This is a genomic window from Nocardia anaemiae NBRC 100462, from assembly GCF_001612725.1.
Taxonomy (GTDB): domain Bacteria; phylum Actinomycetota; class Actinomycetes; order Mycobacteriales; family Mycobacteriaceae; genus Nocardia; species Nocardia anaemiae.
Window position 1 is genome coordinate 230,686 of record NZ_BDAZ01000001.1, and the last position, 115,343, is coordinate 346,028.

Consider the following 115,343-nt stretch of genomic DNA (forward strand, 5'->3'; position numbering starts at 1 on the left):
CACCCGGCCAATCCGGTTCCGGAAGGAAATGTTCCACAAATTGCTCGGCACGGAATTCACACCGAACCCATGTCGGATAGTCCAGATCTGCGGGCAGCGCGCGCAGCCGGACCGATAGATCGGCAATGTCGGCACTGCGGCGCGCGACGAACTCGCGCAATCGCGCACCGGAATGCCCGGAATCGTCGAAGCAATACAGCATGAAGAGGTCATTTCGGGTACGGCCGGACAGCCAGTACATCGTCGCGTCCTGGGCGGCCACCGTAGTCACGACTCGACGATATGACACCGGTAACCGGAGATAGTGCGCAGCACCGGAAAACTGAATGATCTTGTTCCACATTGCGGTTCCGGAAAACCTATCGATTCCCCGTCGATCCCCTGCTACCGTCTGTAGTAGAACACGTACCACCACTCACCCAGAGCGGGGTGTCGGCCATGGCTATAGACGTAGGTCGTAAGGCAAGGGAACAAGCCAACTCCTTCGATGAGCGATATAAGGCCGCGGCGTTCATGAAGCGGTCGATCAACAAGGTCTTTCCGACCCACTGGTCGTTCTTACTCGGCGAGATCGCGCTCTACAGCTTCATCATCCTGGTGCTGTCCGGTACCTATCTGACGCTGTACTTCGACCCATCGATGGCCGAAGTCACCTACAACGGCGCCTACCAGCCGCTGCGCGGGGTGTCCATGACCCGCGCCTACGAGACGGCACTGAACATCTCCTTCGAGGTCCGCGGCGGTCTATTCGTGCGCCAGGTCCACCATTGGGCCGCACTACTTTTCGCGGCCTCGATCATCGTGCACCTGTTCCGGATCTTCTTCACCGGCGCGTTCCGCAAGCCGCGCGAGGCGAACTGGGTGCTGGGCTCGCTGCTGCTGATCCTGGCCATGTTCGAGGGATACTTCGGCTACTCGCTGCCCGACGATCTACTCTCCGGCACCGGCCTGCGGGCGGCGTTCTCGTCCATCACGCTCGGCATTCCGCTGATCGGCACCTGGATGCACTGGTTGATGTTCGGCGGCGACTATCCGGGCGAGATCATCCTGCCGCGCCTGTTCATCGCGCATGTGCTGCTGTTCCCTGGCATCATGCTCGCGCTGATCGCCGCGCATATCGCGCTGGTCTGGTACCAGAAGCACACCCAGTTCCCAGGACCCGGTCGCACCGAGAACAACGTGATCGGTGCGCGCATCGTGCCGGTCTTCGCGGCGGACCAGGGCGCGTTCTTCGCCTTCACCCTCGGTGTCGTCGCACTTATGGGCGGTCTGCTGCAGATCAACCCGATCTGGGCCTTCGGCCCCTATAGCCCGGCCAAGGTATCGGCGGGCACCCAGCCGGACTTCTACATGATGTGGACCGACGGCATGATGCGCCTGATCCCGCCCTGGGAGCTGTATCCGGGCCGCTATACCGTGCCCGCACCGTTCTGGGGTGCGGTGATCATGGGCCTGGTCTTCACCGTGCTGATCGCCTATCCGTGGATCGAACGGCGACTGACCAAGGACACCGCGTACCACAATCTGCTGCAGCGCCCGCGTGACGTACCGGTCCGCACCGCGATCGGCGCGATGGCGATCACCTTCTACGTGGTACTGACGCTGTCCTGCGTGAACGACATCATCGCCTACAAATTCGACGTCTCGCTGAACGCGACCACCTGGGTCGGCCGGATCGGCATTCTCACCCTGCCCGCGGTGGCCTACTTCGCCGCCTACCGCATCTGCCTCGGCCTGCAGCGCAGCGACCGCACGGTGCTCGAACACGGCATAGAAACGGGCATTGTCCGGCGGTTGCCGCACGGTGAGTACATCGAGATCCATCAGCCACTCGGTCCGGTCGACGCGCACGGTCACCCGATTCCGCTGACCTACCAGGGCGCGACGGTGCCGAAGAAGATGAACAAGCTGGGTTCGGCGGGCAAGCCGGGCACCGGCGGATTCTTCCGCCCCGATCCATGGCAGGAGTCCCGCGCCAATCGGGCGGCCGAGCACGAGGAAGAGCGCAAGCAGCTGGCCGTACTACGCGCGGCTCAGGAGCAGACCGACGGCCAGCACCACTGAGAAAGTACTGCTGAGCACTGCGAAGGCCCCGAGTCCGTGCCGACCCGGGGCCCGTGCTGTTTGGTTCGAACGTACCTGTTTTTCAGGCGCGTCCGAACTCCCCCTTCGACATTCCGTTTAGGAATGCATCCCACTCGCCTGGCGCGAACGCCAACAACGGACCATAGCCGTTGTCTTTGGTGTCGCGGACCGCCACGTTGCCGTCGACGAGAAATGCGACTTCCACGCAGTTCCCATCGGGGCCACTGTATGTGCTCTTACGCCACACAGCGCCCGTCAAGTCAACTTCCACGGCACTAGCTCCTTTGCTGCGTCGAGAACGAGATTTTCTTCTGACATCGTTCTAACTAGCACCGGCATCCGGCGCGGAACGCCGAATCCCGCGGTGCGCCTTGCCAAAGCGCGCGATTTTCACGGTGCGTCGTGATCGCACTGCACTTCGAGGTGAAATTCACCTCGCGGGGTCGCCCCCGCGCGCTAAACACTAGCAGGTTCATCGAGAATTTGCCGATCTCTTGCCCATTCCATCATCGCATCTGCCAATCTTGCGAAGATTGGAAGTTGCGGAATCATTGCCGGAAGATGACATTCATTTCTATGTTTGCTGGGCAGCAAACTTTTTGGCGATGTGATTGCTCCGTGATCCGTCAATTAATCGTGATCGACCGAACTCGGGTGGACGCCCGCGACGCCCGCCATGGATGATGGGCAGCATGGTCGAACGCCCGCGCGACGAGGCAGGTCGCGCACGTAATCCCCGCCCACGCGACCGGTTCGGGCGGCCACTGCCGGTCGGCAGCGTCGGTGTGCCGCGAATTCCGGACGACCTGAATCTGCCACCCCAGCAAACTCTCTCCTACGCCCAGCAACTGCTGGATGACGGCCTGGCATTCAACGCGCACGAGGTATTGGAGGCCGCGTGGAAGAACGGGCCGTTCGCCGAAAGGATGCTGTGGCAGGGTCTGGCGCAATATGCGGTGGGTCTGACCCACATCCAACGCGCGAATCCGAAGGGCGCGCGCACCCTGCTCACCCGCGCGGTGGGCCGGTTGCGCGCCTATGAGGCCGACTCGCCGTACGGCATCGACCGCGCGGGCCTGATCGCGCACGCCGAGGCACTGCTGGCCGCACTCGACAGCGGAACCGCGATTCCCGAAGACCGGCTCAAGCCGCGGCTGCTGCTCCGGTGACCCCTAGCATGGCGAATGTGCCGGTACCCAGAACTCCAGCGGGCAGATACGCCCCGAGCCCGTCCGGCGATCTGCACATCGGAAATCTGCGCACCGCGGTGCTGGCTTGGTTGTTCGCGCGCTCGACCGGCCGCCGCTTCGTGTTGCGGATCGACGATCTGGATCGCGTCCGGCCGGGAGCCGAACAGCGCCAACTCGCCGACCTCGCCGCGATCGGCCTGGACTGGGACGGCCCGGTCGTCCGGCAGAGCGACCGGCTGTCGCACTATCAAGCGGCCATAGATCGGCTCACCGCGGCCGGTCTCACCTACGAGTGCTATTGCACCCGAAGGGAAATCCAGCAGGCCGCGACCGCACCGCACGGACCGCTCGGCCACTATCCGGGCACCTGCCGCGATCTGACCGACGCGCAGCGAACCGCGCATCGAGCCGACGGACGCCCGGCCGCACTGCGGTTGCGAGCAGAAGCGCGCGAATTCGAGATCACCGATGAATTGCACGGGAGCTATCGCGGGCCCGTCGACGATGTCGTCCTGCGCCGCGGCGACGGAATTCCGGCGTACAACCTGGCCGTGGTCGTCGACGATGCGGAGCAGGGCATCGATCAGGTGGTCCGCGGCGACGATCTGCTGCCGTCGACACCACGCCAGGCCTTTCTCGCGACACTGCTGGACCTTCCGATTCCGCACTACGCACATGTGCCGCTGGTACTGAATGCCGAGGGAAAGCGCCTCGCCAAACGCGACGGCGCGGTGACACTCGCCGATCAACTCGCCCTCGGCAATACACCAGAGCGGGTCGCGGCCGCGCTGGCCTGTTCCGTTGGCTATCCCCCGGTTTCGCCCGCCGAACTGATCGATCGTTTCGACCCGGCCGATCTGACCGAGGAACCGTGGATACTCGACGAGAATGGGTTGTTGCAACCCGCGCGATGTCCGTAACGTACGCAATCGACCGATCTACTGATCACTGACGAGGACACACATATGACAAGCGGTGGCTACGACCCCAACCAATATCCGCAAGGCGGGCAACAATATCCAGGCGGCCAGCAGTACCCGCAGGGTGGACAGCCCCAGTACGGCCAGCAGCCGCCGCAGTACGGTCAGCAGCCCCAGTACGGCCAGCAGCCGCCGCAGTACGGTCAGCAGCCGCAATACGGTCAGCAGCCGCAGGATCCCTACGGCCAGCAGCAGCCCTACCCCCAGCAGCCCTATGGCGAGCAGCCGGGATACGGATACGGCGGACAGCCCGGTGATATCGGGGCCCGCATCGGCGCCCGCGTCATCGATCACCTGATCGTCGGCATCCCGGTCTACGTCGTCATCCTGCTCATCGTCGGCTCCGGACTCGGCGGGCAGATCGTGCTGGGTCTGGTGAGCGCGATCGCGATGCTCGGCTACTTCGTCGGCATGGAGACCTCGCAGGGCACCACACTCGGCAAGAAGATCGTGGGCCTCAAGGTCGTCGCCCCCGGCGGCGCGGCGAAGATCACTCCGGAGGTCTCGCTGAAGCGCAACCTCTATGTCGCCCTCAGCATCATTCCGTGCATCGGTGGCCTGGCCGAGCTCGGCCTGATCATCTACATGATCATCACCACCTCGCAGGACCCGAACAAGCAGGGTTGGCACGACAAGTTCGCTGGCGGCACCCAGGTCGTCAAGGCCTGATCAGGCCGCGAAACCCCGGGTACAACACAGGGGCGCTCCCGAGAACGGGAGCGCCCCTGATGTTTTCGAAAGCGGCTAACTCGTCGCTGTCAGCGCTACGTCGAGAATGATGTAGGCGATCCAGAGCACGATGGCGCCAGCGCCGATCCAGATTCCGGCCAGCGCCATACCGCGGCCACCCTGGCCACTCTCCTTGATCTGATTCAGTGCGATGACACCGAGGATGATTCCGACGATCGCGCCGATACCGCAACTGCACAGCCCGATTATCGAGGCGATCAGCGAACCGATCGCGAGCCCGTTGTTGCCCTGCGCCTGCTGCGGATAGCCGTACGGCTGATACGCATTCGGATAGGCCGGGGTCTGCGGGTACGGCTGCTGCTGCCCGGCGACCGGCTGCTGCGGGTAGCTCGGATACTGCGGCTGCGAGGGCGGCTGCTGGGGATACTGCGGCGCGGAAGGGTACTGCGGCGTCGAGGGGTACTGCGGTACCGACCCCTGGGAGCCAGCCTCCGGCGACACGCCTTCGCCGCCGTACTGTTTCCACCATTCGTCGGAATCGCCGGGATTCGTCATTGCTACAGCCTATTCCACAACCTGGTTGGATGAAGCGCGTGAGTGAGTCCAAAACAGTCGAAGAACACCCAGAATCTGGGGGCCCCGCGGCGGCCCACGCGGCATTCGCCGTCGCCGCGCGGGGCTACTACACCCCTGTTGTCGCCCTGTTCACCGCGACACTGATCATCTCGAATATCTGCGCAACCAAAGGCGTCCAATTCTTCACCGATCATTCGGTGAAGCTGGGCCCCATCGAGGTCCTGCCGATCTCCACCGACGGTGCGTGGTTCCTGTTCCCCCTGGCCTACATCATCGGCGATGTCCTCAGCGAGGTCTACGGCTTCAAGGCCGCCCGCCGGGCCATCTACTACGGCTTCGCCATCCTGCTGCTCGCGGTCGTCTGCTTCAAGATCGCCATCGAGCTGCCCGCCGCCACCTTCTACGACAATCAGGAAGCCTTCCGGTCCGTCATCGGCACCACGCCGCAGCTGGTCGCCGCGGGTCTGTCCGGCTACTTCGTCGGCGAGATGCTCAACTCGGCGTCGCTGGTGCTGATCAAGGAGAAGACCAAGGAAAAGCACCTGTGGGCGCGGCTGATCGGTTCCACGATCGTCGGCGAATTCGGGGACACGCTGATCTTCTGCTCGATCGCGGCCACCGCCATCGGCATCGATAGCTGGGGACAGTTCGTGAACTACGTGATCGTCGGATTCGTCTGGAAGACGCTCGCCGAGGTCATCGTGCTGCCGATCACCTACCGGGTGATCGCCTTCCTGAAGAAGCACGAGCCGAGCTACGCACCGCGCGAAACTCCCGCGCTCCTGAGCTGAAAGTTGCTATGCCGCAGGCCCGCTCGGGCGTAACCACAACGGAGCGAGTCTTACGAGCGAGGAGTTCGCGGCCCGTCTCGCGTCCGAGTCGTCGAAGCGCATGCGCCGCAGGCGCGAGTCTCGACGGCTCGGACGCGAGGCCCACCCGTCGCCCGACCACCGCCCCTCATCGAATCGCTACGCGATGCTGTCATTCCGGGCCGCGAACACGCCGCGCCGCCAGGCGCGGCAATCAGACAGAGCTACGCCCTTTCCAACGGCCTAGCGTTTCGGCCTTGTACTCATCGAAATAGCCGCCCTCGATGCTCTCGCGAATCCGGTCGACGAGTCGAATCGTGAAGCGCTCGTTGTGAATTGTGCACAGCGTCGAGGCCAGCATCTCCTTGGCCTTGAACAGGTGATGGATATAGGCGCGGGTGTAGTTGGCGCAGGTGTAGCAGTCGCAGGTGTCGTCGATCGGGGTGAAGTCGCGGCGGAAACGGGCGGTATTGATATTGAATCTGCCCTCGGCGACATAGATCGCCGCATTGCGCGCGACCCGGGAGGGGTTCACACAGTCGAAGGTGTCCGCGCCGTTCTCCACCGCGACGAACATGTCCTCGGGTTCACTGATGCCGAGCATATGCCGCGGCTTGTCCTCGGGCAGTTCATCGCAGCACCAGCCGACAATGGTTCCGAGGTTGTGCTTCTCCAGCGCCCCGCCGATGCCGTAGCCGTCGAAACCCGTTCCGGCACTGCCGCGCAGCGATTCCAGTTCCCGACAGGCCTTGCGGCGCAGGTCCTCGTATTGCGCGCCCTGGATCACCGCGAACAGCGCCTGATATGGGCGATGCGTGCGCGCGGCGGTCAGCCGTTCGTGCTCATCGATACAGCGCTGCGCCCATTCGTGCGTGCGCTGCAGCGACTTCTCCTGGTAGGCACGGGTATTCAGCAGGGTGGTCAGCTCGTCGAAGGCGAACATGATGTCCGCGCCGAGCCGATGCTGGATGCCCATCGAAACCTCGGGGGTGAACCGGTGTTTCGAGCCGTCGAGGTGGGAGCGGAAGGTGACGCCGTCATCGTCGACGGTGGCCAGGCGTTCCTTGCCCGCGGCGATCACGTCGTCGCTTCGGACGTCGACGGCCTCCATGGCCAGCACCTTCTTGAAGCCGACGCCCAGCGACATCACCTGGAAGCCGCCGCTGTCGGTGAAGGTCGGGCCGGGCCAGTTCATGAACTCGCTCAGCCCACCCGCCTCGTCGACGATATCGGGCCCGGGCTGCAGGTACAGGTGGTAGGCATTAGCAAGCAGCGCCTGCGCACCGAGTTCCTTCATGGTCTCCGGCAGCACCGCCTTCACCGTCGCCTTGGTGCCGACCGGAATGAATGCGGGCGTCGCGATATCACCGTGCGGTGTGCTGATCACGCCCGTCCGACCGTGTCGCCCAGGAATACGGGTACCGACGGTGAACGAGAAAACTCCAGGATCAACCACGCCGTACATCCTCTCAGGCACGTCACACTGCCCCGCACCAAGTGCTCTCGCACAGCCAACGGGCATCGCGCACAAGCCACACGTTATGCGCGATAGCCACCCGGTATGCGACGAGTATCGGCCCGGTCAGGCTTGGGCGGCGGCCGCGGCGAACTGGGCGTTGTAGAGGCGGTAGTAGGCGCCGCGTTCTTCGAGGAGGCGCTCGTGGTTGCCGTGTTCGACGATGCGGCCCGCCTCCATGACGACGATCAGATCGGCATCGCGGATGGTGGACAGGCGGTGCGCGATGACGAAGCTGGTGCGGTCCCGGCGCAGGGCCGCGGTCGCGTGCTGGACCAGCGCCTCGGTGCGGGTATCGACCGAACTCGTCGCCTCGTCGAGGACCAGGATTGACGGTTTGGCGAGGAAGGCGCGGGCGATGGTGATCAACTGCTTCTCACCGGCGCTGACACCCGAACCCTCCTCATCGATGACCGTGTCGTAACCGTGTGGCAGCGCGTGCACGAAGCGGTCGACGTAGGCGGCGCGGGCGGCCGCGAGAATATCGGCCTCACTCGCATTCGGATTGCCGTAGGCGATGTTCTCCCGAATGGTGCCCTTGAACAGCCAGGTGTCCTGCAACACCATGCCGATCCTGGAGCGCAGGTGATCTTGGGTGATCTCGGTGATGTCGACGCCGTCGATGGTGATGGTGCCCGCATCGAGTTCGTAGAACCGCAGCAGCAGATTCACCAAGGTGGTCTTGCCCGCACCGGTCGGGCCGACGATGGCGACCACATGTCCAGGCTCGGCGACCAGCGACAACCGCTCGATGACCGGCGTCTCCGGTTCGTAGCGGAACGACACCGCCTCGAACTCGACCCGGCCGCGATCGACCGGACGGGTGTTCTCCATGACCGGATCCGGCGACTGCTCCTCGGCATCGAGAATCTCGAAGATCCGCTCGGCCGAGGCGACACCGGATTGCAGCAGGTTGGCCATCGCGCCGATCTGGGTCAGCGGCTGGCTGAACTGGCGGGAGTACTGGATGAAGGCCTGCACCTCACCGAGCGACAGGTTGCCGGTCGCCACCCGCAGGCCGCCGACCAGCGCCACCAGCACGAAGTTCACGTTCCCGAGGAACATGATCGCGGGCATGATCAGCCCGGAGATGAACTGCGCCTTGAAACTCGACTCGTAGAGGTCATTGTTGCGCTTGTCGAATTCCTGACCGACCTCGCGATTGCGGCCGAATGCGGTGACCACCTCGTGCCCGGTGAAGGCCTCCTCGACCTGGGCGTTCACCATGCCCGTGTACTTCCACTGGTTCACGAAGTGCGGTTTGGAGCGCTTGGCGATCTGCGTGGTGACCACGATCGCGGCGGGCACGGTGAGCAGGGCGATCAACGCGAGCAGCGGCGAAATCCAGAACATCATGATCAGGATGCCGATCACCGAGAACAGCGAAAGGATCAGCTGGCTCATGGTCTGCTGCAGGGTCTGCGACACATTGTCGACGTCATTGGTGACGCGGCTGAGCAGGTCACCGCGCGGCGTGGAATCGAAGTAGCGCAACGGAAGTCGATGGATCTTGTCCTCGACATCGCTGCGCAGCCGCTTCACCGTGCGGTTGATGACGATATTGAGCAGGTAGGACTGCAGCCAGCTGAAGACGCCTGCGCCGATGTAGAGCAGCAGCACCAGCATCAGCACCCGGCCGACCGCGCCGAAATCCACACCGACACCCGGAGTGACATCCATCGCGCCGAGCATGTCGGCCAAGGTGTTGTTGCCGGAGGCTCGCAGGCGCTGGATCGCCTCTTCCTTGGTTATGCCACTCGGCAATTGGCGGCCGACCACACCGTCGAAGACCACGTTGGTGGCCTTGCCGAGGATGTAGGGGCCGAGCGTATTCAGCACCACCGAGACGATCGCGAGTGCGAGAATCACGCCGACATACACGCGCTCGGGGGCCAGCCTGCGCAACAGCCGCTGCAGCGACGGACCGAACGATTTCGCCTTCGCATCCGGCGCACCGGGATTCACCGCTCCGGGTCTCATCGGATCTCCTCTCGCCGGATCCGATGCCCGTCGCCGCTCGGATCGGGCGGCGAGCCGTTGCGCTTGCCGAGGACGACGGCCTCGTCGGCGCCGAGCTGCGAGGCGACGATCTCCTGGTATTCCGCGCAATCGCGCATCAACTGCTCATGGGTGCCGATCCCGGCCATGACGCCGTCCTCCAGCACGACGATCTGATCGGCATCGCGAATGGTGGTAACCCGTTGCGCCACAATGATTACCGAGGCATCCCCGGTCTCCGGCCGCAATGCCGCGCGCAGTCGGGCGTCGGTGGCGACATCCAATGCGGAGAACGAATCGTCGAACAGGTAGACCCGCGGCTTCTTCACCAGCGCCCGCGCGATGGCCAACCGCTGACGCTGCCCACCCGAAACGGTGGTGCCACCCTGTGCGACCGGTGTTTCCAAGCCCTGCGGCATATCGCGCACGAAATCGGCGGCCTGGGCGATCTCCAGACAGCGCCACAGTTCCTCGTCGGTGGCGTCCGGATTGCCGTAGCGCAGATTGCTGGCGATGGTGCCGGAGAACAGGTATGCCTTCTGCGGCACCAGCCCGATCTGTTCGCGCAGCACTTCGAGGTCGATATGGCGGACATCGGTACCGCCGACGTAGACCGCGCCATCGGTCACATCGATGAGCCGGGGAATCAGATTGAGCAGTGTCGTCTTGCCCGCACCGGTTGAGCCGACGATCGCCGTGGTCGTCCCCGGCTCGACCTGGAACCGGATCGCCGAGAGCACCGGCTTTTCCGCACCGGGAAAGGCGAATTCGGCGAATTGCAGATCGACCTGTGCCGGATCGCCTTTGAACGGCTGCGGCAGTCGCGGCGGTAGTACCGAGGTCTCGGTCTCGAGCACCTCACCGATCCGATCGGCCGAGACGGCCGCGCGCGGCGCCATCATGGCCAGGAACGAGGCCATCATGACGGCCATCAGGATCTGCATGATGTAGGACAGCATCGCGGTGAGCGAGCCGATCTGCATTTTGTCTTCGTTGATGAGATGTCCGCCGAACCAGATCACGGCGACGGCGGTGACATTGCTGATCAGCATCACCAGCGGGAACATCAGTGCCATGAGCCGCCCGACCCGCAGCGAGGATTCGGTGAGTTCGGTGTTGGCCACCCCGAAGCGCCAGGTCTCCTGCCGTTCGCGCACGAACGCGCGCACCACGCGGATACCGGTGATCTGCTCGCGCAACACCCGGTTGACCTCATCGATCCGGTGCTGCATATCGCGGAAGCCGGGCACCATCTTCGCCACGATGACGCCCATCGAAATGGCAAGTGCGGGCACCGCGATGAGCAGCAGCCAGGACAGTCCGAGATCTTCGCGCAACGCCATGAAGATGCCGCCGATACACATGATCGGCGCCATCACCAGAATGGTCGCCGACATCACGATCAGCAGCTGAACCTGCTGAATATCGTTGGTATTGCGGGTGATAAGCGAGGGTGCGCCGAACAGGCCGACCTCGCGTGCGGAGAAGGTGCCGACCCGGTGCAGCACCGCGCCGCGCAGATCCCGACCCGCACCCATCGCGGCCTGCGCGCCGAGGTAGACCGAGCAGGCCGAAGCGATGATCTGCACACCGGTGACCGCGAGCATCCACAGTCCGGTGGTCCAGATGTAGCCGATATCGCCCTTGGTGACACCGTTATCGATCAGGTCGGCGTTCAAGGTCGGCAGGTACAGCATCGCGATGACCGAGATGAGTTGTAGGCCGACGACGCCCGCCAGTTGGGCCCGATAGGGGGCCAGATGAGTGCGAAGCAGTCTGATCAGCATGATGAAAAGGAGGCTACCGGCAATCCGCGCGGTGCGTCTCGAACATTCCTGACCAGCAGCGATGTTCGCGCTCGAGGCTTTCGGCCCGGATCACTCGATGCGAATCAACGCCGCGCCCATGCACCGGGATCCTCGGTGAGCGTCCCGATGAATCCGGGCAGCCGATCCTGTGCGATGTCATCGATGGAGACATTCTCCAGCACCGCACGAATATTCACCCGCAGCGCGATCCACACCCGCTGCAACGGTTCGGCCGCACCCGGATATCGCACATCCTCCGGACGCTCCCCGCGCACCGAGGCCAGCGGGCCCTCGATCGCGCGGATCACATCGGCGATGGAGATCTGCGCGGCCGGGCGGGCCAGCCAATAGCCGCCGTCCGGGCCGCGCCTACTGGTCACCAGATCAGCTCTGCGCAATTCGGCGAGGACCGTCTCGAGTACCTTGGGCGGGATATGCTGCGCGGTCGAAATCGCCTCTGCCTTCACCACCGGCGCGACCTGCACGGCGACCCGATCCGACGCACGGTGGGTCCGCGGTGCGCGGGCGATCTCCAATAGGGTCCGCACCGCGTAATCGACCCTCGCGGTGATGTGCACGGCGGCTGCTCCCTGGCCTCTTCGGTGTTCGAACGAATCTACGCGGTATGGCAGCCGGTAAGAACACAGGTGGCCGCGTCAAGCAGTGTGCGCTCCACCACGGAATCCTCCACGCCGGGCACGAGTTCGGTGGACAACAGCGCGACCCCGAGCACCTCGAGTGCCGCACTGGCACGCAGCTTGGCGACATCGTCGGCACCGGGTCCGGCGAGCCATTCACGCAGTATCCGAGTCGAATCCAGCATGTCCGGATACCGGTCGGCCATGACATTGATGATCGCGACGGTGTCGCGGACGCACAGCGCACCCGCGTCGCGATGGCGGATCATGCCGCGCAAATAGGCGCGCAATACGGCGCGAATGCCCTCTTCGTCGTGCGGGACCGCATCGATATCCTCGATCACCGAGCGCATGTGATCGATGATCGGATCGACGATCGCCAGTAATAGATCTAACTTCGAGGCGTAGTGATAGTAGAGCGAAGCCTTTGTGATTCCTACCGCATCCGCGACCTCGCGCAGGCTCGTCTGCTCGAATCCCTTGGCCCCGAACAGCTTCACCGCGGCATCGCGAATTGCCATTTTAGTGCCGCCACCTGCGACAACAGCCTCGCCCGCGTCACGAACGGTCATGGGATGATCCTCTCATCACTTATGCGCTGAGCTAACGTTGCCACCAGAATTGAGGTTGTACCTCCGCTTAGCCCCTGGGTAGTCTACCTACCGCACGGTAGGCAGAAAGCGTCAATTGGAGGCGGGGCGGCAGGGCAATCCCCGCGAGTGCTTGTCTACGCGCCACGAATCAGCACGTAACCAGCCATCCGTAGTGACTGCTTGCAGGTCGCTCGAAAAGGTCAGCTAGGAGAACCCTTTCGTGTCCGTTTATCTGTATAGATGGGGGAAGTTCGCTTTCCGCAGGAAATGGATAGTGCTTCCGGTCTGGATTGTCCTGTTCCTACTGCTCGGCGGCCTCGGCGCGCAGCTCAAGGAACCGATGACCAATGACTTCAGCATGCCGGCGCTGCCGTCCGCCCGTGCCAACGACATTCTCGACAAGCACTTTCCCGGCGCCTCCGACGCCTTCAAATTCGACGCCGTCACCGGCACGTATGTCATTGCCGCACCCGATGGGCAGAAGCTGACCGATCCGGCGAACCGGGCGGCGCTGGAGGCCTTCATCGCCAAACTCGGCACGCTCGACATCGTCGACCACAGCAAGCCGGTGATGAATCCGGTCGAGGCCGCCGAGAAGTCGGGCTGCATCACCGATCCGGATCCGTCCAAATGCAGTGGCGCACCGCTGAACGTGCTCAGCAAAACCGACCCCGATTCGGTCGCCTTCTTCAGCGTCCCGTTCACCATCAAGAAGTTCACCGACGTCACCGACGAGCAGCGCGAGGCGGCCTACAACGTCGCCAGCGATGCCCGCAATGCCGGGCTGCAGGTGGAGATGAGCGGCTCGATCGCACAGAAGAACGAGGGCCCCAGCGGTAAGTCCGAGCAGATCGGCATGGGCATCGCGCTGGTCGTCATGATCATCGCCTTCGGCGCCATCGTCGCCGCCTTCGTGCCGATCATCACCGCGATCGTCGGCCTCGGCGCGGCCACCTCGCTGATCTTCCTCGGCACCTCGATCATCGAGGTGCCCAGCTTCACCACCTTCCTCGCGTCCATGATCGGCATCGCGCTGTCGATCGACTACGCGTTGTTCATCGTGTCGCGCTACAAACACGAACTCGCAGTGCAGCATTCGCCGGAGGAGGCGGCTGGTACCGCACTCGGCACCGCGGGTTCGGCAGTGGTGTTCGCCGGTCTGACCGTCATCATCGCGCTCGGCGGACTCAGCATCGTCGGCGTGCAGTTCATGACGTTCATGGGATTGGGTGGCGCGATCGCCGCGGCGTTCGCGGTGCTCACCGCCATCACGCTGATGCCAGCGCTGCTCGGTGCGTTCGGCCGGTTCCTGTTCAAGCCGAAGCTGCCGATCGTGGCCCAGCACGATCCCGAGGACGACAAGTCGGTCACCAATGGCATGCGGGTCGGCCGTTTGATCGGTAAGGCGCCCGCGGTGACGCTGCTGCTCAGCGTTGTCGTGCTCGGCCTGCTCGCCGCACCGGCCGCCGGTCTGAACCTCGGCCTGCCCGGCGATGACAGCCAGCCCAAGACCTCCACCATCCGCAAGGCCTACGAGCTGCGCACCGAGGGCTTCGGTGAGGGCAGCAATGGCGTGCTGAATGTCGCTGTCGACCTCACCAATGTGCCCGCCGACCGGCGCGAGGCCGCGGTGAACGCGCTGCGGTCCAAGCTCGCGTCCTACTCGGGCATGGATTACGTGACCGAGCCCAAGTGGAGTGGTGAGGACAAGGCGGGCGCGCTGCTCGACGGCGTGCCGAAGTCGGGTCCGAACAACCAGGCCACCAAGGATCTGGTCAGCGACGCCCGCGATGCCGAAGCGCAGATGCAGTCCGAGTACGGCATCGAATACGGCATCACCGGCACCACGGCGATCTTCGCCGATGTCGACCACGTGCTGCTGAGCAAGATCGTGCCTTACCTGGCGATCGTGGCCGGTGCCGCATTCCTGCTGCTGATCCTGGTATTCCGCTCGATCCTGGTGCCGCTAACCGCGGCGCTCGGCTTCCTGCTGTCGATGGCGGCCACCTTCGGTGCGACGGTGCTGATCTTCCAGCAGGGCAAGCTCGGGCTGATCGAGGATCCGCATCCGCTGGTCAGCTTCCTGCCGATCATGCTGATCGGTCTGGTGTTCGGCCTGGCCATGGATTACCAGGTGTTCCTGGTGACCCGGATGCGCGAGGAGTTCGTCAACGGAAAATCGCCGAAGGATGCGATGGTCGCCGGTTATCACCATGGTGCTCGAGTCGTTACCTCGGCCGCGGTCATCATGATCTCGGTATTCGGTTCCTTCCTGCTGGAAACCGATGTCACCGCGAAGTCGTTCGGCTTCGCGCTGGCGGCGGGCGTATTGATCGACGCGTTCATTGTCCGGATGATCGTGATCCCGTCGCTGCTGGTGCTGATGGGCAAGTGGTCCTGGTGGATTCCGAAGTGGCTGGATCGGATCCTGCCGGATATCGACGTCGAGGGCGCGAAGCTGCGTGAGCTGCAGCAGCAGTCTGCCGAGACGGTGAAGGTGCCGGTCGGCGTGAGCTGATCGGGACAAGCTGCTCGGCCCCGCACCCCGGATTCGGGTGCGGGGCCGAGTGCGTTTCGGGGGCGTTTTCGCGACAGCCGATCGTGCGTATCCGGCGATCGGGGCCGGTGCCGCATACCTTTTCCTGATTGCTGGATGGAAGCGGCCGAGTTGCACGAATTGCGTGGGCAGCCGGTGCCCGACGTGATGCCGCAGCCGGTGTGGGGCGGCTGAGTACAAATTCGGAACGCTCCCAATGGCTTTCGATAGACCTCTGGCGAATTCCAGTGGGAGCCTGGACATTACTGGCTAGGCTGCGGCAGGTTGCATTCGTCGACCTTCGGGTTCACACCCATGTAGTTGAGCGGACCTGCCAGCGCCGTCACGGCGATGGTGCCGAAACCGGCACAGTTGATCGGGCCGCTTTCGAAGTAGCGGCGCTGACCAGCGGCGAGAATGCCGATGACCAGCCAGAGCAGCAGAAGCAGTCCAAAAATTCGCGCACCGGCGGAAGGCGCTTGTCTGCGGTGGGTCACACGCTCGCGCATCGTCATCGCTTCCTTTCGCACTCGCGTACCACTCGGATACCCGTACACGAGACGATCACTCTTCGTCGTCGATGAGCGCTTGTGCCGATCACCACGTATCGGGCATTGACCGGCGAGATAAGCACCATTTCGAGAAGCCGACGAATCCGTTGCCATTTACTTAGGGCACCTACTTTTCGGGCCGTGCAAGTTCGGCCACGTGCGGCTCACGCGATTCTCGCGCCCACCCTCATCCTCGCCGCTATGGCCAGTATCCAGCCGGGCACTGGCTTGGCCAAGTGTCTATTCGAGATCACCGGACTCGGTGGCCGGTACCCCGATGCATCTCGGCTTCTGTGCCGCCTCGAACGTATACCGCTCGGTTACGCTGACACCCTGGAAGTCCACCGTCGAAAGCCCTGAATCACAGCGGGATCTGGCACCGAGACCAGGTTAAGGGCTCGGCTGTGGGACGTTGCAGTCGGCGATTTTCGGGTTCACGCCCATGTAGTTGAGCGGACCCGCGAGAACGGTCAGGGCGATCGTGCCGAAGCCCGCACAGTTGATCGGACCGCTGTCGAAATAGTGCCGCTGCCCCGCCGCGACAACGCCGATGACCAACCAGATCACGATCAGTACGCTACCAAGTTTCATCTCGCCCATAGCTCTCCCGCGAATCACGCGCACGGGTTGTGGTTCGGGCGAATTATCGCACCGTGGCAGCCGCGGGCGGGCGCGCCCGACCGCACGGCATGTCGCGCCGCCCGGCAGAGCACGCCCTGAGCCGCCGAGGGTGGCCGAACCCTCGGAACTCAGCCCCTCAGGCGTTATTGACTGGGTTGGGGCACATTGCAATCGGCGATCTTCGGATTCACGCCCATGTAGTTGAGCGGACCGGCGATCACCGTCACCGCAATCGTGCCGAACCCGGCGCAATTGACCGGACCACTGTCGAAATAGTGCCGCTGCCCGGCGGCGACGACGCCGATCACCAGCCAGATCAGCACCAGCAGACTGCCGAATCGAAAATAGGGCTCTCTCATCTAACTCTCGCGAATCAATCCCGCGCGGCTCGACCGCGCCACATCGACGCAGCGCACCCTCCCCGCGCTTGCCTAATCGCCGTATACCCGCCCGCCGCCTACTTACCCAGGAACTTCCGCAGCCGGTGGATCGTTGGTGCCACATGGCAAATCTGTTGGGCTGGTCCATCCCTGGCTGGGTGCTACTCCTGATGGCCGTAGCCCTTTACGAAGCCCTGACCCGGAAACGCCGCAAACGCCGCAACCCCGTCTCCAGCACCTTCACCGACGAGTTCACCGCTATGTTCTACGGAACCAAGCGCATGGAACTGGACCACCGGGACTCGGTGTCGATGCTGCGCGACGAACACGCGCAAGGCGCACCGCCTGGCTTCGGCGTCGACCTGGACCGCCACACCGTTGTCCTGCGACGGCAGGATCCGAGCGCATCGTGAATCGACCGAAATCGGTTGCGCGATCAGTGAGCATCTCTCTGTAGCCATACGCATTACCATCGAGGTATGGGTGGTATGAGGATCCACGTTGCCGTCCGACGTCCAGAAGTGGTCACGTTCATCGATTCGCACAGCGACAATCGGACCGTGAGCGTCGTCGAGGCGCTCGAGCGGGTACAACGCCGCCGGTTGGCCGAGGCCGAAGCGATCACCATCGGTGCGCGCCAGGCTTTCCCGGGCGTGGATTAGCGGCAACCGATCCACCGGACCCGGCCGGAAAACGCGCCGAGCCCGCGTGAAAAGCTGTGCGTGTATTGCTGAATCAGTTAGCGGTAGGGGCAATTCCAGGCATGTCTCGTGCCCGGTCCTCAGGGGCGCTTTGTTCGCTGGCCGAGATGCTGCGCGTGTAGTGCGGGGCTGATCCACCGCCAGCCGTGCGGCCCGTGCCGAATTCGCGATAGTTGGCCGTCACCCAGCCCACGCCGCGCCGGTATGCGGTGGCGAGGTTGCGGCGGAACCAGCTTGCGGACCACGTCACGCGTCGAGGGGGGTCCAGGGTCTGATCGACCACGCGCTGCCCAGATCGCTTTCTACCGGGAAGAAAAAGCCCCTCACCTGACAAGGTGAGGGGCTTTGGCGGTGGCGGAGGGATTTGAACCCTCGGAGGGGGGTTACCCCTCACACGCTTTCGAGGCGTGCTCCTTAGGCCGCTCGGACACGCCACCGCCGACAACCATACCGGACGGGGGGCTGATCGCTAAATCGCCTGTAGAGGGCGTGGGAGCGGTGGTTTGGGCGAGTGCGGCGGCTCAACGTTGGGCGCGGAAGAATTCGTCCAGCAGTGCCACGCATTCGGCTTCCAGGATGCCGCCGCGGACCTCTGGGCGATGGTTGAGACGGCGGTCACGGACTACGTCCCAAAGCGAGCCGACTGCACCGGTTTTCGGTTCCCAGGCGCCGAAGACCAGGCGGCCGACCCGGGCGAGTACCAGGGCACCCGCGCACATGGTGCACGGCTCCAGCGTTACCGCGAGCGTGCAGTGTTCCAGACGCCAGCCGTCGCCGACGACCGCGGCGGCACGGCGCAGGGCGAGGATCTCGGCGTGCGCGGTCGGGTCGCCCAGGGCCTCCCTGGCATTGGCGGCGCGGGCGAGTTCGCGCCCGTCGGCATCGAAGACGACAGCGCCGACCGGTACGTCGCGATCGCCCGCATCGGCTGCGGCGGCGATCGCGGCGCGGACCATATCGGTGTCGGCTGCGAGCAGGCCCACGTCAGCGGGGCAGCTTGTCCAGCACGGCCGTGAGTTCGTTGGCGAAGCCGAGCCGCTGGGCGATCATGCCGAGCTGCTCATCCGGATAGAGATCGGTCTCGGCGAGGATCACGCTGAGCACGGGTTCGGGCAGGCCGAGGTCGGCGAGAACGCCGAGGTCACCCTCCTCCCATGGCTCGATATCGTCGAGTTCATCCGGATCGATGTCCGGAATTTCGACATTGAGGGCCTCGAGGACGTCGGCGGCGATGTCGTAATCGATCGCGGCCGTCGCATCCGAGACCAGCATCCGGGTGCCGCTCGGCGCGGGCCGGAGCACGATGAAGAACTCGTCATCGATATCCAGCAACCCGAACACCGCGCCGGAACTGCGCAATGCCTTGAGTTCTGTTTCCGCCGCGGACAAATCGGTGAGCGCCGCCTGACTCAGCGGACTGCACCGCCATTTTCCTTCTTCGCGGACAACCGCCACTGCGAACCCTTCCACGTCGTCGTAATCGTCCGACGCAGCCTTGTTCGTGCCCGAGCGCTGTGCTGCCATGGCCGCAACGGTAGTCGGCTCGAGCCGAAATGTTGAAGTCGTATGCGAATCTGTTCCGATGACTCCTGACCAGAAAGCACCGGTGTGTGTCCTCGGGACAGGCTTGATCGGCGGTTCGCTGCTGCGCGCCGCCGTCGGCGCGGGCTATGACGCGTGGGGTTACAACAGGTCAGAGGCGGGTGCGCAGGCCGCGCGGGCGGACGGATTCGACGTCACCGGGGATCTGCTCGGGGTGCTGACCCGGGCCGCCGACACCGATGCGCTGATCGTGGTCGCGGTGCCCATGCCCGCGGTGGACCACATCCTCGCCGAAGTAGCGACCTTCGCGCCGCGCTGCTCGCTCACCGATGTGGTGAGCGTCAAGGCGCCGGTGGCCGAGGCGGTGCGCAGGCACGGGCTCGCCGCTCGCTATGTCGGCGGGCATCCGATGGCCGGTACCTCCGAATCCGGTTGGGCGGCCACCGATTCCGGCCTGTTCCGTACTGCGGCGTGGGCGGTCGGCGTGGACGAGGGCACCCATCCCGAGCCCTGGCTTCGGGTGGTGCGGCTGGCACTGGCCTGCGGTGCGGTGGTCACGCCGGTGGTCGCGGACGAGCACGACCGGGCGGTGGCCCGGATCTCGCATCTGCCGCATGTCCTGGCCGAGGCGCTGGCGGTGGCCGGTGCGGCGGGCGGCGAGCTGGCGCTCGGACTGGCCGCGGGTTCGTTCCGCGACGGCACCCGAGTCGCCGCCACCGCCCCCGACCTGGTCCGCGCCATCTGCGAACCGAACGCCACCGCCCTGCTGGACGTGCTGGAGGAGACCCTCACCGTGCTCAGCGCCGCCCGCGACGGCCTCCGCGACGAAGCCACCCTGGTCGATCTCGTCGAAGCGGGGCACGACGGCCGGGAGCGCTACGAAACCACGCAGCGCTGGGAGATCACCGATATCCGCCCCGGCGACCACAACTGGCTCGAGGCGTTACGCGAGGCGGGCCAGCGCGGCGGCGTGATCACCAAGCTGGACTGATCGCAGCGCGCGAGGGCGGAACAAACGACGAGACAGGGTCATCGGGGCGTTCACGAGCGTCGCGCTGGGAATCACTGTCCAACCGGACCAGACCAGGCCGACATGGCTCGGCGCTCCCGAAGGTGGAGCGACCAGCGCGTACAACATTGCGCGCCACCCAGTAATTCGCCCGGCGAATATGTGCGCGGCACGTGGAAATATGCGCGGCGGCGCAGCAGCAATTCGCCTGGCGAATCCCCGCGCGGGCCGCGAAGGTGCGCAGGGGCGAGGTCATATGCGTTCGGCGAGACCTGGGTAGTCGAGGAGGAAGCCGTCACCGTCCACGGTGACGGTGGCGCTGGAGACCGGTGACAGCACGCTGATGCCGGTGGCGCCGCTGCTGTAGGTGAGGCTCGCTTCCTGGACCAGGAGGTCGGGCAGGCGGACGTAGACGACCGGGACCTGGATGTTCTCGACGGCGTTCTGCAGACCGAAGCGGCGGATCGGGAGGGTGTTGAAGAACGGGCTGAGCACGACGTCGACATCCAGGGCGCCCGCGAAGGTGGAGCGGACGTGTCCGCCGCCCGCGTCGACAAGCCAGTAGTTCTCTTCGTCCCTGGCGATCGATGCCTGGCGTTCGCCCGCGGCGGTGGTGCTGCGCAGCGATAGCCGCTTGGTGACACCGTTCTCGTCGGTGACCAGGTCATAGGAGGCACTGAACGCGGGATGGTCGGCGCATGCGCCGCCGATCATGCGACCGGCGGCACGGATTCGGTTGCCGTTGAGCGTCACGCGGACGGACTCCATCCGCGACGCGTTGTGCGCGCGCCACGTGAGGATCGCCGGCCACCGCGATGTCGCCGGTTGGCTGTCGGGGCCGAGGTCTGGGTTCGTCACGTATCTACCGTAAGCGACGCACGCGCCCGCATCACACCAGCGACTCACGCCATGCCGCGTGCAGGCTGGCGAACCGGCCGGTGCCCGCGATGAGCTCGCTCGGCGTGCCATCCTCGACGATCCGACCCGATTCCAGTACCAGCACCCGGTCGGCGATGGCGACCGTGGAGAGCCGGTGCGCGATGATCACGGCGGTGCGATCGCGCAGCACCGTCTCCAATGCCCGCTGGATCTGCCGTTCGCTCGGAATGTCCAGGCTCGACGTCGCCTCATCCAGCACGATCACCGCGGGATCCGCGAGGAACACCCTGGCGAACGCGACCAACTGACGCTGCCCCGCCGACAATCGCCCACCGCGTTTGCGCACGTCGGTATCGAAGCCGTCCGGCAGTGCGGTCACGAAGTCGTACAGCCCGACCGCCCGCGCCGCCGCGAACACCTCCGCGTCACTGGCGCCGGGCCGACCGAGCCGAATATTGTCGGCCACCGATCCGGAGAACAGGTATGACTCCTGGGTGACCATCACGACGTTGCGCCGCAGATCCGCATCGGACAACCACCGCAGATCAATGCCGTCCAAGGTCACCCTGCCGCCGGACGGGTCGTAGAACCGCGTCAGCAACTTGGCCAATGTGGACTTGCCCGCGCCCGTCGCGCCGACCAGCGCGATCACCTGCCCGGCCGGAATCTCCAACGAGAACTCGGGCAACACCGGACGTGCTCGCCCACGCTCATCGGCTTGTGGCACAACACCTTCGACCTCGGCCGACGCTGCGTCGCCGGGAGATCCGTAGCCGAACCACACCCGGTCCATCCGCACGGCACCGATCGCCTTCGTCAACGCGACCGGCTCCTCCGGTTCCCGAACCGAGGGCTCCTCCTCGAGCACGCCGGAGATCTTCTCCAGGGCCGCCGCAGCGGACTGGTAGGCGTTGAATACCTGCGCGAGTTCATCGAGTGGGCCGTAGAACTCGTTGAGGTACAACAGGTATGCCGCGAGGACACCCACGGCGAGATTGCCCTCGATCACCTGCCAGGCGCCGACCACGATGACGATCACCGTGGTCAGATTGCCGAGCAGCTTGGTGAGACCGGCGTAGTCGCCCATGCCGCGCATGGCGGCGGTGGTCGCGTGCAGGTATTCGGCGTCCTCGGCGGCCAGTACCGACTCGTTGCGGGCCTCGCGTCGGAAGGCCTGCACCGCGCGCATGCCGCCCATCGACTCGACGAACTGCACCACAACCTTCGCGATGGCGCCGCGGGTGCGCCGGTAGCCCGCGCGCTGCCTGCGCTGCGCCCACCGGGTGACCAGCGCCAATGGCACGAATCCGAGCAGCACGATGGCGGCGAGGGTCTGATTCAGGTAGATCAGCAGCACCGCGATGGTCAGCACGGAAAGGACCGCGCTCAGCGCCTGATTCAGCGCGCTCTCCAGCAGTTGCTGCAGCGTTTCGATATCGCCGGTCAGTCGCGCGACAACCTTGCCGGAGGTGTACTGCTCGTGGAAGGCCACGCTGAGCCGCTGCATATGCGCGAACAGCCGAACGCGCAGATCGAAAAGCACACTCTGACTGAGCCTTCCGGATATCCGCAGGAATACGAAGGTGGTAAAGACACCGACCCCGACCGAACAGAGATAACCGGCGACGGTGCGCGCCAAGGGCGCCCAGTTCCCTGCGACGCCCTCGGCAATACCGGTGTCGAGCCCGTGCGCGACGAACAGCGGCGCCGAAACCATCGCGGCATTGTCGAGCACGATCAGCAGCAGGGCGAACACCGCGAGCTTGCGATACGGCCGGACCAGACTCAGCAGCAAACGCCGAGACCGGCTGGCCAGCACCAGATTTCCGGTCTCGGTGACCGCCTTGTCCTCATTGGCGATGCCGCGCCAGTCGGCGACCTCGTCGCGGTCGGCCGAATCGTCGGTGTGCACCGCAGTTTCGGTTGTGGTCATGATTCACCTCCCATCAGTTCGCGGTAGCGACTGTTGGTTTTGAGTAGTTGATCGTGCGCGCCCTGGGCGACGATTCGGCCGTCGGCGAGCAGGGCCACCCGGTCGGCCAGTGCGGCGGTCGAAGGTCGGTGCGCCACAAGCAATGTGGTGGCACCGGCCAATACGGTGCGCAGCCGTTCCTGTACGCGCTCCTCGGTCTCCACGTCGAGTGCCGACAGCGGATCGTCGAGCACCATGATTCGAGTCCGCTCCCCCGCGCTCGCGCGCGCGAGCACCGCACGGGCCAGCGCCAGCCGCTGGCGCTGACCGCCGGACAGGCTCAGCCCCTGCTCACCGATTCGGGTGTCCAGTCCCCACGGCAGATCGTTCACGAAATCGGTGGCCTGGGCGACATCCAGCGCGCGCCGCACATCGTCGTCGCTGGCCTCCGGATCGCCGAGCGCGACGTTCTCCCGCACACTCGCCGAGAACAACACCGGCTCCTCGAATGCCACCGAGACCAGCGAACGCAGATCGGATACCCGCATCGACGCAATGTCGATGCCGTCGATGGTGATGGCGCCGTCGGTCACGTCGTAGAGCCGCGGAATCAGATTGAGCAGCGCCGTCTTTCCGCTACCGGTCGCACCGACCAGCGCAACCGTCTCACCCGGGCGCACCTTCAGCGAAATATCTTGCAGTACTTCGCTCTTCGCGTCCGGAAAGGCGAAACGCACGCCGTGCATTGCCAGTTCGCCGACGATCCGTTCCGGCAAGGCCACCGGATCCGCGGGATCGGTGATTTCGACCGGGGTGTCGATGATCTCCCAGAACCGGTCCGCCGCGGTGCGCGCATCGTTCCACTCGGCGAGCAGAAATCCGGTCCAGATGATCGGCCACTGCAGGAAGGTCGCCAGTGTGATGCTCGCGACCAGGGTGCCGAGCGTCATCGTGTGGTGTGCGACGGCGTAACCGCCGTAGCCGAGCGCGAAGGCGATGGCCAGCTGCGGCAGACACACCATTGCCGACCAGAGCGTGGCGTCCAACCGCACCTTGAGCAGTTCGGTCTGCTGCAATTCCCGTGCCTGCGCGGTGAACCGCCCGCCGAAGAACGCGCCGCGACCGAATGCCTTCAGCACCCGGATGCCCTGTGCCGACTCCTCGGCCGTGGTGGCCAGATCACCGGCCTGATCCTGGGAGCGCCGCGAGGCAACGCCGTAGCGCCGCTCGAACCGCAGGCAGACATAGGACAGCGGAATCGCGATGGCCGCGAAGGTCAGTCCTATCTGCCAACTCAGCACGAACAGCACCACCAGACCGATCGGGATCACGATGAAGTGGATGATCAGAAACGGCCCCGCGAATGCGACGAACCGCTTCATCGTGCCCATATCGTCGACCGCGCGCGAGAGCAGCTGGCCGGACTCCCAGGCATCGTGACGTCCGATCGAGAGCGTCTGCAGCTTGCGGAAGATCTTGGCGCGCATATCGATCTCGAACTGGGCCGCGGGCTTCGCGATCAGCCACCGCCGACCCCATACGCCGCACGCCTCCAACAGACCGAGCGCCAGCACCAACAGCACCGGAAGCAGCACGCCGCCGAAATCGCGCCGCTGGATCGGGCCGTCGATAATGCGCGCGATGACCAGCGGAAGCATGATCGCCGTCAGGGTGGCGAGCACCGCAAGCGTGGTGGCGCCGAGCAGCGTGAACCGATGCGGGCGCAGATACGGCCAGAACCGGCGAAGCGATTGCAGGCGGCCCGGCACCGCGGCGGCGGGCCGCTCGACTCTGTCGACCTCCGTGTCGGCCGCTGGTGTATCGAGCGTGACGGACAAAGCTCCCCCTCGTGATCGTCTTGGATTGGCTGTGTCGCGAACGGATCCCCGGTGATGTTCGCATCGGGGTCCGACATTTCAGCGTGGCATCAGTCCCGAGATCGGCCAACCGATTTTCTGGCACATCCACAGCCAACAACCTCGAGTAACCTCGAGGTCAATACCCCCGCATCACCGCATACGACATCGGCGCCCGGATTCCCGGGCGCCGATGGCCGTTGCTTCTATTGTACCGTCGAATAACCCGAGCTCAGACGGTCGAATGCGGCTGGTCCAGCGGCGCGTCCGGGAAGTCCTGTTGCTGATAACCGCCGCGCAATGTGCCCTCCAAATACGCGGCGCGGCAGGCCCGCCGGGCGATCTTCCCGCTGGACGTGCGCGGAATCGAACCCGCCGGAACCAGCAGCACATCGCGCACCGTGACGCCGTGGCGCTGCGCTATCGCAGCGCGCACGGCATCGGCGATCGGCTCAGGATCCAGCTTCGCCGCACCGGTGCCGCGCTCGGCCACGATGACCAGCTGCTCGGAGGTGTCCTCGGCATCGAAGGCGAGTCCGGAACGGCTGCCCTGTTCGAATACCAATGCGGGCAATTGATTCGCGGGCACCGAGAATGCCGCGACGAATCCCGGCCGCAGCGCGGTGCTGGCTTCCTGTGCCGAGAATTCCAGGTCCTGCGGATAGTGATTGCGCCCGTCGACGATCACCAGATCCTTCACCCGGCCGGTGATATACAACTCGCCGTCGAGGTAGACGCCGAAATCACCGGTGCGCATCCACTTCGCGTCCGGATCGGTGCCCTGTGCGTGACTGCCCTCCGGGAGGCACTGTGCCAAGACGTTGTGGAAGGTCGCGGCGGTTTCATCCGGCCGACCCCAGTATCCGATGCCCATATTGTCGCCGTGCAGCCAGATTTCGCCGACCTCGCCGTTACCACGTTCGATGCCGGTTTCCGGATCGACGATCACCGCCCACTGCGATAGCGCCACATAACCGCAGGACACCTGCGCGATCGAATTCTGTGTGCCCTTAGGCACTTCCACCATCCGACCCGCATTGAGCTCATTGCGATCGACATAGACGACTTTCGCCTCGTCCTCGGCCTTGGTCGCCGAAACGAACAACGTCGCCTCGGCCATGCCATAGCAGGGCTTCAGCGCGGTCTTGGGCAGACCGTACGGCGCGAAGGTCTCGTTGAATTTCTGCATCGACGATACCGAAACCGGCTCGCTGCCGTTGATCAACCCGATCACATTCGAAAGATCCAGGTCCTCACCGGCTTTCGGCTTACCCCTGGCGGCCGCATGCTCGTATGCGAAATTCGGTGCCGCCGCGAATGTTCCGGCACCGTCGGAGGCCGCGGCCAGTTCCTTGATCCAGCGATACGGCCGCCGCACGAATGCGCTCGGCGACATGATCGTGATGAATCCGCCGCCGATGGTCGGCAGGATCACAGACAGCAGACCCATATCGTGGAACAGCGGCAGCCAGGTGACGCCACGCGAATTCTCCTGCACTCCAATGGCATCAATCATCTGCAGCAAATTGGTGCCGACCGCGCGGTGGGTGATCTCGACACCGGCCGGGGTCCTGGTGGAACCCGAGGTGTACTGCAGATAGGCGACACTGTCGGTATTGATTTCCGGTCGTACCCAGGTCGAGCCGACGCTGTCCGGAATCGCGTCCACCGCAATAATGCGCGGACGCTGTGCCGCCGGGAGGTGCCGGAAAAAGTTCCGCACACCCGCGGCGGACGAACCGACGGTCAGAATCGCCGAGGGTACGCAGTCATCGAGCACGGCGTGCAGGCGATCGGTATGGCCCTGCTCCTCCGGATCGAACAGCGGCACCGCGATATTGCCCGCGTATACCGCCGCGAAGATCGAGACGACATAGTCCAATCCTTGCGGGGCCAGCACCGCCACCCGATCGCCGGGCCGGGTCACCTGCTGCAGCCGGGCCGCGACGGCACGCAGCCGCACGCCGAATTGGTGCCAGGTCAATTCGATGTACTCGCCGTCGCGCTCGCGCGAGTAGTCGATGTAGCGGTAGGCGAGCCCGTCGCCGTTTTCCGCGCTGTGCTTGTCGACGAAGTCGATCAGGGTCTTATCGCCACGGATTTTGATATTGCCCTGATCGTCCAAATAGTCGTCGAAGGTCTCGTCGATCATCGCCTTATCCTTTTGCCAACGCAGGCACTCAGGCCGTGCGATTACACCGAACACAGGTCGATAACGAAGTGTCGGGAAGGCTAGCAGGTGTGCCTTCCCGACTTGCTCAGTACCGCCCGAAGGCGATCGCGACGTTGTGTCCGCCGAAACCGAACGAGTTGTTCACGGCGTAGTCGATCCGTCCGGGTCGGGCCTGGCCCTTGACCACGTCGAGCTCGATTTCCGGATCCTGGTTGTCCAGATTCAGTGTCGGCGGAACGATTCCGTCGCGCACCGAGAGCACCGTCAGCACCGATTCGAGAGCACCGACCGCGCCGATCGAATGGCCGAGTGCGGATTTCGGCGCATAGACCGAAACATGGTCGCCAACGGCCGCATTGATGGCCTGTGCCTCGGCGGTATCGCCGATCGGGGTCGCGGTCGCGTGCGCATTGACGTGGCCGACATCGTTTTTGCTGATCCCGGCCTTCTGGATGGCCCTGGTCATCGCCCGCGCGGCGCCCTTGCCATCGAGATCGGGTGCGACCAAATGGAAGGCGTCGGAAGTGATTCCGGCGCCCATCAGGCGCGCGTGAATCGTCGCGCCGCGGGCCTTGGCGTGCTCCTCGGTTTCGATGATCATCATCGCGCCCGCCTCACCGAAGACGAATCCGTCGCGATCCTTGTCGAACGGTCGCGAGGCGGCCCTCGGGTCCTCGTTGCGGGTGCTCATGGCACGCATCATGGTGAATGCCGCGATCGGCACGGCCTGGATGGAACCCTCGACACCGCCGGTGACCACCATGTCGGCATCGCCCATCACGATCATCTGCCAGGCATTGGCGATCGCCTCCGAACCCGACGAGCAGGCCGAGACCGGCGTCACCACACCCGCTTTCGCGCCGAGTTCCAGGCCGACGCAGGCGGCCGAGCCATTGGGCATGATGCGCTGCACGGTCAGCGGCGATACCTTGCGGTAGCCGCCGTTCTGCAGCCGGTCGCGCGCGGCGGTGATGTATTCGCCGCCGCCGAGTCCGGTGCCGATGGCGACGCCGAGCCGGTTCTTGTCCACCTCCGGACTACCCGCATTGCGCCAGACCTCGCGGGCCAGCACCACGGCCATCTGCTCCACATACGACAGGTGCCTGGTCTCCTGCCTGGTGAGGCAATCCGACGGCTTGACCTTCAGATGTCCGCCGATGCGCACGGGTAGCTCGAACTGCTCGATGAAACTGTCCTCCAGGACATCGATGCCGCTTTCCCCGTTGAGCAGGCCCTTCCAGGTCGAGTCGACGTCACCGGCGATCGAAGTGGTCGCCGCCAGACTGGTCACGACAACGTTGGGATAGCTCCCGTTCTTGGTAGACGGAATCTGCATTTCGCTCACTTTCCTGGCGTCACTCTTTGGGATAAACCGGGAACCGCGCGTGGAAGGTCATCGAACGACCGAGCAAACCGTGATCCGACCGTGAGCATTGTGGGCGGGTCAGGTGCTCGACACACTACCGTGGCCGTCGCTGGTCGTCGCATCTACTGCTCGAGTAACCTGCTGAGCGGATACGCAGCGCTGGTGGTTCCGAGCGATCCGCGAGCAACCGCGAGAAGGGATGACTGTGACGGGCGGGCGGATGGTCGGGCTGTTCGCCGGAATCGGCGGGCTGGAGCTCGGCCTTGGCCACCACGGCTGGCATACCGAGCTGCTGTGCGAGATCGATCCCGGTGCGCAGGCGGTGCTCGCCGCGCGCTTTCCCGGGATTCCGTTGCAGGGGGACATCACTCGGCTACGCGCCCTGCCCGCCGGGACCGAACTGGTCGCCGCCGGATTTCCCTGCCAGGACCTGTCGCAGGCCGGCCGCACCGCGGGTATCACCGGTAATCGCTCCGGTCTGGTGGACGAGGTGTTCCGGCTGGTGCGCCGTCGGCGTGGACCGCGCTGGCTGTTGATCGAGAATGTGCCGTTCATGCTGCAGCTGGGTCGTGGGGCAGCCATGCGGCACATCACCACCGCGCTGGACGAGCTCGGCTACACCTGGGCATACCGGGTGGTCGACGCGCGCGCGTTCGGGCTGCCGCAGCGTCGTCAGCGGGTGCTGATGCTGGCCTCGCGCACCGAGGATCCGCGCCGGGTGCTGTTCGCCGACGATGCCGGACCGCTCGATCTCGGTGACCCGGAACAGGATCCGTGCGGCTTCTACTGGACCGAGGGTGTGCGCGGGCTCGGCTGGGCGGTCAATGCGATCCCGACGCTCAAGGGCGGTTCGGCGCTCGGCATCGCGAGCCCGCCCGCGGTGCGATTGCCATCGGGTGAGATCGTCACGCCGGGCATCATCGACGGCGAACGCCTGCAGGGCTTCGACGCCGACTGGACCGAACCGGCGACCACGGTGCCCGGAATTCGGCACGGGCACCGGTGGAAGCTGATCGGCAATGCGGTGAGTGTGCGAATGGCGTCCTGGGTCGGGGCCAGGCTGGCCGATCCGCTGGACCCGATTCCGGGCGATGAGCCGTTGCCACAGGGGCGGCCGTGGCCGGTCGCCGCGTGGGGTCGCGCGGGCCGCGCCTATCGGGTCCCGGTTTCCACCTGGCCGGTGCATGAGCCGTATGAGGACTTACACCATTTCCTCACCGATTCGCGGCTGCTCTCGGCCCGCGCGACGGCGGGCTTCCTGCGGCGCACCGGAATGGGCAATCTACGGTTCCCGCCCGGATTTCTGGCCGATGTGGAGAGTCATCTTGACCGGATGGGCGGCTGGGCGGCATGAGGTTCGGTACGTCATGAACCCGGCTCGGCGGCCGCGCACCGACGCCGCGACCAGTGCGCGGATGGCCCGCCAGCGGCGGGTCGGGACCCGGCCCGAACTCGCGCTGCGCCGGGAATTGCATCGGCGCGGACTGCGCTATTTCGTCGATCGCGCGCCGTTGCGCGGGCAGCGGCGGCGGGCGGATCTGGTGTTTCCCCGGCTGCGCGTCGCGGTGTATGTGGACGGATGTTTCTGGCATCGGTGCCCACAGCACGCGACCGATCCGAAGAACAACGCCCAATGGTGGGCGGACAAATTGACCGGAAACGTGGCCCGTGACCGGGCCACCGACGCCGCACTGGCGGCCGAGGGCTGGCTGGTGATCCGAGTGTGGGAACACGAGGACGCCATCGCGGCGGCCGACCGGATCCAGACCGTATTGGCCGCCCGTCGCTAGCGCTTTTCCCGCACCCGAACCAGCGAGCGCGGCGCGTGCGCGGCCATGTAGCCCGACACCGCCATTACCGTCAGCACCAGCATTCCGGCGATGGCCGTTGTGATTGTGATCATGGGGACCTCCTTCGATCTACCAACCATCGGGTATGGACCTGACAGAACCCTGTGTTGGAGTTGGTAATGCGGTGTGGGGAACACCAGTCGGTGTGGACACACGCACCTACTGTTGAACACCGGACCAACGAGGAGGCGGAGAATGGTCCAGTGACTGATAGCCGGAGGCTCGCCGAACGACACGTCCGGGTGGCCTGCGGGCTCATCGCGGCCGCGATCGCGATCGCCGGGCTCTGCTATTCGTCGTGGTTGCTGGAGTTCGTGCTGAAGATCGATGTCGATCCGGTCAACTCGTTTCTCAGTGAGCTCGATGCCGAGGGCAAACCGCATCGCGAGTTGTTCGCGACCGCCGACAAGATCGTCGGCGCGTTCCTGATGCCCGCCGCGATCGCCGGGCTGCTGTTGTTTCCGCGCCGCAGATTCACCACCGTCGGCTGGGTCGCGCTGTTCTGCTTCGGCGCCGCGACGATCGGCGATGTGCTGCTTCCGCTGCGCGATTGCAACCCGCAGGACAACGCCCAATGCGGCGGCAGTGGCAGTGAACTGTTCCCGCAACTGCATCAGCCGCACGCGCTGACCAGCACCATCGCGGTCACCGCGATCGCCATCGCGACCTTCGCGTTCAGCGTGGCCGCCTTCCGATATCGGCGCTGGCGGATCCTGCGCGAGGCCGGGGTGGTGGTGCTGGTGATCGGGTCGGCGGCGACCGTGTGGATGCTGGTCGCCGACAACCTGACCGGCGACTACGCGCTTGGGATCGCCCAGCGGATCCAGGTCGGATCGATGTCGCTGTGGCTGATCACCTTGGCGGCCGCGGTGATTCTGGAAGGCCGCGAATGGCTCGAGAGCGATTCGGGTTAGTCGACCTTGATCCGGACCGTGTGGGTGTCGAGTTTCGTGGGCAATTTCGTGGTGTCGACCTCGAGGATTTCGCCGGTGTCCTGCAGCCCGTTCGGCAGTGTCTTGGGTTTCAGGCCGAAGGGCGGCTGGTCGCCCTTACTAGCGGCGAGGCCGAAATCGCTGTCGTTGGCGATGTAGAGGGTTTTGCCGCCATCGAGCGTCGCGACGCCCTCGATCTTGTCGTGACCGAAGAACTTGCCGTCGGCATCGAGGCTGGTGACCAGGGCGGCGAAATCCAGGCTCGCGGTCTTGGCGGCCACGGTGATACCCGCCTTCTTCAGTGCCGCTATTGCGTCATTCGTCGAAACGGGACCGACCAGGGTTTCCAGCGGCTTGCCCTCGACTTGCAGGCCACCGCGCTCCGGATCATATTGTGCGCCTGGGACCTTCGAATCCGGACCGACGTCGGTGGCGCCGGAGATATCGACGGTCCACAGCTTCTTATCGGCCTTCGGGGGCAGTTCGCCGTCGCGTTCGTCGACCAGGAAGGTGGTGGCGCTGAGCGCGGTGATCTCGGAGTCGGCGACCTTGGTGCGCTTGGGATTCTGCAGCGGGAGCACGAATTCCTTGACCGCCTTGGTCTTCAGGTCGACGGTGACGATGCGGGTCATCGGGATGTCCTTGGCCGAACCGTCGAGGCCGGGAGTTTTCAGGCCGCTCTGTACGACGCCGACGAGGGTGCCGCCGTCGGGTGTGCTGGTCAGACCCTCCATGCCCTGATTCGGGGTGCGCAGCGAAAGTTCCCTGGGCAGACCGGATCCTGGTGCCAAGCGCTCCAGCTCCGTCCCCTTGGCGTCGAAATGCACCAGGAATGGGCCGTATTCGTCGGAGATCCAGAAGGTGCCGTCCGGCAGAGCGACCAAGCCCTCGGGATCGAGGCCGTGATCGGTGGGCGGCAGGATATTTCCGGCGAGGTCCTTGATGGTCTCGCCAGTGCTCGCGGCGATGTCGACCTGACCGTTGAACGGGGTGCCGTCGGCGGTGTGCAGTTCGATCGTCGATTGCACGACCGCGCGATTGCCGACCAGCTTGAAGCGAGCGATCTTCGGCACGAAACCCGGTGTCGGGGTGAGCTTCTCGTTCTTGCCGGGACCGTCGACATTGGGGCCGCGATCGGTGAGTCCGTAGAACTCGTCCGGCGCGCCAGGTACCGGCGTCCATGCCGAGCCGTAACCGCTGCCCTGCACGGTGGTGCCGCCGAATTCACCGAGAGGTGGAATGTCGGTGGTGTACAGGCGAACCGCGTCGGTGGTGCTGACCTTCAGCTCATCGGTGCCGGTGAAGCCCGTCTTCGGCTGGTAGACAAGTGCGCCGTCGAGGCGGCGGGTCAGCGTGCCGTGTTCCGGATCGGCGATCGTCACGGCGGCGGTACCACCGGTGGCGGCCAGCAGGTCGTCCGGGGAGATCACCAGCGGCTGGTCCCTGGCCACGGTGAAGTCGGGCTTGGTGTCCGAGGACGAGCAGCCTGCGGCCAGCACGCCCACACAGAGGACGACGGCCGCGGTGATACGAGGGTGCGCTTTCACCATGTCTGCCTACCGCAGTTGCCCGACAAATGCCCTACGTCCAAATGACCAGCGGATGTCATGCTTTCGGGCATGGGTGATCGGATGAATATCGCGTCGGGTTCGGAGTTCGAGGATATCGTCGGCTACTCGCGCGCGGTTCGCGTCGGCAATACCGTCGCCGTCAGCGGCACCACGGCCTCGCTGCCTGGCGGCAATGCGGTCGGCGGTGACGATATCGGTGCGCAGACTCGGGAGGCACTGCGCCGCATCGGCACCGCACTCACCGAGGCGGGTGCCAGCCTCGCCGATGTAGTTCGCACGCGCATCTTCGTCACCGATATCGCCCGCTGGCCCGAGGTCGCCAAGGCGCATGCCGAGGTATTCGGCGATATCCGTCCGGCCGCGTCGATGTACGAGATCAAGGCGCTGATCACGCCCGCGCTGCTGGTGGAGATCGAGGCCGACGCGATTTGCGCGACAGTTCCTGGCTCGGATCGCTAATGTCGATCCGGTGACCAGCGACGCGCCGGAGACCACCGTTCAGCTCGAAACCGTCGCCGCGGCGACGAACCGTCTGCTCGACACCATTCGTGGGCTCGACGATGACATGACCGTGCCATCGTTGCTACCCGGATGGACGCGAGGGCATGTGCTCGCGCACCTCGCTCGCAATGCCGACAGCCTGGTCAATTTGTTGCTCTGGGCACGGACCGGAATCGAAACACCGCAGTACGCGAGCATGTACATCCGGGATGCCGATATCGAGGCCGGTGCGCCGCGGCCACTCGCCGAGCAGTTGGCCGATAACGAGGCGGCGGCCGATCGCTGGCTGGCGCTTGCTCAGAGCACTCCCGAGCAGGCGTGGACGGCGACAGTTCGGACCAGGCAGGGGCGGCCTATTCCGGCTACCGAGGTCATTTGGATGCGGCTGCAAGAGGTGGAGATCCATCATGTGGATCTGGCGGCCGGTTACCAACCTGAGGATTGGCCAGTGGATTTCGTTGTTCGGCTGCTTCCGCGGGCCGCCGCCGATTTGACGAAAGGGATTGCCGGTGGGGCTGAACCGGCGGTCACGTTCGAAGTGCGAACAACTGATACGGGCTTCACAGCGACTGTTGGTAGCGGGGCTCCCGACCACACCGTCAGTGGGCCTGCTTCTGCCGTGCTCGCTTGGCTGCTCGGTCGTTCCGAAGGCGCGGACCTCAGTGGCGTGCTGCCGACGCTTCCCTCGTGGAAATAGCAGGTCCACGGCGCACTGTGACGCGTGCAACCGGCATGTTCCGCAAGCGCCTGTTCGACGGTGGAGCCGAGTAGGCGTCGCGGTTCGGGGAGAGCACGTCGCTACGATTCGGATCGGCGGAGCTCCGTCTGTCGCGGTGACCGGAGGCCCGGTAACTGGTTGTGCCCTCGGCGGGACCGGCTGGCCACAGCGTGGGCAAGGAAGACCAGCGACCATACGAGGACCAAGGCGACAGCGAGTCCGACGGGATAGTTGCGGTCGAGGACGGTGGGATTGCTCGGCATGCCGTCGCCACGGTCGAGGACCGGGAGGGCGATCAGTACCAGCGCAACCGAGCAGATGGCACCGCAGGCAGCGACGGCCCACCATGTGGGTGGCAGCAGGTGGCGAGCAGTGAGTCCGAGTGCGGCGCAGATCGGGGCGAAGACCGCATCGTGCAGCAGGATTCCGCCCGCGAACCAGACCGTGACCGAGTCGAGATCTGTTGGCGGTAGGGCGAATAGCGCGCTGATGCCGTACCAGCCGAGCCAACTGCCGACGAGCAGGAGCAGTATGCGGACCGCGGTCATGGCAGCACCTCGATTTCGGACAGCCATTTCGTTTGCAGGACGCCGGGTCGGTTGGGTGCGATGAGACGGCACGGGTAGCCGTGGTCGAGATCGAGGGTTTCGCCGTTGATGGTCAGGGCGACCAGGGTGCTGTCGTCGACCGCATGACGTTGCGGCAGAACCGAACTCCCGTAGATGCCGGTTTGCTCCAGTGAGCGGAAGCGGATATCGCCACTGGAATAATCGCCGACCGCCGCCAGCAAATCCAGCAGGCGCACCCCGGACCAGTCGGCTCCCGCGCTCCAGCCTTCGACGCAGGCAATCGGCAGTCGAACCCGAGTCTGCGGCAGGGAAAGCAGTTCGTCCCTGGTGAATTGGCGCTGTTGATCGCCCATGGTGACCGTCAATCGGTACTCGGGATCACGGGCCCGGTCACCAACCCCGGCCGCCGCAGCCGATCGGTTGACCGGAACGCCCTGTGGTCCGTGCCCGCTGCGCGGCGCTAGCACAGCAGCCCAGCGCAGGAACGGAATCGTCTGCCCGGCAACGGCCAACCCCGCTGCGACGGCAGCGACACCAGCACCGGTCAGCACCGCACGTCGCGAGATGTGCGGCCGCGTACTGGTGTCGGCAGGCGGCTCGGTTGGGGCTTCGACCAGCGGATGTTCCAGCGCGTCCCGGATGACCGGAAGTTTGACGGCCAAATGCACGGCCAGTGCGCCGACGGCGACGTAGGCCATGGCGTAGTGCGCGGTGGGAAAGAAGAACTTCCACGGGTAGTACTGGGCGATATTGAGAAGCCCGGTCAACAGCTGGAAGATCGTCGCGCCGACCAGGATTGCGATGGAGCCACGTTCGAGGATTCGCAACAGCGAACCGATGATCGGGCGATGGAACAGTCTGGGGTATACCGCCCAGAGCTTCACCAGCAGCAGTGGGATCGCGGCGACACCCGAGATCACATGCGCGCCCTGGGTTACCCGATACAGCCAGACAGGATGGGCGGGCCACCAGAACCAGCTCGGTGGATGCTGAATCCAGTGGCTGAGCAAACCGGTGCCGAAGCACAGCAATATCGCGCTGCCCAGCGCGATCCCCACCCGACTTGCGACCGCGGGTCCGCGTGCGGATGTCACCTGTGGGCGCGCGATGGTCGCCCGTTTCCGTGTGCCCGTCGTGGCGCCAGACGAACGGGCGAAAATCGTACGAAATCGCGCTGGCGATTCCTTCCAACTGCCGCGCTTCATCACAACGCCCACCGACTACTAGAAGCGGCCCTGCCCCATCGCAACCAAGCGATATGCCGTCCGGACACCTCCACCGCCGCCACCATGCGGAACCCCGCGGCCGCGGCCAGCTCTTCCGCGCGATCTATCCCCACCCGCGCCCACGGAAACCATTCCCCCACTCGGTTTCTCGTCTCCAGCCGAATCGGGTTCGACACCACACCCGCACCGGGCCGAGCGAATTCGACCACCGCGATGCCATTGCGGGCAAGGAGTTCGCCAGCCCGGGTCAGCAGACGCACCGGATCGCCACCGATGCCGATATTGCCGTCGGCAAGGATCGCGTAGGACCAGCGGCCCGAGCCGGGCAACGGCCCGAACAGGTCCCGCTGCAATGCGGGCGCACCACGAAATCTGGTGGTGGCCACGGCCATCGGCGAGATATCGACACCCAACGCGATGATCCCGCGTCGCAGCAGTGCCGCGACCAGCCGTCCCGGACCACATCCCAGATCCAGCGTCGGTCCATCGCAACAGCAGGTCAGCGCCACATCGGCCTGGCGGTCGGCATCGTCGAAACCGAGCCAGCGCCGGGTGCGCAGGGGGTGACGCCGTCCGTCGGCATCGCGCACCCAGCAGTCCTCACCCGCCAGCGCGAGATCGAAGATATCGCTCATCGGTGGGCCAGCTCGGCGTGGTGCAGCTGATGAATCAAGCGCGCGAACCGCCCGTCGGATTCGCGTGCCACCCGCATCGCGTCGGCGAAGGTGTCGACATCGTTGTAGCGCGGCAGCGAGCGCACGCGAAGTTCGCAGTGTTGGATAGCTTCTCGGGTCAGTTCGCCGGTGCGATCGGTCGACATGGGAACGTCGACGAGCGTGCGCGCGGCCTGTGGTGTCGGCAGCCCGAGCGCCCACCAGCCGCCGTCGTCCGCGGGTCCGAGCAGCGCGTCTGCCCGCAATACCAGCTCGCGGGCGGCCCAGCTCAGCACCTCCGGGCCGATCTGCGGTGTGTCCATGCCGATCTGCAGAACCGGCAGCCCGTACCGCGCGGCATCGGCGTGCGCATTGGCCAGGCGCTCGCCGAAAGATGCGCCGCGCTGCGGGATGACCTCGAAACCGGTCAGCGCCCTTGCTACTTCATCGGCACACTCCGCATCCGTGAGGTCTCCGGTGAACGCGACGATGTGGTGCGCGACCGGAGTCCGCGACATCGATTCCAAGGTATCCAGCAGCGACGCCGCAGCGACTCGTGCCGCGTCACGCGGCGACAGCGGCGGTGTCAGGCGAGTTTTGGCGAGCCCGGCGATCGGGGCCTTGGCCAGCACGAGCAGTGTCGCTGCGACGGGCGATGGCCGAAAGTAATTCATCGCAGCACCGCCAAGAAGTCGCGAGTGGCGCGCATGGCGCCGAGCCACGATCCCGATACCTTCGAAACCCCGCCCGCCCGTGGCCGATACGCGATATCGTGCTCGACCACGCGCCACCCCGCGCCTGCCGCGCCGATCAGCAGCTGCAGCGGATAGCCGGAGCGGGTGTGCAGCGGTCCGAGGGAAAGCAAAGCGGTGCGGCGGGCCACCCGCATGGCACCGATATCGTGCACGGGCAGCCCGTATCGGCGACGTAGCCGCCCGGCGACGACCAGATTGCCGAGCCGCGCATGCCAGGGCCACACACCCCGACGCACCGGCTTGCGCCGTCCGACCGCCAGATCGGCGCCCGCACGCACCAATTCGACCAGCGGCGGCAACTCCGCTGGATCCATCGATCCGTCGCCGTCGAGAAAGGCGACCAAATCCGTTCTGGCCGAGGCGATCCCGGCCTGTACGGCGGCACCGTATCCGGGCCGCGCCTCGGATACGACAGCGGCGCCGCATCGGCGGGCCACCTCGGCCGTCGCATCGGTCGAGCCATTGTCCACGACCAGGGCATGGAATCCGGCCGGGATGGCAGCGAGCACATCTGGCAACGCCTCAGCTTCGTCTCGGCACGGGATGACAACGGTCACGCCGTCCGGGTTGTGGCGGGTCTCGGTCACCTTTGCGACGGTATGCCAGCCCGGCCGAATCGATGCCGCAAAACTGGTGACGAAACAGTGACATCCGCGCCCAGAACCGCCCGAGCACCGGTTTTTCGCGCATCGCGGCCCTATGGTGAGGTTCGTGCATGACGTGAAGGAGGCCGCGGCACCCGCACGCGGCCGGATGCCTGGCGCGTATCTGGGAGCAGGCATTGCCGCCGCACTCACCCTGGCGGCATTCCTGGTCCCGCGAATTGCCAGCGAACAGTGGCGGAGCAAGCTCTACGCGGGCTCCGCCCCGATCTTCGGCAACTGGTTGCCGCATGTCGGCTCCGGTTCGGTCCCGGCCATCGTGATCGCGATTCTCGTCATCCGGTTCGGCCCGGCGATGGCCGAGTCGCTACCCTGGCGACGGCTGCTCGCGGCGTCCTGGGCGACCGCTGTGGCCTGGGCTTTCGCCCTGGCCATGATCGACGGCTGGCAACGTGGATTCGCCGGACGACTCACCGACGGCCACGAATATCTGCGCGAGGTCCCCGGCGTCCGCGATATCCCGGCCATGCTGCGCGGATTCTCCGCCCGCATCCTGGACTTCCAACCGGATTCCTGGACGACCCACGTCTCCGGGCATCCGCCCGGCGCGCTGCTGTTCTTCGTCCTGCTCGATCGCATCGGCCTGCGCGGCGGCGGTTGGGCGGGAGTGGCGTGTCTGCTGATCGGATGCAGTGCGATCGTCGCGGTCGCGGTCACGCTGCGCGCGCTCGGTGCCGAGGATCGAGCACGAAGAGCATTGCCGTTCTTGACGATAGCGCCCGCCGCGGTGTGGATCGCGGTGTCGGCGGATGCCATGTTCGCGGGCGTCACGGCATGGGCGGTGGCGCTGCTGGCGATCGCCGTCCGGCGGCCGTGGGTCGCCATTGCCGCTGGTGCGCTCCTCGGGCTCGGCGTCTACCTCAGCTATGGCCTCGTGATCATGGCGCTCCCCGCCATCGCGGTCCTGATCGCGAGCCGAACGATCCGGCCGCTGCTGCCTGCCGTACTCGGTGCGCTGATCGTCGTGACGGCATTCACGCTGGCCGGTTTCTGGTGGCTGGATGGCTATCACCTGGTGGTCGAGCGCTATTACCAGGGCATTGCCACCGAGCGTCCGTACGCGTACTGGGTCTGGGCGAATCTCGCCGCCACCGTCTGCGCGGTCGGTCTGGCCACCGCCGCCGGTCTACCGCGCGCGCTGCGCGGACCGTTCGATGCGCCCGCGCTCTTGGTAGCGGCGGCATTGTGCGCGATATTGGTGGCGGACCTCAGTGGCCTCAGCAAGGCCGAGACCGAGCGAATCTGGCTGCCGTTCGACCTCTGGCTGCTCGCCGCGACCGCGTTTCTGCCGCGGTCCACCGCGCGCGTGTGGCTATTGCTGCAAGCACTCGGCACGCTCGTACTCGCCCACACGATCCTGACGAATTGGTAATCCATGTGCATTCTGATCGCCGACGACGACCCGCTGGTCCGTGATGTGGTGCGGCGCTATCTCGAACGTGACGGCCTGACCGTCGTGGAAACCTCGGACGGCGCATCGACTCTGGCGCAACTCACCGAACCCACCGGCGACCCCATCGAGCTGGCCGTCCTCGACGTGATGATGCCCGCCCCCGACGGCATCGAGATCTGCCGCGCGGTACGTTCCGGTCCACGCCCGGACACTCCGATCATTCTGCTGACCGCGCTCGGCGACGAGGACGATCGCGTGCTCGGTCTGGAGGCGGGTGCCGACGACTATGTCACCAAGCCGTTCAGCGCCCGCGAGCTCGCTTTGCGGGTCGCCTCGGTGCTGCGGCGTTCGCAGGCGCCGCGGCAGCCGAGCACGGAGGTACTGCGCGACGGTGCGGTCGAGTTGCGACCCGATTCGCAATCCGTGCTGGTGGACGGCAAGCCCGTCGACCTGACCGCGCGCGAATACGATCTGCTCGTCTTCCTACTGCGTCACCCGCACCAGGTGTTCAGCCGGGAGGAGCTGCTGGCCAAGGTGTGGGGCTGGGACTTCGGCGACCTGTCCACGGTCACCGTGCATATCAAGCGCCTACGCGCGAAACTCGGGGACCGGCACCGGATCGAGACGGTGTGGGGCCGCGGCTATATCTGGGGCCGGAATGGAGAATCCAGTGCCTGAGAACACCCTTCAGTTGATCGGTTACGTGCTGGCCTGTTCACTGCCGATCGTCGCGATCGGCGCGGCGATCCTGCGCGCCACCAGCAATCGCTCCATGACCGCGAGCATGGCGGTGCTGGTGCTGATCCCGACGCTGTCCACGCTGGCGGGCATTATCGGGGTCAGCGGGTTGATGTTCACCGATGAACTCGAGCGTACGGCGGTCGTGCTCGCGGTCGTCGCCGCGGTCACGGTGCCCGCCGCCCTGCTGCTCGGGCGCGAGCAGGCCCGAAAAACCGTCTGGGAGAAGCAGATCCGCGAACAGGAGCGGATGGCCGAGCGATCACGTCGCGAGCTCGTCGCCTGGGTGAGCCACGACCTGCGGACCCCGCTGGCCGGTATCCGTGCGATGGCCGAGGGACTTTCCGACGGCGTGCTCACCGGCACCGACGACGTCGCGCGCTACGCGGAACAGATCGTGCGTGAAACGGATCGGCTGTCGGTCATGGTCGACGATCTGTTCGAGATGTCGAAGATCAATGCGGGTGCATTGCGTTTGGAACTGGAGCCGGTCGATCTGCGCGAATTGATCGATGAGGTGCTGGCCGCCAACCGACCGAATGCCGAACGCGCCGAAGTCCACTTGCGCGCCGACCAACCCGACTCCGAAATCGTTGTCGCGGCGAGTGATCGAGCCCTCGGCCGGGTGCTGACCAACCTGGTCTCCAACGCGATCGCGCACACCCCGCCCGGCGGCCAGGTCGCGATCTCCGCGGGCACCGCCAATGGGCAGGCTTGGGCGCGCGTCGACGACACCGGCCCTGGCATCTCCGAAGCCGATCTGCCACGGATATTCGAAGTCGCCTATCGCGGCACCGCGGCTCGCTCCCCCGTCGCATCCGACGGTGTGTCTTCCGGCAGCGGGATGGGTCTCGCGATCGCCGCCGGTCTGGTCGAAGCCCAGCACGGCGACATCTCCGCCGAGAATCGCGAGCAGGGTTGCCGCTTCGAAGTTCGGCTACCGCTGAACGGGAACTGAACTACGCCACCGGCGCACCCGCCCCGGCAACCGCGCGCAGCGGTGCGTACGCGAATTCGGCAAGGCCGTCGAGCGGATCCACCCGCGCGGTGAAGCCCAGAATGCGTTGCGCCTGTTCCGGACTCGCGACGATATGCCGCACATCACCGGGACGATAGCGTCCGGTGATCACCGGTTCGGGACCACCGCGCGCCGCGGCCAAGGCGCTGGCGACCGCGCCGATGGTGATCGGGCGCCCCGAAGCGATATTCAGCGGAACGAAACCGGTATGCGCGAATTCGACCGCCGCGAGATTCGCCGCCGCGATATCACTGACATGCACGAAATCCCTGGCCTGCCTGCCGTCTTCGAAAACCTGCGGCGGCTCCCCCGCTTCCAGCGCGGATCGGAAGATGGCGGCAACTCCGGAATATGGTGTATCCCTGGGCATATCGGGGCCATAGACATTGTGATAGCGCAAAGCGGTGACCCCGGATTCGGTTACCGCCGACCAGGCAGCCGCGTAATGTTCCTGTGCCACTTTCGCCGCCGCATAAAGGCTCCGCGGTCGCAACGGCGCATGCTCCGGTACCGGCTCCCAACTCAACACCTCATCCGAAGCCGGATACCGATGCTCGAACATCCCATTCGCGAGATCCTCCGGCCTACGCACCCCGACCTCGACGGCCCCGCGATACCGCCCCTCCCCATAGACCACCATCGACGAAGCCAATACCAGCCGCCGACACCGCGCCCGATCCATCGCCGCCAATAGCACCGCGGTCCCCAAGTCGTTATGGCTCGCATACGCAGGCGCATCCTGCGCACTCACCCCCGCCCCCACCACCGCGGCCTGATGACAAACCACATCGATTCCACGCAACACCGAATCCAGCGCATCCGCATCCCGCACGTCGACCGGTCGCACGTTCTCTGGAACGACCGCGCCGACCCCGTGCGCCGCAGGCAGCATCACATCGATCGCCACTACCTCATGCCCGGCATCGACCAACTTCTGATGAACCCGCGCGCCGATAAATCCGGCGGCCCCGGTCAGTAGCACCCGCATCTCACCACCACCCCAGGTTCGAGTGCCCAACCCGCGTGCTGCCCAGTTCGTCGTTTTCCGAGGTCATGTGCCCGATTCTGCTGCCAGGCCCGCGATATTCGCGGCAACCCGGCCGCGATGTCAGACTTTCGTCACGATCCCGGACGACTGGTCGATACGCCGACATCGAGCACAGCAACGATCAGCAAGAAGGCCGACTTCGCCGCTGCTCGCGCAGAATGCGTTTCAAGCGCCGCGAGACAGATAGCGCACCGGGGGTGGGGTTCGGTAGCCGAAAGCCTTGATGAAGCGAGCGCCGATTTGGGCTTGGCTGGCTTCCAGCGCTTCGGCCCCGACGGTATTCATCACTCGGTTGATGACATTGAAAAGGGTGGCTACCCAGACGGCTTCGTCGAAAGCTTCGGCGGTGACTCCGGCCGCGCGGACCTTGTCGGCATCGCCGGGGGTGAGGCCGTCGGGGTCGCGGACCATTTTGCCGACGAATTCCAGCATCGCGCGGGCTTCGGGACGCAGCGGCGAGTTATCGCCGTCGGCCAGGGCTGCGTCGACCAGATTTCCAGCGATATAAGCACCCGCGATGCCGTGGTGCGCGGATACGCAGAAGGGACATTCATTGGACTGTGAGGCCCTGGTCGCGAAGATCTCGCGTTCGGCGACGGACCAGAAGGACGGTCCGCGCATGGCGTCCTGGATGAGGTCGGAAAGCGGGGTGCCGAAGTAGCGATGCCGGTAACAGATGACCTTCACGACCGCGGGGACCTCGGTCCGGCCCAACCGCCGCATGGTCGCGAACATGATTCGGGCCGGGAGTTCCTGGCCGGATTCGACCGCGTCGAGCCACATTGTCTACCGCCCCTCCCAGGAGCGGCGCGCGGCGCGAAGCCGTCGGTCCGCGGCGCCGTAGGCCGCGACCACGGCCGCCTCGAAGATCTCGTCCTCGCTGCGGCCCGCCTCGGCCAGCGTCGTGATGTTCTTCTCGGTGAGCCGATACGAACGTTCGGCGACCAGCTCGACGAAGTCGGCGAGATCATCGGGGACCCCGGCCGCCCCTTCGTCACCCGAGGCCCGCGCCCGAATCGATCGCCGCACCTCGACCGGCAGCCGCCCCGGCGCACCTTCGAGATGCGCGCCGAATTCTTCCCATTTCGAGTCCATGGAACGCCGTGCCATGGCCCCCATTCTTGTCCAAAGACCGCACTACCGCTGCTGAACGAAGATCAGATTTCGCCCTCGGCACCGAATTCGCGCCGCACGAAATTCGGGCGCAGATCCGGCTCGGGTTCGTCGTAGTAGCGGTGGAAGGTCGGGGTCACACCGGATGAGATCGGCGGGTTGATCCAGCTCCAGTCGGTCGGGCATTTGCGACCCGCGGCCTGCTCCCGATTGACATTGTCGCAGAACTGTTTGGCGACCGTGTGATGGTCGACGATATACACCCCCGCCTTCCGAAAGCTGTACAGCACAGCACGATTCAATTCGACGAGCGCCTGATCGCGCCACAGTGAACGCTCGTGTCTGGTATCCAGGCACATCATTTCGGCGATGAGCGGCAACATGTTGTAGCGGGTGGTGTCGCTGAGATTGCGTGCGCCGATCTCCGCGCCCATGTACCAGCCGTTGAACGGTGCGAACGGATAGGTGATGCCGCCGACCTCCAGATTCATATTCGAAACGGCGGGCAGCGCATGCCATTTCAGGCCGAGTCCGGCGAACCAGTCGAATTCGGGATGCTCGAGTTCGACCTCGCGGGCCAGTTCGGGCGGAATGTCGAACCAGCGGATCGGCTCATCCGGGGTGCTGATGAGCACCGGCAGGATGTCGAAGGGCGTGCCCGCGCCGCGCCAGCCGAGCTTCCTGGCGAATTCGGTGAGCGCGATATTGGCCGGGTCACCGGTGACGGTGCCGTCGCCATTGCGATAACCGGCATAGCGGATGAGTTGTGGGCTGACGATGCGGAATTCGCGCCCGTCGGCCTGGCGCGGTGGCCCGACGGTGATCATCGATTGGATGGCGCCGCCGTTGGTCGCCATATGCAGGTGCTGCCAGCAGACTTCGGCCAGATCGCGAGCCGAGCGCACCCGCCGTGCGTCGAGCAATTTCAGTGATCGCCAGTGTTTTCGCCCGACGCAGCGGGCGTGGTTGCGCCACGCAAGCTTGGCGCCGATGAGGATTTCCTCGGCCGTCTGCACGTAGCTACCGGTTTGTTGGAGCTGTTCCAATGCGGTGCGGCGGCGTTGCGCGGATAGATGCGCAAGTTCGGGCAATCGGAAGAACTCGTCGCACTCCCGCATCCGCCTTTTCAGATCGAGTCCGAAAGGCTTTGTGTCAGCGACGCTTTCGAGCGATATGAGAGGTAACGCTTGATTCACGGTTTTCTCCGGTCGGGCATCAGGTACTGCGGCTGAACAGACAGGCATTGATCGAGCAGAGAATCTCGCGCGCGGAGCGCAGCTGACACCGGGCCACGCGGGAGGTCCGCGCGGTAGCTTCCGCGTTGCGGAGAACCCGGATGCGGTAGACGGTTCGGGAAGCGCGTGCGTGCGGGCTGTCGGGTTGCCGAGCGCGCGCACAGCGGCATGACCTGGCTGCTGCCGTTTGCTGTCCACGATCATGCTCGTTCCGATCGACGCCTGAAAACGCCCGCACAGCAGCCTAAGACCGGTGTGCTGGCCGTGTGCCTGAATTCGACATAATGCCTGTTCGGAATCTGGCGGGCGCTAGCGGCTGGTGCCGAGCCACCCGAACCCGACCGACCTGTACGTTGCGCGCGCAGTACCGTTGTTCGATCGGTTCGTCCAGAAATGAGGATTGCTCGTGCGCAGCGTTGTCGGGATGGCGGTGACCGTGCTGGCGTTGCATGTCATCGGCTGGGGGACGCTGCTGTTGTTCGTGGTGCCGGGACATCATGTGGTGCAGGGCGCGGTGTTCGGAGTCGGTCTCGGCGTCACCGCGTACACCCTCGGCATGCGGCACGCCTTCGACGCCGACCATATCGCCGCGATCGATAACACCACCCGAAAGCTGGTGGCCGACAACGGCAAGCACACAGTGCAGACGGTCGGTTTCTGGTTCGCCCTCGGCCATTCCAGCGTGGTGTTCGTCCTGGTCGCACTGCTGGCGTTCGGGGTACGGGCGCTGGCGGCGAATCTGGCGAACCAGGATTCGGGTCTGCAGGAGTGGACGGGGCTGTGGGGAACCAGCGTGTCGGGCACCTTCCTGATCATCATCGGGCTGCTGAATCTGGCCTCGCTACTCGGCATTTGGCGGGTCTTCCGACGGATGCGACAGGGCGACTTCGACGAGGCACAGCTCGAGCGCGAGCTGGACAACCGGGGTCTGCTGAACCGGGTGCTCGCGCCGATAGTGCGGCTGGTCGAGAAGCCTTGGCAGATGTATCCGGTCGGACTGTTGTTCGGCCTCGGATTCGACACCGTCACCGAGGTCGGGCTGCTGGTGATCGCGGGCGGCGCCGCCGCGACCGGACTGCCCTGGTATTCGATTCTCGTTCTGCCCGTGCTGTTTTCGGCGGGTATGGCGCTGTTCGACTCGCTCGACGGCTCGTTCATGAGCTACGCCTACGACTGGGCCTTCGCGAAACCGGTCCGCAAGATCTACTACAACCTGGTGATCACCGGATTGTCGGTGGCGGTCGCGCTGCTGATCGGCGGCCAGGAGATCGTGTCGATCTTCGCCGAACGGCTCGACGTCGAATCCGGAATCGTCGCGTGGATCGGAAATCTGGACCTCGGTGATCTCGGCTACATCGTGGTTGGTCTTTTCGTGGCTACCTGGGTGGTCGCGGCGGCGATATGGCGCTTCGCCGAAGTGGAACGCCGCTGGCAAGGTGACCTTGCCGCGAAATAGCCAGGGCCGGTGGGTCATATCACATACCGACCGGGGTGTTGATGGCTTGGCGCGCCCACCTTCGCATTTCTGGCAGGATGGGCGGCATGCTGTCTCGGCGCGAGGTGCGGCGTTGGGTCTCCAGCGCCATGGTTAGCGTCGCACTGATTGCCGGTGCGGCGGTGTTCGGCCCAGCCCAGGTGCTAGCGGCGCCGGGCGATCAGCCCCGCCCGAATACCGGCTCGGCGGATGGGCCCTCGCCCGCGGAGCCGACCGTCGCGGGCGTGACGCGCGCTTCGATCGATCGGATCGTGCCCATCAATGATCGATGGCTGCGGGTATGGGTGAATTCACCCGCGATGAGTCGCGCCGTCGAGGTGCAGGTGTTGCTGCCGCGTGAGCAGAACCGTCCGCGGCCGACCGTCTACATGCTCGACGGGCGCAGCGCCGAGGCGGAGAGCAACAACTGGACCGAGCTCGGGCACGCGGACAAATTCTTCGAAGACAAAGACGTGAACGTGGTGCTCACGGTCGGCGGACCGGCCAGCTTCTACACCGACTGGCAGCGCCCGGACCCAGTGCTCGGCACCAATATGTGGGAGACCTTCCTGACGAAGGAACTGCCGCCGCTGATCGACGCGAAATTCAACGGCAATGGACGCAATGCCGTCATGGGTGTCTCCATGGGCGCCGAGGCCGCCATGATGCTGGCGTTCCGGCAGCCGAAGCTGTACACCGCGATAGCCGCGCACAGCGGATGTTTCTCCATGGGAACCGATCTCGGGCAGGCGCAGGCTCGCGCGGTGGTCGCGACCTACCGCGGCGGACCGGACAATATGTTCGGCGATCAGCACGATCCCGCCTGGCTCGCCCATGACGTGCTGCTGCACGCGGAAGCGTTGCGCGGCAAGGCGATCTATCTGTCGGTGGGCAGCGGACTGCCCGGCAAATACGACACCCCGAACAACCCGGATCTGGTCAGCACCATCGGATTCGGCGGACCGCTGGAGGCGGCCACCAATCTCTGCACCCGCAGGCTGGCAGATCGGCTCACCGCGCTCGGGATTCCGGTGACCGCGAACTTCCGGGCGACCGGGACGCATTCGTGGCCGTACTGGGCCGACGAGTTGGGCCTGTCCTGGCCGACGATCTCACGGGCGCTGGGTGTCTGAGCTGCTGGGGGTCTCGACTTCTGGGCGGTTAGCCGATTCCGAAGCGCGCCAACACATCCGGATCGGTCGCGAACCGCAGGAACTGCTCGTTCTCGTGCGGATCACCGGTGGTCACCCGCACACCGTCGGTGCCATACGGCCGCAGCAGCACCCCGGCCGCCGCGCTCACCTCGCCGTATTCCGCGCTGCGCTCACCAAGCGGCAGCCACAGGAAGTTCGACTCACTCGGCGGCACCTCGTAACCCGCGGCGAGCAGTGCATCGCGCACCCGAACGCGCTCGACGACGAGATTGTCGGTGCGGTCGAGCAGTTCGTGCCGCGCCTCCAGCGAGGCGATCGCGGCGGCCTGCGCCACCCGGTTCACGCTGAACGGGATGTGCACCTTCATCAGCGCGGTGATCACCGCCGGATCGCCGACCGCATAACCCGCGCGCAACCCCGCCAGGCCGTACGCCTTGGAGAAGGTCCGCAGCACAATGACATTCGGCCGATCGCGCCCCAGCTCGACACCATTCGGGCGCTGCTCGGGGGCGAGCCGCATGTATTCGAAGTAGGCCTCGTCCAGCACGATCAGCACATGCCGCGGGATCGCGTCCAGGAAGCGGACCAGCTCGTCCGCGCCGACCGCGGTACCGGTCGGATTGTTCGGATTGCAGACGAAGATCAGCTTGGTGCGCTCGGTGACCGCGGCGGCCATCGCATCCAGATCGTGCAGATGCGCTCGCGTGAGCGGCACCCGCACGGCGGTCGCATTGCCGACCTGGGTGACGATCGGATACGCCTCGAAGGAGCGCCAGGCGAACAGCACCTCATCGGTCGGTGCGTCACAGGTGATCTGCACCAGTTCCTGACACAGCGCGACGCTGCCGCAGCCGACCGCGACGTTCGCCGAGGAGACGCCGAGGAAGTCCGCGATGGCCGCGCGCAGCTCGGTGACCTGATTATCCGGATAGCGGTTCGCCAGTTCGGCGGCCTCGGCAATGGCCTTCGCGGCGGATGGGAGCGGACCGAAGGTGGTCTCGTTGCTGGCGAGCTTGACCGCGCCGGGATGGTTGCGGCCGGGGACGTACGCCGGGATCGAATCGAGGTCCGGCCGGATGTGCGCTGTCACCGTTCAACCATATGCCCGGCACCGGAAAATCCGGGCCTCAGGGCCGCTCACGTGCAATTTCTCGCGAAGATCAGCAGATCCACCTACCCTTGTTTCATGTCGGGCATTTACGACGATATTGCGCCGCTACGTAGTCGCGACGACATCATTTCCGGTTCGGACCCCCAACAATCGACCGACGATCGGCCGCGGACCGCCAGCGCACAGGTGCCCATCACGGTCGCCGAGCCGGAGGGCAATGCGCGCGGCGGCATCGTGATGCTGCACGAAGCCCGGGAGTTCACCGGGCCATTGCTGGAACTCATGAAAGCCCTGGCGACCGAGGGCTGGACGGTGGTCGCGCCCAATCTGTTCCATCGCATCGACGGCGAGCCCGCGCAGGAGGTTTTCGGCGACGAGCTCTTCGACGACTTCGACGCCTGCTTCGACTGGCTCACCCGCCGCGGCGTCTTCCCGGACTGCATCGGCGTGCTCGGCTTCGACCATGCGGGCACCGCCGCCTTCCTGGTGGCGACCAATCGCCCGGTCGGCGCCGCGGTCAGTGTCGCCGCATCCGGCATTGTCGAACCGCTCACCGACAAGGCCGATGCCCTCATCCGCGCGGCCCCCAATCTGCAGGCGCCATGGCTCGGACTCTTCGGCGCCGACGACCCCGACACCCCGCCCGACCAAGTGGATCAACTCCGCGACGCCGCCGCCCGCGCCGCGGTCGCCAGCCTCGTGGTGACCTATCCGGGCCTGCACCACCGCGCCGACCGCCCCGGCGCCGACGACGACTACGACCTCATCGATTCCCAGACCCGGATTTTCGACTGGTTCGACAGCAATCTTCGGTGATTACCTGGCGTTTTGCGATCTGGACGTCGGCTACTGTAACCTTCCTGTTCGGCGGTTCGAAAGGACCGGTGCCCTCGAAGAGAAGGCTCCAGGAGGCGTGCCAGAGCGGCCGAATGGGACTCACTGCTAATGAGTTGTCCCTTCACGGGGACCGGAGGTTCAAATCCTCTCGCCTCCGCCACACCCCGGTCCGCCGGGGCTATATAACTGAACACCGGCATGCGCCCGTAGCTCAACGGATAGAGCATCTGACTACGGATCAGAAGGTTAGGGGTTCGAATCCCTTCGGGCGCACTTCACTCGTTACCGGCTCATGCTCACGGAGAGCGTGAGCCGGTGCTCGTTTCGTTGTGTTTTGTGGGGGTGGAACCCCCGGAGGGCTTCGCCCCCGGACCCCCTGTGTGGCCGGAGGGTTTCGCCCCCGGCTGGATGAGTCGAAGCCTTGACCTATCGAGCAGACATCAGCACCGAACGCAGCCCTGTGCACGGTCGGTCAGGTTCCACCACGGAACGAACTGTGAGTCTTCGGATTTGAGGTTCCAGCGCGCGGCGAGTAGCCCACTCCCGCCTCGGCCGCCCAATACCCGCGCCCGAACCGGTCAACGGCCAGCCGTCGCATAGCCATTGACTACCTCGCACAAGGTAGAGCTTTTGCGAGGTGCCCACTAGTTGTGCGTCACTGACGCCGACATCGTGAGCAGCGCAGCCGGGGCACGAGAAGGTCGGCACGCGGTTGTCGCTTTGCGGTTCCCAGCACCGGGAGGGCGATCGGGCGGGTCGGACATCTGCGCTGGTTCGGTGAGTTTGCTTGCGATACAGGCTATTTCGAAACGACGCGACTCAGGTCGAAGCTGGATAGTGGAAGTCGAGCCGTGGTCGTCGGCGCTATAGTCCCCGCACATCTGTACGGAGAGGACATCCCGATGGCTCTTTCACTGCCCGTGACCTACCTGGCGGGTAGCGCCAACGCGCCGACACGTCAGATCGCGATGGAGAAGTTCTCCGCGATGTGGGAGTACCTGCCGTCGTTTCCGGAGGGGGACACGGCTTTTCCCGGTTGGATCATGCCGCGGCTGCGCAGCACCTTCGCGCTTCCCGGAATGCGGAAGGTGAAGGACGGCAATATCGAGTTGGCCTATCCGGGGATGCCTGGTTACGAGTACACCGGCGAGGGTGAGCTCGAGATTCCGCCGGTGCTGCTGGGTTACTTCGATCAAGCCGAGGCGGCCAAGCCGATTCTGCGGCGCATGATCGAGGAACGCGGCAGCAGCAAGAGCTATCAGGCGTGCATTGTCGATCCGTACGATCACGCGTACTTCGCCTTGGGTGAGGCCGGACTCGAGCAGCATTACGAGTCGTTTCGGAAACCGGCGCTGGAAGAGATCTTCGCTATTCACCGGCTGTTCGATGGCGATGTGGTGTTCCAGCTCGAGAGTCCCGGGCGCATGTTGACCATCGAGGTGATCGAGTCGGCGCAAGAGCGCGCCGCGAAAGCCGTTGAGCTGGCTTCGGATCTGGCCGCGTTCGTGCGTCGGATGCCGCAAGGCGCCCGCGTCACGATCCACCTGTGTCGGGGCGACTGGGAGCACAGCACGTGGCTGAAGCAGATCAACGGGTTCGAACCGGTTGTGCTGCTCGTCAATGCCATCGTGGCGGCCTGGCCCGAGGGCAGGACGCTGCAGGGCATCCATATTCCGCTGGCAGCGGCCGACGTACTTCCGTTCGTGGACAATCCTGATATCTATCAGCCGTTGGAACAGCTGACCACCGAGGCGACCATCTACGCCGGGATCGTGCACGAGAAGGCGAGTTCGGACCACATCCGCCTGGCCTTGACGCAGGCGCGGAAGTATTACCCTCGCCCATTCGGCGGACTGAGCACGTCGTGCGGTATGGCGCGGATGACCGAAGCGGAGATGGACCATGCACTGCGCTTGCTGACGGAATTGATGGTCACGACAACCGGTTGATCGGTCCGAATCCGCGCGAGCGCCGGATCGGCGAAAAGTGTTGCGGAGACGGAGGGATTTGAACCCCCGGTCGCTCTCGCGACGCTCGCTTTCAAGGCGAGTGCATTCGGCCGCTCTGCCACGTCTCCAGGCCAACGAGAGTACCCGTTGCCTCGCGCCGTGTTCCGACGGGTCAGTCGGTGTTGCCTATCTCGTGGTCGACGCGGGCGAAGACCTCGCCGACTATCTCGAGTTGCTCGGGACCCAGTAGGTCGATGAAGTTGCGGCGAACCGCCTCGACGTGACCGGGGGCGGCGGCCTCCAGCCGACGCATACCTTCCTCGGTGAGTTCGGCGAGTACGCCGCGGCCGTCCTCGAGGCAGGTATTGCGGCGGACCATCCGCTGGGTTTCCAGGCGGCGGATCTGATGGGTGAGCCGACTGCGTGAAGACAGCACGCCATCGGCAAGCTCGCTCATGCGCAGCGAACGGTCGGGGGCTTCGGAGAGCAGGACGAGGATTCGGTATTCGGCGAGGGTGAGGTCGGAGTCGCGTTGCAGTTGACGGTTGAGTGCCGTCGCCAAGCGCTGGTTACCGTCCATATAGGCCCGCCAGGCACGCTGCTGCGACGACGAGAGCCATTTCGGCTCGACGGGCGCGTGACTGCTCGGTTCGGGTTGCACAAGCTCTATTCTAAGCGCGCCTGAACAGGGCAAACGCATACCCTGGCCATCATCGAAAGAGCTGGACAAACGATCTCGAGCCCGCGGAGCTGACGCCGAGAGTGCGGCCCGATATCCGAGCGGACAAACGCGCGATCGTGCCGACGAGCCGGTGCCCGAGGCACGATTCAGCGGATTGTCGCGATCAGTGAACGGTCGAGCTCGGCCGGGTTCGCACATCCGGACAGTCCCATGACGGAGTCGAAATCCGCGAGCAGGACGCGCAACGCGTGGCGCACCCCCGCTCGGCCCGCGATGCCGAGACCATATGCCCACGGGCGGCCGTAGAGCACCGCCTTCGCGCCGAGTGCCAGCGCGGTGAGCATGTCCGATCCGGTGCGGATGCCGGAGTCGAACAGGACGTCCGCGCGGTCGCCGATGGTTGCGACCACGGCGGGGAGGGCGTCCAGCGCGGCGATGGCACCGTCTACCTGGCGACCGCCGTGGTTGCTGACGATCACCGCGTCGGCGCCCGCGTCGACGACTTGACGGGCGTCGTCCGGATGCAGGATACCCTTGACCGCGATCGGCAGATCGGTCCACTCCCGGAGGTGGACGAGGTCGCCGAGGCGCAGGGCATGGTTGCCGAACACGCCGCTCCAAGTGAGGATCGCGGCTCGCATCGCATCCTCGCTCTCTTCCGGGAGTGCGGAAAGCTTCGCGCGGAAGACCGGATCCGACAGATAGTTGGCGATGCCCTTACCGTGCAGGAAGGGCAGATGCGCGAGCTCGAGATCACGGGGTCGCCAACCCAGGCTCGGGGTGTCGACGGTGACGACAATGGCCGAAGCACCCGCCCGGTCCGCGCGCTCGACGAACGATCTGGCCAGCTCGTTATCGGCGGGCCAGTACAGCTGATACCACCAGCTACCGGCCGCCGCCCCGACGTCCTCGATGGTGGACGAGGCCGCCGTCGAGAGCACGGTACCGATCCCGAGTTCCTTCGTGACCTCGGCGACGATCACCTCGCCACCATCGTGCAGCAACTCCAGCACCCCGACCGGCGCGGTCAGCACCGGCGCGGCCAGTCGCGTCCCGAGCACCTCCACCGACAGATCGCGGGCCCCCGGACCCGAGGTGCCGCGCAGCATCCGCGGCACAATCCGGTACCGGTCGAATGCGGACCGATTGGCCGCCGCCGTCCGCTCCCCCGACGCACTCCCCGCGACATACGCGAAGGCTTCCTTGCTCAGCACCTCGCGTGCCCGCTCTTCCAAACCCGCAGCCGTCAACGGCAATTCGGGCACTATTCCACCCAGTCCACCGAGGTAGATCTCGTTCTGGAAGTCGACAAAGCTGCTCACGCCCGGAACGGTAGTCCGCCGTCCGCATCCCCGCAGGCAGCTCGCTATATTGCGCCGACGCCAACCGAGGTGCCGCACTCGTGCGCGCCGAATACCCAGCACTCGCGAGGATGAGAGGATGGGGCCGTGCGCGCTATCGAATTGAACGGGTTCGGGGGCCCCGAGGTCATGGAGTGGGGCGAGGCGGCGGATCCGGTGCCGGGGCATGGGGAGGTGCTGATCGAGGTCGCCGCGGCCGGGGTCAATCGCGCGGATCTGTTGCAGCGGCGCGGGTTCTATCCGCCGCCGCCCGGGGCCAGTGCGGTCATGGGGTTGGAATGTTCGGGCGTCATCGCCGAAGTCGGTGACGGGGTGCGGGATTGGCAGATCGGCGATCGGGTGTGCGCGCTGCTGTCCGGTGGCGGTTATGCGGAGCAGGTCGTGGTTGCGGCGACGCAGGTGCTGCCGGTGCCCGACGGGCTCGATCTCGGTGCGGCGGCCGGGCTGCCCGAGGCGGCCGCGACGGTGTGGTCGAATCTCGCGATGACCGCCGGGCTGGACGCGGGTCAGTTGGTGTTGATCCACGGCGGCGGCAGCGGAATCGGTACGCACGCCATTCAAGTCGCGGTGAGCCGGGGTGCGCGAGTGGCGGTGACCGCGGGCTCGACGGAGAAGCTGAAGCGGTGCCGCGAGTTGGGCGCGAGCGTGCTGATCAACTACCGCGAGGACGATTTCGTCGCCGCGATCCGCGCCGAGAACGGTGCGGGCGGTCCTGGAGCCGACATCATCCTCGACATCATGGGCGCCGCCTACCTGTCACGGAACGTCGAGGCGCTCGCACCGCACGGCCGCCTCGTCGTCATCGGCATGCAGGGCGGTGTCACCGCCGAGCTGAATCTCGCTGCGCTGCTGTCCAAATGGGGCACCATCCACGCCAATAACGTCCGCAACCGCCCCACCACCGGCCCCAACAGCAAGGCCACCATCATCGCCGAACTCCGCCGTCACATTTGGCCACTGATCGCCGACGGCACCATCGCCCCAGTCATCCACGCCGAACTCCCGATCACCGAAGCCGCCGAGGCCCACCGCCTCCTGGACTCGTCCGAAACCTTTGGCAAGGTAATCCTGAACATCCACGACGCCTGACGCGCTCTCTCGTCCACTTGCTGCGCTATCTGCCTCCGCCAGCTCGCCGAGCGTAGGGATATGGCGGTCCAATTCGCGGTGGGGGCGACCACATTTCGACTACGTTCGAAGACCTGGGCCGTGCAGCAATACGGCAGAAGCTAGCTGGAGACGGCGTTGGTCGACCGCCCAACGAAACATCTACTCCAGGGCGGCGAGCGCCCGACCGAGTTGATCGATCTCGAATTTCGTTGTGTACGGGGCCAAGCCGACGGTGACTGCTCCGCCTTCGTCGTTGACGCCGAGGGCGTCCAACAGACGGCTGCCGCCGTGCACGCCGCTCAAGGTGCCGATGCGGGCGTCGGCGAGTTTGGCGGCTACCTTTTCGGCTTGCATGCCTGCCATGGTGAAGCTGACGGTGGGGATGCGGGTGGAGGCGCGGCCGATGACGGTGAGGTTGGAGATTTTGTCGAGCACGTCCATCAAGTGCTCGAAGAGTTGGTCGTGATAGTCCTGCAGCGAGGTGATGGAGATTTCCAGGCGCTCGCGGCGGGTGCCGCGGGCACGCTCGTCCAGGCCAGCGAGGAAATCAATGGAGGTCGTCAATCCGGCGAGCAGGGCGTATTGGTGGCCGCCGACCTCGAGCCGTTCGGCGCCCTTGGCATAGGGGTTCAGTGACATCGACGGGATCCGGTCCAGGAAGGCCGGATCGCGGAAGACCAGCGCGCCGATCTGCGGACCACCCCAGGCGGGGGCGCTCAACGCGACCACATCGGCATTGAGTTCGTCGATATCGATGAGGGCGTAGGGCGCGGCGCCGAAGCAATCGGCGACGAGCAGACCACCCACCTCGTGCACCCGATCCGCCGCGACCCGCACCGCGGGGGCCGAACCGACGATCGGTGATGCGGCGGTCAGCGCGACCAGCCGGGCGGTCGGGCCGATCAATTCCTCGAACTGCCAGGACGGCATCTCACAGGTCTCGATCTCGACCTCGGCCCAGCGCACATGCGCGCCGTAGCGGTTCGCGATCCGCAACCACGGCGCGACATTCGCCTCATCGTCCAATCGCGACAGCACTATCCCGGTGCCGAGGCCGAGCCGCGAACTCAGCGACTCCGCCAACCAGGCCAGCAGAACCGCACGGTCCGGTCCGAGCACGACGCCCGCCGGATCAGCGCCGACGAGATCCGCGACGGCCTCGCGCGCCGCGTCCAGAATCGCGGCACTGCGAACGGCCGCGCCATTGCGGCCGATATGGGAAAACGAAGAGGTTCGGAAACCTGTTGATACGGCACGAGATACCGAATCCGGGACCAGCATTCCGCCCTGCGGGTCGAGATGGATCCAACCGTCGCCCAGGGACGGTATCAGGCCCCGAACCCTCGCGACGTCGTATGTCATGTTGGCCACTCTAAGGGCAGCGGGCGAGCCTGGGTAACCGCGTTCCCCCTCACCGGCGGGCGGGGGTGCAGTGAACTGGGACTCAGCATGGCAACCGACTTTCAACAAATCCGAACCACACGACCCGAACAGAATAGACGCCGCATCTGCGCCGCGGCACCGACCCGGTGACCTGATCGAAGGCGACCGACTTAGCGCGTTCGCGGCGGACACGACATGATGGGGACCATGACGCAATCGGATGGAGCACCTGAATCCATTGTCGTGATCGGACCCGACGGCAGGCCGCTGGCCATTCCGGTCGAGTCCGGCTCGGACACGCCCTTCACCGCCCAGGTCGTTACCGACGGCAATGAGAACTCCGACAATGCGGACAATAAGGACGACGCCGAGGAATCGCTCGCCGATATGGTCGAGCAGCCCGCGAAGGTCATGCGCATCGGGACCATGATCAAACAATTGCTGGAGGAAGTCCGCGCGGCTCCGTTGGACGATGCCAGCCGAACCCGGCTGCGTGAGATCCACAAATCCTCGGTACGCGAACTCGAGCAGGGTCTGGCACCGGAATTGCGCGCGGAACTGGAGCGGCTCACGCTGCCGTTCACCGATGACGCGGTGCCATCCGATGCCGAGCTCCGTATCGCTCAGGCCCAGCTCGTCGGCTGGTTGGAAGGCCTTTTCCACGGCATCCAGACGGCGCTGTTCGCCCAGCAGATGGCGGCGCGAGCGCAGCTGGAACAGATGCGTCAGGGTGCGCTGCCGCCCGGCATCCACGCGGCCGACCCGCGCGGGGGCCAGTCGAACCCGCCGATGGGCGGCTCCGGACAATATCTCTGACCAGATCCGAGTCGAGTGCCAGCCGGGTCGGTTGGAAATCGCGAGGGTAGTGTCGAGCACCGTGCCGTCCGCTGCCGCCCGCCCCGACTCGGTCTCCGATGTGAATACGGAGAGCTCGGATCGTCCTGAAGAGGGTTCAGTGCGTTCAGATACCAGCCAAGCGCGTACCGACGAGAGTTCCGATGAGACCTCCGTGCCTGCTGAAGACACCGCGCCGGAGCATCCGGTGAGCTCCGACGCGGAAACGTCCGCTTCCGACGAGGCGGTCGAGACTGCTATCGTCTCGGACTCGCAGACCTTCGGTCGCGCCTTCAAGGACTTCCGCGGCGGCTTCACCCAGCGCGAGCTGTGGCTGTCGCTCGGCTGGCAGGACATCAAACAGCGCTATCGGCGCTCGGTGCTCGGCCCGTTCTGGATCACCATCGCGACCGGTGTGCAGGCCGCCGCGATCGGCATTCTGTACTCCGCGCTGCTCGGCCAGTCGATCAAGTCTTATCTGCCGTATGTGGCCGTCGGCATCATCGTCTGGAATGTGATCCAGGCCAGCATCCTCGAGGGCTCGGATGTATTCATCGCCAACGAGGGGCTGATCAAACAGCTGCCGTCGGCGCTGAGCGTGCACGTCTATCGCCTGGTCTGGCGGCAGTTGCTGTTCTTCGCGCACAACATGCTGATTTATCTGGTGGTGCTGTTCGCATTCGGCGTCTGGGAAAAGCTGCACTGGACCGCCATTTTCGCGATCCCCGCACTCGTGCTGCTCTTCCTCAACTCGATGTGGGTTTCGATCGTGTTCGGCATCTTCAGCACCCGGTACCGCGATATAGCGCCGATTCTCGGCAGCCTCACGCTGATGCTGTTCGTGCTCACGCCGGTCATGTGGAATACGAAAAGCCTGGAAGAACAGGGCGGTCAGGTGAGCGAGCGCGCGAAGCTGGCCGAAATCGTGCCGACCTTCCATTACCTGGAAATCGTCCGCGCACCGTTGCTCGGCGATGATCAGCATCTGTATCACTGGGTGATCGTCGGCGGCATCACCGTCGTCGGCTGGATCGTGGCGATCTTCGCCATGAAGCAGTACCGTTCGCGCGTGCCGTACTGGGTATAGGAGATCGGGCCCGATGACCGACCATGTGAGTATCGAAACCCGCCAGGCGTGGGTCGAGTTCCCGATCTTCGACGCCAAATCGCGGTCGCTGAAAAAGGCATTCCTCGGCAAGGCCGGTGGTGCGATCGGGCGCAATCAGTCCGACGTCGTGGTGGTCGAGGCGCTGCGCGACATCACCCTTTCGCTGAAAGAGGGCGACCGGGTCGGCCTGATCGGACATAACGGCGCGGGCAAATCGACGCTGCTGCGGCTGCTTTCGGGAATCTATGAACCCTCGCGCGGCAGTGCCCGCATCCGCGGCCGGGTGGCGCCGGTATTCGACCTCGGCGTCGGTATGGATCCGGAGATCTCCGGCTTCGAGAACATCATCATCCGTGGGCTTTTCCTCGGACAGACGCGCAAGCAGATGCTGTCGAAGATCGATGAGATCGCCGAATTCACCGAACTCGGCGAATACCTGTCCATGCCGCTGCGCACCTATTCCACGGGTATGCGGGTGCGCCTGGCGATGGGTGTGGTGACCTCCATCGATCCGGAGATCCTGCTGCTCGACGAGGGGATCGGCGCGGTGGACGCCGAATTCATGAAGAAGGCTCGGATCCGGTTGCAATCACTGGTGGCCCGTTCGGGCATCCTGGTGTTCGCCAGCCATTCCAACGAATTTCTGGCCCAGCTCTGCGATACCGCCATGTGGGTCGACCACGGGCAGATCCGCTTGCGCGGCGGTATCGAAGAAGTGGTACGTGCCTATGAAGGCCCGGACGCGGGCAATCACGTCGCCACCGTACTGCGCGAAATGGAAGCGGAACGGAAAATGGGAACCGAGCGAGAATTGGAGCGGAATCAGGCATGAGTGAGCCGACCGGGCAGAACGCCCCGATCGACGCGGGGCACGAGGGCCCGATCGACTCCGTGCCAGATTCCGACGAGCCCTCCCCCGCGCAGATCGAAGCCGCCCGCACCCCGGCTGGCACTGGCCCCGACGCCAAGATCGTCGCCGTCGTGGTCACCCACAAACGCCGCGAACTGCTCGCGGAATCGCTCAAAGTCCTTGTCTCCCAGACCCGTCCGGTGGACCACCTGATCGTGGTCGACAACGCCAACGAACCCGAGGTCGCGGAGCTGGTCGCCCAGCAGCCGGTCGAGGCCACCTATCTCGGCTCGGCGCACAATCTCGGCGGCGCGGGCGGTTTCGCGCTCGGCATGCTGCACGCGCTGACCCTCGGCGCGGACTGGGTGTGGCTGGCCGACGACGACGGTCGCCCGGACGGCTCGGAAGTCCTTGCCACGCTGCTCGATTGCGCTGGCCGACACGGCCTGGTCGAGGTGTCGCCGGTGGTCTGCGATATCGATGAACCGGATCGCCTCGCCTTCCCGCTGCGCCGCGGCGTGGTCTGGCGACGGCTGCGTTCGGAACTAGGTGACGAAGACTTCCTGCCCGGCATCGCCTCACTATTCAACGGCGCGCTGATCTCCGCCAAGGCGGTCGATCTGATCGGCGTCCCGGACCTGCGGCTATTCGTCCGCGGTGACGAGGTCGAGGTGCATCGCAGGCTGGTCCGCTCCGGTCTGCCGTTCGGCACCTGCCTACAGACGGCCTACCTGCATCCCAACGGCGCCGCCGAATTCAAGCCGATCCTCGGCGGCCGCATGCACACCCAGTATCCGGACGATCCGGTCAAGCGCTACTTCACCTACCGCAACCGCGGCTACCTCATGTCCCAGCCCGGCATGCGCAAACTGCTGCCACAGGAATGGATCCGCTTCTCCTGGTTCTTCCTGGTCACCCGCCGTGATCCGGCCGGTCTTCGCGAATGGTTCCACCTGCGCAGCCTGGGCCGCAATGAGCAGTTCGGCAAGCCGACCCCGGACCAGAAGACCACCGACGAAAAATAGCTTGCGCGGGTCTGCGCGCAATGCCAAAGTGGGCGAGCAACGTCGAGTTGAGAGTGAGGAGGTGGAGATCGTGACACGGACCGTTCGGATTGTCGTGCCCGGATCAGCTGTGCAAACGCACGCGGTCGCACGAATTTCCGCCTCAGATACCTCTCGCTGAGTCCGGTTCGGGCTCGGCGCCCGACGAAGGATTCCTTCCATCATGGTCGATTACGACCTCCTCGTCCCTTACGGCTGGACCGAAGCCGTTGCCAATGAATACCACTCGCTCATCCACGATGGGTGCGTCCCCGCGCGGGTGATCCGGATGGATCGCAGCGAATGCGATGTCGCGACACCGACCGGTCTGACGCGCGCTCGTTGCCCGCGTTTGCTCTGGCCTGAGCGGGGGCCGTCCGTGGTTACGCAAGCTGCCTCCTCCCGGCCTGACTCGCTCAGCCGCGATGCCGAAATCAGCGGACTGTGCACCGGCGACTGGGTGAGCATCGACGCCGACCTGAATGTGCGACAGCTGCTGCCACGCCGCGGCGCGATCATGCGCTCGGCCGCCGACCGGCGGGCGCAGGGCCAAGTGCTGGCCGCCAATGTCGATACCGTGCTGATCTGCAGTGCGGCCGATGGCGATATCGACCTCGGACGGATCGAGCGCATGCTCGCACTGGCCTGGGAGAGCAGCGCACAGCCGATCGTGGTGCTCACCAAAGCGGATGCGGCGCTGGATATTCCGCTGGACGAGGTGCAGGCCGTCGCGCCCGGCGCGGTCGCCCTCGCGGTCAGTGCGGATACCGGATTCGGACTCGATGTGCTCACCGCGATGCTCGACGGCACCGTCGCGCTGATCGGTCCGTCCGGGGTCGGAAAATCGACGCTGGCCAATGCGCTGCTCGGCCAGGAACTCTTCGCCACCAACGCCGTTCGCGGCGTGGACAAGAAGGGCAGGCACACCACTGTGCATCGGGAGCTGCGGCCGCTGCCCGGCGGCGGCACGCTGATCGATACGCCCGGACTGCGCGGCATCGGCCTCTGGGATGCCGCCGAAGGCATCGAGAAAACCTTCAGCGATATCGAATCCCTCGCGGCGCACTGCCGATTCGACGACTGCGCGCACAACGGCGAACCCGGTTGTGCGGTACGGGAAGCCATCGACAGCGGCGCGCTCACCCAGCGGCGCTTGGACAGCTACCGCAAACTCGAACGGGAAAACGCCTGGATGGCAGCGCGATCGGATAAGCGGCTACAAGCCGAACGCGCCAAAGTCTGGCGCGATATCCGCAAGCAGCAGCGGCAGTTCTACCAGGGGCGCGGCTCGCGGCGCTGATTCGACCGGTACCGGGCGGGAGCCGCGGCCCCGCAGGAGTGCCCCCAACCATGGGTCCAGCGAACGCCGCAGCAACACGGTAGGGTCGGCACGCACAATCGCTAAATACGGGAGGGTTCCGATGAGTTACCCCGGCGGGTATCCGCCTCAGGGCCAGCCAGGGCAATGGCCCGGGCAGCCCGCATATGGTCAGCCGACGCCGCAGGGCGCGCCGAATACCTACGGTGCGCCACCGCAATACGCGCCGCCCGCCGGGCAGCCGCCGGTCAGCCAACCGCAGATGCCGCAGCCGCCGTACGGCAGTCAGCCGCATATTCCACAGCCGCAGTACGGCGGTCAGCCGCAGCCTTACGGCCAGCCGCCGCAACCGTATGGGCAGCAGCCGTACGGCCAGCAGCCCTATGGGCAACCGGCTCCGCAGCAGGCACCCGCCCCACCGGGTATCACGGTCGAGGCCTCTTATGAATGGTTCGCCTTCCTGCTGGCGATCACCAAGCCGAAGATTCTGGTGAACGGTCAGCAGGTGCCGAATACACGGTGGGGCCAGAACCATATACCGGTCGGTCCCGGTCAGTACCACGTAAAAGTGGTCACGCCATGGCTGTTCGATATGGGTCCGGCGAATACGACGGCGGTGATCCAGGAAGGTCAGGGCGCGCGGTTCTACTACAAGCCGCCCGCGATCATCTTCCTCAACGGTGCGATCGGCCCGGTCCCGCAGAAGACGCCCGGCGCCATCTTCATCTACATCAGCTGGGCCATCGTGGCATTGATGATTCTGCTCAACATCGTGTTGATCGCTGGCGCGGCCAGCATCTGACAACGTCGAACGGGTGTCGGGGTTCCGGCGCCCTTTCTTCGCCGCCCCTATGCAACTGGTTGCATAGCAGACTGGGTTACCCTTGACGTGCACAACACCCGTCGGCGACTGCTCGCCGGTCGCTCGAACGGGTCGGCACGGTCGCGGGCGCACCCACCCGCGGCCCGACGACAGGAGCAGGTCATGACGGAACCGGGATCGAAGCCGCTCGCGGGCAGGACGATGATCATGTCGGGCGGCAGCCGTGGCATCGGTTTGGAGATCGCCAAGCGAGCCGCCGCCGACGGCGCGAATATCACCCTGATCGCGAAGACCGACCAGCCGCATCCGAAGCTGCCCGGCACCATCCATACCGCCGCGGCGGAACTCGAAGAGGCGGGCGGCACCGTGCTGCCGTTCGTCGGCGATGTGCGCATCGATGAGTCGGTCGCCGAGGCGGTGCGCCAGACCGTCGAGCGGTTCGGCGGCATCGATATCGTTGTCAACAACGCCTCGGCGATCGATCTGTCCCCCACCGACGCCATCTCCATGAAGAAATACGACCTGATGCAGGACATCAACTGCCGCGGCAGCTTCCTGCTTTCCAAGCTCAGCATTCCGGCACTGCGCGAATCGGCCGCGGCGGGTCGCAACCCGCACATCCTGACACTGTCCCCGCCGCTCAACCTGGACCCGAAATGGGCGGGCATGGCGCTGGGCTACACCATCGCCAAATACGGAATGTCGCTCACCACACTGGGTTTGGCCGAGGAACTCAAGGGCGATGGCATCGCCGTCAACTCACTGTGGCCGCGCACCACCATCGCCACCGCCGCGGTGAAGAATCTGCTCGGCGGCGAGGAAATGATCGCCACCTCCCGCACCCCCGATATCTACGCCGACGCCGCCTACCTGGTCCTTACCTCGCCGTCGAAGGAGACCAGCGGCAATTTCTTCCTCGATGACGAAGTCCTCGCCGCACACGGCATCACCGACCTGGACAAATACCGTGTCGTCCCCGGCGACACCGAACTGACCACCGACTTGTTCCTCTGACCGTCGCAAGGGTGGGCGCGTGGCTGGCGATGAACCCCGCGCCCACCCGCTACCGTCGATGACGTGACTGGACAACCGAACCCGGCCGAGATCACGCTGGTCCGCGGTGACATCACCAAGCAGCAGGTCGACGCGATCGTCAATGCGGCCAATTCCTCCCTGCTCGGCGGCGGTGGTGTCGACGGCGCGATCCATCGGGCAGGCGGGCCCGAAATTCTCGATGCCTGCCGGAAGTTGCGCGCGTCGCGGTACGGCAAGGGGCTGCCGACGGGTCGAGCCGTCGCCACCACCGCGGGTCGGCTGGCCGCGAACTGGGTCATCCACACCGTCGGGCCGGTCTGGTCGGCGAGCGAGGACCGCTCCGCCCAACTCGCCTCGTGCTACCGCGAATCACTGCGGGTGGCAGACGAATTGGGCGCGCGCACCATCGCGTTTCCGGCGATCTCGACGGGCATCTACCGCTGGCCGATCGAGGACGGCGCGCGGATCGCCATCGAGACGGTGCGCGAAGCGACAACGCATGTCACGGAAGTTCGCTTCGTCCTTTTCGACGAGCGCGCGTACGGCGCATTCGAAGCCGCACTGCGCTGAGCATTCGCCCGGAAGGGTCAGCGAGGATCACGCACAACCAGTGACTATCGCGCAGAACCTACACCCTGTGCGCGATAGTCATTGGTTGTGCGACAACAGTTCTGGTCCGCTACGCCGGGCGCAGTGGACGGGGACTCAGTTCGGGTCGATGCCGTAGAGGCGCGCCCAGTTCTCGCGGCTGGTGAGCTCCGGCATCGCGGCGCGGTACTGCTGGGTGAGCTTGGGCAGTTCCCGGCGCAGGCGGCGCAGGACGCGGATGGTGCGCAGGAGCAGCGCGCGGGCGCGGGCCTTATCACGCTGCCGGACCCGCACGCCGGACTGCGAGGCGTCGGTGACCACGACGTGGTCGAACAGCGAAACATGCCACCAGTGCGCGTCCTCGCGGGTGACGCCGATCAGGCCGCGCTGGGTGCGCCCGGTCCACTGGGTGATGGCCCGTTTGATCAGCACCGCCGTGACCCGACTCGGTTCGCCACCGGCCCTGCGCAATTGGATATCGGCCGAGCGAACCGGCGGGGTCGCGGCCGGATGCTTGATGGTCTCGGCGTAATCGGCGCGACTGGTGCGGGCCGCGGCCAGTGCGGCGATTCCACCGTCGCGCAGGATCTTCGGCCCCTGCAGGAAGTCCTCGATGCCCTGCAGCGTGGTGTGCACGAGACCGTACTGCATGGCGACCAGATGTTCGGCCAGACTCCGGAACAGTTGGCGGGTAATGGCTTTGCCGTCGAGATCGGTGTGCAGCGAACCGACGATCAACGAGTTGCGCGTGCTGAAATAGCGCGCCCAGTCGTCGTAGTCCTTCCAGTAGAAGTCGGCGTGCCAGACCGCGGCATTCGGCAGCGTCACCGTGACGAACCCGTGCTCGCGGGCCCGGATGCCGTATTCGACATCGTCCCACTGGAAGAAGATCGGCACCGGCAGCCCGATCTTGGCGACCACCTCGGCCGGGATCAGGCAGGTCCACCAGGCGTTGTAGCCCGCGTCGACGCGGCGCTCCTGGTTCTTCTTCAGCATGCTGGTGTTGCGCAATGCCTTCGGCACCTTCTGGCCGTGCTTCAGCTCGTGCAGATGCACTTCCTCGGCGCCGACATTCAGGTAGTCCGGGTTGAGCAGGAACAACATCTGCGCGCCGACAAGCGTCGGTTCCACGGTCAGATTGGCGAAGGCATTGAGTCGCAATACCGTTTCCGGTTCGCAGAGAATGTCGTCGTCCATCAGGATGACATCGGCGTGCTCGTTGACCGCCGACACCTCGTACAGGCCACGGGTGAAGCCGCCCGCACCACCGAGATTCGGCTGCCGGATGTAGCGCAGCTTGTCACCGAAGATCGGCAGCGTCTCCTGGAAACGCGCCTGGTCCTGCACCAGATCGGTGCCCTGATCCACCACATAGACCGCGTCGATGGCCTCCAGAATCGGGGCGTCGGAGGCCAGTGCGGCCACCGTCTCGGCGCAGTCGGTGGCCCGGTTGAAGGTGCAGATCGCGATGGCGACGGGACGCACACGCTCGGGCGCGGTGGCGGTCCAGGTCTGCGCGGAGATGCCGAGTTCGCCGCCGATGGCATCGAATTCGAGCCAGAGCGCGCCGCCGTCGACGTACTGGTCCAGCGGTGCGGTCAGGGTCAGCGGACCGCTGGTGGTGATCTCGGCCGTCTCGATGATCCGGCGGTGCCCGGCGATATCGGAGGCGACCACCCGGACCCGGGCCTTCTTGGTCACATCGAGCACCATGCTCGCCCACACCTCGGTCACCGTGGTCCAGCGCTGCCAGTAGCTGGCCGCGAAGCGCCCGAAGTAGGTGTTGGTATGCGCGGACGCGCCCTTCTCCAGTCTCAGCTCCAGGCGTTCCCGATGTGCGCGACCCTTGACGACGGCGTAGAGCTCGTCACTCACCTTCGCCGACGGACCGGTGAAGATGCCGCGCTGCAGCACCAGCCGATCGGGCGCCTGATGATCCACGCGCAGCGAGGCGGGCGCGGTCGAAGGTCGGTCATTTGTCTCGGTAACGGCCTGGGTAGCCGACTGATCCATGAAGTCCTCGAAATCGTTGGTGCCGACGGGACAGACACGCCCCTGGATGCCTTCGCGGCGGGGCCGAGGATATCAATCGGGCTCGGCGGGCGCCTGTCCAGTAACCGGGGTGGTCCAGCTAGTTATGGTTGCTTATCGTTAGCCGAAATGTCCGAAGAACCGACGAACACGAATTTGTCGTAGGCCCAATAGCGGAATACCACAGCCACGATCTGGCCGATCAGCGTGCCGGAAATGTTGTCCGACAGCGGCGAGGACAGATCGAGTAGGTAGCGGGAGAACCCGAGACAGCCGAGTTGCAGGCCGATAGCGACAACGTTGAATACCGCATACAAAAGGTACTCGCGCCCGGGATTGTCGGATTTCTTGTGCCCGAAGGTCCACCACTTGTTGCCGAAGTAGGTCACCACCGTGGCCACCGCGATCGCGATGATCTTGGCGGGCAGCGGCGCGTGGTACAGCACGCCCTCGCCACCCCAGAACACCAGCAGGTTGTAGGTGCCCGCGTCCACGAGGAAGCCGATCGCGCCGACCACCAGGAACGCGCCGCCGCGCCGCAGTGCGGCGATCACCTTCGCGGTCAGCGGCTCGTCGCCCGGCGTGGATTGCGGTGAGCCGGACCGTTCGGAGAATGACACGGGCTGCTCTGGGTAAGACACTCGGCGACGGTACCCCAGTAGGCTCGGTGAACCGAGTGAGCACCAATGGGTACCGCCCTGTACCCTCCCGGTGTTCCCCATTCACCGCCGACATCGAGGATTGACCGGGTGGACTCCACCGAGCTCCGAATTGCCGCAGTGGTGCCATGCCACAACGAGGAGGCTTCGGTCGCCAAGGTCGTCGCCGACCTGCAGGCCGCCGTGCCGGGAATCGTCGTCTACGTCTACGACAACCTCAGCACCGACGCGACCGTCGAGCGGGCCCGCGCGGCCGGTGCGATCGTGCGCCACGAACACACCAAGGGCAAGGGCAATGTGGTGCGCCGCGCCTTCGCCGATATCGAGGCCGATATCTATCTGATGATCGATGGCGACGACACCTACGAGGCGTCGGCCGCGCCGCTGATGATCAAGACACTGCTCGACGGTCCGTACGACCATGTGCTCGGCGTGCGCAAACAGGACGAGGGCGCCTCGGCGTACCGCTCCGGCCACGAGACCGGCAACAAGGTGCTCAACGGCGTGGTCGGAAAGGTGTTCGGCGAGAACGTCGAAGACATGCTCAGTGGCTTCCGGGTGTTCTCGCGCCGGTTCGTGAAGAGCTTCCCGGCCGTCTCGCGAGAATTCGAGATCGAGACCGAACTGACCGTGCATTCCCTGCACCTGCGGGTACCGCGGACCGCGGTTCCGGTCGGCTTCCGCGATCGGCCCGCGGGCAGTGAGAGCAAGCTGCGCACCTACCACGACGGATTCAAGATCCTCGCGCTGATCATCGGCCTGGCCAGGCATGAGCGGCCGGTCGCGTTCTACGGGTTGTTCGGCACGCTGAGTTGGCTGGTTTCGATCATTCTGACCATTCCGATAGTCGTCGAGTTCTACAACACCCATGAGGTGCCCCGATTCCCGACGCTGTTCCTGGGTTTCACTCTGCTGCTGCTCGGCAGCCTGGCCTGGACCGCTGGCCTGATCCTGGACGGTATCCGGCGCTCCCGGCACGAGGCCGCCCGGCTGGTCTACCTGCGCTACTCGGCCGTCGGCGCGGATGACGCGCGTGGTGGTGACGCGCACACCGGTGGAGCGCGGCGTTGACCACTTCGGCGGATCGAACCGCGACCACCGCGAATCCGGAACCCGAGACCACGGACGACGCGGCACCCGAATCCGCTGCCGCCGAAGCTGATTCGAGCAGATCCGACTCCGCGCGCGACCTCGGACGCCGGATCGTGGCCCGCTTCGGCGCGGCAACGGTCGCCTTCACGATTGTCGTCACGGTCTTCGGCGCACTGTTCGCCTGGGTCACCCCGCCGTTCTGGGGTCACGATGAAATCACCCAGTTCGGTCGCGCCTACCAGGTCGCGCACGGTGGCTTCCTGCCGCAGCGGATCCACGACGAGCGCGGCATCTCCTATGGCGGCGATGTGCCGATCAGCATCACCGAGCTGATGGGCTACGCGCTGCACGACTACTCCACCAATCCGGAGGAGCCGGATCAGATGGTGGCCGATCCGGGCAGCTACGCGCGGATGGAGGGTGCCGCGGTTTCCAAGGCCGAGGAGCCGGTCTGGTTCACCAATACCGCCGCCTACTCGCCGGTGCCGTATATCCCTGCGGCCGTTGGTATTCGGGTCGCGGAGCTGTTCGGACTGAATGTCGGCGCGATGATGCTGCTGACCCGACTCGCGGGCCTGGCCGCCTACCTCGCGCTGGTCGGATTCGGTCTGTGGGCGCTGCGCGCACACCGGGTGCAGTGGCTGGCATTCACCGTCGCCGTGCTGCCGATCGCGGTCTTCCAGGCGGGCACCGTCACCGCCGACACCATGACCAACGCACTGGCCATCCTGGTTTCGGCCCTGCTGGTCAAGGCGCTGTTCCTCGGTGACGGCCTCGGCCGAACCGAGACGGCCGCGCTACTCGGCGCGACCGTGCTGCTGCCGGTCAGCAAGCCGACCTACGTCCTGCTCGCCATGCTCGTGGTGCTCGTGCCGACGAACCGGTTCGCGTTCGGTGGCGCGGCTACCTGGAAGCGTTTCATCCCATGGGGTTTCGCGGGACTTGGCGCGCTGGCGTTCGCGGTGTGGATGAAGATCGCCGGGCCGACCACCGACGGTATGGGCCTGATGCGCCCACAGCACCAGTGGAATTCGGTGCGGCCGAGCGATCAGCTGCACGGAATCCTCACCGACCCGGTGAATTTCGTGAACACCTTCGGCGAGAGCATCGCGCTGCGCGACCAGCGGTGGTTCATCCAGTTCTTCGGTGAACTCGGCTTCGCCTATATCGATGTCCCCGCGTTGTCGATACTGGCCTGCCTGCTCGCCTTCGCGGTCAGCATCGGCATCGCGGATCGGATGAACACCGCGACCGCCACCTTCCGGCGCACACTGATCGTGGCACTGACGGTGCTCGCGAGCGTCGCGATGATCTACGTGACGCTGTACATGTCGTTCACGCCGGTCGGCTACTACATCATCGACGGTGTCCAGGGCCGGTACTTCGTGCCGTTGGCGATCATCGCACTGGTGCTGCTGCTGCGCTGGATGCCATTGCGGCTCACCGATATTCGCGGTCAGACGCCCACCAGGGGTCCGGCCGTCGCGGTCATCGCGGCCACACTGGTAGCGCTGATCGCCGCGCTGTGGAAGTACTACTCGATCGTCTGGGGCTGACTCACGCGTTGATGGTGGTTTCGCCGGCCTCGGCGTAAGCACGCTCGGTGCCTGCTTTGGCCGGACGCCACCAGGATTCGTTGTCGCGGTACCACTGGATCGTCGCGGCGAGTCCGGCGGCGAAATCGGAATAGCGTGGCGTCCAACCGAGTTCGGTGCGCAGCAGCGTCGCATCGATGGCGTAGCGCTGATCGTGGCCCGCCCGGTCGGTGACGTGATCGAAATCGTCCGGATCGCGGTCGAACGCCTCGAGAATCATTCGCACCACCGACTTGTTGTCGAGTTCGCCGTCCGCGCCGATCAGATAGGTCTGACCGATGCGCCCGCGCTCCAGGATGTCCCATACCGCGCGGTTGTGATCCTCGACGTGGATCCAGTCGCGCACCTGATGTCCGGCACCGTAGAGGCGCGGGCGCACGCCGTCGATGAGGTTGGTGATCTGGCGCGGGATGAACTTCTCCACATGCTGGTACGGCCCATAGTTGTTGCTGCAGTTGGAGATTGTTGCGCGGACACCGAACGAGCGGGTCCAGGCGCGCACCAGCAGATCGCTCGAGGCCTTGGTGGCCGAGTAGGGGCTGGACGGGTTGTAGGGGGTGTGCTCGTCGAATGCGGGCCCGTCCGGTGCGAGATCGCCGTAGACCTCGTCGGTCGAGACGTGGTGGTAGCGCACGTCGTGGCGGCGTACCGCCTGCAGCAGTGAGTAGGTGCCGACGATATTGGTCTGCACGAACGGCCACGGTTCGGCGAGAGAGTTGTCGTTGTGCGATTCGGCGGCGAAGTGCACCACGACGTCGACACCGGAGACGAGTTCGTCGACCAGATCCAGATCGGCGATATCGCCGTGCACGAAGTCGATGCGGTCGGCCACCGGCGCGAGGGAGGCCCGATTTCCCGCGTAGGTCAGCGCGTCAAGGACGGTTACGGTGGCGTCGGGACGCTCGGCCACGGTCTGTTGGACGAAATTCGCACCGATGAACCCGGCCCCGCCGGTTACGAGCAGTCGCACGCCCATGACCTTACGTCGCCCGCGCCGTCCGCTGGCGGCGGACCGGTGCAGCCGTATTCGCCTGCGCGCCCAGGGTTCGAATCTGTGATGTTAATCACTCTGGACAATCGTAAAGAAAGAAGCGTGATTCAGTCTTTTGTGAAAAACCATGGTCAGCGTCCACATTTCCAAGAACCCACCAAGCCTCGAGTCGCGATGGTGAACAAAATTTGAATTAACGGTCACAACCGGTTCACCACGCGTTAGCTGGTCTAGATTTCGATCGTCTAGTCCCCTCCGAACGCTTCACATCGAGGTCCAAAACAAATGCTGATGAGGAAATTCGCCGCGACGTCGGCACTGCTGATCGCCGCCATGGGCATCACCGCAGGCACCGTCCACGCGGCACCGGCGGAATCCGCCGACGCCCCGATCAACTTCACTGCGAACTCGACAGACACCCAGTCCATCATCTCGATCGACTCCGGCTCGCTGGTCGTCGAGGACAACGCCCTCAAGATCAAGGCCGCCAACGGAACCACCGTCGCGGGCACCCCGCTCACCTTCCGCGTCGACGACTTCGAGTTCCCGATCGCCGCGGACATCGCCGACCACACCGCGACCCTGACCCCGCAGTTCGACGTTGCGAAGGCCACCTACAAGCCGGTCGCACTGCCCTTCGAGGACAAGGCCCCCTGGAAGAGCGAATACGACCGTGAGACGGCCGCCTTCAACCGTCTGAAGGACACCATCGCCATGGGCGCCACCATCGGCACCCTGGTCGGCGGTCTCGGCGGCGGCGCCGTCGGCTGCGTGCTCGGTGGTATCGCCGGTGCGACCATCGCCTCGGCCACCATCGTCGGCCTGTTCGGTCCGTTCATCCCGGCCGCCGCGGTCGGCTGCATCGCTGGCATCATCGCCATCGGTGCGCTGGGCACCCTCGCCGGTCAGATCTTCATCACCGCTCCGGTCGCGATCGGTGCGGCGATCCAGTACTTCACCACCATCAACCAGCCGTTCGTGGCGCCGAAGTAAGTCGAACAACGGCTCAGCACAACTGAAAACGAGCCCAGGAAACCCCGCCCGGTCATCGATCTGGCGGGGTTTCTGCTGCCGAACTCCGCCCGGCCGAAATGGCCGGGCGGAGTTTGCGCATAACAACGGCTGTGATCTACACGACATCGAGATAATTTCAACCGTCGCACAGGTGAACAATAAGTAAATCAAGTTGGACCCAATAGCTCTCCGCTGGCGAATTCTCCGGATAACCGAGGGGAATTCACATCGCGGTTTCCACCAAAGAACCCCGCCCCGGACCGCCGCCGAAGGCGACGTCCGGATGCGGGGTTCGCGACTCGTCCGGCCGATCCAGGTCAGGCCGTCCGAGCCCTTTGGGGGTGCTCCAGGCGGGCGCGCACGAACCGGGAGACCCGGGCCAGAGCCATCCTGCTCTCGGGCAGATTCGGCGCGATCGCCATGAACGCGTGCACCTGACCGCGCCAGATCTCCAGCGCGTTCGGCACACCCGCCGCGGTCAGCCTGCGGGCCATCAGCTCGCAGTCATAACGCAGCACCTCGTCTTCGGCGGTGATCAGCAGCACCGGCGGCAGACTCGCCAAGGCGCCGTTGACCGGGGACACCAGCGGATCGAGCACCCCGTCCACTTCGGCACCGATCCGCACCACCGCCTCCAGCGCGGCGAGCGGCAGATAGGGATCGCGGGCGACATTCATGTATTCCCGCTTGGCGGCGTAGTCCAGATCGAGCAGTGGGCTCAGCCCGATCAGCCCACCCGGCGACGGCATCCCGGACTCGATCGCGCGCAGCGCCGTGGCGAATGCCAGGAAGCCACCCGCCGAATCTCCCGCGAACATGATCCTGGCCGGGTCCGCACCGTGCCGCAGCAGCCAGCGGTAGGCGGTCAGGCAGTCCTCGATCGCGGCGGATACCTTGTTGCCGGGCAGTTGGCGATAGTCGACATTGACCACCGGCAGTCCGGTGCGCCGGGCCAGGCTGGCCGCGATCGGGCGATGGGTGCCGAGGCCGCAGACGGCGAAGCCGCCGCCGTGCATGTACAGCACCGCGCCGTGCCGCAGGGCGCGCGAACCGCCCGACGGACGCAGGATCTCCATCCGAAAACCGTTCAGCGTCACCTGTTCCCGATCGACACCGCGCGGCTGCGGCCGGAGCCGGGCCAGACCGTCGATCGCGAAGGCGCCGATCGGGATGGTCGTGCGGCTTATCGGAAACATGCGCAGCACCGGCCGCACCGCACCGAGGCAGGTCGCCAGCAGCAATCGGGCCGATGCGCTCGGGCCGTCCGGATTCATCAACAGACCGGGATCACCCGCGTCGAATTCACTCCCGCTGATCGCCACCATCGCGCACCTACCTCACACTGGCGCGCCGAGCCCGACCGAACGGTTCTCCAGGCGAGAGTCGACGCTGACATCTCACACGCTGATGTTTCAGAACACCATAACGTGATCTACGCAACATATATCGCCCGGCGCGCCGAAGCACTAAACGTTCGTGATCAATTTGTAGGCCAGTCGGAACCTCGCCGAAGCCGAGCCAGCCGCGCCTGGCAGACTCGACGACCATGCGCGGAATCATCTTGGCCGGTGGCACCGGATCCCGGTTGCACCCGATCACGCGCGGGGTGAGCAAACAGCTGGTCCCGGTCTACGACAAGCCGATGGTCTACTACCCGCTGTCCACACTCATGCTGGCGGGCATCAGGGACATCCTGGTGATCACCACGCCCGAGGACGCCGACGCGTTCGCCCGCCTACTCGGCGACGGCTCGCAGTTCGGCATCTCGATCAGCTATGTGGTGCAACCGGAACCGGACGGACTCGCCAAGGCATTCGTCCTCGGCGCCGACCATATCGGCGGCGAGAGCGCCGCATTGGTGCTCGGCGACAATATCTTCCACGGCCCCGGCCTCGGCACCAGCCTGGAGCGCTTCGCCGCGATCGACGGCGGCGCGGTCTTCGCGTACTGGGTCTCGGATCCGACCGCCTACGGCGTCGTCGAATTCACCGGGGGTCGGGCGGTTTCGATCGAGGAGAAGCCCAAGGTGCCGCGGTCCAACTACGCCATCCCCGGGCTGTATTTCTATGACAACGATGTCGTGGAGATCGCGCGTGGGCTACGACCGTCGGCGCGCGGCGAATACGAGATCACCGATATCAATCGCGCCTATCTGGAACAGGATCGGCTGCGCGTGGATGTGCTCGCCCGCGGTACCGCCTGGCTGGACACCGGCACCTTCGATTCGCTGCTGGACGCCGCGAATTACGTGCGCACCATCGAACAGCGCCAAGGCCTGAAAATCGGGGTGCCGGAAGAGGTCGCCTGGCGGCAGGGCTTCATCGACGACGAACAGCTGTGCACGCTGGCCGAACCGCTGGTTCGCTCCGGCTACGGGACTTACCTGCTCGATCTGCTCGAGCGCGGACGGGATTGGTGAGCGATGGAGTTCCGTGAACTCGCCGTGCCGGGGGCATGGGTGATCACCCCGCGCCAGTTCGGCGACGAGCGCGGCATGTTCTGCGAATCGTTCAAGGCCTCGGAATTCGAGAAGGTGACCGGTCGGCCGTTCGATCTGCGCCAGGTCAACTGCTCGGTCTCGGCGGCCGGGGTGCTGCGCGGCATCCACTACACCGAGGATCCGCCCGGACAGGCCAAATATGTGACCTGTGTGCGCGGTGCGTTCCTCGATGTCGTCGTCGATCTGCGGCCGGGGTCGCCCACCTACGGCCGCTGGGACAGCGTGGTGCTCGACGATGTCGATCGGCGCTCGATGTATCTGTCCGAGGGCCTCGGCCATGCGATTCTGTCGCTGGCGGACCAGTCCACCGTCACCTATCTCTGCTCGATCGAGTACACACCCGAATTCGATAGGGATATAGATGCTTTCGATCCGCGGCTCGGCATCGAATGGCCGAAGGTCGGTCTGGACGGTCAGCCGTTGACGTATATCCGATCCCCGAAAGACGCTGCCGCTCCGCCCTTCTCGTAAAACGCCGAACGTCACCGCCCCCGATGAGGAGGGATGCGGTGACGTTCGACCTACCGTCGGCGGAGGCGATTCAGCCGACGAGCTCCAGTTCCGGCTCCTGCGCCCGCGCCTTGGCACGCTTGGGCAGGTAAGCCGTCATGGCGATCAGCGCGCCGACGATGGCGACGCCCGCCGCGAATTGCAGTCCGGGGCGGAAGTTGTCGAGCACCGCGGACGCAGTGGTCGCGCCGTGGTCGCCCGAGGAGATGATCGCGGTATTCACCGCGAGCACGATGGCCGCGCCGACCTGCATGGAGGTCTGCAGCACACCTGCCGCCAGCCCCTGCTCATCGTCATCGATGCCGTTGGTGGCCTGAATGTTGATGGCGGGGAAGCCGACCCAGCCGATACCGATCAGCAGCACCGCGGGCAGGATCATCGTCAGATACGACGGGGTGGTGTCCAGGCGCAGGAACAGCAGGTAGCCGATGGCCATCACGACCATGGTGATCGCGATGATCGGACCGGTGCCGAAGCGGTCGACGAGCTTATCGGAGAAGAACGCCGAGGCGACGACCAGCAGACCGACCGGAAGCAGCGCCATGGCCAGCTTCAGCGGCGACCAGCCGAGTGAATCCTGCAGGTACAGGGTCACGATGAACTGCCAGCTGAAATACGATCCCGCCACCGCGATGATCGCGAGGCTGGCCCGGACCAGCGTCACCTTGCGCAGGATGCCCAGGCGCACCAGCGGGTACTTCACCTTCTTCTCCACCGCGACGAATCCGGCGAACAGCACGGCGGCGCCGACGAACGAACCGATGGTGCGCGCCGAACCCCAGCCCGCCTCGGGCGCGGAGACCACGGTGTATACCAGCAGCAGCATGCCCGCGGTGGAAAGCAGCGCACCGAGGATGTCGTGGCCGCCCTCCTCGGCGGCCTCGTCCTTGGGGACGAGCACCCAGGCCGCGGCCAGTGCGGCAAGCGCGATCGGCACCGGGAGCAGGAAGGTCCAGCGCCAGCCGATGCCGGTCATCAGACCGCCGAACAGCAGCCCCATGGAGTAACCGCCCGCACCGAAGACGGTGTAGATGGACAGCGCCTTATTGCGGGCCGGGCCCTCGGCGAAGTTGGTGGTGATGATGGACAGGCCGGTCGGGGCGGTGAACGCCGCGGCCAGGCCCTTGATGAAGCGGGTCAGGATCAGCAGCGGGCCGGAGGCGACCAGACCGCCCGCCAGCGAAGCCAGCGCGAACACGGCGAGTGCGATCAGGAAGACCTTGCGCCGCCCGAGCAGGTCGGCGGTGCGGCCGCCGAGCAGCAGCAGGCCGCCGTAACCGAGCACATAGCCGCTGACCAGCCATTGCAGGGTGGAAGTCGACAGATCCAGCTCGGCGCCGATGGACGGCAGCGCCACACCGATCATCGAGACGTCGAGACCATCGAGGAACAACACAATGCAGAGGGTGATCAGCATGCCCCAGAGACGGGTGGACCATCTGATCGGATCGGTCGCCGTCGCGGCCGAAAGGGTTGCTGCAGAAGTCATGGGCGGAACATTACATGCGCAGACATTAAATGCCAACACATTTAATGCACTTGCATCAGACCGTGCGGAGCACTAGGATAGGGCCATGTCGAAGCCGTCGACAACACAATTTCTCGGGCGCGATGTGGCGCCCACCGGGTTGGTCGCCGAGTGGCGTGAGCTGCTCGACCGGCACGCCGCCGTGAGCTGTGCACTCGAGAAGGAGCTGCAGGGCAAGCACGATATCGGCCTGAGCGAATTCGAGACGCTGGACCGGCTGGTCGACGCCGCCTGCGGCGACTATCGAATGAGCGATCTGGCCAACGACATCTACCTGAGCCAGAGCGCACTCTCGCGCGCGGTGGCGCGGCTGGAGCGCGACGGACTGGTTTCGCGCAGTATGTGTGCCGAGGATCGGCGCGCGATCTTCGTGTGCCTGACCGAGAAGGGTCGCGAGGTCTACGAGGCCGCGCTACCGACCCACCGCGAGGTGCTCGAACGCACCTGGGGCAGTCGGCAGAAGTGCTGAGCCGCCAGCGCCCCATCCAGATTGCTGCGCTATCCGCCTCCGACAACTCGCGGAGCGTAGTGTTATAGCGGTCGAATTCACTGTGGACGACCACCATTCGACTGCGTTCGACGGAACCAGCGATACAGCAGAAGCCAGCTGGATACGGCGCTAGATACTGTCACGGGCTTCCTCGATACCGGTGCGCGCGTCCACCGCGGCCGACTTGATGTTCGCGAAAGCTGTTCGGTAGCGCGCGATTTCGTGTTCCTTGTCCAGGTACACCGGGCCGGTGAACGACTCGACGTAGACCACCGGCGGCTCGCGCAGCTCCGCCTGCGCCGCATCGGCGAATTCGAGCAGAACGAACGGACCCGAATCCATGCCGTCGTGATAACCGGAATCCGAGGGCACCAACTGGATTCGCACATTCGGCAGATCGCACATGCGCCGCAGGTGCGCGAGCTGTTCGACGGTCACCTCGACGCCGCCGACCCGCCGCCACAGCACCGACTCGCTGATCACCACATCCAGATGCAGCGGCGAATCCTTGCGGGTGAGCAACGCCTGCCTGGCCGTGCGCAGCTGCACCCGACGGTCGATTTCGGCCTCCGACGCCTCCGGGCGCGCGGCCTTCAGCAGCGCACGGGTGTACGCCTCGGTCTGCAGCAGTCCGGGGATCAGCTCGTTCTCATAGGTCGCCAGCGAGCGTGCCGCCTCCTCGAGGCCGATATACACCTCGAAGCCCTCGGCGATCACATCGCTGTACCCGGTCCACCAACCCCTGGCCTTGGTCTCCTTGGCAAGTGCGGTCAACGGTTCGAGGAGATCGGTTGGCGCACCGTAGATCTTGCACATGGCCTCGACATCCAGGCTGCGCAGCGAGGTCTGCCCGGTTTCGATCCGCCAGATCTTGGCCTCGGACCATTCGAGCTGTTTGGCCGCCATCCGCGTGGTCATTCTGGCGCGATTGCGCAGATCACGCAGGTGTCGGCCGAGCTGCCTGCGCGGCATGGTCGATCCGGTCGTGCCCTGCGGTAAAGCCATGCTTCCCCCTCGCGATATCCGAACAGCATTGTTTCACAGTAAATCCGACACAGGTCACGATGACCGTCCCGGGGACGCCAAAGGCGCAACAGCGACAAATAGGTTCCCGCAGACGATGATCCGGCAATTCCGCCCGGCTCTACTTGCGTTGACCGCGGTTGCGGAAGCGCCAGAACTGCACGGCCCGAACGTCTTCGGAGAGCTGATTGACGGGCTCGGCGACATCGGCGAGCGCCTGGAACAGATCGTCGGCGAGATCGGCGATGTGCTCGACCTTGGCCGCCAGCTTGGACGCGTTCTCCAGGAATTCGAGCAGCAGGCGTACGACGGCCGCGATGGTCAGGCCGAGCGGTATCGCGATCAAGGCGGCCAGCACGCCGAACACCGCGGAGACCTGCCACATCAGCACCGTCAGCGCGATCGGTAGGCCGATCGCGAAGGCCAGGCCGAGCATGTAGGCCAGCGGCAGCAGCGTTCTGGTCGCGGGACGATGGAATTGCACGTCGAGCAGGCCGCGGGCGGCATCGGCGGTCCAGGCGCGTGGACTTTCGAAGGGTTCGGCGGGTTCGGCTTCCGTCGAATCGATACCGCGATGCTCACTCATATTGCGATCCTTCCCCCAATTCGACGCCCCGCCAATAGGAGTGGATTCACACAAAAGCTGTGCCCGCCATGACGGCTCGGTAGGCGACAGGCCGGTCGAAAGCGGTGTCTCGGTGATAGCCGATCGGTACCGGGTGAGACGAACCCGACAGTCACCAAGATCTTTTGTACAACCCGTAACGCCCACCCCACCCCGTCCCGATACCCCCCACGTATGCAGGACCCAGATCTATCGGGGAATGGAGAAAGACAGTGCGCACCACGTTTCCGACTTCCGCATCGGCGGCAGAGATGACTGCCGCGGCGCAGGACTACATCCAGCGCGGGTGGACGATCGCTGAAACGACCAACGGAATCTGCCTGATCACGGACGAGGATCTGTCGGGTATCGAGATCAGCGGTGAGCTGGCCGGCGAGGTTCGCCGGTTCCTGCGCGCGAACAACCTGACCGGTCCGGTTATCGAGATCCCCGGCGCCGAGCGTCGCGAGATCCACTTGGTCACCGGCCTGCGCAAGGCCGCGATGGCGCTGGAGGCACTGCGCGAGGCGGGCGCCACCGTCTACACCGCCGGTGACGGCATCCCGCTGCCCCCCACTCAGCTCACCACCGGCGAGGCTTGCTGGGGCGTGGCTCCTGGCGAGGCCCGCTGGATCCCGCCGGTAGTCGCGATCGGCGCTGCGGTTCGCTCGGCGCTCTCGCGTCGCACCACCGTCAACACCGTCGCTTGCTGACCTATTGATCCGGGCGGGGTCCGCACTGCCCCGGCCCGCCGATGACCGGTATCCGCTACCCGTGGATACCGGTCATTCTTGTTTCCTCATGCGCGGAGATCCATCGCGCGCGATGATGGGGGTTATGGCCCAGCTCACTGATGACTCCCGGACGCTGTTGCGGACCTGCCCGCTATGCGAGGCGGTCTGCGGACTCGAGATCACCCTCGACTCGAACGACCATGTGACCTCGGTTCGCGGGGATCGGCAGGATCCGTTCAGCAAGGGGTTCATCTGCCCCAAGGGGGCCAGCTTCGGACACCTCGACGAGGATCCGGACCGGCTGACCGAACCGATGATCCGCGACCGGGCCACCGATACCTGGCGCACCGCATCCTGGACCGAGGCATTCGAGTTCATCGCCGGACGGCTCCCGGCGATCGTGGCTGAGCACGGAAATCAGTCGGCGGCACTGTATCTCGGCAATCCCAACGCGCATACCGTGGCCGGGGCGCTGTATGTGCCGGTGCTGATCCGGGCACTCGGCACCAAGAATCTGTTTTCGGCGAGCACCGCCGATCAAATGCCCAAACAGGTGGCGAGCGGGTTGATGTTCGGTGATCCGCTGACCGTGCCGGTACCGGATCTGGATCGCACCGACTATCTGCTGATGCTCGGCGCGAATCCGCTGGAGTCGAACGGATCGCTCTGTACCGCACCGGATTTCCCGGGTCGGCTGAAGGCGCTGCGCAAGCGCGGCGGCAAATTCGTTGTGGTCGATCCGCGGGAAACGCGGACCGCGAAGCTGGCCGACGAGCATCTGTTCATTCGGCCGGGCAGCGATGCTTATCTGTTGTTCGGGATCGTGCATACGCTGTTCGAACAAGGTCTGACCGATATCCGCGTGGATGTCGCGGGGCTCGACGAAGTGCGTACGGCCGCCGCGGATTTCACGCCCGAGGTGGTTTCGGCCCGGACCGGGGTTCCCGCCGAGACGGTTATCCGGATCGCGCGGGAGTTGGCGGCGGCGCCGACCGCGGCGGTATACGCGCGCATCGGCACCTGCACGGCCGAATTCGGCACGCTGACCCAGTGGTTGGTCGAGGTGATCAATGTGCTGACCGGCAACCTCGACGCACCCGGTGGCGCCATGTTCGCCAATGCGGCGGCGGGAGGCATCCCGCGCACCAAACCGTTCCGCACCGGACGCTGGGCCAGCCGGGTGCGCGGACTGCCTGAGGCGATGGGTGAACTGCCGGTGGCCACCCTGGCCGATGAGATCACCACACCGGGCGCGGGGCAGATACGCGCGCTGGTGACCGTCGCGGGCAATCCGGTGCTGTCCGCGCCGAGTGGGCCCCGGTTGGATACCGCCTTCGCGCAGTTGGACTTCATGGTCAGTGTGGACCGGTACCTGAACGAGACCACCCGGCACGCGGATGTGATCCTGCCGCCGCCGCGGCCGACGCAATCACCGCACTACGACTTCGCGTTGCTGCAGTTCGCGGTTCGCAATTACGCGCGATACTCGCGGCCGCTGGTTCCGCTGGGCGATCGGCCTTCGGAGTCGGAGATCCTGGCCAGGCTCGGGGCCGCGCTCACCGGGCAGCCCGCCGGACCGGAGGCGCTGAACGGCGTCGATGAACTGATCATCGCGGGCATGCTGCACAAGGCGGGCATACCGGAGCGGCGACCTGAACTCATCGGATCCAACAGCACCGAGCAGCGCATCGACCTGATGCTGCGGCTCGGACCGTATGGCGAGTGGAATGGTGGCACGCTGAATCTGCAAGTGCTGCTGGACAACCCGCATGGCGTCGATCTCGGACCGCTGCAGCCGCGCCTGCCCGGTGTGCTGCGGACGGCATCCAAGCAGGTGGAATTGGCGCCGCAACCGCTGCTCGACGATGTCGCGCGGATGCGGTCCCGGCTCACCGATGCCGCGCCCGATGTCGTATTGATCGGACGACGTCAACTGCGATCCAACAATAGTTGGATGCACAATATCCCGACGCTGGTCAGCGGGTCGAATACCTGCACGCTGCACATCAATCCGGCCGATGTCGCACGGCTGGGACTCGGCGATACCGCCGTGGTGAAGTCCGCCGCGGGGACACTGACGGTACCGCTGGAGCCGACCGAGGCGATCATGCCCGGGGTGGTGAGCCTGCCGCACGGCTGGGGCCATGCCGACAGCACGCAGACGGTGGCCCGGGCGCATGCCGGGGTGAATGCCAATGTGCTGACCGATGATTCGGTGCTGGATGTGCCGTCCGGAAATGCGGTCTTCAATGGCGTTCCGGTGACCTTGACGCCTGCCTGAGTTGTGCTCGATCCGGCCGCTCGCGAATATCAAAAATTCCGTCCGGTCGGATTGTAGCTAATTTTCGGAAACCCTTGCGCTAACTAAAGATTCAGTGCATTCTCAACATGGATTTTGCTGTGTTGCCAGACTAAAATGGACAGGATTTCGGTTTAGTCGCGGGCTCAGCGTCGAACCCGTTGCGGTGTGCCGGATTCCAGCTACCAGAGGGGGCGCGATGCCCGGCACATGTTGTGGCAGTGACGGTGAGCACGAACTACAGGACAGATACGGTACGCGGGACCGCGCCGAACGCTTCTACCGAGATCAAGTTCTGGACCGGTTGAACCCTACGATGATCGAATTCATCGCCCGGATGGATATGGCGTTCATCGCCACCGCGGACAAACACGGCGAATGCGACGCAAGCTTGCGAGCGGGTCTGCCCGGCTTTCTGCATGTGATCGACGAACGCACGATTGCCTATCCGGAATACCGCGGCAACGGCGTGCACGCCAGTCTCGGCAACATCCTGGAGAACCCGCACGTCGGCATCCTGCTCATCGATTTCGTCCAGGATCTGATCGGCTTGCACATCAACGGTTCGGCACGAATCGTCGACGACACCGCACTGCGCCACAACGTCCCCGACCTACCCGAGAACGTCAAGGGCCGAGCCGCCGCACACTGGGTGGTCATCGACGTGGAAGAGGCCTACATCCACTGCCGCAAGCACATCCCGCACCTGGTTCCCGCGGCGCGCGAACAGCGGGAGTGGGGCACCGACAATGTCCGCGCCAAGGGCGGCGACTACTTCGGAGCGAAGGCCCAGGCCAACGCCGACGCGCTGGTTCGTTAGCCGGAGTGCATACTCGCCCCAGACGGAGCGAGTCTTACGAGCGACGTTCGCGGCCCGTCTCGCGGCCGAGTCGTCGAAGCGCATGCGACGAAGTCGCGAGTCTCGACGGCTCGGCCGCGAGACACCAGGGGGCCGCGAACACGCCGCGCCGCAGGCGCGGCAAATCAGACTCAGAGTTTGAAGATGACCAGGCGCTGCACGACGAAGTTGATTACCGTCGCGGTGCCTTGGGCGATGACGAAGGCCAGCGGCTGGCGCCACCAGTCGCCGGGAAGCGTGGCGTAGAGCACGGCGTTGATGCCGACCTGGACGGCGAAGGTAACGGCGTAGAGGACCACGACGGCGATGAAGCGGGCGCGGCTCGGCGGGGCTTGGAAGGTCCAGCGGCGGTTGATCAGGTAGGCGGTGGTGGTGCCCGCGATGAAGCTGATCGATTTGGCGACGCTGACCGGCAGGCCGATGAGGTTCAGCAGAAAGCTGTAGATCCCGTAGTCGACGATGGCCGACAGGCCGCCGGTGAGGGTGAAGCGGACTATCTGGGTCTTGAGGTCGACATCGGTACTGGATTCGACTCGGCGCTCCCGGGTCCCTTCGTGGGCCCGCCCGTCGCCCACCGCCACCCTCAACGGGCGGCCTTCGGCCGACTGCGCTTGTCCGGGGCTACCGCCTTCGGGCCCGTCGGTCACGCCGGCCGGCTCATCGACCAGCGGCAGTTCGGCCGGGAGCGGCAGGTGGGGTTCGGCTTGCACGCCGACGAGCGTAACGGGGTGACGCGGGACACGCGCACTCCAGCACCTTCGGACGTTCGTCCAGCGCGATGGAACCGATGTCGTACCTCACATACTGGGGAGTACGGCGACGCCGACCGGATATCGGCTCATGCATGTAGCCTCTATGCCGATGTCCACGAAAGCTCCGACCGCCACCACAACCGGTAACTCCGGCAATGTCGCCGACGGCACCTACGCGCTGCCGACGCGGACCAAGGCATTGACCGGGTGGGGTCGCACCGCACCAACATCTTCCGAAGTGCTCTCGACGAGCGATCCCGAACTGATCGCCAAGGCCGTCGCCATGGTCGCCGAGGACAACGACTCCAAGCCGGCCCACCTGCGTCGCGGCATCATCGCGCGCGGGCTCGGCCGCTCCTATGGCGATCACGCGCAGAACGCGGGCGGCCTCGTCGTCGATATGACGGCGCTGAACAATATCCACCGGATCGACCGGGACACCCGGATCGTCGATGTGGACGGCGGCGTCAGCCTGGACCAGCTCATGAAGGCCGCGCTGCCGTTCGGGCTGTGGGTTCCGGTGCTGCCCGGCACCCGTCAGGTGACGATCGGCGGCGCCATCGCCTCCGATATCCACGGTAAGAACCATCACAGCGAGGGCAGCTTCGGCAACCATGTGCGCTCGATCGAGCTGCTGACCGCCGATGGGCAGGTGCAGCACATCACGCCCAAGCGCAATGCCAAGCTGTTCTGGGCGACCGTCGGCGGCAACGGACTCACCGGCATCATCCTGCGCGCGACCATCGAGATGGCGCCCACCGAGACGGCGTACTTCCTCAACGCCGGCGTGAAAACCACCACGCTGGACGAGACCATCGCCGCGCACAGCGACGGCAGCGAGGCCAACTACACCTACTCGAGCGCGTGGTTCGACGTGATCAGCCCGCTGCCGAAGCTCGGCCGGGCCACCATCACCCGCGGCCGCCTCGCCAAGGTCGACGAACTACCCAAGCGCCTGCGCAAGAAGCCGCTGAAATTCGATGCGCCGCAACTGATGACGGTGCCCGATATCTTCCCGAACTGGACCATGAACAAGTTCACGCTCCAGGCCATCGGCGAGGCGTACTACGCCATGGGCGGCAACTACACCGGCAAGGTGCAGAATCTGACGCAGTTCTACCACCCGCTCGACATGATCGCGGAGTGGAACCGCGGCTACGGTTCCAACGGCTTCCTGCAGTACCAGTTCGTGGTGCCGACCGAGGCGGTCGAGGAGTTCAAACGGATCATCATCGATATCCAGGCCTCCGGGCACTACTCGGCGCTGAACGTTTTCAAGCTGTTCGGACCGGGTAACCCGGCACCGCTGAGCTTCCCGATGCCGGGCTGGAACATCTGCGTCGACTTCCCGATCAAGCCGGGTCTGAACGAGTTGGTGAGCGAGTTGGACCGCCGCGTCATGGAGTTCGGCGGGCGGCTGTACACCGCGAAGGATTCGCGCACCACCGCGGAGACCTTCCACCAGATGTACCCGCGGATCGACGAGTGGATCAAGATCCGCCGAAGTGTCGATCCCACAGGCGTTTTCATGTCCGATATGGCGAGAAGGCTGGAGCTCCAGTGATTAATGCCGTAGGCAACCCGCAGACCATCCTGCTGCTGGGCGGTACCTCGGAGATCGGCTTGGCGATCTGCGCCGAGTACCTGCGCAAGAGTCCGGCGCGCATCATCCTGGCCGCGCTGCCCGGTGATCCGCTGCGCGAGGACGCCGTCTCCGAGCTGAAGGCGGCCGGTGCGACCCAGGTCGACGTCATCGACTTCGACGCGCTCGACACCGAGAGCCATCCGAAGGTGATCGACGCGGCATGGGAAGGCGGCGATGTAGATGTCGCCATCGTCGCGTTCGCCTTGGACGGCGATCCCGAAGAGCTGTGGCAGAACCAGCGCAAGGCCGTGCAGGTCGCCGGAATCAATTACACCGCGGCCGTTTCGGTCGGCGTGCTGGTCGGCGAGAAGATGAAGAAGCAGGGCTTCGGGCGGATCATCGCCATGTCCTCGGTGGCCGGTGAGCGGGTGCGTCGCTCGAACTTCGTCTACGGCTCGACCAAGGCCGGGCTGGACGGCTTCTACCTGGGACTCGGCGAGGCGCTGCGTCCGTACGGACCGCGCGTGCTGGTGATCCGGCCGGGCATGGTGCGGACCAGGTTCTCGGCGCACGTCAAAGAGGCTCCGCTCACCGTCAATAAGGAAGACATTGCGGCACTGGCGGTCTCGGCGTCGCAGCGGGGCAAGGAGCTCGTCTGGGCACCCGGCACCTTCCGCTTCGTGATGATGATCCTGCGCCACATCCCGCGCCCGATCTTCCGCAAGCTGCCCATCTGATTCACCCGAGCCGCACCTCGTTCACCGCGCTTTGCGCCGGACAGGTGCGGCTCGTCTATATCCGCAACACGCGGTTCCGGCGGGTCCGGTGCCGACGCGACATATCAGCGCACGCCACCGCGCCATTTCGGTGGATACCATCGTCGCGGTGCGCCGGGGCTTGCGGCCGCGTCCGGCAGTGCCGGAGGAGGCGCGGCGGCGGATCCACACCGCCCGGCTCGATGCGGCATTCGGCACCCTGCCCGTGCGAGCGGCCGGGCGGCGTGGCAAGTTCGGAGCCGACCTCGAGCCGTCGCATTGTCGAAGGAGCACTCCGTTGAGCACAGTCACGGCAGAACGCGCCGAGCACTCCGCGCCGGAGCGCGGCCGGGGGGCGCTGCTGATCCGGCACATCGGCTCCGGCGTTGGCGAGGCGCTGCTGGCCGCCGTGGTGGCCGCGCTCGTGGCGGGCGTTGGACTGGTGGCGTTTTCGATGGTGCAGTGGCCCGCGTTCAATTCGTCCAATGTGACGCGGTCGTTGACCACGGTCGGACAAGTCGGGGCGGCGGTGCTGCTGGGGGCGGCAATCTGGCTGGTGCGGGCACGACGGTGGCCGTGGGTGGCGAAAGTGCTGTCCTGGGTGGGGATTTCGTCGTTCGTCACGGTGACATTGGGGATGCCGCTGGCGGCGACCAAGCTGTACCTGTTCGGCGTCTCGGTGGACCAGGAGTTCCGCACCGAATACCTGACGCGCCTGACCGATAGCGCGGCACTGCACGATATGACCTACGCCGACCTGCCGCCGTTCTATCCGGCCGGTTGGTTCTGGATCGGCGGTCGGGTGGCGAATGTGCTCGGCATGGACGGCTGGGAGGCGTTCAAGCCGTACGCCATCGGATCGCTCGCGGTGGTCGCGGCGATCGCACTCGTATTGTGGTCCATGCTGATTCGCGCCGACTGGGCGATCGGAGTCAGTGCGGCGACGACCGCGGTGACAGTGGCCTATGCCGCGCCGGAGGCCTACAGCGCGGTCATCGTGCTGCTGCTGGCGCCCGCGTTGATTCTCGCGTGGGGCGCTTTGTACCGGCCGCTCGAGTTGTCGAGCGCCGCGATCGGTGCCGCGGCATCGAGTGGCGCTGGTGGATCGGATGGTGCCGCCGCGTCCAGTGCCACCGCCGGATCAACTGGCACGAGCGCATCAAGTGGCACCAGCACCGCATCGGCTGGCACGAGTGCCTCAGGTGGTGCGGCAGCCTCGAGTGGCGCCGCCGCATCAGGTCGCGAAGCTGCATTAAGTGACACATCGGCATCAAGTGGGGCTTCGGTGTCAGGTGGTGCGGCTGCATCTGATGGCCGAGTCGCGGCGGACAGCGGTGCGGCGCGCGGCACGGCGACGGCCGGGGGTTGGGCTGCGGTTATCGGGGCCGGGGTGTTCCTCGGGATGGCGGCGTCGTTCTACACCTTGTATTTCGCGGTGGCGGCCTTTGCGGTGGGGCTGATGGCGCTGGTTTCGGCGGGACTTGCGGTGCGGGCACAACGGGTGGCGAACCGAGCGCAGCGCGGCGCGGCGGGTTCGATTTGGCGGGCGGCGGTGCCGCCGCTGGTTCGGCTGATCGTCATCGCGGCGATCGCGGGTCTGGTGGCGCTGGTGGTGTGGCTGCCGTTCGTGTTGAAGATGCTCGGTGGGACGATGCCGAGTTCGGGGACGGCATTCCACTATCTCCCCGAGGGCGGGGCGCAACTGCCGCTGCCGATGGCGGAGTTCTCGCTTTCCGGGGCGTTCTTCCTGCTCGGGACCGCTTGGTTGGTGCTGCGGGCGGCGTCGTCGCGGCGGGCGCAGGCGCTCGGGATCGGTGTGGTGGCGATCTATCTGTGGTGTCTGCTGTCGATGACGGCGACCGCGGCGGGTACGACCCTGCTCTCGTTCCGACTGACGCCCGTGCTCGAGGTGCTGCTGGCGGCGGCCGGGGCATTCGGCTTCGTCGAAGGCGCGCGGGAGGCCTATCAGGCACTCAATGAGGCGGCACGGTTCAAGTTCGCCGCTGTCGTGGTCGCCATTGTCGGCGCGCTCGCGTTCGCTCAGGACATTCCACAGGTGCTGAAGCCGGAGATCACCACCGCGTATACCGATACCGACGGCAACGGCGAACGCGCGGATAAGCGGGCACCGGGCGCGGCGTCGTACTACCGCGAAATCGATGCGGCGCTGCTCGCGCAGACCGGCCGTCCGCGCTCGGATTCGGTGCTGCTCACCGCCGACACCAGCTTCCTGTCCTTCTACCCGTACTACGGATTCCAGGCGCTCACCTCGCACTATGCGAACCCGTTGGCCGATTTCGCGGGCCGCGCCGCAACCATCGAGTCGTGGAGCAAGCTGAGCTCCGCCGCCGCCCTGGTGGACGCACTCGGCAAGACCCCGTGGCGCGCGCCGGACGCCTTCCTCTTCCGCAGCAGCGGCGATGCCTACACCCTGCGCCTGGCCAAGGACGTCTACCCCAACGACCCGAATGTGAAGCGCTACACCGTGAGCTTCCCCAAGGAGCTGTTCGACGATCCGCACTTCACTACCACCAACATCGGTCCGTTCACCTTGGTGATCGTCAATCGCTGACGCCGTCTCCTGCTCGACGCATGATTTCGCGCGAATATGGGTAACTGGCCGGGTACCTGCCAACCTAGCCATCCACTGCCCGGTGGCCGCCGACGGCAACGTCGCGACCACGGAATCCGGCGCAGCAAGGCCGGGGAGCCGGGCGATTCACAGGGTACTTGGGTACCGTGGACCGCTGATCTGACCAATTACGGGGAGAAGTTTGTTTTGCGGATCGAGGCACCACCAGCAGTAGGCGTCGTCACCAAGGGATCGACACCGGCTGGCTGGGCCAGACCCGAGCCGCGCACCGCGAAGCGGAGACGGATCCGGGTCGATCGCAGTGATGTGGTCGCCTCGGTGGGCTATCTGGCATTGGCCGTCACGGTGCTTTCCGGACAGTGGCGCAATACACAGAGCGGGTACCTGATCAAGAGCGGTCAGGACCAGACCATGTGGGAGTGGTTCTTCGCGGTCACCGCGCACTCGGTGGCGCATCTGCACAATCCGCTCGGCACGAATCTGCAGAACTTCCCGGCCGGGGTGAACATGATGGCCAATACCGCCATGTTCGGGGTCGGGGTGCCGTTGACACCGGTCACGCTGCTGTTCGGACCGACCGTCACCTTCGTGCTCGTCCTCACCCTCGGACTGGCATCTACCGCCTTCGCCTGGTACTGGCTGTTTTCCCGGGAATTGGTGCGGTCCCGGCTGGCCGCCTCGATCGGCGGAATGTTCTGCGGTTTCGCGCCCGCGATGATCTCCCATGCCAACGCCCATCCGAATTTCGTACTGCTCGCGCTGCTTCCGGTCATCGCGCGGCTGTTGATCCGCATTTCGCGAGGTGTGACGGCCGCGGATACGACCAGGCCGCGCAGACGAGTTCGTGACGCCGTCGCGCTCGGCTTCCTGGTGGCGATGCAGATCGCGCTCGGCGAGGAACCGCTGCTGATCTTCGCACTCGCCTTCGGACTCTTCGGCGTCGTTTACTACCTGCGCACACCGCGCACCGGCTGGCAAGTTGTGCGTGCGCTCGCACCGATCATCGGGTTGGCGGCGGTGATCACCTTGATGCTCACCGAAATTCCGCTGTGGTGGCAGTTCTTCGGGCCGCAGAGCTATCGCTCGATCGACCACGGGCCGATGGGCAACGACCTGAAGGCCATCGTGCAGTTCCCCTCCGAATCGCTCGGCGGGATGTTCATGCCCGGCCAGTACGTGGCCATCAACGATACCGAGCAGAACGCCTACTTCGGCTGGCCGCTGCTGCTGTTACTGCTGGTGACGGTGCCACTGCTGTGGCGCGACCGGGTGGTCCGCGCGGCGACCGCGGTGATGGTGGTCTTCGGGGTGCTCTCGCTCGGCGCGGTGGCCATGTTCGGCAAGCAATCGACCGGGATCGAATTGCCTTGGCGCTGGGCCGAAAAGATCCCATTGCTCAACTCGGTGCTGGAAACCCGACTGACCATGGCCGCGATCCCGGCCATCGCGGGGGTACTGGCCTTGGCGACCCAGCGGGCGGTCAGCTGGTGGCGGCAGTCGCCGGTCGATTGGCGCCCGCTCGCCTGGTTCCCGGCACTCGTCCTTGGCTTGGTCCCGCTGATCCCGACCGTGCTGCCGGTGATCGAACGCGCGCCGACTCCGGAGTTCTTCGCCGACGGGACGGTAAAGCAATACGTGAGTGGCGGTTCGGTGGTTATGGTGCCGCCGCCGCGGCCCCCCGATGCGCAGGCATTGCGCTGGCAGGCCGATGCCGACTTCGACTTCGCGCTCGCCGGTGGCTATTTCGTCGGACCGACCGGCGCGAACAAGAAGGGCATCTACGGACCCGACTTCCGCCCGACCACCGCCCTGCTCGTCGGCGCGCAGGACAGCGGCGTGGTACCGCCCATCGACGACGACACCCGCGCACAGGCGCTCGACGACCTGCGCTTCTGGCAGGCCGACGTGGTCGTCCTGCCAGCCACCAAGAATTCCGAAGTGCTGCGCACGACCATGACGCAACTGCTCGAACGCGCGCCGCGACAGGTCGACGACGTGTGGCTCTGGGACGTCCGGCCGCTGCGATAGATCTCGGTGGCGAGCGTCACCGATGCGGGTGGCTAGCATGGTCCCTCGTGCGACCGGACCGAACTTCTGCAGCGTTCACCCGCAACCGCCTGATCGCCCTCGTCTCCGGGTTGCTCGGATTCGTACTGGCACTGTTGACGCCGTTGCTTCCGGTGAAACAGGATCGGGCCGCGCTCGACTGGCCCCAGCCGGGCAGTACCAGTGTCGAGGCGCCGCTGGTTTCGTATGTGCCGCTGCGGTTGGATGCCACGCTGCCGTGTTCGGTGGTGACCGCGGCCGGTTCGGGCACCGTGCTGTCGACCATTCCGCACGCCTCGGGTCAGGCCAGTGCGAAGGGACTTATCGTCTCGGTCACCGACGGCACGCTCGCCGTCCTGCAGCGTGACGTGCCGCTGCTGTCGGCGCCGGTCGCCGAGATCGCCGGATGCGAGTCCGTCACCATCAGCACGACGGCGGCCGCTACCTCGGTCGAATTCGTCGGTGCGAAGCGCCAGGACGGTACGCCCTTCCGCAACACCATCACCCGCGATATCCGCCCGCAGGTGGTCGGCGTCTTCACCGATCTGGATGCCGCGAAGCTCGACGGGGCGAAGCTGCACGCCGATATCGATTCGCGCTTCTCCTCGACACCGTCCGCGCTCAAGCTCGGTGCGATGATCGCCGCGGCGATCTGCACGATCATCGCGCTGGTCGCATTGCACCTGCTCGACAATGCCGACGGCCGACGCGCGCGCCGGTTCCTGCCCGCGCATTGGTGGCGGTTCACGCTGGCCGATGCGGTGATGCTCGGGCTCCTGGTGCTGTGGCATTTCATCGGAGCCAATACCTCCGACGACGGCTACATCCTGAATATGGCCCGCGTCTCGGAGCATTCCGGCTACATGGCCAACTATTACCGGTGGTTCGCGGTGCCCGAGGCGCCGTTCGGCTGGTCCTACGAGGTGCTGGCCTGGATGACCAAGGTCTCCGATGCCAGTCCGTGGATGCGGCTGCCGACGCTGGCCGCCGGAATCGTGTGCTGGATGGTGATCAGCCGAGAGGTGCTGCCGCGCTTGGGTGCTCGGGTGCGCAGGCACAAGGTGGCGCTGTGGACCGCCGGTCTGGTTTTCCTGGCGTTCTGGCTGCCCTATGACAACGGGCTGCGGCCCGAACCGCTGATCGCCGCAGGCGCGCTGCTGACCTGGTGCTCGATCGAGCGGGCCATTGCGACAGGACGACTGCTGCCCGCCGCGGTCGGTGTGCTGATCGCCGCGTTCTCACTGGCGGCCGGTCCGACAGGGCTGATTTGTGTCGCGGCGCTGATCGCGGGTTCGCGGCCGGTGCTGCAGATCATCATTCGACGGGCGCGCGATGCCGCGGGCACGCTGGCTACCGGAATTGCCGTGCCGGATTCGGTGGACGACGTGAATTCGGTCGGGAACGAAGGCGCATCGGGTGGCGGGCCACGGGTTGCCGCCGCTACGGCCGACCACAGCACCTCGCGCCTGGCCACCTTCTTCCGGTATGCCGCGCTGCTGGCACCCGGACTCGCCGCCGGAACGCTCGTGCTGGTCGTTGTTTTCGCCGATCAGACGCTGGCGACGGTGATGGAAGCGACCCGGGTGCGCACCCTCGTCGGGCCGAATGTGGCCTGGTTCGATGAGCGCACGCGGTGGGATTCGCTGCTGATGCTCTCGCCGGACGGATCGCTGGCGCGGCGGTTCGGTGTGCTGGTCATGCTGCTGTGCCTGCTGGTCTGTGTGCTGCAGGTGCTGCGCAAGGGCCGGATTCCGGGGACCTCGCGCGGGCCGTCGGTGCGGATTCTCGGCATCGTCTTCGCCTCGTTGCTGCTGATGATGTTCACACCGACCAAGTGGACCCACCACTTCGGCGTATACGCCGGACTGGCCGGATCGCTGGCGGCGCTGGCGGCGGTCGCGGTGGGCACCAATGGGATTCGCTCGCCACGCAACCGAGCGCTGTTCGCGGCGGCGGTGCTGTTCCTGCTGGCGATCACCTTCACCGGATCCAATGGCTGGTGGTACGTATCCAGTTACGGTGTGCCGTGGTGGGATAAGGCCCCGCTGATCGCGGGTAAGGGCCTGTCCACGCTGTTCCTCGGGCTCAGTGGGGTCGCGCTGATCGTCGCGGTGTGGCTGCACTATCGCGAGCCGTATCGCGAGAAGACAGATGCGCCAGGTCGTTTCGAGCGTTATGCGTCCGCGCCGTTGACGATCGCGGCCGCGCTGCTCGTGCTGTTCGAGGTGGCGTCGCTGGCCAAGGCCGCGACTACCCAGTATCCGGCGTACTCGATCGCCAAGTCGAATCTCGAATCGCTGAACGGTAATACCTGCGCCCTGGCCAACGAGGTGCTGGTGGAGACCGACACGGCGAATTCGCTGCTGCTGCCCTACACCGGCTCCCCCGCCGACGGATTGTCCACGGAATCGAAGGGATTCACGCCCAATGGCGTGGCCGCCGACCTCACCGCCGATGCCGAGGAAACCGTCAGCGGCGGTGCGAATTCGGTGAACAAGGATTCCAAGAACAAGACCACCAACACAACCGGTGCAGGCACCGGCGGCGGCACCAGTCAGCAGGCCGGAATCAACAGCAGCACAGTGGCATTGCCGTTCGGTCTGGATCCGGCGCGGACGCCGATCATGGGCAGCTACCAGGAAGGGACCGACCAGCAGCAGGCCAAGCTCACCTCGCAGTGGTATCGGCTCGACCTGACCGACAGCATCCGCAATGACCCGGCCTACCAGGTGCTCGCCATTACCGCGGCGGGCCGGATCCGCTCCGTCGATGCCGACGGTGTGCTCACCTACGGGCAGGAACTGCACCTGGAGTACGGCGTGCGCGGAGCGGACGGCGAAGTGCAGACCCTCGGTTCGGTGGATCCGCTCGATATCGGGCCCGCACCCTCGTGGCGCAATCTCCGTGTGCCACTGGACAAATTGCCCGCCGGAGTGAACGCGGTGCGATTGGTCGCGGTAGACAACGACATCACCCAGAAGCAGTGGCTGGCCGTCACTCCGCCCCGGCTGCCACATCTCGCCACGCTGAATTCCGTTGTCGGCGAGACCGCTCCGGTCCTGCTGGACTGGCACGTCGGCCTGGCCTTCCCCTGCCAGCGCCCGTTCGACCACCTCGACGGCGTCGCCGAGGTCCCCAAGTGGCGCATCCTGCCCGACCGCGTCGGCTCCGACGCCTCCAACGCCTGGCAGGACGATATCGGCGGCGGCCCCCTCGGCTGGACCGGTCTACTCCTGAAATCCCAAACCATCCCCACCTACCTCGACCACAACTGGACCCGAGACTGGGGCTCCCTGGAACAGTTCACCCCCTACGACCCCACCGCCACCCCCGCGACCATCGTGAGCACCGTGCAATCGGTCAACGGCTGGATGAAAGCCGACCCGATCCGCGCGCGCTAGCCCATTCCCACGCGTGAGCCGACAACCCTCGGCTCACGCGTGGGCTGATCGAACCGGCGGTGACTAGCCCGCAGTCAACTCACCGAAAGCAACATCGATGGAGATCGGGGTATCCAGCGTCAGCCGACGGGTATGCAGCCCGACCAGGTGGTAGCGACCTTCGGAAAGTCGGTATTCCTCGATCTGCTCGATGCCGTCACCCGATTCGGTGGGAAACACTATGAGGTACATCGGAATACCCGCAGCGGCATAGGCGGCTTTCTTCTCCACCGTATCGGTGTGGTGTGAACTATCCGGCGAAACGATCTCCACCACCAGTAGAGCGTCATCGGCGTAGAGCTTCGCATCGTCATCCAGACAGCGGTAGACCGTGACGTCCGGTCGGCGCAGACTCAGCGGCACATCGCTGATTCGAACGTCCACATCGGTCTCGACCATCAAACACGGCTCGGGCTTGCGCCCGGCTTCCATCCGCGCCGCCAACCGCCGAGCGATCCGGTTGTGCAAGCGGGACGGGCTCTCACATTTCACGATATGCCCGTCGACCACCTCGATGGTTCGACAGAATTCCTCGGGCAGCAGCTCATAGTCCCGGGCGGTGATCTGCTCCGGGATCCACCGGTACCAGTCGCTGGGAGCGCCGCTAGTCATGCCGTGAGCCTACCGGGCACGGCGCACACCAGCCGATAAGTCGCGCATTCCCTCCGGAGTACCGAGCGCGATCATGGGACGAGAACGAGGCGGCCGCGCAGGCCCCCTGCCGCTAGGCGACGTTGGGCGGTTGCGACCTGGTCCAACGGGTAGGTCTCGGCCACGCGGAGGGTGAGTTGGCCTTTGTCGACCAATGCGACGAGTTCGTCGAGTTGCGGGCGGTCGGCGTGCACCAGAACGATGGTTACCTCGGTGCCGCGCAAGGGAATCGGCGTGGCGGGGACGCTGATCGAGACGAAGCGGCCGCGGGCCCGGACAGCGGCGAGGGTTTCGGGGCCGAGAGCGGCGGCGTCGAGGGCCGCGTCTGCGCCGCCGGGGACGAGGGCTCGAACGGCATCCGGAAGGTCGGCTTCGCGTGGGATGAAATCGGTGGCGCCGAGGGCACGCACGATGGCTTCGTCGGCGGCGGAGGCCGAGGCGATGACTCGGACGCCTTGTGCCGCAGCCAGTTCGACGGCATAGCCACCTACCGCGCCTGCCGCGCCGGTAATGAGCAGGGAGTCGGCGGGAGTCAGTTCGAGGGCGGCGAGGGCCTGTACCGCGGTGAGGCCGTTCAACGGAATCGTGGCCGCGGCTTGGGCTGGCACGGAAGTCGGTGCGGGGGCGAGGTTTTGGGCTTCGAGGACGATGTAGTCGGCTTGGGCGGCCAACGAGACGTCCAGCCGGTCACTGATGCCGATGACGGCCTGGCCCACGGTGAATTCGTCGACACCCGCACCGATGGCATCGATGACACCCGCGACGTCCCAGCCGATACCCCACTGATCGCGCGGGGCCGCGAAGGGCGTGCCGCCGACACCGTTTCGAACCATGAGATCCACCGGATTAACCGTCGCCGCAGCCACTTTCACCCGAACCGTACCGGGCCCCGGCTCGGGAACCGACACCTCGATGATCTCGGCGACCGCCTCCGGACCAGGTCGACGGACTACTACTGCACGCATGGCACTCCTTACCGCTTATCGGATACGGCGACAAAAATAAGGCGAGATAGTATCTATTGGATAGTAGTTACCCAGAAGTGCGTTACGGGCAGCAGAGGAAGCAGATGGCGACGACGACCGCGGCACAACGCCGTGACCTGGCAAAACAGCGATACGACGCCTACGTGGCCGAATGCCCCACGCGCCAATTGCTCGACCGGATCAGCGATAAGTGGGTCAGTCTGGTACTCAACGCTCTCGCCGATGGCCCGCTGCGCTATGCCGAGATCAACCGCATCATCTCCGGCGTCAGCCCCAAGATGCTCACCCAGACCCTGCGCACCCTGGAGCGCGACGGCCTACTGGAACGCCGGATCACCGCCGAGGTGCCGGTCCGCGTCGACTACGAACTCACCGCACTCGGCCACAGCCTGCGACCTGTGATGCACGCCATAAAAACCTGGGCCGAGGAGCGCATGGACGACGTGCTCGCGGCCCGCGCACGTTACGACGGTGAACCAGCGTGACCGTGTCGTAAAAGTTGGTCGCGAAAGCCTTCCCACGGATGAAGCTGGCCTTAACCTTTTATTCATGACCGCGGCCTTCGATGATATGGATCTGCGTGACCTTGTCGGACTGCTCACCGAAGATGAACTTCGGGAGCTTCGACCGGCGGTGCTGCGTGTGTTATCCCGCCAAACCCCGCAAGAGTTGCTCCGTCGTGAATTGGGCCTACGCATGGCGAAGGTCTAGTCCGAAAACCATCATCCACCAGGCCGTTGCGTCGGCAGAGCAGTCGACGCCGCGGCCTTTCGTCGTCAATGGCGCTGTCACGTCCCAAAACGAGAGCAGGCCCGCCGAAGTCGACGGGCCTGCCTTTATTCACGACCTAGAACACACGCAGTTGGCCGGGTGACCAGAGTCCGGAACGGCTGGCCGTGCCGGTATCCAACTTGGCTGGAACCGCATTCGGGTAGTACTGGTCGTAGCGCTCCAACGAACCCCAGTCCCGCGCCCAGTCGTTCTTCAGGTACGTCGGAATGGTGCTCGACCTCGCCAGCATCTGACTGAAGCCGAGCAGACCGCCGAATTCCTCGGCCTGCCAGGTATTCGTCGAGCTGATGGCCAGCGGTCGGTCCGGCAGGATCCGGTAACCGGGCACCTCGGCCACGCCGTTCTTGTGATCCAGCGGCCGCTGGCACGGGAACTGCAGCCCCACTGCCCAGTCCAGCAGCACCGGCTGCTCGGAGCCGATAAAGCTGTTGAGCGTGGCCAACTTCGGCATCCGCGGCGGGGTGAAGGCCAGCCACTGATCGCCGATCAGAATCGGGTCATTGGCGACAATGCGCACCGCATCGGCATCGGGTGCGATCTCGTCGAGCGGGATGCGCAGATTACGCCACGACGGGAACGGACCGATATCGCGCGGCAGGTAGGTGCCGAGCATCTGCACGCTGCCGTCGGGCAGATGCTTGCCGTAGTCGACGGTCAGCGACTGGCCGTACCTGGTGTCGCCGGTGTCGTCGACGGACAGGATGCGGCCCGCGGCCGAAATGACCACCAGCGGACGGTCATCCGAGCGCGGCGCCAACTGGTACCAACTGGAGACCAGATGCGCGGGCTGCTGCACGCCCTGCTGGTAGCTGCCCATAACCGGCGTGGTGGCCGGATCGAGGCCGAAGGGCAGGGTGGCCCGGCTGCCGTTGACACCGGTCGCGCCGTAGCCGCCGTCGGTGCCCGCGTTCTGACCGTCCGCGCCGACCGGACCGACCGACTGGGTGGAGGTATTGCCGGTACCCGGCTTCACCTCGATGGTGTCGGCGCTGAGCTTCTCGGGCACGCCGTTCGGATCGAAGCCGACCGGATCGGCACCGGCCAGCGGATCACCGTTCTTCGGCGGATTCGCCGGATCGATGATCGGCGTGAGCATGCCGTTGCCCTTGTTCACATCCGGTTCCACCAGCACGTCATTGGCGAGACCGCACGAATTACCCTCTACCGCATCGAAATTCGAACGCCCGAGCGAATAGGCCGGATACTGCGCGACAGCACCCTTGACCAGCGAGAACACCTCGAGCAGCACCATCAGCGCGGCGACCACGGTCAGCGGGATGGCAGCGAACTTGCGAATCCGCTTGCCGCGCACCGACTTCGCGGAGGGCTGCGGCTCGGTGTAATCCTCGCGAAGCGCCGACCAGGCGACCAACGCCAGCGCCAGCCCGAACAGCACCAGCATGAATGTGTTCGACTGGTAGCCGTGCAGCGAGATCCGCTTGTCGAACCAGGGCACGCCGAAGCTGGACACGTACCAGTAGCCGTTGATGCCCGAGAAGGCGACCGCGAGCACGAACAGCAGTCCGGCGAGGAAGATCGCCCGATTCTTCCTGGCCCGCAACGCACTTGCCGACACCGCCACCGCGGTGACCGCGGCCAGTGATCCGGCGATGCCCGCGTACGCGCCGAAGTGATGGGTCCACTTCGTCGGGTTGAACATCATGAAGAAGATGGTTCCGAAGACCACGCCCATCAGCCGCCAGGTCGGACCGCTGGCGATGCCGGGAACCTGCCTGCGCCGCAACAGCACCAGCATGGTGGTGAACAGGCACAGCAGCATGATCAGGAAGGCGAAGCGGCGCGACAGCGATCCGTCGACAGTCTCCACGAACAGGTAGTAGTAGCGCAGGTAGTCCTCGTACCAGGCCAGATTCGGGCCGGTAACCTGGCGCACCCGGTTGGCCTCCTGGATACCGGCGAAGGTCTGGTCGCTGTAGACCACGATCAGCACCAGCAGACCCGCCGCCGCGATCGGCGCGAGCAGCGGCAGCGTCGAACCCCACTTACCCACCCCCTGCGCCGCGAACTGCCGATGCCGCCGCACCACGATCCGCACCAGCGGTCGGATACCGGCGAGCAGCGCGGCCACACACATCAGACCGGTCGGCGCCGCCGCCAGGGTGAACGCGGCCACCAGAATCGCCACCGCGGCGGGCAGCAGCCGACCCGTCGCGATGGCCCGCTCGATCGACACCCAGGTCAGCAGCGCGCCGAGCGCGACGATCGGCTCCGAGCGCAGACCGTTGTCGAACGGCAGCCAAAACGCTAGGAAGACCAGCCCACCGGTCCACAGCGCCACCTTGCTGTTGCGCACCCCGCGTCCGAGCCGTGGCACCACCTCGCGGCTGATCACCATCCAGCACAGAATCGCGCAGAACAGCGCGGGCAGCCGGACCCAGGGGCTGGCGGTGGAGATCTCCGAGAACGCCTGGATGACGTAGTAGTACCAGCCGAACGGCGCCTCCGGCACGCCGTACCAGCGGAAGTAGTTGGCCATATAGCCCGCGTGCGGCGCCACCCGCACCATGCTCAGGATGTAGCCGTCATCGGAGGTATTGGCGCCCACGAAATGCCACAGCAGCAGCGTGCCGACGACCGCGCCGTCGGCCCAGTTCGGCTTCAGCCAATTGGCGGGCAGGAACCGGCGGTGCCCGCGCCCGTCGCTGCCGTCGAGCCGAGCCAGTGCGCCCAGCGCGATCAGCGTGCACAGCACCGCCGCGATCATCGCGATCAACTTGACCGGCGTCGGGCTGGAGGAGAACCGGGTGTCCACCGTCATGTGCAACGACAGGCCGGTGGGCACCGCGCCCTTCAGATCGGTGAACACGCCGACCACCTGCGGGCGCAGATCACCGTTGAGCTGCCCCTCGACCGGTACCTCGACCTTCTGCGTCGTCCCGGGCGCCGCGCCCTCGACCGGCCGCTCGATCGTGGTGGTCACACCCTCGAACGCAGCCCTGGTCCGATTGATATCGGAGCTGATGGTGATCGACGTACACGCGCCCAACTGCGCGCGCTCGGCCGAGGCGACCACGGCATTGCGGTCGACCACATCCACCGTGGTGTCGGAGACCCGCACGAACATCGCTTCGAGCGATGCCCGGTCGCCTTGCGGCGGCGCGGTGGCCAACAGCATGCCGCCGTAACTCGGTAGCTGATCCACCGCCGCACACGGAATGCTCGCGTCGAGGTCGATCGGGACCTGCGACATCAGCGGCGCCTGCACGCTGTTGAGCGCGCCGCCCTGCGGCCAATTCAGCGTCGCGGTGGTCTGGCTGACCGGTAAGAACGGAGCAGCCATCGCGAACAGTGCGCCGAGCACGCCTGCGACCAGCGCGACAAGGCGCGCGGTTCGGAAATCGCTAGGTGCGACTTCGGGCGCGGCAGGCGGTTTTGTCAAGACTGCGGTAGCGACGTCGGGCACGGTTGGCAATGGTAGCGGTGTTTAATTGTCGCGGCTTCGCCGCGACGTGTTCTCGGCCCCTGATGGCTTGCGTCCGAGTGGCCGAGACGCGCGACTTCGTCGCATGCGCTTCGGCCACTCGGACGCAAGCCGGGCCGCGAACGGCGCATGCTCGATCTCGCTTCGCTCGAAACCTGGCGTGTGCTTGTGCCGCAATTAAGCAGCGAACAGTCACCTGTCTCGGGAACTCCCTGGCGGTCCAGCAGTTCATGACCCGAACTGCTGACCAGTTGCCGGAGGGATGGAAAGGTGTTGGGTATGACAAAGGTGAATCTCGAAACCAACTACGGACAGATCGTGCTGGAGCTCGACGACGCGAAGGCCCCGAACACCGTCGCGAACTTCGTGAATTACGTGAAAGCCGGTCACTACAACGGCACCATCTTCCACCGCGTCATTCCGGGTTTCATGATCCAGGGCGGTGGCTTCACCCCCGAGATGCAGCAGAAGGGCACGCAGGCCCCGATCCAGAACGAAGCGAACAACGGCCTGAAGAACGACAAGTACACCGTCGCGATGGCCCGGACCAACGACCCGCATTCGGCCACCGCGCAATTCTTCATCAATATCTCCGACAACGGCTTCCTGAACCACTCCGCGCCCACCGCGCAGGGGTGGGGCTACGCGGTCTTCGGCAAGGTCGCCGAGGGCTCCGAGGTAGTCGACAAGATCGCCGCAGTGTCCACCGGTTCGGCGGGCATGCACCAGGACGTGCCCGAGGACGACGTCATCATCGAAAAGGCGACCATCGCCTGATTTTCGGCCGCCAGGCAACAGTATCGGGCCGCACCCTCGTCGTGGTGCGGCCCGACCCCGTCAGAGCGGCAGCAGGTGGTGTTTGCGTGGGTTGCGGAGGAGTGTTTTATTGCGCAGCAGGTGCAGGGCGCGACGGAGTTCCAGGCGAGTGGTCGCCGGTTCGATGACGGCGTCGATATAGCCGCGCTCGGCGGCGACCCACGGCGTCGCGACGGTCGCGTTGTAGAAGTCGATCATCTGCTGACGCACCGCGGCGCGCTGATCCTCCGGTGCCGCCTCGATCTGCTTGCGGCCGATCAGGCTGACCGCGCTCTCCGCGCCCATGACCGCGATCCGCGCGGTCGGCCAGGCCAGATTCACATCCGCACCGAGCTGTTTCGAACCCATCACCGCATATCCGCCGCCATAGGACTTGCGGATCACCACGGTCACCTTCGGCACGGTGGCCTCGACATAGGAGAACAGGAAGCGGCCGCCGCGCTTGATGACGCCGATCTTCTCCTGTTCCACACCAGGTAGGAATCCTGGCGTGTCGACAACGAATACCAGCGGAATATCGAACGCGTCGCACATCCGCACGAAGTGCGCGGCCTTATCCGAGGCCCTGGCATCGAGCGCACCGGCGTACACCATCGGCTGATTCGCCACCACACCGACGCTGCGCCCGTCCACCCGAGCGAATCCGGTGATGACATTGCGTCCCGCCGTGGCGCCGATCTCGTGGAAATCACCGTCGTCGAATATGCGCAACAGGATGTCGTGCATGTCGTACCCGGCATTATCCGAGTCCGGGACAATGGAATTCAGTTCCAGATCCGATTCGGTGATCTCCGGCTCCAGACCCGGATTCACGATCGGCGGCTGTTCCTGGCAGCTGGTCGGCAGGAAGCCCAGATACGCGCGCACCCATTCGAACGCGGCCTGCTCATCTTCGGCGATGTGATGGATATTGCCGTACTGCGCTTGGCTATCGGCGCCGCCGAGTTCCTCGAGACTGACGTCCTCACCGGTGACCTCCCGGATGACGCCGGGTCCGGTGACGAACATGTAGGCCTCGTGGGTGGCCACCACCACGTCGGTATTGATCGGGGCGTACACCGCCCCGCCCGCGCACTTGCCGAGAATCATCGAAACCTGCGGCACCATCCCGGAAAGCGGCTCAACGCGCAACCCCAGCTCGGCGTACCAGGCCAATGAGGTCACGGCCTCCTGTACCCGGGCGCCGCCGGAGTCGTTGATACCGACCACCGGGCAACCGACCTTGGCCGCGAACTCCAGCACGGCGGCGACCTTGCGGCCGAACATTTCCCCGACCGAACCGCCGTAGACGGTCTGGTCGTGCGAGAAAACCGCCACCGGTCTGCCCTCGACGAGGCCGTGCCCGGTCACCACACCGTCGCCGTAGAGTGCCGACGGATCACCCGGCTTGCGCACCAGTGCACCGATTTCCACGAAGGTACCCGGATCGAGCAGCATATTGATCCGGTCGCGGGCGCTAGGAATACCCTTCTTGGCCCGCTTCGCCACCCCCGCTTCGCCCGCCGGTTCCTGCGCTAACTCCAGTCTTTTGCGCAGATCAGCGAGTTTCTCGGCAGTAGTGCTCACTTGGACCCTCTCATCAGGTGCACCCCTACGGGGCAATCACGGCAAGCTTCGCGGTGAGATCGGCTCCGATCTTTCCGATCCGCGGCTCGTCAACGATCTGGAGGTGATCACCCGGAATATGTATAACCTCGAGGTTCGGAATGTATTCATTCCAACCACCATTGGGCAAGCGGTCCGCGTAGCGCGGTTCCAGCTCGATCATGCCGTCGTGGTAGCGATCCGCGAGGTACAGCACCACATCGCCGTCGTAGTGACTCGGCTTGGTCTTGGCCAAATGGCGTCCCTCGATCCATGAGGTGCGCTGATGTTCGAGCACACCGCCCGGAATCTTGGTGCCGCTGATCTTGATCAGGTCGTACACCATCTTGAACTGCTCTTCGTCCGAAGCCGCGGCGAGTTCTTCCAGCTGCTCCTGCGGGAGTTCGCCTTCCACTCCGTAGGTCTTCTTGGCGAAGGCCTGGTAGCGCTGGATGCGGCGGACCCGCTCCTGCGGACTGTTGTCCTCGCCCTCGGTAGGGATGGCCAGGTCGATCAGACCGACGATGCGCACATCGGCGCCCTCTTCGCGCAGCAGCTGCGCGACCTGCAGCGCGAATACCGCGCCGAGCGACCAGCCGTACAGCACGTACGGACCGTCGCCCTGGATCTTGCGGAGTTCGGGCAGGTACTGGCGCGCTCGCTGGACGATATCGCCCTCGACACGCTCGAAGCCGTACATCGGGGTATCGGCCGGGAGCCGCTTCAGGAGCGGTTCGTAGACCAGCGTATTGCCGCCCGACGGGTGGAACACGAAGACCGGCACGGCATTCGAGCCGTCCGGACGCGCCCGCAGCGGGCGGACAAAACCGTCGACTTCGGCGCCCTTGTCCTGTAGTTCCCGCACGATATCCGCGAGCTGCTCGATGGTCTCGCAGTCGAGCACATCATCGACGGTCACCTCGGCCTTGACCCGCTCGGTGAGTCGGGCCGCCAACTTCTCGGCGACCTCCTCCTCCAGAATCGGCAGGGTATTGAAAATGCCGCCCGCCGACTTACCGGTGACGATCGCCCAGGTCGCGAAGGTCAACCGCTCGGCGGCATCACGCGGCGGCACATCTTCCTCATCGGCACCGGCGGGCTGACCACCGAAGATCGCAGCGGCGGCGACGGCCTCGGCCTCGCCGACCGCAGTGGTGTCCTCGGCATCCAGCGCGCGTTCGATCGCGGCTTCGGCATGCTCCGGCGCAGCCGCGGCAGGGGCGGCACCGGTGATACCGGCAGCCGTCTCGGCTTCGACAACGATCTTCTCGGCCTCCGCCTCGACCGAGGTATTCTCGGCATCCAGCGAAACCCCTTCGGCGCCAGCGACATTCGCCACCACCGCCGCCGGATCCTCGCCTGCCGCGACCGCAGCACGCGCCGCGGCGATGAATCCGCCGTCGACCGCGATCTCCTCACCGGCCGCCTGCTTATCGGCGATGGCCTGCACCTCGTCGCGGTGCTCGATGGCATAGCGCAGCACCTTGCCGACCTCGGTCAGGTTGGCATCGCGCACGGCCTGGATCTGCAGCTGCGGAATATCGAATTCGTATTCCACCCGGTTCTTGATGCGCATGGCCATCAGCGAATCGAGGCCGAGTTCCATCAGCGGGATCTCCATCGGCAGATCCTCGACCGCGTAACCCATCGACTCGGCGACGATCAGCGCCAGCCGCTCCTCCAGGGTCTGCGTGCCCGCCGGATCCCAACGCTCACCGAAGGTTTCGACGACCTCGAGATCGGCCTCCCCGGTTGTCGCGACCTCGGTCCCCGGAACCGCCGCGGCGACAACAGGTTCGGGCAGCGGCGCACCCGAGGCGACGACCGCCTCGAACAGCAACTGGAAGCTCGCGCCCTCGCGCGCATGCACCTGCACCGACGCGCCGCCGAGGTGCGGGATCAGCGTGGTGGTCAGCGTCCCAGCGCTCGGCAGCGCCGCGTGCGGGACCGACGCGCCCAACGACACATCGCTGAGTACCTGTGCCGCAGCGGTTTTCACCAGCGCCGCGAGATCGGTGACGGCCGAGGCCTGCACCTCCCACACGTGCCGACCGTCCGGCAGCGCGACATGCGCACCGGGCACCCTGGCATTGCCGCTGCCACCGACCATCTTCGCCTTCGGCCAGTACTGCTTGCGCAGGAACGCGGTCCGCGGAATATCGGCGTAGTCACCCGCGGGCAGCAGCGACGGCAGATCGACGCGATGTCCGTGCACGTAAAGCTGTGCGAGCGCGGAGATTACGCCCGCCGACTCGTCTTCCTTGCGCTTGAGGGTCGGGATGAGCTGCGCATCGTGCACGCCCGCCGCGAAGGTCGTGCCCAGAACCTGCATCAGCGCAACGGAATTCGGCGCCAACTCCAGGAAGGTGGTGTGGCCGGTGTCCACCGCGAGCTTCACCGCATTGGTGAAGTACACCGAGTGGCGCATGTTCTTGACCCAGTAGTCCTCGTCGTGCACCGGATCGCTGCCGGGTCGGTAGAACTGTTCCTTGTTGACGGTCGAGTACAGACCCGCCGTCAACTTGGTCGGCTCGATACCGGCCAGTTCCGCCGCCAACTCGCCGAGCAGCGGATCCATCTGCGAGGTATGTCCGGCGCCACGGGTCTGCAGCACGCGCGCGAATTTGCCCGCCTGCTCGACCTTGGCCACGATCGCCGCGACCTGGTCCTGCGGACCACCGATCACGGTATTGGTCGGCGCCGCGTACACCGCGCATTCGACATCCGGATAGTCGACCAGCATCGCCTCGATATCGGCGGCACTCAGCTCGACCAGCGCCATATTGCGCACGTCGTCATCGCTGATCATCGCCTCGCCCTCGCCCATTAGGCGTGAGCGAGCGCAGATCACGCGCACCGCGTCCTCGAGCACCAGACCACCGGAGATATAGGCTCCGGCCACCTCTCCCATCGAATGACCCACCACCGCATCGGGTTGCGCGCCGTGCGCGCGCAACAGTGCGGCCAGGCCGATCTGAATGGTGAAGATGCCGACCTGCGAGGTACCGACGTTGTAATCCTGGGCGTCGTCGAGGATCATCTCGCGCACCGAATACCCGGCCTCGTCCTGCACCAGCTCGTCGACCTCGTCGACGGCCTTGCGGAAGATCGAATTCTCCAGGTAGAGCTGCTTACCCATCTTGCGGTGCTGCGCGCCGAATCCGGAAAGCACCCAGACCGGGCCATGCACGGCGGGCGCGTCCGCGGTGAAGACACCAGGCCCGGGCTTGCCCGCGGCGATCGCACGCAGACCAGCGACGGCCTCTTCATGGGTCTTGGCGATGACCACGCCGCGCGAACGCCAGTGGCTGCGCTTGGCCAGCGAACGCGCCACATCTTCCAGCGCAGAGTTACGGCCTTCCTCGGTCTCCAGCCAGTCGGCCAGCTCCGCCGCGGCGTGGCGGCGGCGCGAAGGCAGATACGCCGATACCGCAAGGATCACCGGCAGCGGTTCGGCCCGCTCGGTCGACCATTCCGCGACAGCCGCTACGTCGGCGGCAACCTGCTCGGCACTCTCCGCGACTATCTGATCGGCCTCCGCGACCACACCTGTGGTCTCGATATCCGCGTCTATCGTTTCGCTCTGCTCTGCCGCCTCGTCGGTCTGGGCGACAAGTTCCGCAATCCCGTCTGCGGAGGCCTGGTTCCGATCAGCCGGAGTCGGCTTGTACTCCTGGATGACCACGTGGGCGTTGGTGCCACCGAAACCGAAGCCGGAAACACCGATGGTCGCGGTGCCGCTGTAGCGCGGGAATTCCGTCGCCTCGTCGACGACCTTCAGGTGGGCCTGTTCGAACGGGATGTACGGGTTCGGCCCGGCATAGTTGACGTTCGGCGGCAGTATGTTGTTCTGCAACGCCATGACCACCTTGGCCAGGCTGGCAGCGCCCGCACCGGACTCCAGATGCCCGAAATTCGTCTTCGCCGAGCCGAGCAGCGCGGGCTTGTCCTCGTCGCGTCCACGGCCAACCACCCGACCGAGCGCATCGGCCTCGATCGGGTCACCGAGCAGCGTGCCTGTGCCGTGCGCCTCGATGTAGTCGACCGTGGACGGCGCAATGCCCGCGTCGCGGTAGGCACGGCGCAGTACATCGGCTTGGGCGTCCGGGTTCGGTGCCACGATGCCGTTGGACCGGCCATCCGAATTGACCGCCGAGCCCTTGATCACCGCGAGAATCCGATCGCCATCACGTTCGGCGTCGGCCAAGCGCTTGAGCACAACCAGACCGGCGCCCTCGGAACGGACCATGCCGTCGGCATCGGAGGAAAACGCCTTGATCCGACCGTTCTTCGCGACCGCGCCGATCGAATCGAATCCAAGGGTGATCGCGGGTGCGAGCAACATGTTCACGCCCCCCGCCAGGGCCAGATCGGCATCACCGTCACGCAGGGTGCGCACCGCTTGATGCACCGCGACCAGCGTGGACGAGCAGGCGGTGTCGATAGCGACGGAGGGGCCACGGAAGTCGTAGAAGTAGGAGATCCGGTTGGCGACGATGGCGGAGGATCCACCGGTCAGGGCATATGCATCGGCCGAGGCAGGCGCTGTCGGATCGGACTGGCCCAATCCGAGTGCGGACACCAGCTGGAAGTCGTTGGTAGAAGTGCCGACGAAGACGCCGACCGACTCACCCTTGAGCTCGCTCGCGGGAATCCTGGCGTGCTCCAACGCTTCCCAGACCAGCTCCATCATCAAGCGCTGCTGCGGATCGACCCGCTCGACCTCGATCGGAGACATAGCGAAGAACTCCGCATCGAAGCCCTTGACCACGTCTTGGTCGAGGTAGCCGCCCAGGGTGTTGCCCTCGGCGACCTTCGCGGCCACCGCCGGGTCGTCGGTGAACTCGTCCCATCGGCCCTCGGGGCGCTCCCGGATCGCGTCACCGCGATTGATCAGGAATTCCCAGGTGGACTCGGGGGTATCGCCCGCGCCCGGCAGCCGGGTGGACAGGCCGACGATCGCGATATCGTGCGCCTCGCCCGGCTGATACCCCGCGGTGTAGAACGAATCGTCGGCGGATTCCTGCGGCAACTCCGGCTCACCGTTGATGACGACCTCGGCCAGCGACGCGATGGTCGGATGCTGGTAGACGATCGTCGCCGTCAGCACCACACCGGTCAGCTCTTCGATATCACCGCCGAGTGCGATGGCATCGCGTGAGGCCAGCCCGAACTCCTCCATCGGCCGGTCAACCGTGATCTGCTCGATCGGTTGACCGGTCGCGTCGGCGACCCAGCGCCGCAGCCACTCCCGCAGCTCCGCGACCGACATATCGGTCGTCGCGGCGGGTCGTGAAACGTCCCCGGCGTCAGTGGTATCGACCGCGTCCGCATCGGCGGGCACGATCTCGGTCGTCTGGTCGGGCGTGCCCTCGTTGTCAGCCATCAGTTCCTCAAGCTACCTGTCTGCGTACCGGGCACGCCGTGAACCGACGCCTGACGTGCGCAAACGCCGAGCGTCGATATTCGGGTCGAGCCACCCTCGGGCAATTACTCTTCCGGTGCATCGGGGAAGGCCTGCTGGGTGTAACCACCCCGCAGCGTTCCCTCCAGATAAGCAGTCTTGCAGGCGCGTCGAGCGATCTTGCCGCTGGAGGTCCGTGGAATCGAACCGGCGGGGACCAAGAGCACGTCACGCACGGTCACACCGTGGCGCTGGGAGATCGCCGCGCGGACCGCGTCGGCGATCGGCAGCGGATCGGCCTTACCGGCGCCCGGTCCGCGCTCGGCCACGATGACGAGCTGCTCGGAGGCATCGTCGGCATCGAAGCTCAGGCCGGAATGGCTGCCCTGTTCGAATACCTCGGCGGGCAGCTGATTCGCGGGCACCGAGAACGCGGCGACGAAACCGGGTCGCAGCGCCTTCGAGGCCTCCTGCGCGGAGAACTCCAGGTCCTGCGGGTAGTGATTGCGGCCGTCGACGATCACGAGGTCCTTCACCCGCCCCGTGATGTACAGCTCGCCCTCGAAGTACACGCCGTAGTCGCCGGTGCGCATCCAGTTGGCGTCGAGCGCGGTGCCCTCGGTGTGGCTGCCCTCGGACAGCCGGTGGGCGACCTTGTTGTGGAAGGTCGCCGCGGTCTCGTCCGGACGACCCCAGTAGCCGATGCCCATATTGTTGCCGTGCAGCCAGATCTCACCGACTCGACCGTCGGCCAGCTCACGGCCGCCGCCGTCGGAATCGACGGTCTCCGGATCGACGATGGCGGCCCACTGCGACAGCGCGACATAACCGCAGGAGACCTGCGCGATGGCATTCTCGGCGCCCTGCTCGACCCGGACCATGCGGCCCGCGTTGAGTTCCTTGCGGTCGACGTAGACGACCTTGGCCTCGTCCTCGGCCTTGGTCGCGGAGACGAACAGCGTCGCCTCGGCCATGCCGTAGCAGGGCTTGATCGCGGTCTTGGGCAGGCCGTACGGGGCGAAGGCGTCGTTGAACTTCTTCATCGACGAGGTGGTCACCGGCTCACTGCCGTTGATCAGGCCGATGACATTGGACAGGTCCAGCGATTCGCCGTTCTTCGGCAGACCACGCGCGGCGGCGTGCTCGAAGGCGAAGTTCGGTGCGGCGGCGAAGGTTCCGGCGCCGTCGTTGGCGGCGGCCAGTTCCTTGATCCAGCGGTACGGGCGGCGCACGAACGCGCTCGGCGACATGATGGTGATGTACTTGCCGCCGACCGCGGGCAGGATGACCGTCAGCAGACCCATGTCGTGGAACAGCGGCAGCCAGGTGACACCGCGCGAGTTCCAGTCCAGGTTGATCGCGTCGACCATCTGCAACAGATTGGTGCCGACCGCCCGGTGGGTGATCTCCACGCCAGCCGGAACGCGGGTGGAGCCCGAGGTGTACTGCAGGTAGGCGATGTCGTCGACGGCGACATCGGGACGCACCCAGCTCTCGCCGACGGCATCCGGAATCGCGTCGACCGCGATGATGCGCGGACGCTGGGCGGCGGGCAGCGAGCGGAAGAACTGGCGTACACCGGCCGCGGAGGAGCTCGCGGTCAGAATGGCGGAGGGTTCGCAGTCGCCGAGCACCGCGTGCAGGCGGTCGGTGTGGCCCGGCTCGTCCGGGTCGAACAGCGGCACCGAGATGGTGCCCGCGTAGATCGCGGCGAAGAAGGAGATCACGTAATCCAGGCCCTGCGGAGCCAGGATCGCGACCCGGTCACCCGGGTTGGTCACCTGCTGCAGTCGAGCGGCCACCGCGCGCAGCCGAATACCGAACTCACGCCACGTCAGCTCCTGCGCCTCACCGTCGCGCTCGCGCGAGTAATCGATGTAGCGGTACGCGAGGGTGTTCGCGTCGTTGCGGGTGTGCTTCTCGACGTGGTCTACCAGGGTGTGATCATCGGGAATACGGATGTTCCCGGTCTCATCCAGGTAATCGTCGAAAGTCTCGTCCATTCCTTCATCTCCTCCGAGGCACACGCAGCAAGACGGCGACAACGCCGCTGTTACCTGTGAGGCCCCGACTCGCTATCGCCCGCGGGTGCTCTACATGCGAGAGCCAGCCTGCAGATTTTATTGCGGTCTGCGCGGTAGACCGCTATCGGCTAGATGTTCTCAAACCAGAGTCATGTTACAGAGAAGACCGGGTCACTCCCCCCGCAGCAGCGGAATAATCGGCGCGAACGCGTCCATCTGGGTGGGGAACACACCGACATAGGACATCGATGTGAGTTGCCGCACCTGACGGATCTGTTCGGCGATCTCCTCGAATGTGCCGATCGCCACATAGGGCGAGGCGAGGATTTCCTCGACCGACAGTTTCACGTCGACCTCGAGGTCCGGGTGCAGTCCGCGATCGATGGCGGACAGCGCCATCTCGGCGGTCTTCTCTCGGTCGTCGGTGATGACGATCGCGGTAATGGCCCAGTTCAGCTCGATATCGGCGAAACGCTCACCAGCGGCTTCCTTGATCAGGTTCACCTTCTCGATGGTCTTTTCCAAGGTGATCCCGGACAACAGTCCCTTGCCGTTCTTGGTGGTGACCGGAACGACCGAAATGATGTCGGCGTGCTTGGCGGCCAGGCGCAGCATCTTCGGACCGCCGCCGCCGGTGCAGATCGGCGGGCGCGGACCCTGCCGCGGCCGTGGCGTCCCCTTGACACCGTGCACCTGGTAGTACTTGCCCTCGAAGGTGCACTCCTGACCACGCAGCAGCACATCGAGAATGCTCAGGGTCTCGTCCAACTTCGCGAGGCGCACGCCCGGCGATTCGTAGGGCAGACCAGCGGCGACGAATTCGTCCTGCTTCCAGCCCGCGCCGATGCCGACCTCGAGGCGGCCCTTGGACAGCACGTCGATGGTGGCCAGATCCTTGGCCAGCACCACCGGATGCCGGAAACCATTGGCCAGCACCGAGGTTCCCAGCCGGATCCGCTCGGTGGCCTGGGTGAGCGCACCGAGTGCGGCGATCGGGCCGATCTGGTCACCGAGGTGATCGGGCACGACGAAGGTGTCGAAGCCGTATTCCTCGGCCGTCTGCGCGGTCTGGACGAACTTCCTTGCCCCGCCCTCTTGCTTATTTCCCTCGCCCGCGGCCGCGAAGCGGAAGGGCCGCAGCGGAGTACCCAGCGCGGTCAACTCAGCATCCGCGTCACGGCTCGCCGTGGTGGCCGGTGCGGCTTCTGTCATGAACTCATGCTCCTGGCTGTAAGGAAATGTGGGCGCGAAGCCCGACCACATCGTGCCCACGCTTCTGGGGGCTCGAGGGTCGGCGTCGCGATCATCAGGCGCACTTTACAGCGTTGCGGTGTGGAGTTGCCCAGCTTGCGTCACTAGCACCGCGATCAGGCGGGTTTCATGTGACCAGTCACCAAGGCGACAACCGATTTCGTGCGCGTGTTGGTGACTCGCCGGATCTGCCCGGCGACTCACCCGAGGGCTGTCGAGGTTCCCACGACAGAGAAAGGCCCGAGGAGGCGGTCAAGCATGCGCCGGGTGTGGCGCTGCCTCGATCAAACCGTTCGCCCAGTTCACTGTCCACTGTGTCGCGGTGGTGCCATCGCCGTCCACCACGTAACCGTTGTAGAGGCTGTGCACCGGGTTGCCCACAGCGCGGACCAGGGTCAGCACGCTGCCCACAATGTTCAGGGGACTCAACGCATCGCGCGGCGAATCGCAGATCAGATCACCCGGCGCGCAGATGGTGTAGGTGCGATCGGCGAGCGAGCCGAAACCACCCGCCCTGGCGCCGGTCATCGTGATCCCGGGCACCTTCAATCCGTTGAGCGCGATCTCGGCGCCGACTCCCGTGGGTGCGGTGCCGATCTGGATGGCCTGGCCCGGTCCGTTGTCACCGGTGCGGCGGCCGTCGGCGATCAGCATGACGCCCAGCACCTTGTCCGCGGGGACCGGCCCCTTGCCCGCGCCGATCTGGTTGGCGATATCGCCCGCGATCACCGCGCCCTGGGAGAACCCGGCGAGCACATAGGTGGTCAGCGGACAGTCGCGGTACCGATTCGACATCGCGTCGAGCGCACGCTGCCAGCCCTCGGAGCGGCTGTTGTTATAGGACTGCTGACCGTCCGGCGGAATCGCGATCGGATTGGAGAACTGCGCGACATACGGAACGGTGTAGACATCCAGCCGACCCTCCGGGAACTGCTGCGACACCGGCCCGGAGATGTTGAGCATCAACGAGATCGGATTGGCCGTCGGATTGTGCGGATCGTCGTTGCTATTCGATTCCCAGGTACCGGGTATCGAAATCATCTGCACATCGGGACACCAGGCGGGCTGGGAGGTCGGCGGTGTCGGCGGCGGCTTCGGACCGGGCTTCGGCTTGCGCAGCGGACCGGCGAGCACGAACCACAGCAGCAGCGCGATGACGAGGACGAGCACCGCCACACCGATGAAGAGCAGACATCCCGCCGGTTTTCTGGACCGGCGGGAGGCCGAACCGGGACGCGCACTCACTGGCAGTACGTCGCCTTAGCCGTATCGATGTAGATCCGTCCGGCCTTGTCCACCGGCATCTTCGCCGGATCGAAGGACGGATCCGATCCGGCCATCGCCGAGACGAAGGTCATCAGATCCTGATCGGAGGCATTCGCCGCGACGCCCTGGCAGACGTAGGAGCCGATGCTCAGCGCGATATCCGGGGTGGACGGGGTAATGCCCGCGGCCTTGAGCGCGTCGAGGAACTTCTTGTCCTTATCGGTGAGCTTCGAGGTGTCCTCGGGGACGGCATTGGTCGGGACGGGCTGCGGACGCTCCGGCGTCGCCGTATCGGTGGGCGTCTCGGGGGCCTGCGACGGCTGGCCGGTCGCAGCGGCGCTGGTCGAGGCGGAGGTCGGCGCCACCGTCGTGGTGTGGGACAGCGTCGGCGTACTCGTGGCCGTCGAATCGTTATTGCCACAGGCGGCGAGCAAGCCGGTAGCGGCGATCCCCACGACTACGCCGATAACCTTTCCGCGGGTCCGATGCATGAATTCGTGTCCTCGATCTGTTCGCTAAGGGGTCGGGTCGCCACCCAGGCTAGAGGAAAGCCAACCATAGGTGCAGTCGGCCATCAAACAGACCGTTTGGAATCAAATGCCGTGCACCTCGGGTTTGCCATCGCGCACGGTGATGAATCCGGTCTGGAAATTCTGCTGGGTGCCGCCGGGAATGGCGAATTCGTCACTCGTCGGATACCCGAGCCTGCCGTTCTCATAGCCGAGCACCGACCACATATCCATGATCGGCCCCGAACGCACCGGCCACGCACCCGAGAGCGGGCTCCAGTAGATATTGCCGCCCTCGAACTTGCTGTAGCGGCCGAAATCCTTGCTCGGGGCCTCGTCGGCGGTGGGGAAACCGAGTTGGCTGTTCTCATAACCCAATTCGGCGTACTTGCCGAGGATCATCCCCTGCACGTGATGCACGCCGGTCTTCGCGCTGTAGTAGAACGGGCCGTTTTCGAAGGACTGGACCACACCGTCCCTATTGGGGACCTTGGTCTCCGGTCCGGTGGGATATCCGGCCGGGCCACGCTCGAAGCCCTGCCCGCCCCATTCGTCGAGAATCGCGCCACGCACCACCTGGGCGCCGGTCCGCGACGTCCAGTAGAGCAGGCCGTTCCGGAAGGCCTGCATGCGTCCGCGGCCATCCGGCAGCCCGCGTTCGTCATCGGTGGGCAAGCCGAGCGAACCGCTCGGGCCGAGCGCGGCCTGGTAGCCGCCGCCGATCATGCCCCCGACCGGGTGCGCACCGTCGGCCTGCGAATAGAAGACCCGGCCGCCCTTGAAGTCCTGCGCGATGCCGCCCGGCACCTGGTACTCACCGGTCAGGCATTCGCCGAGCCAGCCGTTGCCGCCAGCCAGCGCGGCGATCGCGCCACCGGTCTGACACGCCGGTTTATTCGGATCGACCCCGAGTGCGGCGGCGGCCTGCGGCCAGGACTGGCGCATTTCGAAATCCCAGTACGGCCACGAATGTGTCCCGGAGGGACGGTAATTCACCTGCGCGGGGATGGATAGCTTGGCGAGTTTGGTGACGAAGTTCTGCGAGGTCAGCCTGGACAGGATCTCCAAACCCATGCCCGCGTAATTGGTGCTGACCCCGGGAATGCCACTGGCCTGGTCGAATGGTCCGATCGAGCCGTTACCGCTGGAGATATACAGGCTGACACCCTTGAGCTTGTCCGCCAACGCGTACGGGTCGTGACTCTCCCATTCCGGACCGCCCGGCGGACCCCACATGGCGGTCGAATCGAATCCGCCCGCATCGTGCATGGCGTACTGGATCGCCTGCGGCATGCCGAGAGTGGTCGTGGTCAGCACACCGGAGTACGACGCGGCGTATTTCGCGAAGTTCGGGTTGCGCCCGGCCAGGAACATCGCGGCCGTGCCACCCATCGAAATGCCTTCCATGCCACGCACATCCGTGGTCCGCCACTGACTCTCGAGCAGCGGCGGAAGTTCCTTAGTGAGGAAGGTTTCCCACTTGTAGTTGCGACCGTTGTCCGGCTGCAGCCAGTCGGAATAGAAGCTGGATTGACCGCCGATCGGCAGCACCACCGTGATGTTCTTATCGGCGTAGAAATCCACCGCACCGGCGTCGTGGGTCCAGCCGCTCTCCTCATCGGTGGCGCGCAGACCGTCGAGCATGAACAGCGCCGGAAACCTGGCCTCCGGGTGCGTGTTCCAATCCCGGGCCAGCAGCAGCTGCACCTGGATGGGTGTGGCCATCGACGGCGAATTGATCCACAGCGCGACCCGCCGATCGGTCAGCCACACCACCCGCTGCACCGTCGCGCCGACGGCCGAGGCGGCGGCGGGCTGGGCGTTTGCCGGTGGAGTCGCCGGGGAAATACTGGATGCGAGTGGGATCACGAGGGCGGTTGCGAGCATCGCGACCCGACCGCGGGTCACACGTCCGCCACGCCGCCCGCGCCGCCCCCAGCTTCCGAATGCAAGTCCTGCCACAAGTGTTTCCTACCCCGGTTGCGGTGCGGTTGCGGGTAAGACACGCGGACAGGCTTATCCGCCAGGCGAATGCGAACGGCGCCGCCCGCTTCCGTTCGGAAGCAGACGGCGCCGTTGGGCGTCTAGACCCTTAGGTCACCAACCGCCGGTGGCGTCGAGGATGCCGTTGTGGGCATTCCACAGCTCACCCTCCCAGTACTTCCACGAGTGGGTACCCGAGGCCGGGAAATCGAATGTTGCCGGAATGCCGAGCGAAGACAGGCGAGCCTGGAACGCACGGGTGTTGACCAGCGACAGCGCCTCCAGCGCCATACCGTTGGCGGTGTTGAAGTAGCCAACGGCCGAGTTCGGGTTGTCGTACTGACCCGGCAGACCGCTGGCCGCCGAGATGTACATCGGCAGACCACGCAGCTGCGGCGCGAAGACGAACGGGTCCATCCGCAGCCACTGCGAGCTCCACGGCGCGGCCATCGAGTCGACGTTGTAGCGGCCCGCGTCCAGCATCGCGATGCGGATCGCCTCACGCATGCCCGGCGCGGAGATGTTCAGGTAGCCGGAGAAGGACGCGGCGTACTTGAACTGGTCGCGGTGGTAGGCGGCCAGCGCCAGCGCGGCGGAGCCACCCATCGAGAGGCCGACAACCGCGTTGTTGGTGCGCGACACTCCGTAGCCCTCGAGGAAGGCGGGGAGTTCCTTGGTCAGGAAGGTCTCCCACTTGTAGGTGGTCTTCTGGCCGTTGGTGTTGCTCGGCGCGTACCAGTCGGCGTAGAAGCTCGACTGACCGCCGACCGGCATGATCAGCGAGATGTTGTCGTTGCCGAACTGCTGGAGGGCGTTGGTCTCGAACGACCAGGCATTGCGGTCGTCACGAGCACGCAGACCATCGAGCAGGTAGAGCGCCGCATTACCGCCGCGCGCCGCCCACTGCACCTGGACCTTGATCGGACCCATCTGCGAAGGGACCATCAGATCCTCGAAGCCGCCCGACGGCGTCCGCAGCGCGGGGCCGTGCACCGGCGCGGCCAAGGCAACGGTCGGGCCCGTCACACCTGCGGCGATCGGTAGCGCCAACGCAGCGGCACCGACAGCCAGAATTCGATTCCGCCAACCACGAGGGGTGCCTCGCCGTCCCGACTTGGTTCTCTTCGGCGCGGCCGCCCTGCCGAAACGCATGAATCCTGCTCTCTTTCTGCTGTTGTGGTGTCGCCCGTTGCCCTTGCGGGCCGGGCGACACCCGTGCTGCCAACGAGACGCGCGTCACATTGCGAACCGGTACCCGACATTCCGGCACAACGGACGGCGCTACAACGATCTGGTCACACTTGCGCTCGCTGGAGGTTATTCGACGTGCGAAGCCTTAGCAAGACCGGGGTATTCGAGTGACCGAATTCCGCCCGTTCACAAGCTGTGATCGTGCGGTGACCCTATCGCGTTCGCCCGGAGATGTCGTGTCGGAACGGGAATTTCGGACAAAGATTAGGGGGTCACTAGGGAGTGGCGAATCCGGTCCTGGCGATAGGCCGCGAGGGCCAGCGCGGCGCTGCCGCCCACGGACAGGCAGACACCATTGCCGTACGGGTGGAAGCCGAGCCGGTCCCGCAGTGCCCAGCGCAGACTGTGGCGTCCGACGGCGTGGGTGTCTGCTGGCCGCTGGTATGGCTAGGAAGCACCCAGTCCGAATACAAATCGGGTTGCCCGCCGACGGCATCACAACGCCAACGCGAGCGCTGCTGCGACTGCCGCAGCCATCCACGGGCAACGATTCCGCGAGCCCGCATCGATTCCACCCTTCGCCCGACGAGCACCTTCGCTCACAACTTGTCGTGCATGATGATCGACACGCGGCACCGACGCTTCCCGCGCGACGATCTCGGCGTTATCGCCCTTTTATTGACAATCTCTGTACAGCACCGGAACGAAAAGCCGCCGTTATGCCGGACCGTGATGCACCGGAGAATTGTCGCGGCGGACTCCGACTATCCACCGAAACCATGGGGCACCGAACCGAAAAACTTTTCCAGCGACCAACCAGCCAACACGGATAAACCGGACGAACAAACGGACCGCCTGATGCCCAGGCGGTCCGTTCGATGCGTAGAACTAACCGATGTTGGCGGACAGATCCGGGAGCATCCGGACGGCCTCGTCGGTCCAGTTGTTCCAGGCATGGATGCCATAGGCCGGGAAATCATAGACGGCATTGCCGCCACCCAGCGTCGCCATGCGCACCTGGAAGGCCCGAGTGTTGGCCAACGCCAACGCCTCCAGCCCCATGCCGTTGAGCGTGTTGATACTCGGGCCGTCCTGTGCGGTCGGCAAGCCACTCGCCGCGGCGATCCACAGCCTGGTGCCGTTGCGGACCAGATTGGGTGCGAAGACGAACGGATCCATGCGCAGCCACTGCGGACCCCACGGCGGTGCCATCGCGTCCACGTTGTAGCCGCCCGCGTCGAGCATGGCCATCCGGATGGCCTCGCGCATGCCGGGCGCGGAGATGTTCAGGTA

General features: G+C 65.5%; 98 protein-coding genes, 4 tRNA genes and 1 pseudogene (2 of these 103 only partly in view). 49 read left to right on the forward strand and 54 right to left on the reverse strand.

Features of this window, described 5'->3' with window-relative positions:
* A protein-coding gene (locus NA5_RS01015) for a wax ester/triacylglycerol synthase domain-containing protein (RefSeq protein WP_169811243.1) crosses the window boundary here: on the reverse strand, positions 1-271 show its start. 1,292 nt of this gene lie to the left of the window's left edge; the window shows 271 of its 1,563 coding nt (coding positions 1-271); its start codon is at positions 269-271; the stop codon falls past the left edge of the window.
* A gap of 167 nt (positions 272-438) precedes the next feature.
* Between NA5_RS01015 and qcrB the strand changes: the two genes are divergently transcribed.
* Positions 439-2,064, forward strand: a complete 1,626-nt coding sequence (gene qcrB, locus NA5_RS01020) for a cytochrome bc1 complex cytochrome b subunit (protein ID WP_062980824.1) — start codon at positions 439-441, stop codon at positions 2,062-2,064.
* Between the two features lie 82 nt (positions 2,065-2,146).
* On the opposite strand, the gene NA5_RS01025 is transcribed toward qcrB, so the two are convergent.
* Positions 2,147-2,356, reverse strand: a complete 210-nt coding sequence (locus tag NA5_RS01025; protein WP_062980826.1) for a DUF397 domain-containing protein — start codon at positions 2,354-2,356, stop codon at positions 2,147-2,149.
* A gap of 421 nt (positions 2,357-2,777) precedes the next feature.
* Between NA5_RS01025 and NA5_RS01030 the strand changes: the two genes are divergently transcribed.
* Genes NA5_RS01030 through NA5_RS01040 form a run of 3 tightly spaced genes read left to right on the forward strand, consistent with a single transcriptional unit; the run spans position 2,778 to position 4,924 of the window.
* On the forward strand, positions 2,778-3,254 hold the full coding sequence (locus NA5_RS01030) for a DUF309 domain-containing protein (RefSeq protein ID WP_062981270.1): 477 nt from the start codon (positions 2,778-2,780) through the stop codon (positions 3,252-3,254).
* Between the two features lie 8 nt (positions 3,255-3,262).
* The gene (gene gluQRS / locus NA5_RS01035; protein WP_062980828.1) at positions 3,263-4,195 is read left to right on the forward strand and encodes a tRNA glutamyl-Q(34) synthetase GluQRS; all 933 of its coding nucleotides are present in this window, start codon (positions 3,263-3,265) and stop codon (positions 4,193-4,195) included.
* 45 nt (positions 4,196-4,240) lie between these two features.
* Entirely contained in the window at positions 4,241-4,924 is a 684-nt protein-coding gene (locus tag NA5_RS01040) for an RDD family protein (RefSeq protein ID WP_062980830.1), read from the forward strand.
* 75 nt (positions 4,925-4,999) lie between these two features.
* On the opposite strand, the gene NA5_RS01045 is transcribed toward NA5_RS01040, so the two are convergent.
* Positions 5,000-5,500, reverse strand: coding sequence for a DUF4190 domain-containing protein (locus NA5_RS01045; protein WP_062980832.1), 501 nt, complete (start codon positions 5,498-5,500; stop codon positions 5,000-5,002).
* Between the two features lie 29 nt (positions 5,501-5,529).
* Between NA5_RS01045 and NA5_RS01050 the strand changes: the two genes are divergently transcribed.
* Positions 5,530-6,312 carry a queuosine precursor transporter gene (locus NA5_RS01050; protein WP_245672025.1) on the forward strand — a complete coding sequence of 261 codons (783 nt, stop codon included), beginning with the start codon at positions 5,530-5,532 and terminating at the stop codon, positions 6,310-6,312.
* Positions 6,313-6,544: 232 nt separating this feature from the next.
* Here the strand turns inward: NA5_RS01050 and tgt are convergent, their stop codons facing one another.
* The 5 genes and pseudogenes from tgt to NA5_RS01075 all read right to left on the reverse strand — a co-directional run bounded on the left by tgt (position 6,545) and on the right by NA5_RS01075 (position 12,862).
* The gene (gene tgt, locus NA5_RS01055; RefSeq protein ID WP_245672026.1) at positions 6,545-7,786 is read right to left on the reverse strand and encodes a tRNA guanosine(34) transglycosylase Tgt; all 1,242 of its coding nucleotides are present in this window, start codon (positions 7,784-7,786) and stop codon (positions 6,545-6,547) included.
* 126 nt (positions 7,787-7,912) lie between these two features.
* Positions 7,913-9,826 carry an ABC transporter ATP-binding protein gene (locus NA5_RS01060; RefSeq protein ID WP_062980836.1) on the reverse strand — a complete coding sequence of 638 codons (1,914 nt, stop codon included), beginning with the start codon at positions 9,824-9,826 and terminating at the stop codon, positions 7,913-7,915.
* 77 nt (positions 9,827-9,903) lie between these two features.
* A pseudogene (locus NA5_RS01065) lies at positions 9,904-11,631 on the reverse strand (ABC transporter ATP-binding protein); the annotation flags it as partial.
* 104 nt (positions 11,632-11,735) lie between these two features.
* Positions 11,736-12,230 (reverse strand): RrF2 family transcriptional regulator, encoded by a 495-nt coding sequence (locus NA5_RS01070; RefSeq protein WP_062980838.1) that lies wholly within the window; start codon positions 12,228-12,230, stop codon positions 11,736-11,738.
* 38 nt (positions 12,231-12,268) lie between these two features.
* The gene (locus NA5_RS01075; protein WP_062980840.1) at positions 12,269-12,862 is read right to left on the reverse strand and encodes a TetR/AcrR family transcriptional regulator; all 594 of its coding nucleotides are present in this window, start codon (positions 12,860-12,862) and stop codon (positions 12,269-12,271) included.
* Positions 12,863-13,103: 241 nt separating this feature from the next.
* Here NA5_RS01075 and NA5_RS01080 point away from each other — a divergent pair, with 241 nt between their 5' ends.
* On the forward strand, positions 13,104-15,401 hold the full coding sequence (locus tag NA5_RS01080) for an MMPL family transporter (RefSeq protein WP_062980842.1): 2,298 nt from the start codon (positions 13,104-13,106) through the stop codon (positions 15,399-15,401).
* A 281-nt stretch (positions 15,402-15,682) separates the two neighbouring features.
* On the opposite strand, the gene NA5_RS01085 is transcribed toward NA5_RS01080, so the two are convergent.
* The 3 genes from NA5_RS01085 to NA5_RS01095 all read right to left on the reverse strand — a co-directional run bounded on the left by NA5_RS01085 (position 15,683) and on the right by NA5_RS01095 (position 16,950).
* Positions 15,683-15,928: a hypothetical protein gene (locus tag NA5_RS01085; protein ID WP_062981274.1), complete on the reverse strand. Its 246-nt coding sequence runs from the start codon at positions 15,926-15,928 to the stop codon at positions 15,683-15,685.
* Positions 15,929-16,360: 432 nt separating this feature from the next.
* Positions 16,361-16,561 carry a hypothetical protein gene (locus tag NA5_RS01090; protein ID WP_157110184.1) on the reverse strand — a complete coding sequence of 67 codons (201 nt, stop codon included), beginning with the start codon at positions 16,559-16,561 and terminating at the stop codon, positions 16,361-16,363.
* Between the two features lie 173 nt (positions 16,562-16,734).
* Positions 16,735-16,950 carry a hypothetical protein gene (locus tag NA5_RS01095; RefSeq protein ID WP_062980844.1) on the reverse strand — a complete coding sequence of 72 codons (216 nt, stop codon included), beginning with the start codon at positions 16,948-16,950 and terminating at the stop codon, positions 16,735-16,737.
* A 143-nt stretch (positions 16,951-17,093) separates the two neighbouring features.
* Here NA5_RS01095 and NA5_RS01100 point away from each other — a divergent pair, with 143 nt between their 5' ends.
* Positions 17,094-17,384: a DUF6191 domain-containing protein gene (locus tag NA5_RS01100; RefSeq protein WP_062980846.1), complete on the forward strand. Its 291-nt coding sequence runs from the start codon at positions 17,094-17,096 to the stop codon at positions 17,382-17,384.
* 66 nt (positions 17,385-17,450) lie between these two features.
* Positions 17,451-17,633, forward strand: a complete 183-nt coding sequence (locus NA5_RS40070) for a hypothetical protein (RefSeq protein WP_157110167.1) — start codon at positions 17,451-17,453, stop codon at positions 17,631-17,633.
* A gap of 385 nt (positions 17,634-18,018) precedes the next feature.
* On the opposite strand, the gene NA5_RS01105 is transcribed toward NA5_RS40070, so the two are convergent.
* From NA5_RS01105 to NA5_RS01115, 3 genes are all read right to left on the reverse strand, one after another.
* Positions 18,019-18,109, reverse strand: a tRNA-Ser gene (locus NA5_RS01105).
* Positions 18,110-18,193: 84 nt separating this feature from the next.
* On the reverse strand, positions 18,194-18,628 hold the full coding sequence (locus NA5_RS01110; RefSeq protein ID WP_062981278.1) for a nucleoside deaminase: 435 nt from the start codon (positions 18,626-18,628) through the stop codon (positions 18,194-18,196).
* Between the two features lie 28 nt (positions 18,629-18,656).
* Positions 18,657-19,196 (reverse strand): tRNA adenosine deaminase-associated protein, encoded by a 540-nt coding sequence (locus NA5_RS01115; RefSeq protein ID WP_062980848.1) that lies wholly within the window; start codon positions 19,194-19,196, stop codon positions 18,657-18,659.
* Between the two features lie 58 nt (positions 19,197-19,254).
* On the opposite strand from NA5_RS01115, the gene NA5_RS01120 reads away from it, so the two are divergent.
* On the forward strand, positions 19,255-20,205 hold the full coding sequence (locus NA5_RS01120) for a prephenate dehydrogenase (protein WP_062980850.1): 951 nt from the start codon (positions 19,255-19,257) through the stop codon (positions 20,203-20,205).
* Positions 20,206-20,475: 270 nt separating this feature from the next.
* Here the strand turns inward: NA5_RS01120 and NA5_RS01125 are convergent, their stop codons facing one another.
* The 5 genes from NA5_RS01125 to NA5_RS01145 all read right to left on the reverse strand — a co-directional run bounded on the left by NA5_RS01125 (position 20,476) and on the right by NA5_RS01145 (position 28,379).
* On the reverse strand, positions 20,476-20,991 hold the full coding sequence (locus NA5_RS01125) for a putative glycolipid-binding domain-containing protein (RefSeq protein ID WP_062980852.1): 516 nt from the start codon (positions 20,989-20,991) through the stop codon (positions 20,476-20,478).
* 121 nt (positions 20,992-21,112) lie between these two features.
* A complete protein-coding gene (locus NA5_RS01130; RefSeq protein ID WP_062980853.1) occupies positions 21,113-23,035 on the reverse strand; it encodes an ABC transporter ATP-binding protein in 1,923 nt (640 codons plus the stop codon).
* Positions 23,032-24,852, reverse strand: a complete 1,821-nt coding sequence (locus NA5_RS01135) for an ABC transporter ATP-binding protein (RefSeq protein ID WP_084483788.1) — start codon at positions 24,850-24,852, stop codon at positions 23,032-23,034. Before NA5_RS01135 ends, NA5_RS01130 begins: the two co-directional genes overlap by 4 nt.
* A gap of 250 nt (positions 24,853-25,102) precedes the next feature.
* Positions 25,103-27,022, reverse strand: a complete 1,920-nt coding sequence (fadD32, locus tag NA5_RS01140; protein WP_062981282.1) for a long-chain-fatty-acid--AMP ligase FadD32 — start codon at positions 27,020-27,022, stop codon at positions 25,103-25,105.
* Positions 27,023-27,128: 106 nt separating this feature from the next.
* Positions 27,129-28,379 (reverse strand): KasA/KasB family beta-ketoacyl-ACP synthase, encoded by a 1,251-nt coding sequence (locus tag NA5_RS01145; protein ID WP_062980855.1) that lies wholly within the window; start codon positions 28,377-28,379, stop codon positions 27,129-27,131.
* Positions 28,380-28,608: 229 nt separating this feature from the next.
* Here NA5_RS01145 and NA5_RS01150 point away from each other — a divergent pair, with 229 nt between their 5' ends.
* The 3 genes from NA5_RS01150 to NA5_RS01160 all read left to right on the forward strand — a co-directional run bounded on the left by NA5_RS01150 (position 28,609) and on the right by NA5_RS01160 (position 31,173).
* Complete coding sequence (locus NA5_RS01150; protein WP_062980857.1) at positions 28,609-29,763, forward strand: DNA cytosine methyltransferase; 1,155 nt, start codon at positions 28,609-28,611, stop codon at positions 29,761-29,763.
* A 13-nt stretch (positions 29,764-29,776) separates the two neighbouring features.
* On the forward strand, positions 29,777-30,199 hold the full coding sequence (locus NA5_RS01155; RefSeq protein ID WP_062980859.1) for a very short patch repair endonuclease: 423 nt from the start codon (positions 29,777-29,779) through the stop codon (positions 30,197-30,199).
* 263 nt (positions 30,200-30,462) lie between these two features.
* Positions 30,463-31,173, forward strand: coding sequence for a DUF998 domain-containing protein (locus NA5_RS01160; protein ID WP_245672027.1), 711 nt, complete (start codon positions 30,463-30,465; stop codon positions 31,171-31,173).
* Here the strand turns inward: NA5_RS01160 and NA5_RS01165 are convergent.
* Positions 31,170-32,738: an esterase-like activity of phytase family protein gene (locus NA5_RS01165; RefSeq protein WP_245672028.1), complete on the reverse strand. Its 1,569-nt coding sequence runs from the start codon at positions 32,736-32,738 to the stop codon at positions 31,170-31,172. The genes NA5_RS01160 and NA5_RS01165 overlap by 4 nt on opposite strands.
* Positions 32,739-32,810: 72 nt before the next feature.
* Between NA5_RS01165 and NA5_RS01170 the strand changes: the two genes are divergently transcribed.
* Positions 32,811-33,221 (forward strand): RidA family protein, encoded by a 411-nt coding sequence (locus NA5_RS01170; RefSeq protein ID WP_062980863.1) that lies wholly within the window; start codon positions 32,811-32,813, stop codon positions 33,219-33,221.
* A 10-nt stretch (positions 33,222-33,231) separates the two neighbouring features.
* Positions 33,232-33,960, forward strand: a complete 729-nt coding sequence (locus NA5_RS01175) for a maleylpyruvate isomerase family mycothiol-dependent enzyme (RefSeq protein WP_062980865.1) — start codon at positions 33,232-33,234, stop codon at positions 33,958-33,960.
* 101 nt (positions 33,961-34,061) lie between these two features.
* On the opposite strand, the gene NA5_RS01180 is transcribed toward NA5_RS01175, so the two are convergent.
* From NA5_RS01180 to NA5_RS01200, 5 genes are all read right to left on the reverse strand, one after another.
* A complete protein-coding gene (locus NA5_RS01180) occupies positions 34,062-34,529 on the reverse strand; it encodes a hypothetical protein (protein WP_062980867.1) in 468 nt (155 codons plus the stop codon).
* A complete protein-coding gene (locus NA5_RS01185; RefSeq protein ID WP_245672029.1) occupies positions 34,526-35,644 on the reverse strand; it encodes a molybdopterin-dependent oxidoreductase in 1,119 nt (372 codons plus the stop codon). Before NA5_RS01185 ends, NA5_RS01180 begins: the two co-directional genes overlap by 4 nt.
* 110 nt (positions 35,645-35,754) lie before the next feature.
* On the reverse strand, positions 35,755-36,411 hold the full coding sequence (locus NA5_RS01190) for a class I SAM-dependent methyltransferase (RefSeq protein ID WP_062980869.1): 657 nt from the start codon (positions 36,409-36,411) through the stop codon (positions 35,755-35,757).
* Complete coding sequence (locus NA5_RS01195; protein ID WP_062980871.1) at positions 36,408-37,103, reverse strand: TIGR04282 family arsenosugar biosynthesis glycosyltransferase; 696 nt, start codon at positions 37,101-37,103, stop codon at positions 36,408-36,410. The genes NA5_RS01190 and NA5_RS01195 overlap by 4 nt, the downstream gene beginning before the upstream one ends.
* Positions 37,100-37,771 (reverse strand): glycosyltransferase family 2 protein, encoded by a 672-nt coding sequence (locus tag NA5_RS01200; protein WP_245672030.1) that lies wholly within the window; start codon positions 37,769-37,771, stop codon positions 37,100-37,102. Before NA5_RS01200 ends, NA5_RS01195 begins: the two co-directional genes overlap by 4 nt.
* Before the next feature lie 166 nt (positions 37,772-37,937).
* On the opposite strand from NA5_RS01200, the gene NA5_RS01205 reads away from it, so the two are divergent.
* Genes NA5_RS01205 through NA5_RS01215 form a run of 3 tightly spaced genes read left to right on the forward strand, consistent with a single transcriptional unit; the run spans position 37,938 to position 40,935 of the window.
* A complete protein-coding gene (locus tag NA5_RS01205) occupies positions 37,938-39,218 on the forward strand; it encodes a hypothetical protein (RefSeq protein ID WP_062981290.1) in 1,281 nt (426 codons plus the stop codon).
* Between the two features lie 3 nt (positions 39,219-39,221).
* Positions 39,222-39,917, forward strand: a complete 696-nt coding sequence (locus tag NA5_RS01210) for a response regulator transcription factor (RefSeq protein WP_062980873.1) — start codon at positions 39,222-39,224, stop codon at positions 39,915-39,917.
* Complete coding sequence (locus NA5_RS01215; RefSeq protein WP_245672031.1) at positions 39,910-40,935, forward strand: sensor histidine kinase; 1,026 nt, start codon at positions 39,910-39,912, stop codon at positions 40,933-40,935. Before NA5_RS01210 ends, NA5_RS01215 begins: the two co-directional genes overlap by 8 nt.
* A 1-nt stretch (position 40,936) precedes the next feature.
* On the opposite strand, the gene NA5_RS01220 is transcribed toward NA5_RS01215, so the two are convergent.
* The 4 genes from NA5_RS01220 to NA5_RS01235 form a co-directional block, all read right to left on the reverse strand.
* Positions 40,937-41,983 carry an NAD-dependent epimerase/dehydratase family protein gene (locus tag NA5_RS01220; protein WP_062980877.1) on the reverse strand — a complete coding sequence of 349 codons (1,047 nt, stop codon included), beginning with the start codon at positions 41,981-41,983 and terminating at the stop codon, positions 40,937-40,939.
* 225 nt (positions 41,984-42,208) lie between these two features.
* Entirely contained in the window at positions 42,209-42,826 is a 618-nt protein-coding gene (locus NA5_RS01225) for a carboxymuconolactone decarboxylase family protein (RefSeq protein WP_062980879.1), read from the reverse strand.
* Between the two features lie 3 nt (positions 42,827-42,829).
* Complete coding sequence (locus NA5_RS01230) at positions 42,830-43,153, reverse strand: hypothetical protein (protein WP_157110168.1); 324 nt, start codon at positions 43,151-43,153, stop codon at positions 42,830-42,832.
* A 47-nt stretch (positions 43,154-43,200) separates the two neighbouring features.
* Positions 43,201-44,274, reverse strand: a complete 1,074-nt coding sequence (locus NA5_RS01235; RefSeq protein ID WP_062980882.1) for a nitric oxide synthase oxygenase — start codon at positions 44,272-44,274, stop codon at positions 43,201-43,203.
* A 523-nt stretch (positions 44,275-44,797) separates the two neighbouring features.
* On the opposite strand from NA5_RS01235, the gene nicT reads away from it, so the two are divergent.
* Both nicT and NA5_RS01245 read left to right on the forward strand, forming a co-directional pair.
* The gene (gene nicT / locus NA5_RS01240) at positions 44,798-45,847 is read left to right on the forward strand and encodes a Nickel transporter NicT (protein WP_503826371.1); all 1,050 of its coding nucleotides are present in this window, start codon (positions 44,798-44,800) and stop codon (positions 45,845-45,847) included.
* An 86-nt stretch (positions 45,848-45,933) separates the two neighbouring features.
* A complete protein-coding gene (locus NA5_RS01245) occupies positions 45,934-46,998 on the forward strand; it encodes an alpha/beta hydrolase (protein WP_062981294.1) in 1,065 nt (354 codons plus the stop codon).
* A 28-nt stretch (positions 46,999-47,026) separates the two neighbouring features.
* Here NA5_RS01245 and hisC read toward each other — a convergent pair whose 3' ends face one another.
* Positions 47,027-48,109, reverse strand: a complete 1,083-nt coding sequence (gene hisC, locus NA5_RS01250; RefSeq protein WP_062980884.1) for a histidinol-phosphate transaminase — start codon at positions 48,107-48,109, stop codon at positions 47,027-47,029.
* Between the two features lie 96 nt (positions 48,110-48,205).
* On the opposite strand from hisC, the gene NA5_RS01255 reads away from it, so the two are divergent.
* From NA5_RS01255 to NA5_RS01270, 4 genes are all read left to right on the forward strand, one after another.
* Positions 48,206-48,946 carry a dienelactone hydrolase family protein gene (locus NA5_RS01255; RefSeq protein ID WP_062980886.1) on the forward strand — a complete coding sequence of 247 codons (741 nt, stop codon included), beginning with the start codon at positions 48,206-48,208 and terminating at the stop codon, positions 48,944-48,946.
* 91 nt (positions 48,947-49,037) lie between these two features.
* Positions 49,038-49,127: transfer RNA gene (locus NA5_RS01260), tRNA-Ser, on the forward strand.
* Between the two features lie 40 nt (positions 49,128-49,167).
* Positions 49,168-49,240 (forward strand) — tRNA-Arg (locus NA5_RS01265).
* 629 nt (positions 49,241-49,869) lie between these two features.
* Complete coding sequence (locus tag NA5_RS01270; protein ID WP_157110169.1) at positions 49,870-50,916, forward strand: uroporphyrinogen decarboxylase/cobalamine-independent methonine synthase family protein; 1,047 nt, start codon at positions 49,870-49,872, stop codon at positions 50,914-50,916.
* Positions 50,917-50,959: 43 nt separating this feature from the next.
* Here the strand turns inward: NA5_RS01270 and NA5_RS01275 are convergent.
* The 3 genes from NA5_RS01275 to NA5_RS01285 form a co-directional block, all read right to left on the reverse strand.
* Positions 50,960-51,044 (reverse strand) — tRNA-Ser (locus tag NA5_RS01275).
* 44 nt (positions 51,045-51,088) lie between these two features.
* Positions 51,089-51,496 carry a MarR family winged helix-turn-helix transcriptional regulator gene (locus tag NA5_RS01280; RefSeq protein WP_307188857.1) on the reverse strand — a complete coding sequence of 136 codons (408 nt, stop codon included), beginning with the start codon at positions 51,494-51,496 and terminating at the stop codon, positions 51,089-51,091.
* 248 nt (positions 51,497-51,744) lie between these two features.
* A complete protein-coding gene (locus NA5_RS01285) occupies positions 51,745-52,920 on the reverse strand; it encodes a lactate 2-monooxygenase (protein ID WP_062980892.1) in 1,176 nt (391 codons plus the stop codon).
* 126 nt (positions 52,921-53,046) lie between these two features.
* On the opposite strand from NA5_RS01285, the gene NA5_RS01290 reads away from it, so the two are divergent.
* On the forward strand, positions 53,047-54,048 hold the full coding sequence (locus NA5_RS01290; protein ID WP_062980894.1) for an NAD(P)H-quinone oxidoreductase: 1,002 nt from the start codon (positions 53,047-53,049) through the stop codon (positions 54,046-54,048).
* Positions 54,049-54,228: 180 nt separating this feature from the next.
* Here the strand turns inward: NA5_RS01290 and NA5_RS01295 are convergent, their stop codons facing one another.
* Entirely contained in the window at positions 54,229-55,431 is a 1,203-nt protein-coding gene (locus NA5_RS01295) for a cysteine desulfurase-like protein (protein ID WP_062980895.1), read from the reverse strand.
* 228 nt (positions 55,432-55,659) lie between these two features.
* Here NA5_RS01295 and NA5_RS01300 point away from each other — a divergent pair, with 228 nt between their 5' ends.
* The 8 genes from NA5_RS01300 (at position 55,660) to NA5_RS01335 (ending at position 63,033) form a co-directional block, all read left to right on the forward strand.
* Positions 55,660-56,268, forward strand: coding sequence for a bacterial proteasome activator family protein (locus NA5_RS01300; RefSeq protein WP_062981296.1), 609 nt, complete (start codon positions 55,660-55,662; stop codon positions 56,266-56,268).
* A gap of 226 nt (positions 56,269-56,494) precedes the next feature.
* Entirely contained in the window at positions 56,495-57,373 is an 879-nt protein-coding gene (wzm, locus tag NA5_RS01305; RefSeq protein WP_062981298.1) for a galactan export ABC transporter permease subunit Wzm/RfbD, read from the forward strand.
* Between the two features lie 13 nt (positions 57,374-57,386).
* Positions 57,387-58,226 carry a galactan export ABC transporter ATP-binding subunit Wzt/RfbE gene (wzt, locus tag NA5_RS01310; protein WP_062980896.1) on the forward strand — a complete coding sequence of 280 codons (840 nt, stop codon included), beginning with the start codon at positions 57,387-57,389 and terminating at the stop codon, positions 58,224-58,226.
* A complete protein-coding gene (gene glfT1, locus NA5_RS01315; protein WP_245672032.1) occupies positions 58,223-59,269 on the forward strand; it encodes a galactofuranosyltransferase GlfT1 in 1,047 nt (348 codons plus the stop codon). The genes wzt and glfT1 overlap by 4 nt, the downstream gene beginning before the upstream one ends.
* A gap of 202 nt (positions 59,270-59,471) precedes the next feature.
* A complete protein-coding gene (gene rsgA / locus NA5_RS01320) occupies positions 59,472-60,587 on the forward strand; it encodes a ribosome small subunit-dependent GTPase A (protein WP_062980899.1) in 1,116 nt (371 codons plus the stop codon).
* 121 nt (positions 60,588-60,708) lie between these two features.
* Positions 60,709-61,407 (forward strand): hypothetical protein, encoded by a 699-nt coding sequence (locus NA5_RS41600; protein ID WP_063813116.1) that lies wholly within the window; start codon positions 60,709-60,711, stop codon positions 61,405-61,407.
* Positions 61,408-61,590: 183 nt separating this feature from the next.
* On the forward strand, positions 61,591-62,442 hold the full coding sequence (locus tag NA5_RS01330) for an SDR family oxidoreductase (protein ID WP_062980901.1): 852 nt from the start codon (positions 61,591-61,593) through the stop codon (positions 62,440-62,442).
* A gap of 63 nt (positions 62,443-62,505) precedes the next feature.
* Complete coding sequence (locus NA5_RS01335) at positions 62,506-63,033, forward strand: O-acetyl-ADP-ribose deacetylase (RefSeq protein WP_062980906.1); 528 nt, start codon at positions 62,506-62,508, stop codon at positions 63,031-63,033.
* Between the two features lie 135 nt (positions 63,034-63,168).
* On the opposite strand, the gene NA5_RS01340 is transcribed toward NA5_RS01335, so the two are convergent.
* Together NA5_RS01340 and NA5_RS01345 are read right to left on the reverse strand one after the other, a co-directional pair.
* Positions 63,169-65,064 carry a glycosyltransferase gene (locus NA5_RS01340; protein WP_062980909.1) on the reverse strand — a complete coding sequence of 632 codons (1,896 nt, stop codon included), beginning with the start codon at positions 65,062-65,064 and terminating at the stop codon, positions 63,169-63,171.
* A 122-nt stretch (positions 65,065-65,186) separates the two neighbouring features.
* Positions 65,187-65,723: a GtrA family protein gene (locus NA5_RS01345; protein ID WP_245672033.1), complete on the reverse strand. Its 537-nt coding sequence runs from the start codon at positions 65,721-65,723 to the stop codon at positions 65,187-65,189.
* A 108-nt stretch (positions 65,724-65,831) separates the two neighbouring features.
* On the opposite strand from NA5_RS01345, the gene NA5_RS01350 reads away from it, so the two are divergent.
* On the forward strand, positions 65,832-66,812 hold the full coding sequence (locus NA5_RS01350) for a glycosyltransferase (RefSeq protein WP_062980917.1): 981 nt from the start codon (positions 65,832-65,834) through the stop codon (positions 66,810-66,812).
* Complete coding sequence (locus tag NA5_RS01355; protein ID WP_062980919.1) at positions 66,809-68,389, forward strand: DUF2142 domain-containing protein; 1,581 nt, start codon at positions 66,809-66,811, stop codon at positions 68,387-68,389. The genes NA5_RS01350 and NA5_RS01355 overlap by 4 nt, the downstream gene beginning before the upstream one ends.
* 1 nt (position 68,390) lies before the next feature.
* Here NA5_RS01355 and rfbB read toward each other — a convergent pair whose 3' ends face one another.
* A complete protein-coding gene (gene rfbB, locus NA5_RS01360) occupies positions 68,391-69,398 on the reverse strand; it encodes a dTDP-glucose 4,6-dehydratase (RefSeq protein WP_062981306.1) in 1,008 nt (335 codons plus the stop codon).
* A 306-nt stretch (positions 69,399-69,704) separates the two neighbouring features.
* On the opposite strand from rfbB, the gene NA5_RS01365 reads away from it, so the two are divergent.
* Positions 69,705-70,412 carry a DUF8020 domain-containing protein gene (locus NA5_RS01365; RefSeq protein ID WP_062980922.1) on the forward strand — a complete coding sequence of 236 codons (708 nt, stop codon included), beginning with the start codon at positions 69,705-69,707 and terminating at the stop codon, positions 70,410-70,412.
* 338 nt (positions 70,413-70,750) lie between these two features.
* Here NA5_RS01365 and NA5_RS01370 read toward each other — a convergent pair whose 3' ends face one another.
* On the reverse strand, positions 70,751-71,755 hold the full coding sequence (locus tag NA5_RS01370; protein ID WP_245672034.1) for an alpha/beta hydrolase: 1,005 nt from the start codon (positions 71,753-71,755) through the stop codon (positions 70,751-70,753).
* Between the two features lie 224 nt (positions 71,756-71,979).
* Between NA5_RS01370 and rfbA the strand changes: the two genes are divergently transcribed.
* Positions 71,980-72,852 carry a glucose-1-phosphate thymidylyltransferase RfbA gene (gene rfbA, locus NA5_RS01375; RefSeq protein WP_062980925.1) on the forward strand — a complete coding sequence of 291 codons (873 nt, stop codon included), beginning with the start codon at positions 71,980-71,982 and terminating at the stop codon, positions 72,850-72,852.
* A gap of 3 nt (positions 72,853-72,855) precedes the next feature.
* Positions 72,856-73,404 (forward strand): dTDP-4-dehydrorhamnose 3,5-epimerase family protein, encoded by a 549-nt coding sequence (locus tag NA5_RS01380; RefSeq protein WP_062980928.1) that lies wholly within the window; start codon positions 72,856-72,858, stop codon positions 73,402-73,404.
* A gap of 70 nt (positions 73,405-73,474) precedes the next feature.
* On the opposite strand, the gene NA5_RS01385 is transcribed toward NA5_RS01380, so the two are convergent.
* Positions 73,475-74,932, reverse strand: a complete 1,458-nt coding sequence (locus tag NA5_RS01385) for an MFS transporter (protein ID WP_062980931.1) — start codon at positions 74,930-74,932, stop codon at positions 73,475-73,477.
* Between the two features lie 85 nt (positions 74,933-75,017).
* Between NA5_RS01385 and NA5_RS01390 the strand changes: the two genes are divergently transcribed.
* The gene (locus tag NA5_RS01390) at positions 75,018-75,440 is read left to right on the forward strand and encodes a MarR family winged helix-turn-helix transcriptional regulator (protein ID WP_062980935.1); all 423 of its coding nucleotides are present in this window, start codon (positions 75,018-75,020) and stop codon (positions 75,438-75,440) included.
* A 150-nt stretch (positions 75,441-75,590) separates the two neighbouring features.
* Here the strand turns inward: NA5_RS01390 and NA5_RS01395 are convergent, their stop codons facing one another.
* Both NA5_RS01395 and NA5_RS01400 read right to left on the reverse strand, forming a co-directional pair.
* Entirely contained in the window at positions 75,591-76,466 is an 876-nt protein-coding gene (locus NA5_RS01395) for a helix-turn-helix domain-containing protein (protein ID WP_062980938.1), read from the reverse strand.
* A gap of 139 nt (positions 76,467-76,605) precedes the next feature.
* Positions 76,606-77,070 carry a DUF4282 domain-containing protein gene (locus NA5_RS01400; RefSeq protein ID WP_084483794.1) on the reverse strand — a complete coding sequence of 155 codons (465 nt, stop codon included), beginning with the start codon at positions 77,068-77,070 and terminating at the stop codon, positions 76,606-76,608.
* A 251-nt stretch (positions 77,071-77,321) separates the two neighbouring features.
* On the opposite strand from NA5_RS01400, the gene NA5_RS01405 reads away from it, so the two are divergent.
* The 3 genes from NA5_RS01405 (at position 77,322) to NA5_RS01415 (ending at position 80,941) form a co-directional block, all read left to right on the forward strand.
* Positions 77,322-77,801, forward strand: coding sequence for a hypothetical protein (locus NA5_RS01405; RefSeq protein WP_062980941.1), 480 nt, complete (start codon positions 77,322-77,324; stop codon positions 77,799-77,801).
* Positions 77,802-77,925: 124 nt separating this feature from the next.
* Positions 77,926-80,103 carry a molybdopterin-dependent oxidoreductase gene (locus NA5_RS01410; protein WP_062980944.1) on the forward strand — a complete coding sequence of 726 codons (2,178 nt, stop codon included), beginning with the start codon at positions 77,926-77,928 and terminating at the stop codon, positions 80,101-80,103.
* A 217-nt stretch (positions 80,104-80,320) separates the two neighbouring features.
* On the forward strand, positions 80,321-80,941 hold the full coding sequence (locus NA5_RS01415; RefSeq protein WP_062980947.1) for a pyridoxamine 5'-phosphate oxidase family protein: 621 nt from the start codon (positions 80,321-80,323) through the stop codon (positions 80,939-80,941).
* Between the two features lie 170 nt (positions 80,942-81,111).
* On the opposite strand, the gene NA5_RS01420 is transcribed toward NA5_RS01415, so the two are convergent.
* A complete protein-coding gene (locus NA5_RS01420; RefSeq protein ID WP_084483822.1) occupies positions 81,112-81,555 on the reverse strand; it encodes a GtrA family protein in 444 nt (147 codons plus the stop codon).
* Between the two features lie 286 nt (positions 81,556-81,841).
* On the opposite strand from NA5_RS01420, the gene dprE1 reads away from it, so the two are divergent.
* The 5 genes from dprE1 to NA5_RS01445 all read left to right on the forward strand — a co-directional run bounded on the left by dprE1 (position 81,842) and on the right by NA5_RS01445 (position 92,112).
* On the forward strand, positions 81,842-83,296 hold the full coding sequence (dprE1, locus tag NA5_RS01425; protein WP_062981310.1) for a decaprenylphosphoryl-beta-D-ribose oxidase: 1,455 nt from the start codon (positions 81,842-81,844) through the stop codon (positions 83,294-83,296).
* Positions 83,293-84,054, forward strand: a complete 762-nt coding sequence (gene dprE2 / locus NA5_RS01430; RefSeq protein ID WP_062980951.1) for a decaprenylphospho-beta-D-erythro-pentofuranosid-2-ulose 2-reductase — start codon at positions 83,293-83,295, stop codon at positions 84,052-84,054. The genes dprE1 and dprE2 overlap by 4 nt, the downstream gene beginning before the upstream one ends.
* A gap of 382 nt (positions 84,055-84,436) precedes the next feature.
* Positions 84,437-86,644 carry a galactan 5-O-arabinofuranosyltransferase gene (locus NA5_RS01435; RefSeq protein ID WP_063813135.1) on the forward strand — a complete coding sequence of 736 codons (2,208 nt, stop codon included), beginning with the start codon at positions 84,437-84,439 and terminating at the stop codon, positions 86,642-86,644.
* A gap of 207 nt (positions 86,645-86,851) precedes the next feature.
* Complete coding sequence (locus NA5_RS01440; protein ID WP_157110187.1) at positions 86,852-88,693, forward strand: glycosyltransferase family protein; 1,842 nt, start codon at positions 86,852-86,854, stop codon at positions 88,691-88,693.
* 47 nt (positions 88,694-88,740) lie between these two features.
* The gene (locus NA5_RS01445; protein WP_062980954.1) at positions 88,741-92,112 is read left to right on the forward strand and encodes an arabinosyltransferase domain-containing protein; all 3,372 of its coding nucleotides are present in this window, start codon (positions 88,741-88,743) and stop codon (positions 92,110-92,112) included.
* Between the two features lie 63 nt (positions 92,113-92,175).
* On the opposite strand, the gene NA5_RS01450 is transcribed toward NA5_RS01445, so the two are convergent.
* Positions 92,176-92,763: a Uma2 family endonuclease gene (locus tag NA5_RS01450; RefSeq protein ID WP_062980957.1), complete on the reverse strand. Its 588-nt coding sequence runs from the start codon at positions 92,761-92,763 to the stop codon at positions 92,176-92,178.
* Between the two features lie 71 nt (positions 92,764-92,834).
* The gene (locus tag NA5_RS01455) at positions 92,835-93,767 is read right to left on the reverse strand and encodes an NADP-dependent oxidoreductase (protein ID WP_062980960.1); all 933 of its coding nucleotides are present in this window, start codon (positions 93,765-93,767) and stop codon (positions 92,835-92,837) included.
* A 104-nt stretch (positions 93,768-93,871) separates the two neighbouring features.
* On the opposite strand from NA5_RS01455, the gene NA5_RS01460 reads away from it, so the two are divergent.
* Entirely contained in the window at positions 93,872-94,273 is a 402-nt protein-coding gene (locus NA5_RS01460; RefSeq protein ID WP_062980964.1) for a winged helix-turn-helix transcriptional regulator, read from the forward strand.
* A gap of 64 nt (positions 94,274-94,337) precedes the next feature.
* On the forward strand, positions 94,338-94,499 hold the full coding sequence (locus NA5_RS41135; protein ID WP_169811244.1) for a hypothetical protein: 162 nt from the start codon (positions 94,338-94,340) through the stop codon (positions 94,497-94,499).
* A 136-nt stretch (positions 94,500-94,635) separates the two neighbouring features.
* Here NA5_RS41135 and NA5_RS01465 read toward each other — a convergent pair whose 3' ends face one another.
* Positions 94,636-98,004, reverse strand: coding sequence for an arabinosyltransferase domain-containing protein (locus tag NA5_RS01465; protein ID WP_062980967.1), 3,369 nt, complete (start codon positions 98,002-98,004; stop codon positions 94,636-94,638).
* A 297-nt stretch (positions 98,005-98,301) separates the two neighbouring features.
* Here NA5_RS01465 and NA5_RS01470 point away from each other — a divergent pair, with 297 nt between their 5' ends.
* A complete protein-coding gene (locus NA5_RS01470) occupies positions 98,302-98,799 on the forward strand; it encodes a peptidylprolyl isomerase (protein ID WP_062980970.1) in 498 nt (165 codons plus the stop codon).
* A gap of 60 nt (positions 98,800-98,859) precedes the next feature.
* Here the strand turns inward: NA5_RS01470 and NA5_RS01475 are convergent, their stop codons facing one another.
* From NA5_RS01475 to NA5_RS01515, 9 genes are all read right to left on the reverse strand, one after another.
* Positions 98,860-100,404 (reverse strand): acyl-CoA carboxylase subunit beta, encoded by a 1,545-nt coding sequence (locus NA5_RS01475; protein WP_062980972.1) that lies wholly within the window; start codon positions 100,402-100,404, stop codon positions 98,860-98,862.
* Positions 100,405-100,429: 25 nt separating this feature from the next.
* Positions 100,430-105,808, reverse strand: a complete 5,379-nt coding sequence (gene pks13 / locus NA5_RS01480) for a polyketide synthase Pks13 (RefSeq protein WP_084483795.1) — start codon at positions 105,806-105,808, stop codon at positions 100,430-100,432.
* 104 nt (positions 105,809-105,912) lie between these two features.
* The gene (gene fadD32, locus NA5_RS01485; RefSeq protein ID WP_062980975.1) at positions 105,913-107,829 is read right to left on the reverse strand and encodes a long-chain-fatty-acid--AMP ligase FadD32; all 1,917 of its coding nucleotides are present in this window, start codon (positions 107,827-107,829) and stop codon (positions 105,913-105,915) included.
* Between the two features lie 192 nt (positions 107,830-108,021).
* Entirely contained in the window at positions 108,022-109,062 is a 1,041-nt protein-coding gene (locus tag NA5_RS01490; protein ID WP_062981316.1) for an LLM class F420-dependent oxidoreductase, read from the reverse strand.
* A gap of 291 nt (positions 109,063-109,353) precedes the next feature.
* Entirely contained in the window at positions 109,354-110,346 is a 993-nt protein-coding gene (locus NA5_RS01495; RefSeq protein WP_084483796.1) for a cutinase family protein, read from the reverse strand.
* Positions 110,343-110,858 (reverse strand): DUF732 domain-containing protein, encoded by a 516-nt coding sequence (locus NA5_RS01500; RefSeq protein ID WP_062980981.1) that lies wholly within the window; start codon positions 110,856-110,858, stop codon positions 110,343-110,345. The genes NA5_RS01495 and NA5_RS01500 overlap by 4 nt, the downstream gene beginning before the upstream one ends.
* A 102-nt stretch (positions 110,859-110,960) precedes the next feature.
* A complete protein-coding gene (locus NA5_RS01505) occupies positions 110,961-112,763 on the reverse strand; it encodes an alpha/beta hydrolase-fold protein (protein WP_084483824.1) in 1,803 nt (600 codons plus the stop codon).
* Between the two features lie 210 nt (positions 112,764-112,973).
* A complete protein-coding gene (locus NA5_RS01510; RefSeq protein ID WP_084483797.1) occupies positions 112,974-114,011 on the reverse strand; it encodes an alpha/beta hydrolase in 1,038 nt (345 codons plus the stop codon).
* A gap of 927 nt (positions 114,012-114,938) precedes the next feature.
* Positions 114,939-115,343, reverse strand: the end of a protein-coding gene (locus NA5_RS01515) for an alpha/beta hydrolase (protein WP_062981319.1). The gene runs 546 nt beyond the window's last position; the window shows 405 of its 951 coding nt (coding positions 547-951); its start codon lies beyond the right edge, outside the window; its stop codon occupies positions 114,939-114,941.

Excerpts from the sequence above, each read along its gene's own strand:
- qcrB (WP_062980824.1), top strand. The coding sequence starts at position 439 with ATGGCTATAGACGTAGGTCGTAAGGCAAGGGAACAAGCCAACTCCTTC.
- NA5_RS01030 (WP_062981270.1), top strand. The coding sequence starts at position 2,778 with ATGGTCGAACGCCCGCGCGACGAGGCAGGTCGCGCACGTAATCCCCGC.
- gluQRS (WP_062980828.1), top strand. The coding sequence starts at position 3,263 with ATGGCGAATGTGCCGGTACCCAGAACTCCAGCGGGCAGATACGCCCCG.
- NA5_RS01040 (WP_062980830.1), top strand. The coding sequence starts at position 4,241 with ATGACAAGCGGTGGCTACGACCCCAACCAATATCCGCAAGGCGGGCAA.
- NA5_RS01045 (WP_062980832.1), bottom strand. The coding sequence starts at position 5,500 with ATGACGAATCCCGGCGATTCCGACGAATGGTGGAAACAGTACGGCGGC.
- NA5_RS01050 (WP_245672025.1), top strand. The coding sequence starts at position 5,530 with ATGAAGCGCGTGAGTGAGTCCAAAACAGTCGAAGAACACCCAGAATCT.
- NA5_RS01060 (WP_062980836.1), bottom strand. The coding sequence starts at position 9,826 with ATGAGACCCGGAGCGGTGAATCCCGGTGCGCCGGATGCGAAGGCGAAA.
- NA5_RS01075 (WP_062980840.1), bottom strand. The coding sequence starts at position 12,862 with ATGACCGTTCGTGACGCGGGCGAGGCTGTTGTCGCAGGTGGCGGCACT.
- NA5_RS01085 (WP_062981274.1), bottom strand. The coding sequence starts at position 15,928 with ATGCGCGAGCGTGTGACCCACCGCAGACAAGCGCCTTCCGCCGGTGCG.
- NA5_RS01090 (WP_157110184.1), bottom strand. The coding sequence starts at position 16,561 with ATGAAACTTGGTAGCGTACTGATCGTGATCTGGTTGGTCATCGGCGTT.
- NA5_RS01095 (WP_062980844.1), bottom strand. The coding sequence starts at position 16,950 with ATGAGAGAGCCCTATTTTCGATTCGGCAGTCTGCTGGTGCTGATCTGG.
- NA5_RS01100 (WP_062980846.1), top strand. The coding sequence starts at position 17,094 with ATGGCAAATCTGTTGGGCTGGTCCATCCCTGGCTGGGTGCTACTCCTG.
- NA5_RS40070 (WP_157110167.1), top strand. The coding sequence starts at position 17,451 with ATGGGTGGTATGAGGATCCACGTTGCCGTCCGACGTCCAGAAGTGGTC.
- NA5_RS01110 (WP_062981278.1), bottom strand. The coding sequence starts at position 18,628 with ATGGTCCGCGCCGCGATCGCCGCCGCAGCCGATGCGGGCGATCGCGAC.
- NA5_RS01115 (WP_062980848.1), bottom strand. The coding sequence starts at position 19,196 with ATGGCAGCACAGCGCTCGGGCACGAACAAGGCTGCGTCGGACGATTAC.
- NA5_RS01120 (WP_062980850.1), top strand. The coding sequence starts at position 19,255 with ATGACTCCTGACCAGAAAGCACCGGTGTGTGTCCTCGGGACAGGCTTG.
- NA5_RS01125 (WP_062980852.1), bottom strand. The coding sequence starts at position 20,991 with ATGGAGTCCGTCCGCGTGACGCTCAACGGCAACCGAATCCGTGCCGCC.
- NA5_RS01130 (WP_062980853.1), bottom strand. The coding sequence starts at position 23,035 with ATGACCACAACCGAAACTGCGGTGCACACCGACGATTCGGCCGACCGC.
- fadD32 (WP_062981282.1), bottom strand. The coding sequence starts at position 27,022 with ATGATCGACGAGACCTTCGACGACTATTTGGACGATCAGGGCAATATC.
- NA5_RS01145 (WP_062980855.1), bottom strand. The coding sequence starts at position 28,379 with ATGCAGATTCCGTCTACCAAGAACGGGAGCTATCCCAACGTTGTCGTG.
- NA5_RS01150 (WP_062980857.1), top strand. The coding sequence starts at position 28,609 with ATGACTGTGACGGGCGGGCGGATGGTCGGGCTGTTCGCCGGAATCGGC.
- NA5_RS01155 (WP_062980859.1), top strand. The coding sequence starts at position 29,777 with ATGAACCCGGCTCGGCGGCCGCGCACCGACGCCGCGACCAGTGCGCGG.
- NA5_RS01170 (WP_062980863.1), top strand. The coding sequence starts at position 32,811 with ATGGGTGATCGGATGAATATCGCGTCGGGTTCGGAGTTCGAGGATATC.
- NA5_RS01180 (WP_062980867.1), bottom strand. The coding sequence starts at position 34,529 with ATGACCGCGGTCCGCATACTGCTCCTGCTCGTCGGCAGTTGGCTCGGC.
- NA5_RS01190 (WP_062980869.1), bottom strand. The coding sequence starts at position 36,411 with ATGAGCGATATCTTCGATCTCGCGCTGGCGGGTGAGGACTGCTGGGTG.
- NA5_RS01195 (WP_062980871.1), bottom strand. The coding sequence starts at position 37,103 with ATGAATTACTTTCGGCCATCGCCCGTCGCAGCGACACTGCTCGTGCTG.
- NA5_RS01205 (WP_062981290.1), top strand. The coding sequence starts at position 37,938 with ATGCCTGGCGCGTATCTGGGAGCAGGCATTGCCGCCGCACTCACCCTG.
- NA5_RS01210 (WP_062980873.1), top strand. The coding sequence starts at position 39,222 with ATGTGCATTCTGATCGCCGACGACGACCCGCTGGTCCGTGATGTGGTG.
- NA5_RS01220 (WP_062980877.1), bottom strand. The coding sequence starts at position 41,983 with ATGCGGGTGCTACTGACCGGGGCCGCCGGATTTATCGGCGCGCGGGTT.
- NA5_RS01225 (WP_062980879.1), bottom strand. The coding sequence starts at position 42,826 with ATGTGGCTCGACGCGGTCGAATCCGGCCAGGAACTCCCGGCCCGAATC.
- NA5_RS01230 (WP_157110168.1), bottom strand. The coding sequence starts at position 43,153 with ATGGCACGGCGTTCCATGGACTCGAAATGGGAAGAATTCGGCGCGCAT.
- NA5_RS01235 (WP_062980882.1), bottom strand. The coding sequence starts at position 44,274 with ATGCGGGAGTGCGACGAGTTCTTCCGATTGCCCGAACTTGCGCATCTA.
- NA5_RS01245 (WP_062981294.1), top strand. The coding sequence starts at position 45,934 with ATGCTGTCTCGGCGCGAGGTGCGGCGTTGGGTCTCCAGCGCCATGGTT.
- NA5_RS01255 (WP_062980886.1), top strand. The coding sequence starts at position 48,206 with ATGTCGGGCATTTACGACGATATTGCGCCGCTACGTAGTCGCGACGAC.
- NA5_RS01270 (WP_157110169.1), top strand. The coding sequence starts at position 49,870 with ATGGCTCTTTCACTGCCCGTGACCTACCTGGCGGGTAGCGCCAACGCG.
- NA5_RS01280 (WP_307188857.1), bottom strand. The coding sequence starts at position 51,496 with ATGGACGGTAACCAGCGCTTGGCGACGGCACTCAACCGTCAACTGCAA.
- NA5_RS01295 (WP_062980895.1), bottom strand. The coding sequence starts at position 55,431 with ATGACATACGACGTCGCGAGGGTTCGGGGCCTGATACCGTCCCTGGGC.
- NA5_RS01300 (WP_062981296.1), top strand. The coding sequence starts at position 55,660 with ATGACGCAATCGGATGGAGCACCTGAATCCATTGTCGTGATCGGACCC.
- wzt (WP_062980896.1), top strand. The coding sequence starts at position 57,387 with ATGACCGACCATGTGAGTATCGAAACCCGCCAGGCGTGGGTCGAGTTC.
- glfT1 (WP_245672032.1), top strand. The coding sequence starts at position 58,223 with ATGAGTGAGCCGACCGGGCAGAACGCCCCGATCGACGCGGGGCACGAG.
- rsgA (WP_062980899.1), top strand. The coding sequence starts at position 59,472 with ATGGTCGATTACGACCTCCTCGTCCCTTACGGCTGGACCGAAGCCGTT.
- NA5_RS41600 (WP_063813116.1), top strand. The coding sequence starts at position 60,709 with ATGAGTTACCCCGGCGGGTATCCGCCTCAGGGCCAGCCAGGGCAATGG.
- NA5_RS01330 (WP_062980901.1), top strand. The coding sequence starts at position 61,591 with ATGACGGAACCGGGATCGAAGCCGCTCGCGGGCAGGACGATGATCATG.
- NA5_RS01340 (WP_062980909.1), bottom strand. The coding sequence starts at position 65,064 with ATGGATCAGTCGGCTACCCAGGCCGTTACCGAGACAAATGACCGACCT.
- NA5_RS01365 (WP_062980922.1), top strand. The coding sequence starts at position 69,705 with ATGCTGATGAGGAAATTCGCCGCGACGTCGGCACTGCTGATCGCCGCC.
- rfbA (WP_062980925.1), top strand. The coding sequence starts at position 71,980 with ATGCGCGGAATCATCTTGGCCGGTGGCACCGGATCCCGGTTGCACCCG.
- NA5_RS01380 (WP_062980928.1), top strand. The coding sequence starts at position 72,856 with ATGGAGTTCCGTGAACTCGCCGTGCCGGGGGCATGGGTGATCACCCCG.
- NA5_RS01385 (WP_062980931.1), bottom strand. The coding sequence starts at position 74,932 with ATGACTTCTGCAGCAACCCTTTCGGCCGCGACGGCGACCGATCCGATC.
- NA5_RS01390 (WP_062980935.1), top strand. The coding sequence starts at position 75,018 with ATGTCGAAGCCGTCGACAACACAATTTCTCGGGCGCGATGTGGCGCCC.
- NA5_RS01395 (WP_062980938.1), bottom strand. The coding sequence starts at position 76,466 with ATGGCTTTACCGCAGGGCACGACCGGATCGACCATGCCGCGCAGGCAG.
- NA5_RS01400 (WP_084483794.1), bottom strand. The coding sequence starts at position 77,070 with ATGAGTGAGCATCGCGGTATCGATTCGACGGAAGCCGAACCCGCCGAA.
- NA5_RS01410 (WP_062980944.1), top strand. The coding sequence starts at position 77,926 with ATGGCCCAGCTCACTGATGACTCCCGGACGCTGTTGCGGACCTGCCCG.
- NA5_RS01415 (WP_062980947.1), top strand. The coding sequence starts at position 80,321 with ATGCCCGGCACATGTTGTGGCAGTGACGGTGAGCACGAACTACAGGAC.
- dprE1 (WP_062981310.1), top strand. The coding sequence starts at position 81,842 with ATGTCCACGAAAGCTCCGACCGCCACCACAACCGGTAACTCCGGCAAT.
- NA5_RS01450 (WP_062980957.1), bottom strand. The coding sequence starts at position 92,763 with ATGACTAGCGGCGCTCCCAGCGACTGGTACCGGTGGATCCCGGAGCAG.
- NA5_RS01455 (WP_062980960.1), bottom strand. The coding sequence starts at position 93,767 with ATGCGTGCAGTAGTAGTCCGTCGACCTGGTCCGGAGGCGGTCGCCGAG.
- NA5_RS01460 (WP_062980964.1), top strand. The coding sequence starts at position 93,872 with ATGGCGACGACGACCGCGGCACAACGCCGTGACCTGGCAAAACAGCGA.
- NA5_RS41135 (WP_169811244.1), top strand. The coding sequence starts at position 94,338 with ATGACCGCGGCCTTCGATGATATGGATCTGCGTGACCTTGTCGGACTG.
- NA5_RS01470 (WP_062980970.1), top strand. The coding sequence starts at position 98,302 with ATGACAAAGGTGAATCTCGAAACCAACTACGGACAGATCGTGCTGGAG.
- pks13 (WP_084483795.1), bottom strand. The coding sequence starts at position 105,808 with ATGGCTGACAACGAGGGCACGCCCGACCAGACGACCGAGATCGTGCCC.
- fadD32 (WP_062980975.1), bottom strand. The coding sequence starts at position 107,829 with ATGGACGAGACTTTCGACGATTACCTGGATGAGACCGGGAACATCCGT.
- NA5_RS01490 (WP_062981316.1), bottom strand. The coding sequence starts at position 109,062 with ATGACAGAAGCCGCACCGGCCACCACGGCGAGCCGTGACGCGGATGCT.
- NA5_RS01500 (WP_062980981.1), bottom strand. The coding sequence starts at position 110,858 with ATGCATCGGACCCGCGGAAAGGTTATCGGCGTAGTCGTGGGGATCGCC.
- NA5_RS01505 (WP_084483824.1), bottom strand. The coding sequence starts at position 112,763 with ATGCTCGCAACCGCCCTCGTGATCCCACTCGCATCCAGTATTTCCCCG.
- NA5_RS01510 (WP_084483797.1), bottom strand. The coding sequence starts at position 114,011 with ATGCGTTTCGGCAGGGCGGCCGCGCCGAAGAGAACCAAGTCGGGACGG.